This window comes from Paracidovorax cattleyae, assembly GCF_900104515.1.
In the GTDB taxonomy this organism is placed as follows: domain Bacteria; phylum Pseudomonadota; class Gammaproteobacteria; order Burkholderiales; family Burkholderiaceae_C; genus Paracidovorax; species Paracidovorax cattleyae.
In genome coordinates this window covers 1-112,706 of sequence record NZ_FNJL01000015.1, presented here as the reverse complement: position 1 = coordinate 112,706, position 112,706 = coordinate 1, and the positions used below count along the sequence as shown (strand labels likewise).

The following is a 112,706-nucleotide window of genomic DNA, read 5'->3' as shown; positions in this document are numbered from 1 at the left end:
AGACCCCATGAAGCGTCTCATCCACTACGCCCTGCACCAGCCCCTGTTCATCGTCCTGGGCGTGCTGCTGTTCGCGCTCGCGGGCGTGATCGCCTTCAAGAACCTGTCCGTGGAAGCCTTCCCGGACGTCACCGACACCCAGGTCACCGTGATCGCGCTCTTCCCCGGCCGCGCGCCGGAAGAAGTGGAAAAGCAGGTCACGCTGCCCATCGAGACGGCGCTGGCCGGCCTGCCCAACTCCATCCGCGTGTTCTCGCACACGCAGTTCGGGCTCTCGTTCACCGTGGTCACGTACGACGACGCGGCCAACGTGAATATCGTGCGCCAGCAGGTGGCGGAGCGGCTTTCGACCGTCGATCTGCCTCAGGGCGTGCAGGCCGAGATCGCGCCCAACGCCACGCCGGTGGGCGAAATCATGCGCTACCGCCTCAAGGGCGACGGCCTCACCACCACCGAGATCCGCACCCTCGAGGACTGGACCGTGGAGCGCGCCCTTCGGCAGGTGCCCGGCGTGGCCGACGTCGTGGCCATGGGCGGCGCCATCAAGCAATACGAAGTGCAGCCCGACATGGACAAGCTGCGCGCGTACAAGGTGAGCTTCCAGAACCTGCTGGACGTGCTGGGCCGCGGCAACGCCAATGCCGGCGGCAGCTACGTGGCCCAGGGTGCACAGCAGTACACCATCCGCGGCCTGGGGCTGCTGCGTTCGGCCGAGGACATCGGCCGCATCGTCGTGGCCTCGCGGGGCGGCACGCCCGTGCTGATCCGCGATATCGCCCAGGTGCGCATCGGCGCCGTGCCCCAGCTGGGCGTGGTGGGCCAGGACCTGGACGACGACATCGTCACCGGCATCGTGGTCATGCGCAAAGGCGAGAACCCGAGCGTGGTGCTCAAGGGCGTGAAGGACAAGATCGCCCAGCTGAACGAGCGCGGCCTGCCGCCGGGCGTGCAGATCGTGCCCTTCTACGACCGCACCTGGCTGATGGACAAGACCCTCACCACCGTCTTCCACAACCTGGTGGAAGGCGCGCTGCTGGTGTCGCTGGTGCTCTACATCTTCCTGTCGAACCTGCGCGCCAGCCTGGCCGTGGTGGTCATCATCCCGCTCGCCCTGCTCTCCACCTTCATGGGCCTGAAGATCATGGGCGTGCCGGCCAACCTGCTGAGCCTGGGCGCGATGGACTTCGGCATCATCGTGGATGGTGCGGTGATCGTGATCGAGAACATCATGCACCGCCTGGCCGAGCGCGGAGAGGACATGGACGACCGCGACCGGCGCGACACCATCATCGAGGCCGCCGGCGAAGTGGGCCGGCCGACCCTGTTCTCGATGCTCATCATCATCGCGGCGCACATCCCCATCTTCGCACTGCAGCGCCACGAAGGCCGCATCTTCCAGCCCATGGCGCTGTCGGTCACCACCGCCCTCATCGGCTCGCTGATCTTCTCGCTCACGCTGGTGCCGCTGCTGGCCTACTGGCTGCTGCGCCGCAAGCTGCCGCACGGCGACAACCGCGTGGTCACGCGCGCCAAGAGCCTGTATGCGCCGGTGCTGGACTGGGCGCTGGAGCGCCGCCGCACCGTCGTCGTCATCGCGCTGGCCGTGTTCGGCGTAGCCATGGTGGCCGCCTCGCGCCTGGGCTCGGAATTCCTGCCCGAGCTCGACGAAGGCACCACCTGGGTGAACTTCAGCCTCTCGCCCAACGTCTCGACCGCAGAGGCCTCGCGCATCCTGCGCATGGCACGCAAGGCCCTGCTGTCGGTGCCCGAGGTGCGCACCACCGTCTCCAAGGCCGGCCAGCCCGAGGACGGCACCGATCCCAAGACCATCTCCATGGCCGAGATCTTTGTCGACCTGAAGCCCGAGGACCAGTGGCGCGCCGGCATGACGCGCGCGAAGATCACCGAGGAAATGGGCCGCGCGCTTTCCGCCATCCCCGGCATCGACCCGGCGTTCTCCCAGCCCATCCGCGACAACGTGCTCGAATCGATCTCGCAGATCAAGGGCCAGATCGTCATCAAGCTGGCCGGCGACGACCTGGCCGAGATGAAGCGCATCACGGAGGAAATCGCCCGCGAGGTCAAGCAGGTACAGGGCGTGGCCCGTGCCGAGATCGACCGCGAGGGCCAGGTGCCGCAGTTGCTGATCGACATCGACCGCGACCGCGCCGCGCGCTACGGCCTGAACGTGAGCGACATCCAGGACGTGATCGAGGCCGCCCTGGCCGGCAAGGCCGCCACCAACCTGTGGGAAGGCGAGCGCAAGTTCGCCGTGGCCGTGCGCCTGCCGTCGGACGAGCGCACCATCGCCAACCTGCCGCGCACGCCCATCGCCACGCCGGACGGCGGCTACGTGCAGCTGGGCGACGTCGCGAAGATCCGCGAAAGCTCGGGCGCCATGAACATCGCCCGCGAGGCCGGCCGCCGCACCACGGCCATCGGCATCTTCATCGCAGGGCGCGACATGGGCTCCGTCGTGGCCGACATGAAGTCCCGCGTCGAGAAGAACGTGAAGATCCCCGAAAACTACCAGGTGAACTGGTCGGGCGAATTCGAGAACCAGGAACGCGCCATGAAGCGCCTCTCGGTGGTCGTGCCCATCTCGCTGCTGCTGATCTTCGTGCTGCTGTTCGACGCCTTCAAGTCCGTCAAGATGGCATCGCTCATCCTGCTGAACGTGCCCCTGGCGCTCATCGGCGGCTTCGTGGCGCTCTGGGGCTTCGGCATCGCGCTGTCGGTGTCGGCCGCCATCGGCTTCATCGCGCTCTCGGGCCAGGCCGTGCTCAATGGCGTGGTGATGCTGTCGGTGTTCCAGCAACTGCAGGCCGGCGGCATGGGCGTGGTGGAGGCCGTGCGCCAGGGCTCCATGCAGCGCCTGCGCACCGTGCTGATGACCGCCATGCTCGCCATGCTGGGCCTGCTGCCCATGGCCCTCTCGCACGAGATCGGCTCGGAAACGCAGCGCCCCCTGGCCATCGTGGTGATCGGCGGACTGGTGACGGCCACGATGCTCACGCTGGTGGTGCTGCCGGCGCTGTATGTGGCGTGGTTCGGACCGAAGAAGGGGCAGGAAGAGCCCGACGTGCCCGCATAAGACCAGTCACTGGCATGGAAGGCCTGTCGCGCGGATGTGGCGTCCGCGAGGCAGGCCTTTTTTCTTGCCGGTGAACATGGCTCCTCACTGCTTATGCGATGCATGAATGAAAGTTACGTGATTTCAAGGTGCGTTCACGTTACCGTCGCCCTTTCTTGGATGCCCCTGTTCATGTGAACCAGAGGTTCACAGCATGGCATTGGGAGATGCCTGCAATCTCTATGAATCGGAGGGCTCGAAAATGGTGACATTTTCACAACTATGGAAAAATCATCCGAATGTTAGGAGGGATGACCCCTTGCTTGACAAAACGGTTTACGAAAATCAATGTGCTATTAATATGTCGGCAGCGCTCATAAGGGCTGGTGTGGACATGAGGACCTATCGTGGTACTTGGTCTTGGCAAAAAGACCATCCCAAATATGCCATCAGAGCGGAAGAGCTTGCCAATTGGCTTGCAGGTGGGGCGTCTCGCCTGCCATCGAAGCTGACGAAATACAGTGGCGAAGAGGCCTCAAATGCCTTTGAAAAAATTGATCATAGAAAAGGAATCATCTTTTTTAAAGACTATTACGGTCCAGGAATGACGGGTGATCATATCGATTTATACAATGGAAGCAGAATGACAGAAGTTTCTTCCTGGCTCCGTATTCATGCAAGAATATCCTGGAGTGGCGTCTGGAGCAACTTTAGGGAAGCGAAATCGATCTGGTTCTGGGAGCTGCCATGAAACGATTTTTATATTCATTATTTGGTGCAATTTTCGGAAGTCTGCTATCTTATTTTTTGGCAGACATATTTACCCGTTGGTATGGTCCGCGTTATATAAAATCCGATTCCGACATTAATGATATATACATTATTTGCCTAGCATTCATGGCACTCTGCTTCATTATCGGTGCAATAGTTGGTTTTCGTCGGGGAAGCAAATGATCCTGACCACACTCTCAATCACCGTCGTCGTAGGAAATTTTCAAAAGCTTCTTATTACTCTCGCACTCCTGCTTTCCCTTAACGCAATTGCAGCCTCGTCAGGCCTTCGAGATGGCGAGAGCGCTTTGCGCGAAGCATGCAGCGCCTACTCCCAAGCGGAGATGCATGATTGCCTGTCAAAAAAGGCATCGGACAGCAATGATGATTTACGACAGTCAAGAAACAATGCAATCATCGCCCTTTCCAAATGGGATGAAGATAGCAAATACACCAGCCGAGCCAAGTCCGAATTGGCTGCGTCCGACAGTGAGTTCGATAAATACCGCGATGCGCACTGCAAATTTCAGGCATCACTGAGCGGAGGAGGCGCCGGTAATTCTCACGAAATCCTGCGTCTGGCATGCATTGCAGAACTCAACACCGTCCGGGCGCGCCAACTGCGCGATGCCATAGCGGATCTTCCTCTGAAGTAATTAATTCGCGATTACATGCCGGCTCAAAATCAGTCCAGCTGGCTTGGCGTTGCCATGAGAAACGTTCTCCATCTCTTTTTAGGATCAGCCTGCGGCATGGTTTCGGCTGTACTGCTTTTCGCAGCTTACGGATTGCTGTTCGCTTCACCGCATGGGCTCGGCGAGGGGCAAGCGGGCTTTTTGACACGAATCCTTTTCCTCGGCGTGGTGCCGACCGGCATCGTGCTGGGGGCTGCTGCAGGGGTCCGATGGGCAAACTCCCGCGGTCGTCCCACGAAACAATGACCCCCGATGCGCCTATCCCCGCAGTCATGGCAATTTCCGTGGCCCTTGGCGCAGTACTGGGATACCGCCGGGGACGCGAAAAGACCGCACCATCCTGCGGCTGAGGCGGGGAACGGGCCTAACCCCCCGCCTCCCTTCCATCAAGCCGACAGCAACGCCGTCCGGCCACCGGCCGGCAGCACCGCCGCATCGCCATAGGCGCCGGAACCGGGTGCGGCCGTGGCACGGTGCGCCACCGCGGCATCGTCCAGGTGGAACTGCTGCACCACCTGCGACAAGCGCGCCGCCTGCTCGCGCAGCGATTCCGCGGCCGCGGCGGACTGCTCCACCAGCGCGGCATTCTGCTGGGTCATGCGGTCGATCTCGCCCACGGAGCCATTGACCTGCCCGATGCCGGAAGACTGCTCGGCGGCGGCGGAGTTGATCTCGCCGATGATGTCCGAGACACGCTGCACGCTCTCCACGATCTCCTTCATGGCGGAGCCCGCATCCTCCACGTGGCGCACGCCGCCGTCCACGGCCGCCACGCTGGAGCCGATGAGGCCCTTGATCTCGCTCGCGGCCTGGGCGCTGCGCTGCGCGAGGCTGCGCACCTCTCCGGCCACCACGGCGAAGCCGCGGCCCTGCTCGCCGGCCCGGGCGGCCTCCACGGCCGCATTCAGCGCCAGGATGTTGGTCTGGAACGCGATGGAGTCGATGAGCCCGATGATGTCGCCGATCTTGCGGCTGGAGGCCGAGATCTCGTGCATGCTGGCCACGGCCTGCTGCACCACGGCGCCGCCCCGCGTGGCGATGCCCGATGCGGAGGCGACGAGCTGGTTGGCCACCTGCGAGGAGGAGGCCGTCTGCTGCACCGTGGACGTGAGCTGCGACAGCGAGGCCACCGCCTCCTGCGCGTTGCTGGCGGTCTGCTCCGTGCGCGAGGACAGGTCCTGGTTGCCCGAGGCGATCTCCTGGCTGGCCGTGGCGATGCTGCCGCTCGCATCGCGCACCTGCGACACCAGCGCGCCCAGCCCCTGCTGCATGCCCTGCAGCGAACGCTGCAGGTCGGCCACCTCGTCGCGGCCCTCCACATGCATGCGCTGCGACAGGTCGCCGCCGGCGATGGCCTGGGCCATGCGGCGCGCCTCCACCAGCGGGCGGCAGATGGAATTCATGTTCAGCAGCGTGAGCGGCACCACCACCGCCACGGTGATCACCACCGCCAGGGCAAACAGCCACTTGGTCTGCTCGGACACGGACTGCTGGCGCGCGGTCACCTCCGCCACTTCATTGCGCAGTTCGCTGTCCAGTTGGGAAAGCAGCTTGTCGGCCTCGGCGAATTCCGCCACGGCCTTGGTGCTCATGCGATTGGCGATGGTGGCGCTGTCATAGCCGCCGGCCTCAAGCTGGCGCGCGACGCTCGCGAACTGCGTGCGGTAGGCATCGAGCCGCTTCACGATGTCGGTGGCCAGCTCGTTGTCCTTGTCCTGCCCGCCGTCCTGGAAGCGCGCGGCGGCCTTCTTGGCACGGTCCAGGCTTTCCAGCCAGGCCGCATGCGACTTCTGCACACCCTCGGGCTTCTCGTACTGGATGATCATGTCCTTCTCGTGCTGGCGGATGTTGCCCATCTCGCCGCGCAGCTCGGCCATGGCGCTCACCTCCGAGAAGGAATGGCCGATGAACTCCTCGCTCATCGCGTGGATGCGGAACATGCCCAGCATGCCCGCACCGCCGAGCAGTCCCAGCAGACACAGTACGACGCCGATGGCCCCGAGCATGCGGACACGGATCGTGAACCCGCGCATGAGCGAATCGAATTTCATGATTGCCTTCCTCTAATCTCCCCAGCGCGTCGATGCGAGCCGGCTATGAATGAAACAAAACGTAGCTGAACCTCCTCCAAGCGTAACCGAAGCGATTGCTTTTCTAAAGGCGCCAGCGCTTCAACAGCAAGGCATTTGCCAGCACGCTCACCGAACTGAGAGCCATGGCCGCCCCGGCCACCACCGGGCTGAGGTAGCCCAGCGCGGCCAGCGGAATGCCCGCAGCGTTGTATGCGAACGCCCAGAACAGGTTCTGCCGGATCTTGACCACCGTGCGCCGGGATATGTCGATGGCAGCCGCCACCAGGGCCGGATCGCCACGCATGAGCGTGATGCCGGCCGCATGCATGGCCACGTCGGTGCCGTTGCCCATCGCGATGCCCACGTCGGCCGCTGCCAGCGCGGGCGCGTCGTTCACGCCATCGCCCACCATGGCCACGATGTTCCGGCCCGGCTCGCCAGGTGCCTGCGCACTGCCGCGTTGGAGTTGCGCCACGCGCTCGGCCTTGCCGCCCGGCAGCACTTCCGCCATCACTTCGCCCGCCTCGGGCCGCAGGCCCAGCCGCCGCGCCATCGCCTCGGCGGCTCCGCGGTTATCGCCCGACAGCATGGCCACCCGCAGCCCCCGCGCCCGCAGGGACTCGATCGCCGCGGCCGCGCCGGGCTTGGGCTCGTCACCGAAAGCCAGCACGGCGCGCACGGCATGGCCGCCGTCCGGCAGTTGTTCGGCCAGTGCAGACACCGTGGCACCCGCTTCCTGCAGCGCCCGCGCCCGCTCGTCCAGCGGTTGCGGCACCGCGGCGCCCAGTGCGGCCATCCAGCGCAGGCTGCCCATGCGCCAGAGCGTGCCCCCGGTCCGGCCCTCCACTCCCTGGCCCGGTACCGCGCCTGCGGCTTCCGCGGCCTCGGGCAGCGCCAGGCCCCGCTCGCGCGCGGCCTGCAGCGTGGCATGCGCCAGCGGATGCCCGCTGCCCGCCTGCAGCGCGGCAGCGGCCGCCAGCAGCCTCCGCGCGTCCTCCCCGGGCGCCACCTCGAACGCCTGCAGGCGGGGGCGGCCCAGCGTCAGCGTGCCCGTCTTGTCGAATGCGACGGTGTCCACGCCATGCGCCGCCTCGAGCGCCTCCGCATCCTTGATGAGGATGCCGTGCCGCGCGGCTGCGCCCGTGCCCGCCATGATCGCTGCCGGCGTGGCCAGGCCCAGCGCGCAGGGACACGCGATCACCAGCACTGCCACAGCATGGATGAGCGCCGCCTCCAGATCCGCGCCCGAGGCGAGCCATCCCAGCAGCGTGCACAGCGCCAGCGCCAGCACCACCGGCACGAACACGGCCGAGACCCGGTCCACCAGCCGCTGGATCGGCGCCTTGGCCGCCTGCGCATCCTCCACCAGGCGGATGATGCGCGCCAGCACCGTCTCAGCGCCCACGGCCGCCACCCGCATCACCACGCGGCCATCGCCGTTCACCGATCCGCCCGTCACCGCATCGCCCGGCCCGCGCGCCACCGGCAGCGGCTCGCCGGTCAGCATGGACTCGTCCACCTGCGTGTGCCCTTCGAGCACCGTGCCATCCACCGGCACGCGTTCGCCGGGGCGCACGGCGATGCGGTCCCCCGCCATCACCTCGGCCACGGGCAGGTCCACCTCGCCATCCGGGCCGATCCAGTGGGCGGCGTCCGGCCGGAGCGCATGCAGCGCGCGGATTGCCGCCGTGGTCTGCCGCTTGGCACGCGCCTCCAGCCACTTGCCCAGCAGCACCAGGGTGATGACCACGGCCGACGCCTCGAAATACAGGTGCGGCGCATGCCCCGCCCCGTGCCCGGACGCGAGCCAGAGCCACAGCGACAGGCCGTAGGCCGCGCTGGTGCCGATGGCCACCAGCAGGTCCATGTTGCCGGCGCGCGCGCGCAGCGCATGCCAGCCCGCGCGGTAGAAGCGTGCACCCAGCACGAACTGCACGGGCGTGGCCAGCAGCCACTGCAGCCAGGCCGGCGGCATCCAGTCCTGCCCCGCCAGGCCGCCGAGCATGGGCAATACCAGCGGCAACGACAGCGCGGTACCGGCGGCCACAGGCCCGAAGCCGGCCCAGGGCGAGGCCGCATCCGGCGGCTCCGGCGCATCCGCCGCGCGCGGCTCGTAGCCCGCATGGCGGACGGCACGGCGCAGCAGCCCGTCCATGGAAGCCGGCGCCCCGTCCGGCGCGACGGCATAGACCACATGCGCGCGCTCGGTGGCCAGGTTGACCTCGGCGCTGCGCACGCCCGGCACCTTGCGCAACGCGCGCTCCACACGGCCCGAGCAGCTCGCGCAGGTCATGCCGCCAATGCCCAGGTCCACGGACCGCTCCGCCAGGGCAGCCGCAGGGGCGGAAGAAGAATCAGGGGAAGCATCCATGCCGGCACCTTAACCCCTGACATCATGGCAAGGTCAAGGCCGGACCCGCATGCGGCCGGTGCTTGACTCTGCCACCATGTCAGGCTTCAAGATCCCGCCACACGTGCATTCATTCCACCGTTTTTGAAAAGGAGCCCACCATGCAACACAGCTTCCAGGTCCAGGGCATGACCTGCGGCCACTGCGAACGCGCCGTCGTCCACGCCGTGCGCAGCGTCGATACCGACGCCACCGTGCAGGTGGACCTGCCCACCGGCCGCGTACTGGTGGACAGCGACAGCCCCCGCGAGGCGCTGGCCGCCGCCATCACCGAAGAAGGCTACACCGTCGCCGCATGAGCGCGGCCCCCGGGCAATGCCGCGCCGGGCCCGCGGGCCCGCCATCCGGCGCGGTACAGGCTCCTCCTGCCACGGCGGCCGATGGTCCCGTGCCCATCGGCACGGCCGCTGCACGGGCGGGCGTCTCGCAGCGCATGGTCCGCCACTACGAGGCCCTCGGCCTGCTGCGGAACGTGGCGCGCACGGACAGCGGCTACCGCCAGTACACCGAGGCGGATGTCCACACCCTGCGTTTCATCCGCCGTGCGCGCGACCTGGGCTTCTCCATGGAGGAGATCGCCACCCTGCTCGGCCTCTGGCAGGACCAGCACCGCGCCAGCCGCGAGGTCAAGCGCATCGCCCAGTCCCACATCGACGACCTGGGCCGCCGCATCGCCGCCATGCAGGCGATGCAGCGCTCGCTGCAGCAACTGGTGGGCTGCTGCCAGGGGGATGGGCGGCCGGATTGCCCGATCCTGGATGACCTGGCTGGGGCTGCAGAGCGCTGAAACCGGCAAATTCAGCGGCTGACGCCGTATGTCGGTACGTACTCGTTCCATGTGGAGCATGCCACTGGAATCTCTAAACTCCACGGCATCACACCTGCCGTCGCCATGCCCACTTCTCTTGCCCAGCTCCAACAGTGGTTGCTCGAACCTGAAGGCCAACATCTCGAGTTCAAGGAAGCCAAGCAGCGCTACGACTTCGAAAAGCTTCTCAAGTACTGCGTGGCCCTGGCCAACGAAGGCGGCGGCACCATGGTGCTGGGCGTGACGGACAAGCGGCCTCGGCGCATAGTGGGCACGCAGTCTTTTGAAGACCCGGGCCGTACTGAGGCTGGTCTGCACCAGCGTCTGGGGCACCGCATTCCGGTGGAAGAGTTGCGCCTGCCAGAGGGGCGCGTGCTGTTGGTGCATGTGCCACCGCGTCTGCCTGGCACGGCCTGGAATGTGGATGGCAGTTACCTCAAGCGCGCGGGCGATGACTTGGTTCCACTGGCTGATCACGAGCTGAGAGTCATGTTTGCTGAAGGCGGACCCGACTTTTCAGCCCAGCCGTGCCAGGGCGCCACGCTGGCAGACCTGAACCCGGGATCCATAGCCCTCTTTCGTGAACGTTGGGCAAAGAAAAGTGGCGACCTGCGCAAGCACGACCTGAACGACCAACAGACCTTGCGCGATGCCGAACTACTGGTGGAGGGCGATCAGGTGAGCTATGCGGCGCTCATCCTGTTCGGTACGCGCGCAGGCCTCACGCGATGGTTGGCCCAGGCTGAGCTGGTGTTCGAATACCGCTCCTCTGAAGCGGCTGGACCTGCCGCCGACCGGGAGGAGTACCGCGCAGGTTTTTTCTCCTGGCAAGACGCACTGTGGAAAAAGATCAACCTGCGCAACGACCGGCAAAGCTACCAGGACGATTTCTTCCGCATGGATCTGCCCACCTTCGACGAAGTGCCAGTCCGCGAGGCCTTGCTGAACGCCGTGGCCCACCGAGACTATCGGCTGGGTGGCTCCATCTTCGTGCGCCAGTTCGCCAAGCGGCTGGAGGTGGTGAGTCCCGGTGGCTTGCCAGCGGGCATCACGCCCGAGAACATCATCGACCAGCAAAATCCGCGCAATCGCCGTCTGGCCGAGGCGCTTGCGCGCTGCGGGTTGATCGAACGCTCTGGCCAGGGCCTCAACCTGATGATGGAGAGCGCTGTGCGCCAAGGCAAGCCGCTGCCCAGTTTCGCGGGCACTGCTGCGCACGAGGTGCGGCTGACGCTGGAAGGCGGCGTGCGCAACCCGGCGTTCGTGCGGTTCATGGAGCGGCTGGGAGAGGAAAGATTGCGTAGCTTCTCAACGCTGGACTATCTGGCATTGGAGCGCCTTGAGCAGGATCGCGCTCTGACGCCCGAGTTGCAGGAACGCCTGCCCACCCTGGCAGAGGTGGGTGCGGTCGAGGTGATGGGACGGGGAAAGACCGCCAGATACATGCTGGCAGCTGCCTTGTATGCGACGTTGGGCAGCAAAGGCACCTATACCCGCAGACGGGGGTTGGACCGTGGAACCAACAAGGCTCTATTGCTGCAGCACCTCAAAGACCAAGGTGAGGCAGGCGCGCCGCTGAGCGAATTCCGCCAAGTGCTGCCATCGCTCACCATGAAAGCCGTGCAAAAGCTGCTGGATGAGCTCCGCAATGATGGTTCGATCGGCGTCGTCGGCCAAAGACGCTGGGCCCGTTGGTATCTGGCGGATGCAGCGGTGTTTAAACCAGGGTTTAACCCAAAGAGGTAAAGCATTGCTTTACTTCTAAAAATGGCATTTCAAATCAACAACTTATAAAACCCTCTGGGTCAATGAACACTGAGCGGCTTGGGTTCTGCCGGTGGAATCGATCTTCCCGCTCTTATTTCCTGAAGGACTTGCAGCCATGACCTCCCGCGACATCCTCATCGCCTCCATCGCCCGCACCCCCATCGGCACCTTCGGCGGCGCGCTCAAGGACATCCCCAACACCCAGCTGGCCACCACGGCCGTGCGCGCGGCCATCGAGCGCAGCGGCATCGCGGCCGATGCAGTCGGCCACGTGGTGATGGGCAACGTGATCCCCACCGACACGAAGGATGCCTACCTCGCGCGCGTGGCCGCCATCGACGCGGGCTGTCCGGTGGAAACCCCTGCCTTCAACGTCAACCGCCTCTGCGGCTCGGGCCTGCAGGCCATCGTGTCTGCGGCGCAGGCCATCGCCCTGGGCGACTGCGACGTGGCGATCGGGGGCGGCAGCGAATCGATGAGCCGGGGCCCCTACTTCGACACCGCGTCGCGCTGGGGCGCGCGCATGGGTGACGCGAAGAGCACCGACTACATGCTGGGCATCCTGCACGACCCGTGGCAGAAGATGCACATGGGCATCACTGCCGAGAACGTGGCCGAGCGCTACCGCATCGGCCGCGAGGCGCAGGACCGGCTGGCGGCAGAAAGCCAGCGCCGCGCGGCGGCGGCCATCGAGGCAGGCTACTTCAATGAACAGATCGTTCCGGTGGAAATCCCCGGCCGCAAGGGCACGACCACGCTGTTCGACACCGACGAGCACGTGCGCGGCGGCACCACGGTCGAGGTGCTGGCCGGCATGAAGCCCGCGTTCAAGAAGGACGGCGGCACGGTGACGGCGGGCAATGCCTCGGGCATCAACGACGGTGCCGGCGCCGTGGTGCTGGTCGCTGGCGACCGCGCAGCCGCGCTGGGCGCTAGGCCGCTGGCGCGCCTGGTCGGCTACGCGCATGCCGGCGTGGACCCGGCCTACATGGGCATCGGCCCGGTGCCCGCCACGCGCGCAGTGCTGCAGCGCACGGGCCTGTCGGTGCAGGACATCGACGTGATCGAGGCCAACGAAGCCTTCGCCGCCCAGGCCTGCGCCGTGATCCAGGAACTGGGACTGGACCCGGCGAAGGTGAACCCGAACGGCTCGGGCATCTCGCTGGGGCACCCGGTGGGCGCCACGGGAGCGATCATCACCACCAAGGCCATCGCGGAGCTGCACCGCACCCAGGGGCGCTACGCGCTGGTGACGATGTGCATCGGCGGTGGACAGGGCATCGCCGCCATCTTCGAACGGGTTTGAAACGATTGGAAACAGCGCCGGCAAACCGCGCAAGGCCGACTAGGATCGCCTCCTTTGCGCGACCATCACACAACCGATGCCATACATCTACCAGAATGCCGCAGCGCTCGAGGGAACCGACAAGGTCGGCAGCAAGCACTGCGTTGCGCTCCTGCAGCACTACGCCCAATTGCCGCACACCAGCAACTGGAAGCAGGGCGAGACCGTGTTCGGCAATGCCGCCATCAAGAAGGGCACGGCCATCGCCACGTTCAACAGCGCCGGCAAATACGGCAGCCTGCCCACCGGCAACCATGCGGCCTTCTTCATCTCGCAGGATGCCGGCGGCATCTGGATCATGGACCAGTGGCTGAGCGATACGCAAAAGCCCAAGGTGTCGATGCGCTACGTGCGTCCCAAGCCCCAGCGCAAGAACGGCGACTACACCGATCCCAGCAACAACGCCGCGGCGTATTCCGTCATAGAGTGAAGAGAACGAACCAGGCCTTTCCATGACTCCTTCTCCCGCACCCCGTTCCCAGGCCGGCCGCCCCTCCCTGCTGGCCATCCTCCTCCTGGCAGCCGCCGGCCTGCCCGGTGCGGCCATGGCCGCACCCACCACGCTGGAATGCCCGGCCACGGTCCAGCTCGACGCCCCCCGGGCCACTGCGTCCGGCCTGCCCGCCGGCACCGACATCGTGCTGGACACACGGCCGCTGCGCCTGACGGGATACAACCTGTTCGACGGCCCGCCCGCGCAGGGGGCCGCCCTGGTCCCGCAGTCGGACAAGCCCGGCAAGGGCGGCTCCACCGCCATGTGGTCTTTCGAGGGCGACTACCCTCAGGGCAAATTCCTGTCGTGCGACTACGCCGGTGGCACGGTGCGCCTGGTCCAGCGCACGGACGATGCCGTGAAGCGCTGCACGGCCGTGTCACGCACGTCCGGCAAGCCGTCCGTGCTGCAGGTACGGTTCCAGTGCGAGTGACTTTGCCGCCGCGCTGGCGGACCGCCAGTACATGAAATCCGCCATCACGGCGGATTTTTCATTTGTAGAACGCTTCCACCGTTCCCTTGAGCATGAGCAGCAGCGGCCGGCCCTTGCGGTCCACCGTCTTGCCGGCCGGCACCTTGATCCAGCCCTCGCTCACGCAGTATTCCTCCACGTCGAAGCGCTCCTTGCCGTTGAAGCGGATGCCGATGTCGTGCTCGAACGCGGCGGGCACGTGGAATTGGCTGCGCGGATCGATGGAAAGATGGTCGGGAAGTTCGGGGCATTGCGCGGCGTCGGTCACGGGAAGCGTCCTGGAATCGTTCGGAAAAGAGAAAAGGAAAAGCCGGATTGTCCGGCAAATACCGTAACCGCAGCGCGTCCGCTAGTTTCATATGGTTGCAATCCCGCGCGTCCAACCCAACAGCAAGGAAGAGGGATTTCATGCAACGCATGGTTTTGGGGGCCGCGGCGGCCCTGGCACTGACGGGCTGCGCTTCGGTGATGAACGACACCACGCAACCGATGAAGATCGAGACCAGGAACGACAAGGGCGATCTCGTTTCCGGCGCCGAATGCAATGTCACCAACGACTACGGCACTACGGCGGTGAAGTCCGGCGTCACGTCGCAGGTGCGCCGTTCCGGCAAGGACCTGGACATCGTCTGCAAGGATCCCCAGCATCCCGACGCCCTCGGCCGCGGCATCTCGCGCGCCAACGCCGGCCTGGCAGGCAACATCATCTTCGGCGGCGGCATCGGCGCCATCATCGACCACAACAAGGGCACCGCCTATACCTACCCCACCTGGGTGCAGTTGGTGTTCGGCAAGACGCTGGTGTTCGACCGTTCCGCCGAGAATGAGGGTGCTCCCGTCATTGGCACCGCTCTGGCGGCAGTGGCCAAGGCCCCCTGACGGTTCCCGGACCTTCCGATCCGTCGCAGGCCGCGTCTTCCCGCCAGGGAGGCGCGGCTTTTTCTTCGGCTGCCGTGCGGCAGCCTTCCCCGTTCAGCGCAGCATCGCATACCCCACCGCGATCGCGGCGGCCAGCCCCACGGCATCGGCGAAGAGCGCGCAGGCCAGGGCATGGCGCGTGTGCTTCACGCCCACGCTGCCGAAGTACACCGCCAGCACGTAGAAGGTGGTCTCGGCAGAGCCCTGCATGACCGCGGCGAGGCGCCCGGCGAACGAGTCCACGCCGTGCGCCTGCATCACGTCGATCATCAGCCCGCGCGCGCCCGCGCCGGACAGCACCCGCATCAGCCCCACCGGCAGGGCCGGCAGGAAATCCGTGTTCCAGCCCAGCGCCGCCACGCACGCTCCCACCGCCGCGAGCAGCGCGTCCATGCAACCGGCCGCGCGGAAGACGCCGATGGCCACCAGGATCGCCACCAGGTAGGGAACGATCTGCACGGCCACGCCGAAGCCTTCCTTGGCGCCGTCGATGAAGGCGTCGTACACGTTGATGCGGCGCACCGCCCCGGCCAGGATGAAGAGCATCACGATGCCGAGGATCACCGCCGCGCCGATGGTGCCCGCGATGCGGGACGCCTGTTCGGCGGGCAGCCGGCCCAGCGCCCACACGGCCGCGCCCAGCAGCCCGGACACGGCCGCCAGGGGCAGCAGCAGCCGGGGACGCCACAGCGGCAGCCGCTGGCACAGGCCCACGGCCAGCACACCCGCGATCAGCGCGATGAAGGTGACCAGCAGCGTGGGCAGGAAGATGTCCGCCGCGTTGAAGCCGGTGCCCAGCCCCTGCTGCACGGCGACGCTCTGGCGGATCGCGATCACCGACGTGGGGATCAGCGTGAGCCCGGCCGTGTTCATGACCACGAACATGATCTGCGCATCGCTGGCCGTGTCGCGCGGGCCCGTGTGCAGCGACTGCAACTCGCGCATGGCGGTGAGCCCCAGCGGCGTGGCCGCGTTGTCCAGGCCCAGCAGGTTGGCCGAGAAATTCATGGTCATCGCGCCCTGCGCCGGATGACCCTGCGGCACCCCGGGAAAGAGGCGCCGCAGCAGCGGGCCGGCCGCGCGCGCGAGCAGTTCCACCATGCCGGCACGCTCGCCCACGCGCATCAGGCCCAGCCAGAGCGCCATCACGCCGGCCAGGCCCAGGGAGATCTCGAAACCCGAGCGCGCGGCCGCGAACATCGCGGCCAGCAGCGCCTGGAAGACATCCGCGTCGCCCAGGGCCCAGCGCGCGGCGGCGGTCACGAACGCGATGGTGAAAAAGCCGATCCAGACCCAGTTGAGCGCCATGGGGGGCGATGGTAGCCGCACCGGTCCAAATCAGCGCCGGAGGCTGGAGCAGCCCCGGCGGTGTCGCGGCGCGCAGGCCCCCGGACCGTGCTGCCCGGTCAGAACGGTGCGTCGTCGTCCGCGCCCGCCGTGGCAGCGGCCGGTGCGGCAGCGGCGTCATCCGCCCCGGCCTTGCGCTCGCCCGGTGCCGTTGCCGGGCCGTCCAGGCCCGTGCGGCCCTCGCCGCCCAGTGCCTCGATCAGGTCGGGGATCAGCTTGGAGAGCTCGCCCGTGGCGATCGCCACGTCGGTGTCGAAGCCTGAATCGTCCTGCCCGCGGCCCTCGAACACCGTGTCGAGGAACGACACCTTCCTGATCTGCAGGCCTTCGGTCAGCACGAAGGCGACACGGTCGTCCCAGCTCATCGCGAGCTTGGTGGGCAGCTTGCCGCCGGCGATGTGCTCGCGGATCTCGTCGATGTCGAGCGGGTGGCGCGCATAGCGGACCACGGCCTTGGATTCGTCCGCGCTCTTGAGTTCGCACTCACGGTCCACGCTGAAGCCCACCGGCGGCTCCTGCTCCTTCAGCCAGTGGGCCATGGCGGCCTGCGGCGAGGTCTGCGTGTCGAGCAGGGAAACGGACAGGCCCGGCAGCGCTTCCACCAGCAGCGAAACGACCTCGTCCGCACGGCCCTGGCTGCCCGTGTCGAGCACCAGCAGCCGCGCCTCGGTGTCGATCCAGATCCACATCGACCCCTGCTTGGTGAACGCCATCGGCAGCAGGTCCAGCTTGGCCTCGTCCTTGAGCTCGCGGGTTTCCTTCTTGCCCGGCTTGCGGCCGGTTTCCTTCTCGATGCGCGCGGCCTTGTCCTTGACCTTGCGCGCCAGGACCGATCCCGGGAGCATCTTGGTTTCGGTCATGAAACGCAGGATCCAGTGGCCTGCCACGGATTCGACCAGGGCGCCGTGGGCCTCGCCCCGGGGCGGCACCCAGCCTACGGATTTCTCCTGGGTGGCGCCGCACTCCACGAACGGGGTGCGGGCCAGGGCTTCCTCGAGCTGGGGCAGTTCCGCATGCCACTCGGCGATGCGGTAGATGATCATGTTCTTGAACACGGAATTCCTTGTGTGCGATATCGCCCTGCGGCGGGCGCGCCGGCCGCAGGGCCGGCGAAAGGGCGCCATTGTCGTTGCTGTGCGCCCCGGCGGGGCAACAGAACCTTGGCACAACTTTACACAGGCACACGCCCCCCTCATGGCGGAGATACACGGCCTGCCGACACTGGCTTTCAACCGCCGCACCGCACCGGTCGCAGCGGCAACGCCCCCGATGGGGATATGAAAGGATTTCGCCATGACCGCACTTTTCCTGCAACGACGCTTCGCCACCGCAGCCTCGGCCGTCGCACTGACGGCCCTGCTGGCAGTGCCCTCCTTCGCACAGACGGCCCCCGCAGCCCCGCCCGCCACGGCCGGTGCCGAACGCCCGCACCGCATGCCCAGCCCCGAGGAACGCGAAGCCCGCATGGCCCGGCGTGCCGAAGCCCTCCGGCAAAAGCTGCAGCTCACGCCGGCCCAGCAACCGGCGTGGGACGCCTTCACCGCGGCCATGCGCCCGCAGGGCCCGCGCCCGGACATGGCCGGGATGGCACAGCTCAGCACCCCGGAACGCATCGACCGCATGCGGGCGTTGCGCGCACAGCACAACGCCGAAGCGGACCGCCGGGACGAGACCACGAAAACCTTCTATGCCGCGCTGACCCCTGCGCAGCAGAAGGTGTTCGACGCCGAGCACTTCGGCATGCACGGTCCCCGCCACAAGGGCATGCCCGGCGGCCACGGCCCCGCCGGCCGGCACGGCGGCGCAGCGCCGGCCCCGGCTGCCCCGGCACCGCAGTGATGCAGGTCCGCCGCGCATGCGGCGGCCACCTACAGCGGACTTCCCGGCCCCTGTCCTACAGTGGTTTACGTCGATTGTGTAACCTTACGGTCGCGACATAACCGGGAATTCGCAAAATGCATCATTCATTCATGAAGCGCCTCGTGGCCCCTCTGGCGGTCCGGGGCGCTTTTTTCATTCTGGCGGCCGCTGCGGCCACCGGTGTCCAGGCACAGGCGGCAGGCGCCGAAAGCCCTTCGGTGTACGTCCAGGGGGGCTGGGCGGAACACCAGACCGACTCCGCCACGATCGGCATCACCCTGCCATGGACGTCCTGGCGCAGCGAGCTCTGGGGCAGCGAAGTGCGCGGCTACTGGGACATCTATGCGAGCCGGTGGTCCTACGACAGCGTGGACGGCGGCTCCGGCCACACCACCCTGGCCGGCATCACGCCCACCTTCCGGCTGCGGCCCGGCAACGGCCGCTCGCCGTGGTTCCTGGAAGGCGGGGTCGGCATCACCTACATGGACAAGCGCTATCACACGCCCCACAAGGAATTCAGCACCCGGTACAACTTCGCGACCCACCTGGGCCTGGGCTACAGCCTGGGAGCGCAGCACCAGCACGAGGTCGCCATCCGCGTGCAGCATCTCTCCAATGCAGGCATCAAGAGCCCCAACCCCGGAGAGAACTTTGTCCAGCTGCGCTACGCGTACCACTTCTAAACCAAAGGCCTGTCCGCTCCCTTCCGAAGCCCCGCCTCGCGGGGCTTTTTCTTTGGTGCAGCCGCTGGCGGCGGGCATCCTTGGAAGGGTTGTGCATAACGCTGGGGGTATTTTCAGGCACATCTCCGAGTTATCCACCGCTGCGGGCCTGCGGCCGGAGTTGTTGTCCGGCTACGCCAGCATTCACCCCTCTTCAGGCCACAGGCTTGTGACGAACCCAAGTGCTTGCCAGCATTGGGGAAACATGGCTTGTCCACACCGGGGGCCCACCCTTACTACTATTCCTATGGTTTTATAAAAGCTTTCAAGGAATAACAAGAAACATCCTCCGGGGCCATGACAAGGGCCCAGGGTCGCGCCGCCTGGGCCTGGCTCTGCCCGCACGCTGGCATGCCACAGGCAATGGCGTGCTGGACGCCACTGGGCAGTTGCGAACCGGCGGCCCCTTTGGACCATCAGGCCTGTCCTGCCTCCCGGCAAAAAACGGCACGGCCCCCCTGGCCCTCGCATCACCTCAGAGGACCGATCCATGCCTGCGTGGGGTGACCCTTTCCCGTGTCGTCCCGGCAATACGCAGGAAGGAGCCCCGGCATGGACTCCTGCAGGTGCCCGAAGGATCTTCGGCAGGGCCTCCCGCACGCGGGTTCCGGGACAAACCTGGGGACATCTTTCGCACAAATGCCGGCTTGCCCACAGCGGCGGCCGCCCCGCCCTATTTGTCCCCGGAGGGACGACAGCGGCAGCCCCGTTCCACCCACATGGTTGTGGGCAGCGCAAGTGCCTTGTCGCGCAACGGAAAATTCCGGTTGTCCACAGCTGGGGCCCGGCCTTACTACTACGACTATGGTTTTGTAAAGACATACAAGGAAGAACAAGGAACAACCGGGACCGGTCACGTGCCGGTCTGCGCATGAACCACGTCGGGCGGTTCGAGGGCATGTCCATGCCCATGCGGATCCCAGGGGTCCGGCCTTGCGTGCACCCCGCCCATGGATGGGCCTGGAAAGGCCGCAGGCGCGTCAACGAGGGGAATAGTAGGGGGGGGCTGCTGCGCCGGCGGTTACCGGGCTTCTGCGGGCTCTGGCGGGTTCACCGGGCAGCCTGCGCATGGGCGGCTCGGCACCACTCGCCTGCGTGGGGCGGGCATGCCGCCCCACGGGTATGCTCTTCAGTGCGAGGGAAGCCTATGGATCAGGAAGTCTTCCAGCGCGGTCTCGGGCAGCGGCCGGCTGAAGAAATAGCCCTGGTAGGCGCGGCAGCCCGCCTGTTCCAGGCGGCTGCGCTGTTCCGCGGTTTCCACACCTTCGGCGATGACGTCCAGGCCCAGGCTGCGCGAGAGCGCGATGATCGTGTCCACGATGGCCGCGTCGTTCGGGTCGGCGAGCAGGTCGCGCACGAAGCTCTGGTCGATCTTCAACTGGTCCAGCGGCATGCGCTTGAGGTAGCTCAGCGAGGAATACCCCGTTCCGAAGTCGTCCAGCGAAAACCCCACCCCATGGGATCGCAGCGAGGCCATGGTGGCGATGGTGGTCTCCATGTCCTCGACGAATAGGCTTTCGGTCAGCTCCAGCTTCAGGCGCGATGCCGGTGCACCCGTCGCGGTGATGGCACGCACCACGTCTTCCACGAAGGCCTCGTGGTGGAACTGGCGAGAACTCACGTTCACCGCCATGCTGAGGTGCCTGCGCCCGGGCGCGTGCTGCCAGCGTGCCAGCTGCGCGCACGCGGTGTGCAGCACCCAGCGGCCCAGGGGCAGCACCAGGCCGGTTTCCTCGGCCAGCGGAATGAATTCGCCGGGGGACACCATGCCGCGCTGCGGATGCGGCCAGCGCACGAGCGCTTCCACCCCGGTCACGCCGCCCTGGTGGTCGATCTGGGGCTGGTAGTGCAGCATGAACTGCTCCCGCGCCAGGGCCGTGCGCAGGTCGTTCTCCAGTTCCGCGCGGGCCGTGACCACCGCCTGCATCCCAGGGTCGAAGAACCGCAGCGTATTGCGCCCCGCGGTCTTGGCCTGGTACATGGCGAGGTCGGCCTGCTTGAGCAACTCGCCCACGGTGGACGTGCGGCCATCGCCGAAAGGCGCCACGCCGATGCTGGGCGTGCTGCGGTAGTGGTAGCCCTGCAGTACGTAGGGCGTGGCCAGGACGGCCAGGATCTTCTCTCCCACGGTGCGGGCGCTCATCGCCAGCTCATCGGGGTGGGCGCTGAGGCCCTCGATCATCACCACGAACTCGTCGCCGCCCAGCCGGGCCACGGTGTCCACAGAACGCACGCAGGTGTTCAGCCGGGCGGCCACCTGCTGCAGGAGCACGTCGCCCTGGTCGTGGCCCAGGGTGTCGTTGAGGGTCTTGAAATTGTCCAGGTCGATGAAGAGCAGCGCCCCGCCCTGCCGGCGCCGGTGCGCCGTGGCCAGCGCATGGCGCATGCGGTCCATCAGCAGCATGCGGTTGGGCAGGCCGGTCAGCGAATCGTAGAACGCCAGCCGCTGGATCTCCCGCTCCGTGGCCTTGCGCTGGCCGATGTCGGTATTGATGGCCAGGATGGAGTCCGGCTGCCCCTGTTCGCCCTGCACCAGCGTCCACCGGCCCTCCACGTCCAGGCGCCTCCCATCGCGGTGGAACTGGACGATTTCCCCCGCCCATTCCCCCTGCTCCTGCGTGGCCTGGGTCGCGCGGAGGAATTCCTGCGTGTCCTGGTAGAGCAGCATGGCGATGGACTGGCCGACCGCCTCCTCGCGCGTCCAGCCATAGAGGCGCTCGGCGCCTTCGTTCCAGAACGTGATGCGGTGGTCCAGGTCGCGCACGATGATGGCGTCGCGCGCCTTGTCCAGCAGCGATGCCTGCCGGCGGATGTGCGCGTCCGATGCCTGGCGCGCCATCTCCGCTGCCGCCCGCGCAGCGAAGATGCGCAGCGTGGAGATCACCATGCCCGGCTGCTGCAGCGGCTCGCGGAAGGCGACGAAGACGAAGCCGATGGGCTGCCCTTCCGCGCTGCGCAACTGCAGGCCGACGTAGGCCTGGGCTCCGAGCCGTGCCACCGGCGAGTCCGGATAGAGTTCCGAGATGCCCTCGGGGATCACGCATTCGGTCTCGTTCACCAGCCGCAGGCTGGGCGTGCCTTCCAGGGTGTATTCGGCATTCGGCTGGACCACCCCTTCTTCCACCCGCGACAGCGTCACTGCGCGCGGCAACCGTCCCCCGGGCTGCGGCAGCAGCCGGGTGACGCAGCCGCCCTGGGCGCCCAGGGCGTCGCACATGTGGCTGGCCAGCTGCCTGAAGAACTGCGTCCCGGTGCTTGCCGACACGGCGGCCGCGGCCTTGAGCACCACCGCCTGCAGGCGCTGCTGGTCCTGGCGCGTGCGCAGGCTGCCCAGGCCGAAGGCGATGTCGTTGGCGAGTTGCTGGAGCAGCTCGGTTTCCTCCGCGCCGGTTTCCAGCACCTCTTCCGGATAAAGCGTGAGCAGGCCGAAGACCTGCTCGGCATCGCGCAGCGGCAGGCTGATGACCGCGGGCAGTCCGAGCTGCCGCAGCGGCTGGGCCCACAGGTCGGCGTCCGGTGCGTGCCGCAGGTCGCGGACGATGACCGGCCGCCCGCTGCGCAGCGCCTCGCCCGACGGCCCGGGGCTGTGGGGGGGCCAGGGCGCATCGGGCGTGCCGGTCGGGCGCAGGGTTTCCACGCCCACCGTCGTCAGTCCGGACCAGGCCACGGGCTCGATGCTCTGGCGTTCGGTGCCGTTCCAGTGGCGCACCATGCCCACCCAGGCGCTGCGGTAGCCGCCCACTTCCCGGGCGATGCGGCACACCTCGGACAGCAGGGCCGTCTCTCCCGTGGCACGCACCAGGGCTTCGTTGCACGCGCTCAGCAGCCGCTGAACGGTGCCTACGCGCGCCAGCTCGCGCTCCACGCGCATGCGCTGCGTCACGTCCGTGGCGAGCACCTGGCGCGCGGCCCGTCCGTTGAAGGTGATGTCGCCCGCGTACACCTCCATGTCGATGTGCGCGCCATCCTTCTTGCGGTGGCGGCGGTGCACTGCATCGCGCCGCACGCCGGGCAGCAGGGCGCGGGCCTCGATCTCCCGCTGCGAGCGTTCTTCCTCGAGCCAGAGCTGGGCGGTCGTCATGCGTAGCAGTTCGGTTTCCGTGTATCCGTAATGGCGCACCATCGCGCGGTTCACCGCGAGAATGCGCAGGCTGCCGCGTTCATAGACCCACATCGGCTGCGGATGCGCGTCGAAGAGCAATCGGTACTGCAGTTCGGAGGCGCTCAACTGCGCGGCGTAGCTGCGCAGCTGCAGCACGGCGCCCAGCGATTCGGCGAGGATCTGCACATAGGCCACCTGGCGCTGGGAGAAGGTGAACACCGGATCGGCGTTCACCTTGAGCATGCCGAGCACCGTGTCCCCGGCGCGCAGCGGCGCGGCGATGAACGACAGCAGGCCGTGCTGGCCCTCGTCGGTGGCGAACAGTGCATGCTGCTGCGAACCGTCGCTGTGCAGCACCGTCTGCTCTGCCTCCAGGTGCTGCCAGAGCATGTACCCGAGCATCGGCCGGGATTCGTCCAGCGGTGCTGCACGCGGACCGGTGCTGGCGCGTACGCGCAGCCGGTCGCCCTCGCGCAGCACGACCATGGCGCCCTGCCCGTCCGCCAGGTCCATCGCGGTGCGGGCCGCCAGCAGCAGGACTTCTTCCATGGGCAGGTCGAGCGCGCTCATGCGCTGCTGCACGCGCACCAGTTCCGCATGCGCGCCGGCATCGCGCTGGGCCTGCAGGGCGCTCTGCTTCTGGGCGCTGATGTCGGTCATTCCGCCGACCATGCGCAGACCCTGCCCCTGGGCGTCGCGGATCACGAAGCCTCGGTCCCGGATCCATGCATAGGTGCCGTCCTGGCGCCGGAAGCGGTACTCGTCCATCCAGTGCAGGGCATCGCCTTCGATGGCGGCATGGATGCTCTCGAGCACGCGGTCGCTGTCTTCCGGATGCAGCCGCTGCGTCCAGGACGTGCTGTCGTGCGGCAACGTGTGCAGCGGGACGCCGAAGAGGACTTCCATCCCTTCGTTCCACCACATCGAATCATCGGTGAGGTTCCAGTCCCAGATCGCGTCGGCGGTGGCCCGTGCCACGAGGTGGAAACGCTCTTCGGACAAAGCCCGTTCCTGTGCGCGCTGCGCCATGCCGCGGCGCTGGCGGCGCAACTCCAGCAGTGCCATCGCCTGGCTCGCAATCGCGACCAGTGCGTCCCGATGGCACTCTTCCAGGGTCCGCCGCGCCGCGTCCAGGAGCACGACCGCGCCCAGCGTCAGCCCGTCGGTGGTCTTGATCGGCATGCACGCGGCCATGCGCATGCGCGAAGGCCCCCGCACCAGCGGATGGCTGCGCAGTACCGGATCGTCCGATGCATCCTCCACCTGCACGAACCGGCCTCCGAGCGCGAGCCTGCACAGGACATGGGCGCCCGCCAGATTCTGCAGTGTGCCGAGTTCCATGCCCGCGCTGGACTTGAACCATTCGCGGTCCATTCCCACGAAGCCGATGGCGGCGATGGACGCGCCGCACAGATGGGCGGCCAGGCGCGCGAGCTGATCGAAGGTGTCTTCGGCCGGCGTCTCGAGAATGGCGCACGCGTGCAATGCGTCCAGGCGCCGGCGGTCCGGGTCCGTGCGCGCAACCATGGTCAGCGTTCCTGGAAACGAGGGGGAGCCCGGCGCTCTGGAATGTGCGGCATCGGAAGCGGGAGCGGCTGCACCTGCATGGCGTGGGCTTGGTGGGGTTGGATGGAGTGGCATCACCGGGTCCGCCCGCCGGAGCGGCAGACGCCCCAGCCTGCATGTTTCCGAATGCTACACCCTGGCACCTGTCCGGATGCCGGCCGGGCGTGGCCGATCCGTGCAGAAAACAACAGCCGCGCCCTGGGGCGGCGCACGCCGGCAGCGGATCAGCGGTGACTGCGGCGCGACCGCACGGCGGCCGCGAGGCCTTCGATCACCGGCACCGTCTGGTCGAAGCCGATGCAGGCATCCGTCACCGACACGCCGGCCTCCAGGGGCTGCCCTGGCACGATGTCCTGGCGGCCTTCCCGCAGGTGGCTTTCGATCATTACGCCGGTGATGCGGCCATCGCCGGCCGCGACCTGCGCCGCCACGTCGGCCGCGACCTCGATCTGGCGGCGGTGCTGCTTGCTGCTGTTGGCGTGCGAGACATCGATCATCACCTGCTCGCGCAGTCCCGCGCCGCGCAGCAGGGCGCAGGCTGCGTCCACGTCGGCCGCCCCGTAGTTCGGCTGGCGGCCGCCGCGCAGGATCACATGGCAGTCCCGGTTGCCGCGCGTCTCGAAAATGGCGGCCTGCCCCATCTTGGTCATGCCCATGAAGGCATGCGGCGCCTGCGCGGCGAGGATGGCGTCGGAGGCCACCTTCACCCCGCCGTCGGTGCCGTTCTTGAACCCCACGGGGCAGGACAGGCCGCTGGCCAGCTGGCGGTGGCTCTGGCTTTCCGTAGTGCGCGCGCCGATCGCGCCCCAGCTCACCAGGTCGCTGATGAACTGCGGCGAGAGCAGGTCGAGGAATTCCGTCCCCACGGGCAGGCCGAGCGCCAGCACGTCCAGCAGCAGCTTGCGCGCCATTTCCAGGCCTTCGTTGATCGCGAAGCTGCCATCCAGGTGCGGATCATTGATGTAGCCCTTCCAGCCCACCGTGGTGCGGGGCTTCTCGAAATACACCCGCATCACCACCACCAGTTCCGCGGACAGCCGGTCGGCCTGTGCCTTGAGCGCCTTCGCGTATTCCATGGCCTGGCCATGGTCGTGGATGGAGCACGGCCCCACCACGACGACGAGCCGGTCGTCCTCGCCGTGCAGCACCCGCGAAAGCGCGGCGCGGCTGGATTCCACCAGGGCCTGGGCATCGTCCGAAGCGGGCAGCCACTCCTGCAGCAGCGCGGGCGTGATCAGCGGCCGCACCGCCTTGATGCGCGTGTCGTCGATGCGGGTGGTGTCGTGCGTGCCGGGCTGCGGCGTTGCGTGGGGGACGTGCGAAGCGATGCCGGCGCCGCCGGCTTCCGGGGAAAAGGTACGGTTCATGGGCCGCGATTGTCGCGCGCCCGGCCGGATGCACCTTGTTCCAGATCGTGCCTCATGGCCTGCGGAACGCGATGGCCTGCCGCGACCAGTAGCCCGAGCTGAAGCGGTCCAGCCGCACCGTGCCGCCCGTGGAAGGCGCATGCACGAAGCGCCCGCCCTCCACCACGATGCCCGCATGCGTGGGGCGTCCGGAGCCGAAGATGACCAGGTCGCCGGTGCGTTCGTCACCGGCCGGCACGGACGCGCCGAAATCGCTGAGCTGCGCCACGGTGCGCGGCGGCGCGACCCCGGCGAGGCTGCGGTACACATAGCCGATGAGGCCGCTGCAGTCGAAGCCGCCTTCCGGGGTATTGCCGCCGTAGCGGTACGGCGTGCCAACGAGTCCCATCGCATGGATCGCGATATCGTTCGACTGTTCCGGTGTCAGGCGGGAATACGCCGGGGCCGTTGCGCGCCCGCCGCGGTGCGGCGATGTGCCGCACGCGGACAGCAGCAGCGCGGCGGCGATCAGCACGGTCCTGCGGGCAGGACCCGATGCGGACATCCCGATGGCATGGCTGGGCTCATTCTGCATGGCGCCGCAGATTAACCCAAGCGTGGCCCGGCCACCGTTTCGGAAGGTTTTTCTCCTGGAAACGGTGGCGCGGGCCGGAGCGTCAGACTTCGGTGCCGGCGGGCTCGCGCGCCGCGGGCGCCTGGGCCGCGCTATTGCGCCGCGCGACCAGCCGGTTGGCCACCGCCACCACGGCCTGCACCGATGCACTGACGATGCTGTGGTCCAGCCCGACGCCGAAGGTGGCGCCCGGCACGCCTTCGAGCGCGGCCTCGACGATGGCCAGGGCCTGCGCGCCCGCGCCGGCGCCCGTGGCGCGTTCCTCGTAATGGTCCACGCGCAACGGCAGGCCGAGCGCATCCACCGTCGCATCGATCGGCCCATTGCCGCGCCCCTGCAGCGTCTGGCGCACGCCGTTGATGGTCACGTCGAGCGCTATGCCCTGGCCGTCTTCCTCGAGGCGCTGTCCGTGCAGCGTGATCGTACCGGGCGTGCCCTGCGTCGGCGCCGCGATGTAGGTCTGCGAGAACAGGCTCCACAGCGCATCTCCGTCCATCTCACCCTCGCTCGTGTCCGTGGCGCGCTGCACCACGGCACTGAACTCCACCTGCAGGCGGCGCGGCATCACCACGCCGCGCTCGCGCTCCAGCAGGAAAGCGATGCCACCCTTGCCCGACTGGCTGTTCACGCGGATCACGCTGTCGTAGGTGCGGCCCAGGTCCGCCGGATCGATCGGGAGGTAGGGCACTTCCCAGAGACCCGCCGGGTCCTGGGCCGCGAAGCCCTTCCTGATCGCATCCTGGTGCGAGCCCGAGAACGCGGTGAAGACGAGGTCGCCCGCATAGGGATGGCGCGGATGCACCGGCAGCGACGTGCATTCCTCGGCCACGCGCGCCACGTGCGTGATGTCGGAGAAGTCGAGGTTCGGATGCACGCCCTGCGTGTACATGTTGAGCGCCAGCGTCACGATGTCCACATTGCCGCAGCGCTCGCCGTTGCCGAAGAGGCAGCCTTCCACGCGGTCGGCGCCGGCCATCATCGCCAGCTCGGCGGCGGCCACGCCCGTGCCGCGGTCATTGTGCGGATGCACGGAAAGCACGATGTGCTCGCGTGGCGCGAGGTGGCGGTGCATCCATTCGATCTGGTCCGCGAACACGTTGGGCGTAGCGTTCTCCACCGTGGTCGGCAGGTTGATGATGATGGGCCGGCCCGGGCCGGCGCCCCAGGCCGCAATTGCCGTCTGGCAGGCGCGCAGCGACACCTCGGGTTCCGTGGCGCTGAAGGTCTCGGGGGAGTACTGCAGCGTCCAGGCGGTGGCGGGCTGCGCGTCGGTCAGGCGGCGCAGGTACGACACGTGGTGGTCGATGAAAGCCATCACCTGCGAGACGTTCATGCCGAAGACGATGCGCCGCCATGCGGGGGCCGTGGCGTTGTAGAGGTGCACGATGGCGCGCGGCGCGCCCTGCACGGCCTGCACCGTGCGTTCGATGAGATCCTCGCGCGACTGGGTCATGACCATCAGGGTCACGTCCTCGGGGATGCGGTTTTCCTCGATGAGGCGGCGCACGAAATCGAAATCCGTCTGCGACGCGGCCGGAAAGCCCACTTCGATTTCCTTGAAGCCGATGCGCACGAGCTCCTCGAAAAGGCGCATCTTGCGCTCGCCGTTCATCGGCTCGAAGAGCGCCTGGTTGCCGTCGCGCAGGTCGGTGGAGAGCCAGATCGGCGCCCGCGTGATGGAGCGGGACGGCCAGGTGCGGTCCGGCAGGGATGCAATGGCGGTGGGTTGGTACTTGGTGGCGGGCTTGGCGATCATCATGACGGGCTCCACGAAACGGTATCGCGCCGGGGCGGCGCGATCAAATCAACGAAAGGAAAAGACGGTGCGACATTCCCTGCAGCCCTCCACGCGGGTGGAGGCTGGTTCGTGGGCCGGGGTCAGGGGAAGGTCGGTGTTGCGCGGACTGGCGGCACGGGGGCCGGATCAGCGGGCAACGGGGATGGCAAACGCAGGCAGACCCCGGCCAGGCACTAGGCCTAGAGCTAGGGTGGATAGGATGCGGCTGCGTTGCATGGTGTGCGGGACTGAGCGTTCATGCTAGCACAGGCGGTGTGCGACGGTAAAGCCCTGGCTGAAAACACCGCATCTGCGGCCGCCGCCCGGCTGCCGTGTGCTCCAGTGCGTCAGCCGGCGCTCCCTTCGGGACGGCCCTGCCCCATGGTCCCAGGGAGTCCTGCGGCGCAGCGCCCAGAGCCAGCAACTGCCGCACCAGGCCGGGCGCCAGCTTCGATGGCCGGCGTGCCGGCTCGAACAGCCACATGTCATACAGCGGCAGGGATTCCTGCAGCAGGAGCGGCACCAGCGCGCGGGTTTCCGCTCCGAGCAGCGCGGGATGCGGCACCACCGCGAGCAGATCGGTCTGCGCCACCAGCCGCAGCATGCTCGCGAAATCCGGGCAGTGCACGGCCACGCGCGGCGGCGGCATGCGGCGCACGCGGTGGGCTTCCGCCAGTACGTCCACGGGCCCGTTCACGCTGGGCTCCACGCGCGCCCAGGCCGCGCCCCGCAGTGCCTTCAGCGACCGTGCGCCAGCCAGCGGATGGCCGCGCCGCGCATAGGCCTGCGGGCGCGGCGCAATGACCCAATCGACCGTGCCTTCCAGGAGGCTCGCCAGCAGGCGGCCCTCGTCGACGCAGGCCAGTTCGAGCGAGCGCCGCGGCCGGCCTTCGCACCAGCCCGCATACAGCAGCGGGCTGCACACCAGAGCGGCCGAGGGGGGTCACGCCGGCGCGCAGCACCCGGGGGCTGCCGGGTGCCGGCCCTGCCCGCCGGGAACCAGGGCTTCGATGCCCTCGGCCAGCGGGCGCGATTCCGCGGCCACCCGCAGCGCCAGCTCCGTGGGCACGCGGCGGCGGCCTTCCCGCACCAGCAGCGGTGCGTCGAACCGGGCCTGCAGCATGCGCATGCCGTGGCTGACGGCCGGCTGGGAAACGCCGCACACGCGGGCCGCGGCAGCAAACGAACCGTGTTCGATGACCGCGCGGAGGTAGGCGAGATGGGGTAGATACATCGATGCCATTTATGTATCCACTGCGCCAATGCTTGCCTGCGCGGCGGCGGGCGCAGATGCTGCGGGGGCATTTCCCCCTTCCCCTTCCCTTCGTTCATTGCTTCCCTGCCCGGAAAGGCTCTTCGATGACCCAGCTCCAGCTCGCCACCGTGAAAACCTACCTCTCCCGCCTGCATGCGGGTGACACCGAAGGCCTGATCGCCTGCTTCGAAAGCGAAGGCCTCGTGCACTCGCCGTTCCTGGGGACCATGCGGGCCCGCGAATTCTTCATGAAGCTCGCAGCATCCTCGGCCGCCAGCGTGATCACTCCGATCGACCTGCTGGTCTCTGCCGAGCCCGAGGCGGGCCTGGTGCGCGTGGCCGCCTACTTCCGGTACGACTGGACGCTGAACGACGGGCGGATCGTCCATTTCACCTGCGTGGACGTCTTTCGCTTTGCCGAAGGCAGCGCCGAAATCCAGGACATGCACATCGTCTACGACACGCACCCCCTGCGTGAACAGGTGGGAGACAAATACGCCCCCGATCCCGCGTGAGCATCTGCCGCCTCTTGCGCGCCGCCCTCCCTCCCCCCATGCCACGGCCCCGGTTTTCCGGGGCCTTTTTTCTTGCCCTTCACCATCTCGCGCAGCGTGTTCGGGAAATTTCCCTTGAGCCATGCGAGAAGCAAATCCCGCCCTGGGGCCGTGTGAAACCAATGTATCCATACAAATTGGATTTGTACTAATACATTAAAATGAATGTATGAAGACAATGAATTTCGGTGGCTCGTCGGCAGCGGAAATTGCGGACAGCATCGAATCCCATCTGCGCTCCGGAGCGCTTTCGTGCGGGGATGCGCTGCCGGCGGTGCGTCTGCTGGCCCGGCAGCTGGACGTCAATCCGAACACCGTGGCCGCCGCCTATGCGCGCCTGCGCGATGCCGGCCGGCTGGTGACCGATGGCCGCCGCGGCACGCGGGTGGCCTCGGCCCGGCCCCCGGTGGCCGAGGCGATGGCGCTGCCCACCGGCCTGCGTGATCTCGCCGGTGGCCATGGGGATCTCGCCCTTCTTCCGCGGCTCCCCTCCGACGGCTGGCAGGGTGTGCAGCGGGATGCAGGCCCCGTCTACGACGGGTCCGCCGAGGTTCCCCTCTGGCGCGAAGTGGCGCTGGAGTGGCTGGACAGCCAGGGGTTGCCCCACGAGGCCACGGGCGTGTTTTCGGGCACGCTGGATGCCGTGGAAGCCGCATTGCGCCACCATGCGCGCCCTGGCGATCGCGTCGCGGTCGAAGATCCCTGCTGGCCCCCGATGGCCGCGCTGCTGCATGCGCTGCGGCTGAAGGCTGTACCCCTGCCGGTGGACGCGCAGGGCGTCCAGGTGCCGTCTTCCGAATGCCTGGACGGCTGCGCCGCGCTGGTGCTCACGCCCCGCGCCCACAATCCCACGGGCTGTGCGATCTCCGAGCCGCGGTGGAAGGCCCTGCGCCGCCTCCTGCATGGTCGCCCCCACCTGCTGTGCATCCTGGACGACCACTGGGGGCCGCTCAGCCAGGAGCCGCTGGCCCCGGCGGCCGCACTGCCCCCGCTCTGGCTCTACGTCCTCTCCGTGGGCAAGATCCTCGGTCCGGACGTGCGCGTGGCGCTCGCGGCCGGCACACCGGGGCTCATCGATGCCATGCGTGCCCAGCAGGGCGCAGGTGCGCGATGGGTCAGCCGGCTGCTCCAGGCACTGGCTGCCCGGCTCTGGCGGGATGCCCGGCACTCAGGCCAGCTCGCCCGGGCAGCCCAGGCCTATGGGCGGCGGCGGCAGGCAATGGAGTTCGCCCTCCGATCGCAGCCGGCAGATCCGGTGGCCACCGGGGCCATGGCCGGCGAGGGACTGCATCTGTGGATTCCGGTACGTGACGAAGGCGCCGTGCTGTCCTCGCTGGCAGCCCGGGGCTGGGCAGCGCAGGCGGGGGCGCCTTTCCGCATCGCCAGCGGCCCGGCGGTGCGCATCAGCCTGGGTGATCTCGCGGGTCCGGAAGTCGGGCCCCTGGCGCGTGACTTGGCCAACGCCCTGGCGCCCGTTGCGGCCAGGCCGGTGTTCTGACTGGTCGGTGCCGTGCGCGAACCGGCATAGATTTTCATGGAAGCGGGGTCACCGGCTCGCTGCGGGAGGCGTTCTGCCACAGGTCCCCGCCCGAGGCATGCCGTGCCAGCAGTTGGTCCATCCCCTTGCGTGCGCAACGCTGCAGCAACGCGAGCAGCGCATGGCCGGGATCGGCGATGCCATAGCGGGTGCGGAGGTCGTGCTGCATGCGCCCCAGCAGTGCCGCAGCCATTTCCGCATCGGCCAGCGCACGGTGGGCGCGCGCCGCGGAAGGCAGGCCGAGGTGCGCCACGATGCGCCCGAGCTGGTGGCTCGTCGCCTCGGGATACAGGCGCCGGGACAGCAACACCGTGCAGGCGAAGGCGTGGGGCGAGGGCAGATCCGCACGGGCGAGCTCCGCCGCCCAGAAGCGGCTGTCGAACGAAGCGTTGTGCGCCACCATGGGCGCATCGCCCACGAAGCGCGCGGCCTCGCGCATCACGGACTCGGCCGGCGGCGCGGTTTCCAGCATGGCGGGCGTGATGCCGGTGAGCTGGATGATGAAGGGGGGCAGCCATGCCCCGGTCTTCATGAGGCTCTGGAACCGGTCCACGGACCGACCCTCTTCCATGAGCACGATGGCTACTTCTGTGGCCCGCGCGCCCTGCGAGGGCGTCATGCCGGTGGTTTCGAAATCGATGACGGCGATGCGGGAAGAAGGCATGGGGCGATTGTCGCCCCTTGCTTCAAAGCGCGTTCGGCGCCACTCAGCCCGCCCCGCGGCCACCGCCGCCGGTGGACGGACCGCCGCCGCCCTGGCGCGACTGCACCTGGTTGCTGCTGCCCACGTGCGCATCGCGGTCGTGGCGGCTTTGCGGCGTGCGCTGACCTTCGTTGCGCTGCGTGGGTTCCTGGTGACCTTGCTGGTTGTGGCCGTTCTCGACCTTGCCCTTGCCGGGCTGCTGCTTGTCGGACATGGCGTATCTCCTTCCAGTGTGTTCAGGGAACGGAAAAACGGCGGCGCGAGAGGCACCGCCGTGTGCGACGGCCGGGCAGGTCAGGACAGCGACAGTTCCCTGTGCTCGCCCATGTTCGGCGGATTGCCGGTGACGGCCGCCTTGGCCATCTTGAAGAGCTGGGTCATCTTGCTTTCCTTCACGTCCCAGTACTCGGCGTGCTGGATGCGGATCACCAGCAGCGCTAGGTTGGGGTCGTCGATGCCCTGGGGGAACCAGGCCTTGGCCGCGGGCGACCACAGCGCCTCCTTGCGGGCCTTGTCCTCGATGAAGCCGGCCGTGCCGGACAGGGACACGTAGCTGTCCTTCTCGGGATTGGCATAGGTGACATTCGTCTGGGCATCGGCTTTCAGGCGCTGGGCGAGCTCGCCGTCGTGCGGAATGAAGAAGTACAGCTCCGAGTGCTCGTCGATGTCCTTGTTCTGCGTGGTCAGCGGGTGCGCATGCAACTGTCCCGTGGCGGAACGGTGCGTGAGCATGCCGAAGCGGATGTCCTTGATCAGCTTCCAGAGCGTGGTCTGGGGGGAATCCTGGGTCATGGGAGAGCCTCCGGTAGGGTGCGTTGCCGGGCGCGGGGCGGCCCGGTGTGGAAACCCACTGTAGGCCGCATGCAGTCCTGCCGGGGTCGGCCCTGCCGCCGCATGGCTGTCGGGTGCGTCCGACACCGCGGCGCCGGTAGTCAGCGCCCTGACGCCGCGCCAGTGACCGCTACGACGCCGCGCGGCGCTGCAGCGTGAAGGGCGGCAGGCCCTTGAGCAGCCGCTGGCCGTAGGCCGTGCGCACCAGGCGCTTGTCGTAGCAATAGACGTGGGCGCGGTCTTCCTCGGTACGGATGGCGCGCCCCACCCACTGTGCGAGCCGGATGGCCGTGGCGGGCACGACGAGTTCGCTGAACGGGTCGCGTCCCGCGCCGCGCAGCCACTCGGCGCGCGCCTCGCCCACCGGGTCGTCCGGCGGCGCGAAGGGCAGCTTGGTGATGAAGAGCGATTCGCAGAGCGCCCCGGGCAGGTCCAGCCCCTCGCCGAAGGACTGCATGCCGAAGATGATCGACGGCTCGCCCGCCGCCACGCGCTCGCGGTGCCGGGTCAGCAGCTGGGAACGCGGCATCTGGGTCTGTACCAGCACCGTGCTGCGCATGGCGGTGGGCAGCGCATCCACGGCCTGCCTCATCTGGTCGCGCGAGGTGAACAGCACCAGGGCACCGGCCTCGACCATGGCCAGGTCGCTCAGCAGCGCATCCACCATTTCAGCGGTGTAGTCGGCCGCCTGCCGTGGGTCGGCCTGGGTCTCGGTGGCGACGAGCGTGCCCTGCAGCGCATAGTCGAAGGGGCTGGGCACCTCCAGGGTGGTCACCGCGTCGTCGCCGTGCAGGCCGGCCTCGCGCAGGAAGAAATCGAACTGGCCGCAGCTCGTGAGCGTGGCCGATGTGAGCACCGCTCCGCGCACGGCCGACCACAGGTGGTTGCGCAGCGTATTGCCTGGCAGCACCGGGCTGGCATGTGCCTTCACGACGATGAAGTCGCCATCCACCGCCAGCGTGAACCACTTGGCTGCCGGCACGGCGCCTTCGGGTGCGTCCTGCAGCAGCAGTTGGGCGGTATCGTGCACGCCCTCCAGGCGCGGCGCGAGCGCGCCGATCTGCGCATAGAGCGTGGACAGGCGCCGCGCCTCGTCGGGTTTGTCGCGCATTTCCGAACGCAGCGCCTTGGCGATGGCGCGCAGCGCGTCCAGAAAGCCCGCTGCATGGTGCGCCACCTGGCTGAAAGGCTCCACCAGCGCCTTGGGCAGCGCGCCGCCCGATACACGCGCGCGCGTGGGCGCTGCGGCCGCAGGAATGCGGGAGGACTGCGCGGATGCGGTGCGCCCTCCGCCCCAGGCGGGCCGCGGAGCGCGCAGCTCGTCGCCGTACACGTCCATGACCATGCGCGCCGCATCCTGCAGCGCGGTGCGCAGCCGGGCGGAATGGTTGGGGATGTCCGCCACTTCCTCGACTTCCATCAGCATGCCGATGCGTAGCGCGCGGCTCGCGAGCTTGTCGATCCAGGTCAGCCGGCTCAGGTCCGCCTCGCAGGCGAACTGGTCGAGTGCCGTGGAGGGCAGGTGGTGGGCTTCGTCCACCACGAGCAGGCAGTTGTCCAGCTCGGGCAGCAGCCTCGCCCCGATCGAGGACAGCAGCAGGTCGTGGTTGGCCACGATCACCTGAGCGGCCACCAGGGCCTTGCGCCGGTCGTAGTAGGTGCACTGGCTGAAGGCCGGGCAGTGCTTGCCGGTACAGGAACTGGCCTCGGCCGCCACCGGGCCCCAGACCTCGGGCTCGGGCGGGGACTCGAGCGTGTCGCGGTCGCCGTCCCACGCGCCGCGCACGAGCACGTCGGCCATGGTGGCGTAGAACTTCATGCGCGCCTCGGTTTCATGGCGCGGGCGGGCGGCGCGGGCTGCAGCCTCTTCCTCGGCGAACAGGTCGTCCTCGTGCCCCTCGTCGCCCGATTCGCCCGTACCGGCCAGGCGCTCCAGCTTGAGCTTGCACACATACCGGCCGCGCCCCTTGGCGAGCGCGAACTGGAAGGGCTGGGACATGCGGGCGGCGAGTGCTGGCAGGTCCTTCTGCACGAGCTGCTCCTGCAGCGCCACGGTGGCCGTGGAAATCAGCACGCGCGTTCCGCGCGCCAGCGCCATGGCGATCGCCGGCACGCTGTAGGCCAGCGATTTGCCCACGCCCGTTCCGGCCTGCACCACGGCAATGGAACGCGCAGGCGGCGGTGGCGCGCTGTCGCCGTCGTCGGCCTCCACCTTGCCGAGCTGCGCCCGGGCGAACGTATGCGCCACCTGCTCGGCCATGCGCCGCTGCCCGCCGCGGCTGCGGAACCCCTCGGTGGCCTGCACCACCGCATCGAAAGACTGCAAGGCCTGTGTGGCCCACTCCTGTTGAGACATACAGTGGTAGTGTACCGGCCAGGCCAGGGCGCGGTGGACTACAGACGGGGCGCGGCACGCTTTCTAGCATCAGGAGAATGCACCCGACCTGCCTGCAAGCTGCCACTACCGGCGGCGCCCACAAGGAGATTCTCATGTCCCAAGCCCCCCGTTCCTCCGACCAGCAAGGGGCCGATCCCACGGCCTCCGCGCGCGTGCCCCAGCGGGTCGAGCGCCGCATTGACACCACGCAGAAGCATCCTGCCCCGGATGCCGAGCAGCAGAACCTGAACAGCCCCGAAGCGCGCCTGCCCCACGAACGCGACCAGGCCGTGAACATGACGGACGGCAAACCGGATCCGGAAATGAAGCAGGCCCATGACGACCTGGAGCGGGGCCTCAAGGACACCGACCGTGGCGCCCCGGCCCACGAGGCCTACCAGAAGCAAAAGCGCTGAGCCTGCCTGTGCCCTGGTACGGCCTGCCGGTCGTCATTCCAGGCTTTCGACCCGCAGGTGCGCCGGCGTTCCCTCGCACCAGTCCGCCTGCGCGGCGTGTTGCAGGACGTCGCGAACGGTGCCGTCCCGCGCTGGCCCCGTGAGCGCCAGCAACTGCGCATGGAAGTTGCCTTGGCCTTGGGGGCGCCAGGCATCGAGCCGTTCCACGGCGACACCGGCCTGCTCCAGCCATTGCGCCAGGGCGGCGGGTGCGGTCCCCTCGGCACCCTCGCGCAAGGGAACGCGCAGGTAGTGCCGGGTCACCACGTCGTCCATGCGCAGCACGGGGCGATCCAGCAGTGCCGCGCCCGGCACGCCCAGCGGAGGCACCGTGCAGCGGATGGGGCCGCCGGCCTGCGCCACGGTCTGGCGCGCCAGGTCCACCAGATCGGCGACCACGGCGGAGGCGGTCGGCTCCGCTCCCGCCCCGGCACCGTAGTGCAACGCGATGCCCTGCGCGTCCCCGCACACCAGTACGGCGTTCATCGCCCCTTCCACCTGCGCGAGCAGGTGCGTGGCGGGCACCAGCGCAGGATGCACCCGCAGCTCCACCGATTCCTTCTGTCGCCGCGCGATGCCCAGCAGCTTCACGGCATGGCCCCACTCCCGCGCCGCAGACACGTCCAGTGCGTCCACGCCGCGGATACCCTCCACATGGGCGCGGTCGAAACAAACCGGGGTGCTGAAGGCGTTGGCTGCCAGCAAGGCGGTCTTGTGCGCGGCATCGATGCCGTCCACGTCGAAGGTGGGATCGGCCTCCGCATAGCCCAGGGCCTGGGCTTCCGCCAGCGCATCGCCGAATGCCAGGCCGGCCTGGCGCATGCGGCTCAGGATGTAGTTGCTGGTGCCGTTCACGATGCCGGCCAGCCATTCCACGCGGTTCGCCGCGGCACCTTCGCGCAGCGCCTTCACGATGGGGATGCCACCGGCCACGGCCGCTTCATACGCGAGCGGCACGCCACGCGATTCGGCCTGGGCGAACAGCGCATTGCCGTGCACCGCCAGCAGCGCCTTGTTGGCCGTGACCACGGGTTTGCCGAGGCCGATGGCCGCCGACACCCATTCGCGCGGAGCATCCGTGCCCCCGGCCACCTCGAGCAGCACGTCGATGCCGGGGTGCGTGGCCAGCGACAGCGGATCGCCGGTGAGCTCCACGCCAGCGGCCGCTTCGCCGAGCACGCGCCTGGCGCGTGCCAGGTCGCGGGCCGCCACCGCCACGATCTCGATGCCCCGGCCCGCGCGCGCAGCGATCTGCGCCTGGTTGCGGGCCAGCACCTGCCAGGTGCCCAGGCCTACCGTGCCGATGCCGATCATGCCCACGCGCAGGGGGCGCAGGCCCGCTCCGCTAGCGGGGGCGGCGTCAGGAAGGGGACGCCATTGGGGGTCGTTGAACATCGGGTCACTCTCTTTCTCTCGAACAAAGGGCGCTATGGCCCGGAAATGAAAAACCCGGCGGTCGGGCCGGGTTCGTTCGAGGAGGGAATGACACCAGGCGACCGTCGGAACGGCCACCCAGCGCGCAGGCTAGGCAGCCGCGGTGGTAATGGTGATCATCGTCATTCGCACGCAGCAGACCGCTGCCGCAGCCACGGGGGCGCGGAACAGGGGGCTGGGGGTGCGTGCGAACGACATGGCGATGCAGTGTACAGGATTGCCGGGCATTCACCGCGGCCCGGTGCGCTCCATCCGGATGGCATCGAAGGGGCAATGAACGGCGCACAGGGCGCAGCCCGTGCAACCCGCCGGGTCGTGCAGTATCGACCGCTTGGGGCCCCAGAGCGGCGAAGGTGCACCTTCCCGGCCAGGGCTGCCCTCCGTACCCAGCGACAGCACATGCGGTGCGCACACCGCCACGCACCGGCCGCAGCCCGTGCAGCGGTCGGGATCGATGGCGGGCAGGGCTTTCGGTGCGGGAGGGGACATGGGCGGCTGGCAAGGCGATGGCACGCCACGGGCGCGGCGTGTTCCCGCAGATGATGCCAGCCCGGCCTGTCAGCCCACGAGCTGTGCGTCCAGCGTGATTTCCGGTACCCCGGCGAGCGCCTTCGAGAGCGGGCAGTTGGCCTTGGCGCCGGCCGCGATCTCCTGGAACTTCGCATTGTCGATGCCCGGCACCCTGGCCTTGAGCGTGAGTGCGATGCGGTCGATCTTGAAGCCTTCGCCTTCCTTGGCGAGGCGCACCTTGGCGGCGGTGTCGAGCGTCTCCGTGGCGATGCCGGCTTTCTCGCAGGCGAATGCGAACGCCATGGTGAAGCAGGCGGCATGCGCCGCGCCGACGATCTCTTCCGGATTCGTGCCCGTGCGGTCGTCGCCGAAGCGGCTGCCGAAGCCGTAGGGGTAGCTTTTCAGAGCGCCGGTCTCGGTGCTGATCTGGCCCTGGCCGGTCTTGCCGGCGCCTTGCCAATGGACGGAAGCGGTTTTCTCGGACATGCGGACTCCTTTGCAGTGGGTGGGACAAACCCTCATCACAGCATGGCTCAGGGCGCGTGCGCGTGGGCGCAGGGAGCGCCCTCGGCCCCGTCCGCGTCCTACAGTTCAGTTCGACTCTTCCATGGAGCGCGCGGGCCGCGCTCAGCGCTGCCGTCCGCCGCCCTGCCCCTGCGCGGCCGAGCCATAGGCACACCAGCCGGGGCGCGGGCTCTTCTTCTGCGGGTGCAGCCGGCAAGTCTCCGGCCGCACGTCGTATACCGTGCAGCGCCGCGTGGCCGCATCCAGGAAGTGGCAGTCGCCGCTGGCGCGCCGGGCCATGGTGAACACCACGTTCTTGTGGTTGAAGTGGTCGATGAGCCGCGCCTTCTGCAGCCGTTTCGCGATGTGCCGCGGCTCCTCGTGCTCGGCCTCGAACGCATCCACCAGCCCCAGCCGCACGAGGTCGGACAGCTGCACCTCCAGCGGCATGGTGCAGCAGTTGGCCGCGCAGGTCGCACACAGGCCCGCGCGATAGCGGGTCCAGGTGGCGGGGTTGTCGACGTTGACGATGGAAATCGGGGAGCGCATGGCGGGGCGGGATCGGCAGGCAGGCGATTGTCGTTCACCCTGGGGAACCTCTGCACGCATCGCCGCGCCGTGTGCATCTGCGGATCGGACGGTCCCGTTCCACAGCGCACACTTTCCGCTCGATGCGTGCAGAGGTTCCCTAGCGCGGCTGTGCGCGAACCGTCCAGTGGCTGCCCGTCCCTTCCACCGCAAACCGTACCGGCAGGATGCGTTCGATCACGTCGAAGTGCGTAGTCGCGTGGGTGGTCAGTTCCGTGCAGGTGTAGGCCGCCCCGCGCTGGCGCTGCCATACCGCCAGGGCCAGCGGCAGCGCCCACTGGTCCGCCAGGAGAGGGCCCAGTGCCGCATCGCTCGCCAGGTAGGCCTGTACGTCGTGGGCCAGTTCCCGTGCCACCTCTTCCGCGCTGGTGCCCTTCACGCCGAACTGCGTGAAAACCTCCGTGACTTGCCCGTACGCCAGCGTGGCCATCAGCGCATTGCCCGGTCCCTCATGCGGGCGGCAAGGAGCCAGGCGCAATTGCTCCCGGCCCCAGCCCAGCTCCGCGCCCAGGTGCTCCAGTTCGCGCCGGCCATGCCCTGGTGCCAGAGCTATGGCAGCGATCGAGGGGCGGCTGGTATCCCACCGACTTGGTCAACCCGCCACTTCAAAACGACTCGCCTTGGCGTCAAACGGTATGGCAAGGCGCGCAGGGTTGGCTGGCGAAACCAGTGCCTACGTACATGGCAGCGGTTGCCAATGCAGGATCGGCCACCGAAGAGGCTCAGGCAGGCCAGTAAAGCTTGCGCAGAGGTACCAGTCGTTGGGTCTGGCTGTCGGCCTGCTCGTAGTGTTCCAGCAGGGTTTTGACCAGATCGTCCAGGTCCATCAGGGTGACGGGAATGCGGCCTCGCTCGGCTTCATAGCGGGCGTCCTTCGTGAAGCCTCCGGTGCTCACATACAGGCCCTTGTCGCGTTCATGGGGTCCGCCCAGGAAGCTGCGAATCTCTTGCGATCCCATGGCGGTTGCGCGGTGCTTGACCTCGACCACGATGCGCGGGTCTTCGAACCCCAGCCCGTCGCGCGAGGCCACGATGTCTTTGCCCCGGTCGGAGCCGCTGGGCGAGATGCGGGTTTTGTAGCCCATGGCGCGCAGCAGGCCTGCGACGAGCTCCTGCATGTCGGACCAGTCCAGCGCGTTGACGCGGTCCTTGATGAACTCCAGCGCCTGGTTCTGTATGTCCTTGTATTGCTCGCTCACCTGAACGGCGGTGACTTCAGGCGGCGGCGCGACGGCGCTGGCAGGCTGGGCCGCCTGTCGGGCCAGCTCCTGGCCCACTTCAAGAGGCAGCTGGAACAGCGTGGAAATGGAGCCCAGGCTGTTTCGCGCGCCAACGGTGAGGCTGTCACGGTCAATCGAGCCGCGCCATTGCACGCGCCTGCGGTTGGGGTAGCCATTCGTGCCTGCAGGTACGTACTCGTAGTCCCCTGCCACCGTTCCGAGCAGATAGCTGCGTGTGCTGGGGTTGTAGGTGACGACGGGGTCGCCGACCTTCATTTCGCGCACGAACCGATATGTCTGGCCGGCGTAGCTGCTCAAGGTGCCTGCCGAGACATGGGGATGGGCCTCTGCCGCGGCTTTCTGGAAGTCGGCACGGCTGAGCATCCCGCTCATGTCACCCATTTCTTCCCAGCCGATCGCCACGATGCCTTGGCTTTTGAAGTCGTCGAAGAGGAATCCTCCCTCGCCGGCTCTCACCATCCAGTAGATCGCTGTCTCTCCGTTCATTGCGCACTCCCTCCCTGAAGTCGGCCACATGGTTATGTAAGGGATGGCCTCACCTGGGGACCTTACGCTCAAGCTGGAAAGCCCCGTTTGCTAACAACGACCTCAAACGTCAATATTCCCCGCCCTCAACGCATTCGTCTCAATGAAGTCTCGCCGCGGCTCGACCTCATCCCCCATCAGCATCGTGAACACCCGGTCCGCCTCGATCGCGTCCTCGATCTGCACGCGCAGCAGGCGGCGCACTTCGGGGTCCATAGTGGTTTCCCACAGCTGTTCGGGGTTCATCTCGCCCAGGCCCTTGTAGCGCTGGCGGCTGGTGGTGCGTTCGGCTTCCTTGATGAGCCAGGACATGGCCTGGCGGAAGTCGCCCACTTTCTCTTCGCGCTGGCGCTCGCCTTCGCCGCGCAGCACCTTGGCGCCTTCGCCGAGCAGGCCGCGGAAGGTGTGGGCGGCTTCGGCCAGGGCGGCGTAATCGGCGCCGTGCACGAAATCCTGCGTGATGACGCTGCTCTTGATGTTGCCGTGGTGGCGGCGGCTGATGCGCAGCACGGGCTTGTCGGTGCGGGCGTCGAATTCACCGGCCACTTCGGCGGGCACGCCGGTGGTGGTCAGCTCGCGCAGCTTGGCCTGCAGGGCGACGGCGCTGGCCTCGGCGTCTTCCACGGTGTCGAGATTCAGCGAGACGCCGTCGGCGATGGCGCGCAGGGCCTCGCGGTCCATGAAGGCGGAGAGGCGTTCGATGACGGCCTCGGCCACCTGGTGCTTCTGCGCCAGGGTGCTCAGGGTTTCACCATCGAGCGTGCGGGCCTGCTCGCCGCCGGTGGTCACGCTGGCGTCGCGCAGGGCCACGCGCAGCAGGAAGGTGTCGAGCGCGGGGCCGTCCTTCAGGTAGAGCTCTTCCTTGCCGTTCTTCACCTTGTAGAGCGGCGGCTGGGCGATGTAGATGTGGCCGCGCTCGACCAGTTCGGGCATCTGGCGGTAGAAGAAGGTGAGCAGCAGGGTGCGGATGTGCGCACCGTCCACGTCGGCATCGGTCATGATGATGATGCGGTGGTAGCGCAGCTTGTCCACGTTGAAATCGTCCGCGCCGCTCCTGCCGGTGCCGTCGGCGCTGGCCTTGCCGATGCCGGTTCCCAGGGCGGTGATGAGCGTGAGGATTTCGTTGGAGGTGAGCAGCTTCTCGTAGCGCGCCTTCTCCACGTTCAGGATCTTGCCGCGCAGCGGCAGGATGGCCTGGAACTTCCGGTCGCGGCCCTGCTTGGCGGAGCCGCCGGCGGAGTCACCCTCGACGATGTAGATCTCGCTCATCGCCGGGTCTTTCTCCTGGCAGTCGGCGAGCTTGCCGGGCAGGCCCATGCCGTCGAGCACGCCCTTGCGGCGCGTCATTTCGCGGGCCTTGCGCGCGGCCTCGCGGGCGCGGGCGGCTTCCACGATCTTGCCGCAGAGGATCTTGGCGTCGTTGGGGCGCTCTTCCAGGTAGTCGGTGAGGGCTTTGGCGACGATGTCTTCCACGGGCGCGCGCACCTCGCTGGAGACGAGCTTGTCCTTGGTCTGGCTGCTGAACTTGGGCTCGGGCACCTTCACGGACAGCACGCAGCACAGGCCTTCGCGCATGTCGTCGCCGCTCACCTCGACCTTGGCCTTCTTGGCCATCTCGTTCTGCTCGATGTACTTGCCGATGACGCGCGTCATGGCGGCGCGCAGGCCGGTCAGGTGGGTGCCGCCGTCGCGCTGCGGGATGTTGTTGGTGAAGCAGAGCACGGATTCGTTGAAGCCGTCGTTCCACTGCATGGCCACTTCCACGCCGATCTCGGTGCCGGGGATGCCGCCGTAGGTCTCGGCGGGGCGGCTGCCCGTGGCGTGGAAGGCGTTGGGGTGCAGCACCTTCTTGCTGGCGTTGATGAACTGCACGAAGCCCATCACGCCGCCGCTGCCTGCGAAGTCGTCTTCCTTGCCGGTGCGCTCGTCCTTCAGGCGGATGCGCACGCCGTTGTTCAGGAACGAGAGCTCGCGCAGGCGCTTGGCGAGAATCTCGTAGTGGAAGTCGTAGTTCTCCTTGAAGATCTCGGTGTCGGGCAGGAAGTGCACTTCCGTGCCGCGCTTGTCGGTCTCGCCCGTCACGCGCATGGGCGAGACCTCGACGCCGTTCACCGTCTCCAGGATGCGGTTCTGCACGAAGCCCTGGCTGAATTCGAGCAGGTGCACCTTGCCGTCGCGGCGCACGGTGAGGCGCAGCATCTTGCTGAGCGCGTTCACGCACGAGACGCCCACGCCGTGCAGGCCACCCGAGACCTTGTAGCTGTTCTGGTTGAACTTGCCGCCCGCGTGCAGTTCGGTGAGGGCGATCTCGGCGGCCGAGCGCCTGGGCTCGTGCTTGTCGTCCATCTTCACGCCGGTGGGAATGCCGCGGCCGTTGTCCACCACGCTGATGGAGTTGTCGGAGTGGATGGTGACGACGATGTCGTCGCAGTGGCCGGCCAGCGCCTCGTCGATGGAGTTGTCCACCACTTCGAACACGAGGTGGTGCAGGCCCGTGCCGTCCGACGTGTCGCCGATGTACATGCCGGGGCGCTTGCGCACGGCCTCCAGGCCTTCCAGGATCTGGATCGCGCCTTCGCCGTAGCCGTCGCTGGGCGCGGCGGCCTGGGCGGGCACGGAAGCGGGGGCTGCGACGGACTGCGCTTGGCTGTCGCCCGTGGGAAGGGTGGGCTCGGGCAGGGTGTTCTCAGCGGTCATGGAAGGCCTTGGGGTCCGGGGAAGCCGCGTGCGGCTTCCGGTGGGGTCGAAAGAAAGTCAGGGGACCGGTGCGTCAGATGCGCATGGGCATCACGACGTACTTGAAGTTGTCGTTGTCGGGGATGGTCATCAGCGCGGAGCTGTTGCCGTCGGAGAGGTCCACCTTCACCATGTCCTGGCCCATGTTTGCGAGCGCGTCGATGAGGTAGGTGACGTTGAAGCCGATCTCGATGGTGTCGCCGCCGTAGTCGATGTCGAGCTCGTCCACGGCCTCTTCCTGCTCGGCGTTGTTGGACGCCACGCGCAGGGTGCCGGGTTCGATGTTCAGGCGCACGCCCTTGAACTTGTCGCTGGTCATGATGGCCGTGCGCTGCAGGCTGGCCAGCAGCGGCGCGCGGCCCAGGGTGACGCTGTTCTTGTGGCCCTTGGGGATCACGCGGTTGTAGTCGGGGAACTTGCCCTCGACCAGTTTCGTGACGAACTCCATGCCGCCGAAGGTGAACTTCGCCTGGTTGTTGGCGAACTGCATCTCGATGTGGGGCTGGTTCTCGCCGCCGGCGTCCGACAGCAGGCGCTGCAGCTCCAGCACGGTCTTGCGCGGCAGGATGACTTCCTGCTTGGGCACTTCCACGTCCAGCGTGGCGCTCGCGAAGGCCAGGCGGTGGCCGTCGGTGGCGACCAGGCTCAGCGTGTTGCCCTCGGCCACGAACAGGATGCCGTTCAGGTAGTACCGGATGTCCTGCACCGCCATGGCGAACGACACCTGGCCGAGCAGGTCCTTCAGCACCTTCTGCGGCACGCTGAAGACGGGGCCGAAGGCGGCGGATTCCTGCACCAGGGGGAAGTCCTCCGCCGGCAGCGACTGCAGGGTGAAGCGGCTCTTGCCGCCCTTGAGCACCAGCTTGGACTGCTGCGACTCCAGGCTCACCGTCTGGTCGGCGGGCATGGTCTTCAGGATGTCGATCAGCTTGCGCGCGCCCACGGTGGTGGTGAAGTCGCCCGTGTCGCCGCCGAGTTCGGCGGTGGTGCGGATCTGGATTTCCAGGTCGCTGGTGGTGAGCTGCAGGGCATTGCCGGTCTTGCGGATCAGCACGTTGGCCAGGATGGGCAGCGTGTGCCGGCGCTCGACGATGCCCGCGACCGATTGCAGTACCGCGAGAACCTTGTCTTGTGTTGCCTTCAGGACGATCATGTCTTCAACCCCTAGTGATTTGTGCGACGGTGCCGGGCCGCCCGGCGGCTGCGTGAGCGGTGTCTTTGCCGGCACCCCTCGGCCAACCTGGCATTTTGCCCGGGAACCGGGGCATTTCCTGGGCGCGGGCGGGCTTCACCGTGGTCTTGTGGTGGCGGGCCGTCTTGGAGCGGCTGACAAAACCCAGCGAAGCGGTTCTGGCTAGGCGCTGCATCGCAGGCAGTACGGGCAGTACGACAAGATGGAGCAACGACGCCAGAAGGGTTTTGTCAGCCGCTCTAGCCCTTGAGCGTCTGCTCCAGCACGTGCAACTGCTGGTTCAGCTCGGTCAACTGCTGCCGTTCGCCCGCGATCTTGCGCACCGCGTGCAGCACCGTCGTGTGGTCGCGCCCCCCGAAAAGCTCGCCGATCTCGGGCAGGCTCTTCTGCGTGAGCTCCTTGGCGAGGTACATGGCGATCTGGCGCGGCCGGGCGATGGAGGCGGGGCGCTTCTTGCTGTACATGTCCGCCACCTTGATCTTGTAGTAGTCGGCGACGGTCTTCTGGATGTTCTCCACGCTGATCTGCCGGTTCTGGATGGACAGCAGGTCGCGCAGCGCCTCGCGGGCGAGCTGGATGGAGACTTCCTTCTGGTTGAAGCGCGAATAGGCCAGGATCTTGCGCAGCGCGCCTTCGAGCTCGCGCACGTTGGAGCGCACGTTCTTGGCGACGAAGAAGGCGACCTCCTCGGGCATCTCGGCGCTCTCGGCCCGGGCCTTGTTGATCAGGATGGCCACGCGCATCTCGAGCTCGGGCGGCTCGATGGTGACGGTGAGTCCGGAGTCGAATCGCGAGACGAGCCGCTCGTGGATGTTCGCCAGGCCCTTCGGATAGGTGTCCGAGGTCATCACGATGTGGCTCTTCTTGGCCAGCAGCGCCTCGAAGGCGTTGAAGAACTCCTCCTGTGTGCGGTCCTTGTTGGCGAAGAACTGCACGTCATCGATCAGCAGCAGGTCGAGCGAGTGGTAGTGCGCCTTGAATTCGTCGAAGGTGCGGCGCTGGTAGGCCTTAACCACATCCGAGACGAACTGCTCGGCATGGATGTAGAGAACTTTGGCGTCGGGCTTGTCCTGCAGCAGGCGGTTGCCCACGGCATGCACCAGGTGGGTCTTGCCCAGGCCCACGCCGCCGTAGATGAAGAGGGGGTTGTACAGGTGCCCGGGCGAGCCCGCGACGTGCATGGCGGCGGACCGCGCCATGCGGTTGGCCGTGCCCTCCACCAGGGTCTCGAAGGTGAGTGCCGGGTTGAGGCGCGAGCGGAACGGCGCGGCCGTGGGTTCGTCCGCCGGAGAGGCGCCGATGGGCGTCTCGGCAGGGGCCATGGGTTGCTGCGCCACGGGGCGGACCACCGTGCGGGTAACGCTTTCCCGCTGAGCGAGCGCTAACTCCAGCGTGACCGGCTGGCCGTACAGGCCCTCGAGCAGCGCAGTGATGCGGCCCGCGTACTGGGCGCGGATCCAGTCGAGCTTGAAGCGGTTGGCCACCAGCAGGGTGACCTTGGAGAAGTCGGGGGCGACCTGGGCGACGAGCGGCTTGATCCAGGTGTTGAACTGCTGTTCGGGCAGGTCCTGCGCGAGCTGCTCGACACAGGCTTGCCACAGCCCCTGGCCGGGATCGGCGTCGGTGTCGAAGTCGGGGCTGCGGGAGGGTTCCTCGGTCATGAAGGCGGGATCTTTTTGTGGATAGGAGGAACGGATCAGGGCCTGGGATTGTAGCTTTTCAAGGGGTTATCCACAAGCTGGGCGGGGTGGCCGCGGGCCTGCTATAACCGTGCACCCGCCGGGCATCTGCAGCCCGAGCATTGCCACTTGCCGCCAAGCCTGTGATAATCGCCGGTTTCCCTGAATGCGTTCAGGGCGATGAAGCCCGGGCGGCTTCCTGCCTTGCTGCTTTGCTTTGCGATGCAGCGGTTTCGAGGCAGGCGGCGCGTGCGGCTCGCGCGGCACTTTCTGAGTGGTCCGCGCAACGGGTCCGGCCGATCGAAGCCGGGCCTGCAAACCCAAGAACCTTCGAGGAATCGATCATGAAACGTACCTACCAGCCTTCCAAGACGCGCCGCGCGCGCACCCACGGTTTCCTCGTGCGCATGAAGACGCGCGGCGGCCGTACCGTCATCAACGCACGCCGCGCCAAGGGCCGCAAGCGCCTGGCCGTCTGATACGGCTTCGCGCTCAGGGAGGCCGCCGCGTTGCTCCGCCTGGCCGTGCTGCCGCACCGCTCGCCGCCGCGCGCTCCATTCGCCTCCCTGATTGCCGATCCGTATGAGGCCGCCACGGCGTCCCGCCCGTGACGCGGGCGAGGATGGTTCCATGCACCGGCTCAAGACCCGTCCGCAGTTCCAGGCCGCCATGGCCGGGGGAACCATTTCCCGGACGGCGCATTTCGCCCTGCACCGCCTGCGTTTCGATGCAGGCTCTGCCACCCTTTCCGACTCCCATCCAGGGCCCGGAGCCCTGCCGCAACGGCAGGCTTCGCAGGCCCTGTTTGCCGTGGACGATGCCGCGGGCCCGTGGCTGGGCGCGATGGTGCCCAAGCGCTGGGCGCGGCGCGCGGTGACGCGCAACACCATCAAGCGGCAGATCTACGCCGTGGCGCCGGACTTCGCGCCGCAGCTGGGCCATGCCGCGCACGTGGTGCGCCTGCGCACCGGGTTCGACCGCAAGCAGTTTCCGAGCGCGACCTCCGACGCGCTGCGGCGCGCCGTGCGCGAGGAGCTGCTGCAGCTCTTCGGGCAGGCCGTCCGCCCGCAGCGCGGCGGCAAGCCCGCTCCGTCGGCACGGCCTCCGGCATCGGCGGCCGTGCCGGCTCCCGCGCCCCTGCCGGAGGCTGCTCGGCCATGATGCGCTCGCTGCTCATGGCGCTGGTGCGCGGCTACCGTTTCTTCCTGAGCCCGTGGCTCGGTTCGGCGTGCCGGTTCGAGCCCACCTGCTCCGCCTATGCGCTGCAGGCGCTGGAGCGGCACGGCGCCGGCGCAGGCTCCTACCTCACCCTGCGGCGCCTCGCGCGCTGCCATCCGTGGTGCGATGGCGGCCATGACCCGGTGCCTGCCGAAGCGCCGCGCGCGACGCGCCTGCTTTCCCGGCTGGCCGAGCGGCCGGCAACGGCCGCCACGGCCGCGACCCCCACCCCTTCCTCTCCAAAGAAGTCTTCATGAACGACATTCGCCGTACCATCCTGTGGGTGATATTTGGCTTTTCCATGGTTCTGCTGTGGGACAAGTGGCAAGTACACAACGGCCACAAGGCCACGTTCTTCCCGGAGCCCGTGCCGGCCCAGGTGGCGTCCGCGCCGGCCGGCGGTGGCGCCAGCGCCCCGGGCAGCGTGCCGACGCCCAGCGCCGCGCCCGCGGCGGGTGCGCAGCAGGTGCCGGGTGGCACGGCGGCGGCCCCTGCCGCGCCGCGCGAGCGCGTCACCCTCACCACGGACGTGCTGCGCCTGACCTTCGACAGCGAAGGCGGCACCCTCACGCACGGCGAACTGCTGGGCTATCCCGACATGGCGGACAAGTCCCGCCCGTTCACGCTGCTGGACGACAGTGCCCAGCGCGTCTATGTGGCGCAGACCGGCCTGATCGGTGGGGCCGGCTATCCCACGCACAAGACGCCCATGTCGGTGGTGCCGGGCAACCGCACCCTGCAGGACGGGCAGAACGACATCAGCATCCGCTTCGAGTCGCCGGACCTGGGCGGCGTGAAGCTGGTCAAGACCTGGACGCTCAAGCGCGGCGCATATGACATCGCCGTGAAGCACGAGGTGGTGAACACGGGCACGGCGCCGGTGTCGCCGCAGCTGTACATGCAGCTGGTGCGCGACGGCAACAAGCCGCCGGGAGAGTCGTCGTTCTACTCCACCTTCACCGGCCCGGCCGTCTATACCGAGGCCAAGAAGTACCACAAGGTCGAGTTCAAGGACATCGAGAGCGGCAAGGCCGAGATCGACAAGTCGTCCACCAACGGCTATGTGGCCATGGTGCAGCACTATTTCGCCACGGCCTGGCTGCTGGCCGACGGCATCCAGCGCGACCTGTTCGTGCGCAAGGTGGATACCAACCTCTATTCGGTGGGCATGATCACCTCGGTGGGCGAGATCGCCCCGGGCCAGTCGAAGACGCTGGACGCGCGCCTGTTCGCCGGCCCGCAGATCGAGACGATGCTGGAGAAGCTGTCGCCCGGCCTGGAGCTGGTGAAGGATTACGGCTGGCTCACGATCCTGGCCAAGCCGCTCTACTGGCTGCTGGAACAGCTGCACAAGATCCTGAACAACTGGGGCTGGTCCATCGTGGGCCTGGTGCTGCTGCTCAAGATCGCCTTCTACTGGCTCAACGCCAAGGCGTATGCCTCCATGGCCAAGATGAAGGCCATCAACCCCAAGATCATGGAGATGCGCGAGCGCCTGAAGGACAAGCCGCAGCAGATGCAGCAGGAGATGATGCGCATCTACCGCGAGGAGAAGGTCAACCCGATGGGCGGCTGCTTCCCCATCGTGATCCAGATCCCGGTGTTCATCGCGCTGTACTGGGTGCTGCTGTCGAGCGTGGAAATGCGCAACGCGCCCTGGATCGGCTGGATCCGCGACCTGTCCTCGCCCGACCCGTACTTCATCCTGCCCCTGCTGATGACGGCCAGCTCGCTGCTGCAGACCGCGCTCAACCCCGCGCCGCCGGATCCGATGCAGGCCAAGATGATGTGGTTCATGCCGCTGATCTTCAGCGTGATGTTCTTCTTCTTCCCGGCCGGCCTGGTGATGTACTGGCTGACGAACAACATCCTGTCGATCGCCCAGCAGTGGATCATCAACAAGCGCATGGGCGTGCCGCCGCAGTTCAACCTGCCGAAGTTCCGCTGACGTGAACTGATCCGCTTCGCTGCGTGACCCGGACGCCGTTTTTCGGCGCGCCATCCGGGCAATCCCCAACGGCCACCTGCGTGTGGCCGTTGTCTTTTGGGTACGAGGATTGCTAGGCTAGTGGTCTTTCCATCGACCCCCTTTGACTGGAGGCTTGCAGATGAAGCAGCGTTTGAATTCATCCCTCGGAACGATCGCCCTCGCCGTGCTCCTCGGCACCGGTGCCGCCCATGCGGCCACCCTGCGCTGGGCCGGCGCGAACGACATCCTGACCGTGGACCCGCACGCGCAGAACCACCAGACCACGCATGCCTTCCTGCAGCAGGTGTACGAGAGCCTCGTGCGCTATGACAAGACCTACCAGATCGAGCCCGCGCTGGCCACGAAATGGACGCAGGTCTCGCCCACGCAGGTGCGCTTCGAACTGCGCAAGGGGGTCAAGTTCCACGACGGCGCCCCGTTCACGGCAGACGACGTGGTGTTCTCGCTCACGCGGGCGATGACGCCGCCGTCCAACATGCAGTCGTCGGTGCAGAGCGTGAAGGAAGTGAAGAAGGTGGATGACTTCACCGTGGACCTGATCCTCAAGGGGCCCAGCCCGGTGCTGCTGCGCGAGCTGACCGAGGCTCGGATCATGAACAAGGCCTGGGCCGAGAAGAACAATTCGGTGAAGGCACAGGACTACGCGGGCAAGGAAGAGAACTACGCCTCGCGCAACGCCAACGGCACCGGTCCCTTCATCCTGGTGGGCTGGCAGCCCGACGTGAAGGTCACGATGAAGAAGAACCCGGCCTGGTGGGACAAGCCGACGGGCAACATCGACGAGGTGGTGTTCACGCCGATCAAGTCGGCCGCCACGCGCTCGGCCGCGCTCATCTCCGGCCAGGTGGACTTCGTGCCCGATCCGCCGCCGCAGGATCTGGCGCGCATGAAGGCCAGCCCCGACATCAAGCTGATCGAGGGCGCCGAGAACCGCACCATCTACCTGGGCCTGGACCAGTTCCGCGACGAGCTGCCCGGCGCCGGCACGCCGGGCAAGAACCCGCTCAAGGACAAGCGCGTGCGCCAGGCGCTCTACCAGGCCATCGATTCCGCGACCATCCACAGCCGCACCATGCGCAACCTCTCGGTGCCCACCGGCACGATGGTGGCGCCGATGGTGCATGGCTGGAGCAAGACCCTGGAAGAGCGCGCCTCCAAGTACGACGTCGAGGCCGCGAAGAAGCTGCTTGCCGACGCGGGCTACCCCAACGGCTTCGCGATCAAGCTGGATTGCCCGAACGACCGCTACGTGAACGACGAGGCGATCTGCCAGGCCGTGACGGCGATGTGGACGCGCATCGGCGTGAAGACCACGCTGCAGACGGCGCCGATGTCGCAGTTCGTCACCCGCGTGATGAACAACGACGTGAACGCCTACCTGTTCGGCTGGGGCGTGGCCACGTTCGATGCGCTCTATTCGCTGGATTCGCTGATGTCCACGAAGGACGGCAAGACAGCGGCGGGCGTGTACAACGGCGGCCGGTTCAGCGATGCCAAGCTCGACGGCATGATCGGCCAGATCAAGGTGGAGATGGATCAGGCCAGGCGTGATGCGCTGATCGCCGATGCCCTGAAGCTGGTCAAGGACGAGTACTACTACCTGCCGCTGCACCACCAGATCCGCCCCTGGGCGATGCGCAAGGGCATGGACACGCCGCACCGTGCGGACGACCGCCCGATGCCCAACTGGACGACCCTCAAGTAAGCCGGGCCGGCGGACCGCGGGGAGGGCGCCCCGCGGCCCGTGCTGCACCGGGGGCGGGCTTATCATGCGCGCCTTCCCCCTCATCCCATGCCGCCGCCCGCGGCCGTTCCGCCCATGCTGCCGCGCCACACCGATCCCATCGCCGCCATCGCCACCGCACCGGGGCGGGGCGCGGTGGGCATCGTGCGCGTGTCGGGCCGCGGTGTCGGCCCGGTGGTGGAGGCGCTGTGCGGGCGTACGCTACGGCCGCGCGAGGCCACCTATCTGCCGTTCCGCGACGCTGCGGGCCAGTCCATCGACCAGGGGCTGGCGCTCTACTTTCCTGCGCCGCACAGCTACACCGGCGAGGATGTGCTGGAGCTGCAGGCCCATGGCGGCCCCGTGGTGCTGCAGCTGCTGCTGGCCCGCTGCCTGCAGGCTGCCGGCGAGCTCGACCGTGCCACGGGCAGGCCCCGCCTGCCCGGCCTGCGGCTGGCGCGGCCCGGCGAGTTCACCGAGCGCGCCTTCCTGAACGACAAGATCGACCTGGCGCAGGCCGAGGCGATCGCCGACCTGATCGACGCCAGCACCGAGGCCGCCGCGCGCAGCGCCAGCCGCTCGCTGGCGGGCGCGTTCTCGGAAGAGATCCACCGGCTGCGCGACGCGCTGGTGCACCTGCGCATGCTGGTGGAAGCCACGCTCGACTTTCCCGAGGAGGAGATCGACTTCCTGCGCAAGGCGGATGCCCACGGCCAGCTGGCGGCGCTGCAGCGCACGCTGGCGGAGGTGATGGGCCGCACGCGGCAGGGCGCGCTGCTGCGCGAGGGCATCAAGGTGGTGATCGCGGGCCAGCCCAACGCGGGCAAGAGCTCGCTGCTGAATGCCCTGGCCGGTGCGGAGCTGGCCATCGTGACGCCGATCGCCGGCACCACGCGCGACAAGGTGCAGCAGACCATCCAGATCGAGGGCGTGCCGCTGCACGTGATCGACACGGCGGGCCTGCGCGAGAGCGACGACGAGGTGGAGCGGATCGGCATCGAGCGCGCCTGGCAGGAAATCGCGGCGGCCGACGCGGTGCTGTTCCTGCATGACCTCACGCGCGCGGGCCAGCCGGATTACGAAGCGGCGGATGCGGAGATCGCTGCCCGCCTCGCCGGCATGGCGCCGGCGCAGGTGCCCGTGGTCGATGTGTGGAACAAGAGCGATCGCGCAGAAGGCCCCGCAGGGACCGCGGCAGGTGGCGCACCCGTGGCGGGCGTCCCCGGCCGTGCGGCCACCGTGCGCCTGTCCGCGCGCACGGGCGAGGGCCTGGACGGGCTGCGGCGTGTGCTGCTGGACATCGCCGGCTGGCAGTCTGCCCCGGAGGGTATCTACACCGCCCGCGCCCGCCACCTGGAAGCGCTGCAGGCGGTGGATGCGCACCTGATGGAGGCGGCAGCGCAACTGGCGTCCGACGGCCCCGCGCTCGACCTGCTGGCGGAGGAACTGCGGCTGGCGCAGCAGGCGCTCAATGCCATCACCGGGGAGTTCACGTCCGACGACCTGCTGGGGGTGATCTTCTCGAGCTTCTGCATCGGAAAGTAGCGCGCGCGGCAGCCGGTTTCCGTGGTGTGGATCGCGTGTGTAAAAAGACGTAATCCTGCCTTGTGTGCCGAGGCCCGGGGGGATACCGTCCCGCCACCATGAATGCCGTGCTGTCCTCCACCCCTCCCGCTTCCTCGACCGTGCTCCAGGCCGATCTCGGCGGCCTCGTGCAGGCCGTTTCCCAGTCCACGGCGGAGGATGGGCTGCACAACCCGTTCACGCCGGAACAGTGGGACCTGCTGGCCGGCTACCTGCTGCCCATGCAGGTGGAGGCGGGCCACACGCTCTTCACCCAGGGGGTGCAGGACCGGACGCTGTATTTCATCGAGAGCGGCAACTGCAGCGTGCACTACGAGGACGAGAAGGGGCGCCTGCGCCTGGCCATCGTGGGTGCCGGGTCCGTGGTGGGCGAGGGGGCCTTCTTCTCGCACCGGCCCCGCAGCGCCACGGTGCAGGCGGGTTCGCCGAGCAGGCTGTGGACGCTCACGGCACTGCGGTTTTCCGAGCTGTCCAACCGGCAGCCGGCCGTGGCCCTGGCGCTCGCGATGGCGGCGGGCTCGGTGCTGTCCCGGCGCCTGGGCAACCGGCGCCGCCGTGTTGCGGCAACCTGACATCCGTTCGCCGGGACGATGACCGTGCCGCCAGGTTCCCTCACGGGAGTCTGGCGGGCCGCGGAGCCGCAGCTACACTGGCTGCCATCTGCCGCATCCTCGCTAGAAGGCCCTCCGCATGTCCCTGTTCAGCTGGTTTTCCCGCAAAAAGCCCTCTTCCCGGCCACGCCCTGCGGTGGAGCCGGCCGGGCTGCTGAACGCGGATGCCACGGTCCCGCTCATGCCGGGGCGCAACGGGCGGCCGGCCGTGCCGCCGGCACCAGCCGACCACGCCGCCAACCGCAAGAACGAGCGCATGGAGCGGCGCGAGCTGCTCTATACGGTGGTGCGCGATGCCATGGTGCGCGCCAGCGTGCTGTCGGCGGGCTACAAGTTCAAGGTGCTGTCGCTCGACCAGCGGGGCCGGCAGTTCCTGGTGATGATCGACCTGGGACGCGAATACGGCGGAGAGACCGCGCGCCTGAGCGAGATCGAGGCCCTGATCGCGCAGACCGCGAAGTCGCGTTTCGACATCCTCGTCACGGCTGTCTATTGGCGCATCAACGACCACGTGGCGGTGGGGGTGCCGGGGCAGGGCGCGCCGCATCCCTCCCTTGCGCCGGCGCATGCAGGCTCCGCCCCGGGGCACGCGCATCCGAAGCAGGGCCCGGCCCCGGCGCCCCTGCTGCCGCCCCGCACCGTGCCCACCCCGGTCCACGCTCCCGTGCCAAAGCCTGGGGCCGCCGAACCGGTGTCGCTGCTGGCTCCGCGCGAGATACCTCCTTCGCTGGCACCGTCCGTGCCGGTGGAGGGCGCCCGGCCGGGTGCAGTGCCCGGCAAGGGCTACGAACCGATCGATGCGGACGAAGTCGCGGCCTTCCGGCGTGCGCTGGGCAGCGCCGCGGCCACGGGCCGTGCGCAGCCTGCGGCGGCCAGCGTGCCGGGCACCACGGTGCGGTCCGGGCCGCTGCTGCCGCCCGCGCCTTCGGCACCGGGCTTCGAGGACACCGAGATGCCTGGCCATGACCGGGCGGCTCCGGACCTGAGCAACACCCAGTACGGCGAGTTGCGCTGAAGAGCGCGGCTGCCGGGGAGCGGGCCTGCGCCGCCGCCCGTCAATAGACGTCGCGCCGGTAGCGGCCGGCGTCGATGAGCGCGTCCATGCCTTCGGCGCCCAGCGCTTCGGAGAGCACATGGTCCACGCCGGAGCCCATGCCTTCGGCGCTGCCGCACACGAACACCACGGCCCCATCGTCCAGCCACCGGCGCAGTTCCGGCATGGCCGCCCGCAGGGCATCCTGCACATAGCGGTGCGGGGCATCGGCGTCGCGGGAAAACACCCGGTCCAGGCGCGGCAGGCAGCCCCGGTCCTGCCAGAGCGCGATTTCCTCGGCGCACAGGGTGTCGGTCGCGCGCTGCCGCTCGCCGAAGAGCAGCCAGTTGCGCTGCTGCCCGTCGCGCACGCGGGCGCGCAGCAGTGACCGCAGGCCCGCCAGCCCGGAGCCGTTGCCGATGAAGAGGCAGGGGCGTCCTTCGGTGCCTTCGAGGCCGAAGCACGGGTTGTCGGCGAAGCGCAGCGCCTGGATGCTGCCCAGCGGCGCATGTGCGGTCAGCCAGCCGGACGCGATGCCCAGGCCCTGCGCATGCCGCTCCTGGCGCACCAGCAGCTGCAGCGCGCCGTCTTCGGGCAGGGACGCGATGGAATAGGTGCGGGGCGCCAGGGGAACCAGCGCATCCGCGCAGGCCTGCGGATGGAGGCGTTCCGGTAGCGGCAGGGCGGGGAGGACGCTGCGCGCCAGCATGTCGGCCAGCGGCCCGGGCGCGCCACCGGCCTGCACCGGGGCCTGGCCGTCGAGGTCTGCCTCGTGCAGCCAGCGCTCGACCGCATCCGCGGGCTGGCGAGGCAGCAGGTCCACGAGCGCCCCGGCCGGCCAGTGGAGCGGGGTGCCGGCCAACGCGGGCTTCAGCATGATCTCCACCAGAGGGTTGCCCAGGCTGCCAGGATTGAGCGTTTCACGGCTTTCGAGCCGCCAGGCCTCCAGGTCCGCCGGGAGCGGCGGGGCCTGCAGGGCGGGGGCGTCGGCGGTCCAGGTCTGCGCGCCGTCCAGTGCCGTGAGCGCTTCGCGCCAGCGGGCCAGGGCGCCGGCGTCGCCGCCGTCCACCTCGATCAGCGGGAACAGGGGCTGCGCGCCCCAGCGGCGCAGCTCCCCGTCCAGGGCATGGCCGAATCCGCAGAAGTGCGCGTAGTGCCGGTCGCCGAGCGCCAGCAGCGCATAGCGCACGGATGCGAGCGGATGGGCGCCCTGCGATGGTCCACGCTGCAGGAGGCGCATGAAGCGCCGCGCCGTGTCCGGCGGCTCGCCTTCGCCGAAACTGCTGGCCACGACCAGGATGCGCGCATGGCCCGCGAGGTCTTCCGGTGCGAGATGCTGCAGCGCGCGGACCTGGGAGGGCAGTCCGGACTGGTGCAGGGCCGCTGCCGTCTGCTGGGCGATGCGCTCGGCCGTTCCCGACTGGCTGGCGTAGGCCACCAGGACGGTGTCCGCCGCGTTCGAGGAGCCGCTGGCGGTGAGGGGCCCGGCGGGCACCGCCACGGCCTGCCGGGCGGCCTCGGCCTCCCTGCGCTGGCGGCGCCGGCCGAGGTAGAGCATCCAGCCCGTCACGGCGAAAAGCGGCAGGGCCAGGGCCGCAGCGGTGACCGCGATGCGGCCGGGCAGGCCGAAGTACGTGCCCATGTGCAGCGGGTAGAAGGTGGAGAGCGCGCGCACCGCGGCACTGCGCTGGCCGTAGCGGTCGTCCGTGGCGACCGCGCCGGTCGCCGTGTCGATCACCATGCGGTGGCGGGCACGGTCGTGCGGCGCGTTCCGGTCCAGCCAGAGGATCTGCAGGGGCTGGTCCGCACGCTGGGGCATCCGCAACACGACCGTCTGCCAGTCCGGCGCCCGCTGCGCGAACGCACGCCAGGCAGGGGCGAGATCCATGGGGCGGGCCGGGTCTGCCGATGCCTTGGTGGCGCGCGATGAGGCGGCCATGGCCTGGCGGGGCGCGCGCGCCTGTCCGGCCCAGGCGTCCACGGTATCGCGGACGGTGTCGAAGGCCCAGTACAGCCCGGTGGCGGTGAGCCCCACATAGACGGCCAGAACCCAGGTACCGGCCACCGCGTGCAGGCTCCAGAGGAAGGGGCGGCCCTTGCGGTGCGTGTCGAGCGCGAACCAGGTGCGCCAGCGCAGCGGGTGGCGGGGCCAGCGCAGGTACAGCCCGGACAGCGACAGGCCCAGCAGGCACAGTGCCAGCACGCCGGAGGCCACGCGGCCCGGCTCGCGCGGCAGCAACAGCCAGCGGTGCAGGGCTTCCACCCATTCGAAGAAGTCGTCCCCGCGCAGTGCGGGCTGCGCGGCGCCGGTGTAGGGATGCAGGTATTGCGTATCGCCGCGGTGCTCGCCGGGCAGGGCGGCGAAGCCGACCCGTGCAGCCACGCCCGGAGTGGATTGCACGGTAAGCACATTCACGCGGCGCCCGGCTGCGCCGTCGCGGGACAGGGCTTCCAGCAACTGGGGCGGCGCCAGCGCCGGGCCGGCCTGGGGCGCGACATGGCGCACGCCCGGGTTGAACAGGTCGAGGATTTCCTCGCGGAAGGCCAGCAGTGCGCCCGACAGGCCAATCACCACGAGCAGGGTGCCGGCCGTGATGCCGACGAACCAGTGCAGCTGGACGATGGCGGCCCGCAGCCCGGGCCATGCGAATGTCCTGCGCCGACGGTCCGGCGCGGCCGGGGTGGAGGGAGGCATGCGGACGGGCGCTGCATGCGGGTGCGCGGGATCGAGGGCCATGGGGTGGAGGGCGGAAAGCACGGCCGGCCCGGCGGAGAGCACCGCCTGGCTGCTGCCATGAGAATGATTGTCATTCTATCGCCAGGGCATGCAGGGCCCTCCCGGGCCGCCCCGGCGCCAGCCGCTTCAGTGCCCTGCGAAGTCCACCAGGGTGTAGAGCGGCAGCCCGGATTCGCGCAGACGCGAGGAGCCGCCCAGCTCGGGCAGATCGACGATGGCGGCGCCTTCGGTCACCGTGGCGCCCAGCCGCTCCAGCAGCCTGCGCCCGGCCATCATGGTGCCGCCCGTGGCGATGAGGTCGTCGATCAGCAGCACCCGGTCGCCGGGTTTCACCGCGTCGGCATGCAGCTCGACCGTGGCGCTGCCGTATTCCAGCTCGTAGGTTTCCTCGACCGTGGTGAACGGCAGCTTGCCCTTTTTGCGGATGGGCACGAAGCCGACATTCAATTCGTAGGCCACGACGGCGCCGAGGATGAAGCCGCGCGCATCCAGGCCCGCGACCACGTCGGGACGCAGGGCCCGGTCCATGTAGCGGTGCACGAAGGCATCGATGAGCACGCGGAACACTTTCGGGTCCTGCAGCAGCGGGGTGATGTCGCGGAACTGCACGCCCGCCGCGGGCCAGTCGGGCACGGTGCGGATGTACTGGCGGAGGTACTCGTTGACGCTGAGGTCTTGCATGGCGGGGTGGAAAAAGGGACGGACCGCGGTGCGCGCGGCAGGAAAAGGGCGGCAGTTTAGAGCCTGCCGCTGCGCCGGGCGTTCCCTGCCGTGCCGGCGCAGGTGGCCGTCAGCCGCGCAGCAGCGCGTCTTCCGCCAGCGCCAGGGCCGTGGGGTGACCGGAGATCACCAGCGTATCGCCCTCGGAGAGCACGCTGTCGTCGGTGGGGGTGGAGCTGCGCCCGTCCTTGTGGCGCAGGTTGACCGCCCGCACGCCCATGGCGTGCAGCGGCAGCTCCGACAGCGGCCGTCCCACGGTGCCGGCGCCGGGCGGCAGGGTGACCGTGGCAAGGCGCTCCTGGTCGCGCTCCGAAACCGTGTCGTCGTCGGCGCCGTGGAAGTAGCCTCGCAGCAGGTTGTAGCGGGCTTCGCGCTGGTCCTGCACCAGCCGCAGCACCCGCCGCATGGGCACGCCCACCAGGGCCAGAGCATGGCCCGCGAGCATGAGCGAGCCTTCGATGGCCTCGGGCACGACCTCGGTGGCGCCGGCCGCCTGCAGCTTGTCGAGGTGCAGGTCGTCCTGCGTGCGGACCACCACGGGCACCTGGGGTGCGTGCGAGCGGGTGTTGGCCAGCACCTTGAGGGTGGCGGGAATGTCGAGGTAGGTCACCGCCACGGCGCTGGCCCGCACCAGACCGGCGGCCATCAGCGCCTGCAGCCGCGTGGCGTCGCCATACACCACGGAGTCGCCGGCGGCGGCGGCCTGCCGGACGCGGTCGGGGTCAAGGTCCAGCGCCATGTAGGGGATGTGCTCGCGCTCCAGCATGCGGGCCAGGTTCTGGCCGCAGCGGCCGTAGCCGCAGATGAGCACGTGGCCGCTGGTGTTGATCGCCTTGCGCGCGATGGAGGTCATCTGCAGCGACTGCTGCAGCCAGTCGCTGGCGACCAGCTTCATCACGATCGGGTTGCTGTACTGGATCAGGAAAGGCGTGGCCAGCATGGACAGCACCATCGCGGCCAGCACCGGGTTCATGAGCGCCGGCTCGACCAGGCCGTGCTCCTGCGTGAGGGACAGCAGCACGAATCCGAACTCGCCGGCCTGCGCGAGGTAGAGGCCGGTGCGCAGCGACACGCCGGTGGTCGCGCCCATGCCGCGCGCCAGCAGCAGGATGACGCCGGCCTTGAGCAGCAGCGGCACGGTCAGCAGCACGAAGACCAGCGCCCAGCGCTCCAGCAGGATGTGCCAGTCGAGCATCATGCCCACGGTGATGAAGAAGAGCCCGAGGAGCACATCGTGGAAGGGGCGGATGTCCGTGCCCACCTGGTGCCGGTATTCCGTCTCGGATACCAGCACGCCCGCGATGAAGGCGCCCAGCGCCAGGGAAAGCCCGGCCGCTTCGGTCAGCCAGGCGAGGCCCAGCGTGACGAGCAGCAGGTTCAGCATGAACAGCTCGTCGCTCTTGCGCCGCGCCACCAGGGTGAGCCACCAGCGCATCACGCGCTGTCCGCCCACGAGCAGGACGCCCACCAGCACGGTGGCCTTCAGCAGGGCGAGACCGAGCGCCACCAGCAGCCGCTCGGGGGAGGAGCCCAGCGCCGGGATGAGCACCAGCAGGGGCACCACCGCCAGATCCTGGAACAGCAGCACGCCCAGCACGCGGCGGCCATGCTCGCTCTCCAGTTCGGCGCGCTCGCTCATCAGCTTGACCACGATAGCCGTGCTGCTCATGACCAGGGTGCCGCCGAGCGCCAGCGCGGTCTGCCAGCCCATGCGCCACAGCCCGCCCACGAAGTGCGACAGCAGCAGCATGCCCACCATGCCGGCGGTGAGGGTGATCGCCACCTGCAGCAGTCCCAGCCCGAACACGAACTGCCGCATGGCGCGGAGCTTGGACAGGCTGAACTCCAGGCCGATGGAGAACATGAGGAACACCACCCCGAATTCCCCCAGGTGGCGCACCCCCTCGGAATTCTGGGTGAGCGCGAACGCATGGGGGCCGATCAGGATGCCGGCGGCCAGGTAGCCGAGCATCGGCGGCAGCTTGAGGCTGCGGCAGGCGACCACGCCCAGCACGGCGGCCAGCAGGTACAGCAGCGTCAGGGCAAGGGAAGACATGCCCGATGCTAGCCGAGCCCGTGCGGCTTTTCGTGTGTTTTCCTGCAGGCTGCTCCTGCGCCACCGTGATGCGTGCCACGTGGGGCTTTCGGTCCAGCGGGCTCACGGGCTCGGGGCCGCCGCATAGAATCCGCGGATGCTCTCCGCCCCCCCCGCGCAGGGGCCGGCCCTGCCGCCCGCGCCTTTCTCCGCCGAACGGGCCGTGCGCCTGGCCCGCGAAACCTTCGATACCGAGGCCGCCGCCCTCTCGGCGCTCGCCGCCCGCGTGGGCGATGCCTTTGCCGACGTGGTGCGCCGCGTGCTGGCCACTTCCGGTCGCGTGGTGGTCATGGGCATGGGCAAGAGCGGCCACGTGGGTCGCAAGATCGCGGCGACGCTGGCATCCACCGGCACGCCGGCCTTCTTCGTGCATCCGGCAGAGGCCAGCCATGGCGACCTCGGCATGGTGACGCCCGGCGACCTGGTGCTGGCCATCTCCAACAGCGGCGAAAGCGGCGAGCTGACCGTGCTGCTGCCGGTACTCCGGCGCCTGGGCGTGCCGTTGGTGGCGATGACGGGCGGACTGGAGTCCACCCTGGCCCGCCATGCCGACCTGGTACTCGATTGCGGCGTGGAGCGCGAAGCCTGTCCGCTCAACCTGGCTCCCACGACCAGCACCACGGCCCAGCTGGCCATGGGCGACGCCCTGGCGGTGGCGCTGCTGGACGCCCGGGGCTTCCGCTCCGAGGATTTCGCGCGCTCCCATCCTGGCGGCGCGCTGGGCCGCAAGCTGCTCACGCACGTGAGCGACGTCATGCGCTCGGGCACCGACGTGCCGCGCGTGCTGCCGGAGGCCTCGTTCAGCGAACTGATGCGCGAGATGAGCGCCAAGCGGCTCGGCGCGTCGGCCATCACGGATGCACAGGGCCGCATCCTGGGCATGTTCACCGATGGCGACCTGCGCCGCCGCATCGAGGCGGGCGCGGACCTGCGCAGCGTCACGGCCGGCGAGGTAATGCATGCCGGGCCGCGCACCATCGCCCCCGACGCGCTCGCGGCGGATGCGGCCGAGATGATGGAGCGCCATGCCATCACCAGCGTGCTCGTCGCCTCGGACGGCGGCGTGCTGGCGGGCGTGGTCCATATCGGCGACCTCATGCGGGCGAAGGTCATCTGATGGACGGCCGGATCGCTTCCACGGCCCCGGTGGGCGGCCCCGTGCCGGACACGGCCGCGCTGCCGGCCCTGCGGCCCGTGCTGCAGTTCGACCCTGCGCTGCTGCTGCGCGCGCAGGATGTGCGCGTCGCCTTCTTCGACGTCGATGGCGTGCTCACCGACGGCGGGCTCTACATCTCCGAAGCGGGCGAGACCCTCAAGCGCTTCCACACCCTGGACGGGCACGGCCTCAAGCTGCTCCAGAAGGCCGGCATCGTGCCGGCCGTGGTGACGGGACGGGATTCGCCCGCGCTGCGCCTGCGGCTGCAGGCGCTGGGCGTGGTGCATGCCCGCTTCGGCACCGAGGACAAGCGCCCTGCCGCCGAGGCCATCCTGGCGGAACTGGGGCTGGGCTGGCACCAGGCCGCGGCGATCGGCGACGACTGGCCCGACCTGCCCGTGATGCGGCGCTGTGCGCTGGCCTGCGCGCCGTTCCACGCTCACGCAGAAGCGCGTGCGGTGGCACACCATGTCACGGCAGCCCCCGGCGGCGGCGGCGCTGCGCGCGAGTTCTGCGACCTGCTGCTGGTGGCCAGCGGCCGCTATGCGGCCCTGCTGGAGGCGCACGCCGCATGATGGGCCGCCTGCGCCAGGCATGGGACCGCATATCCCTCTACCTGCCCGTAGTGCTCATGGGTTTGATGGCCCTGGGTACCTGGTGGCTGGTGCGCAATGCCCCCAAGCCGGTGCGCCCCACGCAGGCTGTGGCGCCCACGCACGAGCCCGACTACTTCATGCGAGACTTCTCGGTCAAGAACTTCGATGCGAACGGCCGGCTGCAGAGCGAGATCCGCGGCGACGTTGCGCGGCACTATCCGGACACCGACACGCTGGAAATCGACAATGCCCACATGCGCTCCGTGGCACTGGACGGCCGCGTGACCGTGGCCACGGCGAAGCGGGCGCTCACCAACGCCGACGCGTCCGAAGTGCAGCTCTTCGGCAATGCCGTCGTCACGCGCGAACCGCTCACCCGGCCGGGCCGCGAGCCCCTGCCGCGGCTGCAGTTCCGCGGGGAGTTCCTGCATGCCTGGCTCAACAGCGAGCGCGTCCGCTCGAACCAGCCGGTGACGCTGGTCCGTGGTTCGGACCAGTTCACCGCGGACAACATGGATTACGACAACCTGGACCAGATCATGCAGCTGCGCGGCCGGGTGCGCGGGACGCTTATCCCCCCGCCGGCACGCTGAGATCGCGGCCAGCTTTCCATCCCCAGAGGCCTCCATGCACCCTCGTCCCCTGGCCTTCATCACCGGCGCCTCCAGCGGTATCGGACAGGCTCTGGCGCTGCGCTACCGGCAGGCCGGGTTCCGCCTGGCGCTGGTCGCCCGGCGCACCGCGGAGATCCAGGCCTGGGCGGCTGCCAGCGGGCTCGGGCCGGACGATTTCCGCGTTTATGGCGCCGACGTGGCGCAGGCCGACAGCATCATCGCGGCCGGCAGGGCCTGCATCGCGGAGCTGGGCCTGCCCGACGTGGTGATCGCGAATGCCGGGATCAGCGTGGGCATGGACACTGCGCAGCGCGAGGATCTCGACGTCATGGCGCAGACCTTCGCGACCAACAACCTCGGCATGGCAGCCACCTTCCATCCGTTCGTGTCCGGCATGGCGGAGCGCGGCAGCGGCACGTTGGTGGGCATCGGCAGTGTGGCGGGCATCCGCGGGCTGCCCGGGCACGGCGCCTATTGCTCGAGCAAGGCCGCGGTGATCAGCTACTGCGAGAGCCTGCGGGGCGAGTTGCGGGCCAGCGGCGTGCGGGTGGTCACCCTGTGCCCCGGGTACATCGACACGCCGCTCACCCGCCAGAACCGTTATGCCATGCCGTTCCTCATGCAGCCCGGGGACTTTGCGGACAAGGCGTATGCGGCCGTCGCGGCGGGCGCGCGCTACCGTGTGATCCCCTGGCAGATGGGCGTGGTGGCCAAGCTGTTGCGCCTGCTGCCCGACAGCTTGTTCGACCGGCTGCTGGCCGGACGGCCGCGCAAGCACCGGCGCGGCGGGGCCGGACCGGCCTCGTGATCGCCTGACGGCACCCCCGGAAGGCCTTGCCGCATGGCGGTGCGCACGCGCAGGGCTTCCGGAAAAAAGAAAAGGCCCCTGGAAGGGGCCTTGTAAACCTTGGAGTGGTTGGCTGGCACGGACACCCGCGAAGGGGTGTGCCGGCACGGGGCTCAATAGCCGCCGTTGTTGCCGCCGCCGTAGCCGCCGCGGCCACCACCTCCGCCGCCACCGCCATTGCGTGCACCGGAGCCATACGGGCTGCGGAAGCCGCCATCGCCGCGGCCGCCGTAGCCGCCGCCGCTGTCGCCGCCACGGCCACCGCCGTACCCGCCGCCACCTTCACCACGGCCACCACCACCATAGCCACCGCCACCACCGCTGCGGCCACCGCCGTACCCGCCGCCACCACCGCCGCCGCCGAAGCCGCCACCGCTACGGGGCGGGCGGGGCTCCATGGGGCGCGCTTCGTTCACCACGATGCTGCGGCCGCCCAGGGCCTGGCCGTTCATGCCACTGATGGCAGCCTGCGCTTCGGCGTCGCTGCCCATCTCGACAAAGCCGAAGCCTTTGGAGCGGCCGGTGTCGCGTTCCATCATGACCTTGGCGCTGGTCACGGCGCCGAACTGGCCGAACGCCTGCTCGAGATCGTTGTCGCGCACGGAGTACGGCAGGTTGCTGACGTACAGTTTGTTGCCCATCACGGGACTCCTCAAAAACACATATAAAAAGCGATGGAGTCCCGAAAACGCAGCCGGTCGGTCACTAAGAGCCCCTATGCGCGAAACTGACGGATCCCCGCAATGCAACGCGAAAAAAGCATTTTTCGCCGAAGCATTATGGGCCATAAAGCCCCGAAAAGATCAAGCCCTACCACACTCTTCCTGCACCTGCGCATCCATAAAAAAAGGGCCCCGGAGAGGCCCTTTTTTGTATCCGTTTGCAACCCGAGGGTTGTGGGTGGATCAGTAGCCGCGGCCACCGCCGTAGCCACCGCCATTGCCGCCACCGTAGCCGCCGCCACCGCTGCGGCCACCGCCGAAGCCGCCGCCATTGCCGCCACCGAAGCCACCGCTGCGGGGGGGACGGGGTTCCATCGGACGGGCTTCGTTGACCACGAGATCGCGGCCGCCGAAGTTCTGGCCGTGCGCGCCTTCGATGGCGGCCTGGGCCTCGGCATCGCTGCCCATCTCGACGAAGCCGAAGCCCTTGGAACGACCGGTGTCGCGTTCCATCATGACCTTGGCGCTGTTGACGGTGCCGTACTGGCTGAACGTCTGTTGCAGATCGTCGTCGCGGAAGGAATAGGGCAGGTTGCCCACGTAGAGTTTGTTGCCCATGAAGGACTCCTTAAAGAAACATGAAAACGCGATGGAGCCCGACGCAACCAGCAAACCTGTGACGAATTTCAGAGACGCGAAACCGACCAATCACCGCAATTTGCTTCCTGCAAGCAGAAAGACCGAACCATTATCAACCAATTGTTCTGATCCGGCACGCGGAAATTAGCGCGCTTGCAACGTTCGTGATGGGTATTTACCCGAACTTTGCGCCCATTGATGGGCTGCGTACCTTCCGGAGCGGCCGCCCTGGCTGCACTACAATCGCCGCAGTCTCTGGGGAGTAGCCCGCCCGGCGCCATGCGCGCACGGGGGCATGCGTCAACAAACTTGGGCCCTCGCGGCCCATGGCGCAGGCGGTTCAGCCGGACTGGGCGAGACCATTGACTGTGCACCGATCCCAAAGGCCGGAGTCGGGGCGCAGTCAATGCTGTCCACGTATCCGGCCGGATAACCCCACCCCATGGAAGCCTTCCTCGTATCCACGTCCATCGTCGCGCTCGCGGAGATGGGCGACAAGACCCAGCTCCTCTCCCTCGTCCTGGCGGCCCGCTTCCGCAAGCCCTGGCCCATCGTGCTCGGCATCCTGGTGGCCACCACCGCCAACCACGCGCTTGCCGGCGCCGTGGGCGCCTGGGTGACCACCGTCATCGGTCCTCAGGTGCTGCGCTGGATCCTCGGCCTGTCGTTCATCGCCATGGCGGTGTGGATGCTCATCCCCGACAAGCTGGACGACGACGAGACGGGGAAAACGCCGCGCTTCGGCGTGTTCGGCACCACGCTGGTGGCCTTCTTTCTCGCCGAGATGGGCGACAAGACGCAGGTCGCCACCGTCATGCTGGCCGCCCAGTACAGCGCCTATTTCTGGGTGGTGGCGGGCACGACGCTGGGCATGATGCTCGCCAACGCGCCGGTGGTCTGGCTGGGCGAGCGCATCACGCGGCGCGTGCCGATCCGCGCGGTGCACGTGGTGTCGGCCATCATTTTCGTGGTGCTGGGGCTCGTCGCGCTGCTCGCACCGGTCCCCGGTCCTTTGGCATAATTGCCCCACACGCGCCGATTTGCCACCGCTTGCGGGCGCTTTATAAATCCAGCTAAAGACCCGACCGTTGGTGCAGTGCGACGACCCGGCCTCGTTTTTAGCGATGCCGGGTTTTTTCATCCATGTCGTTCATCGCCACACCGCAATCCATGCATTTCGCGGACCCGCTGCCCCTGCAGGGCGGCGCATCGATCCGCGACTACACGCTGGCCTACGAAACCTACGGCACCCTGAACGCCGACCGCTCCAACGCGGTGCTGGTGTGCCATGCCCTGAATGCCTCGCACCACGTGGCGGGTGTGTACGAGGGGCAGCCCCGCAGCGAGGGGTGGTGGGACAACATGATCGGGCCGGGCAAGCCGGTGGACACGGACCGCTTCTTCGTGATCGGCATCAACAACCTAGGTTCGTGCTTCGGATCCACCGGGCCCATGCACCCGCATCCCGACACCGGCGAGGTGTACGGGGCCGACTTTCCCGTCGTGACGGTGGAGGACTGGGTGCACGCCCAGGCGCGGCTGCTGGACCGGCTGGGCGTGCAGCAGCTCGCCGCCGTGCTGGGCGGCAGCCTGGGCGGCATGCAGGCGCTGTCGTGGACGCTGCAGTACCCCGAGCGCATGCGCCATGCCGTCGTGGTGGCGAGCGCGCCCAACCTCACCGCGGAGAACATCGCGTTCAACGAGGTGGCGCGCCGCGCGATCGTCACCGACCCGGACTTCCACGGCGGCCATTTCTACCGCCATGGCACCATCCCGAAGCGGGGGCTGCGCATCGCGCGGATGATCGGCCACATCACGTACCTGTCGGACGACGTGATGAACGAGAAGTTCGGGCGGCAGCTGCGAGAAGGACTGGCGCCCAGATACAGCACGCAGGACATCGAGTTCCAGATCGAGAGCTACCTGCGCTACCAGGGCGACAAGTTCAGCGACTACTTCGACGCCAACACCTACCTGCTCATCACGCGGGCGCTGGATTATTTCGACCCGGCGCTCGCCTTCGGCGGCAACCTCACGCGAGCGCTCGCGCGCGCCCGGGCAAGGTTCCTGCTGGTGAGCTTCACCACCGACTGGCGCTTCTCGCCCGCGCGCAGCCGGGAAATCGTCAAGGCCCTGCTGGAAAACCGGCGCGACGTGAGCTACGCCGAGATCGACGCGCCCCACGGCCACGATGCGTTCCTGCTCGACGACGCGCGCTACATGGGCTTGATGCGTTCCTATTTCGACGGCATTGCCAGGGAGACCGCCGCATGAGCGAACCATCCACCATGCACGCGATCGCGCGCCTCGTGCCCCATGGCGCACGCGTGCTCGACCTGGGCTGCGGCGACGGAGCGCTGCTCGACATGCTGCAGCGCGAGCGCGGCTGCACTGGCTACGGCGTCGAGATCGACGACGCGAACGTTCTGGCCTGCGTGCGCCGCGGGGTGAACGTGGTGCAGCTCAACCTGGACGAGGGACTCGCGATGTTCGGCGACAACTCGTTCGATGTGGTCCTGCAGATCGACACGCTGCAGCACCTGCGCAATGCGGAGGTGATGCTGCGCGAGACGGCGCGGGTGGGAAGGGCGGGCATCGTCGCGTTCCCGAATTTCGCGCACTGGCCCAACCGGCTGTCGGTGCTGCGCGGGCGCATGCCCGTCACGCGCCGCCTGCCCTACCAGTGGTACGACACGCCGAACATCCGCGTCGGCACGTTCAAGGATTTCGAGGTGCTTGCGCACAAGAACCGGCTGCGCGTCCTCGATGCGTTCGGCCTGCAGAAGGGGCGGGAGGTGCGCCTGCTGCCCAACGCCATGGCCGGCACGGCCGTGTTCCATTTCGAACACGATTGAGGCGCTGCAGCGCTCTGCACGACCGTTCTTTTTCCGTTCCACGCCATGTCCGAGTCCCTGCTGCACCTGCCGACCATGCTGGTGATGACCGTCGTGGGATCGCTGGTGATGGCGGCCGGGCTGCTGCTGGTGGGCGCCCGCCGCCGACGGGAGGGCCTCGGCCTGTGGGCGGCCGCGCTGCTGATGCAGTCGCTTGCGTATGTGCTGCTCGCGCTGCGCGGCCGGATTCCCGACGTGCTGTCGATCGTGGTGGCCAACGGGCTGCTCGCCGGGGTGTTCGCGAGCCTGCTGGCGGCGGTGTACCAGTTCCTGCGGCGGCCGGTGCCGTGGCTGCACACCGTGCCGCCGGTCCTCCTGACGGTTGCCCTGTTCGTGGTGTTCCTGGGGGACTACACGGCCCGGCTGGTACTGGCGGGCATCATTTACCCGGCCCAGCTGGGACTGGTGCTGTGGACGCTCGGCCGGCACCCTTCGGAAGGCTACGGTGCGCGCATGGTGGCCGCGGGCATCTGGATGCAGGCCGCCGTGCTGGTGGTGCGGGCGCTGGCAGCGATCATGGGGCACATGCCGACTTCCGGCCTGCTGGAGGCGAATTTCTGGCAGCACGCGACCTTCCTCGCCACCTTCATCACGGTCCAGGCGTCGTCCTTCGGTTTCATTTTCATGGCCAGGGACCGCGCCGACGCCGTCAACGAGCGCATGGCCGCACGGGATCCGCTGACGGACGTGCCCAACCGCCGGGCGACCATCGCGTCGCTGGACCGCGGCGTGGCGCAGGCCGTGCGGGGAGGCGAGCCGCTGTCGGTAATGATGCTGGACATCGATCACTTCAAGCGCATCAACGACGGCCTGGGCCACTTGGTGGGCGACCAGGTGCTGTGCGGCGTCGTGGATGTGCTGGGCGAGCGGCTGCGATCGCAGGACCTCATCGGCCGCTATGGCGGCGAGGAGTTCCTGGTGCTGCTGCCGCGGACTGCGCTGGCCGGTGCCCGGGTGCTGGCGGACGAACTGCGGGCCGCGGTGGAGCAGGCGCACTTCGAATTCGTCGGCCGCACGGTGCCCGTCACCCTCAGCATCGGCGTGGCCGGTGGAGTGCTCCGGCCCGGCGACCGCTGGGACGGGCTGGTCGCGGCCGCGGACGAGGCCATGTACCGCGCCAAGCGTGCGGGCCGCAACCAGGTGGCCACGGCGGAGGTGCCCCGGCCTGCTGCGGAAGGGCCGGGCGCGAGCCCCCGTTCCGGATGATGGTGGGCGGGACGTCCGCCCCGGGCGCCCGTGCTGCCCGCCGCTTCAGGCATCTCCCAGCCGCGTCGTCGCCCGCGGTGCCTGCAAGGCCCACTCGGCATCGCTGTCGTCCTTGAGCGCCACGCCCGTGACACCCAGCCGCCGGGCCTGGCGCATCAGCCAGGCCAGCTTGAAGGCGGCCGCGGCGTAGCTCAGGCCCTCGGCCCGCACGTTGGAGATGCAGTTGCGCTCCGCGTCGCTGCGCCCTCTCCGGGGTGCGTGCGTGAGGTAGATGCCCAGGCTGTCGGGCGAGCTCAGGCCCGGCCGCTCGCCGATCAGCATGGCACTCAGGCTGGCTCCCAGCAGTTCGCCCACCTCGTCGGCCACCGCCACGCGGGCCTGTCGCAGCACCACGACCGGCGCCATGGTGGCATCCGGCGGCAGCAACGGTGCCAGCGCCTGCAGGAGCGGCACCGCATGGCGCTGCACGGCGAGCGACGAAAGGCCGTCGCCGACCACCACGCACAGCGTGGGCTTCAGTGCTCCGGCCTGCGCGGCATGCGCCTGCAGCGCCATGGCGTCTTCCGGGTGCAGCTGGCGGCCCAGGTCGGGGCGGCGCAGGTAGGTGGCGCGGTCCTCGGCACGGCTGCGGGCCTGCAGCACTTCGTGGCCGGCGTCGCGCAACGCGGCGGCCAGGGACTCGGCGTCCAGCGGCGCATGGATGGCATCGCGGGCCATGGCGTGCGCCCAGCCGAAGCGCAGGGCCTCGTCGGTGGGGATCGCCACGCCGGCGCGGCCCAGGGCAATGCGTGCGGGCGTGGCCTGGCGCCAGCTGTGCCAGGGCATGGCGGTGACGGAGGGCGGCGTTCCGGTGGCCGCCGGCATGGGCGCTGGCGCTGCGCCGGCAGTCCGGTCGTCGCGGGAGGAGGCCTCCATGTCGATCCGTCGGGGCGGGGCGGTCGGCATGTTCAGTGGACCTGTGTGCCCAGCACGTGTGCCAGCGCCAGTGGAGCGGCCCCGTCGCGCAGACGGCCCCGGGCCGTGGTCAGGCCCTGGCGCTGCAGCCATCCCTCGAATTCGGGTGCGCGCTGCAGGCCGAGCGTGTCGCGCAGGAAGAGCGCGTCGTGGAACGAGGTGCTCTGGTAGTTGAGCATGATGTCGTCCGCCCCCGGCACGCCGATGAGGAAGTTGAGCCCGGCGGTAGCCAGCAGCACCAGCAGCGTGTCCATGTCGTCCTGGTCGGCCTCGGCATGGTTGGTGTAGCAGATGTCGCAGCCCATGGGCAGGCCCATCAGCTTGCCGCAGAAGTGGTCCTCCAGGCCGGCGCGGATGATCTGCTTGCCGTCGTAGAGGTATTCGGGGCCGATGAAGCCCACCACCGTGTTCACCAGCAGCGGACGGTAGCGGCGCGCCAGCGCGTAGGCGCGCACCTCGCAGGTCTGCTGGTCCACGCCATGGTGGCCGCCGGCCGAGAGGGCGCTGCCCTGGCCGGTCTCGAAATACATGACGTTGTCGCCCACGGTGCCGCGCCGCAATTGCAGGGCGGCGTCGTAGGCCTCGTCGAGCACGGCGATGCTCACGCCGAAGCCGCTGTTGGTCTTCTCGGTGCCACCGATGGACTGGAACACCAGGTCCACCGGTACGCCCGCATTCATGAGCTGCAGCGTGTTGGTGACGTGGGTCAGCACGCAGGCCTGGGTGGGGATCTCCAGGCCCTGGATCAGCGTGTCGAACATGCGGCACAGGCCCTCCAGCGTGGCCATGCTGTCGGACACCGGGTTGATGCCGATCACCGCATCGCCTGCCCCCATCATGAGGCCGTCCAGCACCGAGGCGGCCACGCCGCGCAGGTCGTCGGTGGGGTGGTTGGGCTGCAGCCGAACGCCGAGGCGGCCGGCCAGGCCCAGCGTGTTGCGGAAACGCGTGACCACGCGGCACTTGCGCGCCACCGCGATCAGGTCCTGGTTGCGCATGATCTTGCTCACGGCCGACACCATCTCGGGCGTGAGCCCGGGCGCCAGAGCCGCCAGCACCTCGGGCGTGGCCTCGTCGCCCAGCAGCCAGTTGCGCCAGTCGCCCACCGTCATGTGGCGGATGGGGGCGAAGGCGGCGGCATCGTGGCCGTCGATGACCAGGCGGGTGATGGCGTCTTCCTCGTAGGGCACCAATGCCTCGTTCAGGAAGGTGGCGAGCGGCAGCTCGGCCAGCACGTGGCGCGCCGCCATGCGCTGCTGCGCGGTGGCCGCGCCCACGCCGGCCAGGTAGTCGCCCGAGCGCGCCGGGCTGGCGTGGGCCATCACCTGGCGCAGGTCGTCGAAGGCATGGCCCTGGCCGCCCAGGGTGGCGTGGTAGCGCATGGCGGAGTCCCTTATTTACCGGAGGATGCATCCAGCAGCGCGTCGGGCGCGGCCTGCGCGCGGCGGCTGGCAGTGCCAGCGTAATACAACCACGACAGCGCCATCAGCGCGAGAAACACCCCTGCCAGCACGGTGTTGAACCACACCATGGCGATCAGGCACACCACGCCCAGGGCCAGCGCCAGCACGGGGAAGAAGGGGTAGAGCGGCGCGCGGTAGGGGCGGTGCATGCCGGGCTCGGTGCGGCGCAGGCGCAGCAGCGCGGCCATGGAGACGATGTACATCACGATGGCGCCGAAGACCGCCATGGTCACGATGTTCGCGGTGAGCGTCTGGCCACCGAACTGGATCCACTCGTCGCTGAAGATCGCGGCCACGCCCACGGCACCGCCGGCCAGCAGCGCGCGGTGCGGTGTCTTGAAGCGGGGGCTGAGTTCGGCAAAGGCGCGGGGCAGGTAGCCCGCGCGGGCCAGCGCATAGATCTGGCGCGAGTAGCCCATGATGATGCCGTGGAAAGAGGCCACCAGCCCGAAGAGGCCGATCCACACCATCATGTGCAGCCAGCCGCTGTGGGCGCCCAGCAGGGCCTTCATGGCCTGGGGCAGCGGGTCGTTGATGTTGGAAAGCGTGCGCCAGTCGGTCACGCCGCCGGCCATGACCATCACGCCGAAGGCCAGCGCCACCAGCGTCAGGATGCCGGCGATGTAGGCGCGTGGAATGGTGCGCTGCGGGTCGCGCGCTTCCTCGGCGGCCATGGCCGCGCCTTCGATCGCCAGGAAGAACCAGATCGCGAACGGGATGGATGCGAAGATGCCCGCCACGGTGGCGCTGCTGAAGGTGTCGCTGCCGGCCCAGCCCAGGTGGGCGAACCGGGCCCACGACCAGCCGGGGCTGACCACGCCCATGAACACCAGCAGCTCGAAGATGGCCAGCAGCGTGACGATCAGCTCGAAGGTGGCCGCGATGCCCACGCCCACCCAGTTCAGGCCGATGAACACCGCATAGGCGCCCAGCGCGATGGTCTTGGCATTGATGGCCGGGAACTGCACGTTCAGGTAGGCGCCGATGGCCAGCGCGATGGCCGGCGGCGCGAAGACGAACTCCACCAGCGTGGCGTATCCCGCCACGAAGCCGCCCGCCGGACCGAATGCGCGCCGCGCATAGGCGAAGGGGCCGCCCGCGTGCGGGATGGCGGTGGTGAGTTCGGTGAAGCTGAAGATGAAGCTGGTGTACATGGCGGCCACGAGCACGGTGGCGACCAGGAAGCCCAGCGTGCCGGCGGTGGCCCAGCCGTAGCTCCAGCCGAAGTATTCGCCGGAGATCACCAGTCCGACGGCGATGCCCCAGAGCTGGAAGGTGCCCAGCACCTTCTTCAGGTGCGGTGCGTGGGCCGGATCGGAAGGAGTGGAGGCGGAGGTGTGCATGGAGTGCCTTGCTGCGTTCGGAAAGCCGGTGGACGACGTGCCGCCATTGCACCCATTCCGGGCCGCCGGCGTCTATCCGGATTCGGAAAAACCGGGCCGTGCCGGATTTTTTTTCCGGCCCGGGATAGCGGTGTCGGGGTTTTCTCGCGGGGTCTGGCGCTTTTCTTGCATCACATTCCCTACTCCACCGCCCGAACGCTCCACGACATGGCTGCCGCGCTTCCTTCCCGCACTGCCCTGGTGCCTTCCGCGGGGGCAGGCGCACTGCGCTGGCGGGTCCGCGCCAGCGAGGACGTGGACGAGCATGCCGACCAGCTCTCGGACTGGTCGCAGCAGTACGACCAGCTGCGTGGCGGCCGGTTCGCCGGCCGGGTGCGCGAGCTGTGGATGCGCGGCCCGCGCCTGCAGGTCTTCCACGAGTACACCTCCCTGCCCACCAGCCAGCAGTGCGCGCCCTGGCGGGGCTCGGTGTGGTTCGGGGTGCCCGACGCCCGCTGCGCACGGCCCCTGCATTTCTGCGGAGGCGAGCGGCGCACCGATGCACAGCGCTTCGTTCTGCGCGCCCGGGCCAGCGACGGCTTCACGCTGCGCACCCCGGAGGATTTCGGGATCTACGGCGTGGTCATGGACCAGGAATGGCTGCGCGCCGAGGCCGATGCCATGGGCCTGCGCGGCGCGTCCCTCCTGCTGTCCGGCCCGGCGCATGCCGTGCCCGTGAATGCTGCGGCGCATGCCGCGCTGTGCGCCACCTTCGAATCGCTGCTGCGCATCGCCGAGGCGGCCCCGCAGCCGGCGGACACCGCCCGGCACCAGGCGCTGGCGCGGCGCCTGCTGCGCCAGTTGTGCAGCGATCCTGCCGCAGAGACACCCGTCGCGGCACCTTCGCAAGGCGCTGCCCAGCGCCGTTTCGCGCTGGTGATGGCGGCGCGTGCGTGGGCCGGCCAGCCGTGCTGCGGCGACGCCCGGGACGTGGACGCCCTGTGCCGGCACCTGCACGTGACCCGGCGCACGCTGCAGAACCACTTCCACGCCGTGCTGGGACAGTCGCCTGCCGAGTTCCTGAAGGCGGTGCGCCTGAACGCCTGCCGCCGCACTCTGCGCTCGGCCGCGCCGGGCGAGACGGTGCAGGAACTCGCCGAGCGCTGGGGGTTCTTCCACATGGGCCATTTCTCCCAGGACTACAAGACCCTCTTCGGGGAGGCACCTTCGCAGACCCTGCGCCGGCGCTCCCTGCAGGCCCTGTAGCACAATCATCGGCTCGTCGCGGCACGTTCCGCGCAGCAGGAGAGCCCCATGAACGCCCGTGTACCCGCCACCGCCTTCCAGCCCGACCAGGCCCTGTCCCAGCTCAGCCAGCGCTGGGACGGCGACATCCTGCGCCAGTTGACCGAATACATCGCCATTCCCGCCAAATCGCCCGGCTTCGCGCCCGACTGGGAGCAGCAGGGCCTGCTCGACCGCGTGCTGCGCAATGCCGCGGAGTGGGTGGAAGCCCAGAAGGTCCCCGGCCTGCGCCTGGATATCCTGCGCATGCCCGGCCGCACGCCGGTGCTGTTCTTCGAGGTGGAGGCCACGCGCCCAGCCTCGCAGCAGACAGTGCTGATGTATGGCCACCTCGACAAGCAGCCCGAGTTCGACGGCTGGCGCAAGGACCTGGGCCCGTGGTCCCCGAAATACGAGGAGGGAAAGCTCTACGGCCGCGGCGGGGCGGACGACGGCTACGCCGTCTATGCCAGCATCGCCGCCGTGCAGGAGATCCAGCGCCAGGGCGTGCCGCATCCGCGCATCGTGGGGCTGATCGAAACCTGCGAGGAGAGCGGTTCGCGCGACCTGCTGCCCTACATCGACCTGCTGCGCCCGCGCCTGGGCGACGTGGCCCTCGTGATCTGCCTGGACTCCGGCGCGGGCAACTACGACCAGCTCTGGCTTACCACCAGCCTGCGCGGCATGGTGAGCGGCACGCTCAAGGTGCAGATCCTGACCGAGGGCGTGCACTCGGGCGATGCCTCGGGCCTGGTGCCTTCGTCGTTCCGCATCATGCGGCAGGTGCTCGACCGGCTGGAGGACAGCGCCACCGGCCGGCTGCTGCCTGCCAGCTTCCATTGCGAGGTGCCGCCCGACCGCCTGGCGCAGGCGCGCGCCACGGCGGCGATCCTCGGTGACGAGGTCACGAAGCGTTTCCCCTGGGCCCACTACGACTGCGGCGGCTCCACCGCTTTCGCGCTGCCGACCACCACCGATCCGGTGCAGGCGCTCATCAACCGCACCTGGACGCCGACGCTCAGCGTCACCGGCGCGGAAGGGCTGCCTGCGCTGCAGGATGCAGGCAACGTACTGCGCCCCTATACCGCCTTCAAGCTCAGCCTGCGCCTGCCGCCCGTGGTGGATGCCGCCGAAAGCGTGCAGAAGCTCAAGGCGCTGCTGGAGGACAACGCGCCTTACCAGGCCCGCGTGACCTTCGAGCCGGGCAGCGCCGCCAGCGGCTGGAACGCGCCGGCCATCACGCCGTGGTTCGAGAACGCCCTCAACGCCGCGAGCCAGGCGCACTTCGGCGCGCCCTGCGGCTACATCGGCCAGGGCGGGACGATCCCGCTCATGAACATGCTCAGCCAGGGCTTCCCCACGGCGCAGATGATGGTCTGCGGGGTGCTCGGCCCCAAGAGCAATGCGCACGGCCCGAACGAGTTCCTGCACGTTCCCTACGCGAAGAAGCTCACGGCCGCCGTGGCGCAGGTGGTGGTCAGCCTGCCGGAGCCTGGGGCGGAGGGTTGAGCGTTACAGCTGGCGCTGCCGTTGCCGCAGTACCAGCCACGCGAGCCCTGCGCCGGTGAGCCCGATGGGCAGCAGGGAGCCGTAGTTCAGCAGCGTCCAGCCCTGGGTGGTGACCAGGGCCCCCGATGCAAAGGACGTCAGCGCCATGGTAGCGAAGACGCCGAAATTGATTGCGGCCTGGGCCCGGTCCTTCTCCTCGGGCCGGTAGGCGCGCATCGCCAGCGCGGTGCTGCCCGTGAAGAGGAAGTTCCAGCCGACGCCCAGCAGGAAGAGGGCGGCCACGAAATGCGCCAGCTCCACGCCGGAGAGCGCGATCGCCACGCAGGCGGCATTGAGCGCCACGCCGGCCGCCATGACGCGCAGCACGCCGAAGCGCCGGATCAGGTGGCCCGTGAAAAAGCCCGGGGCGAACATGCCGATCACATGCCATTCGAGCACGAAGGCCGCGTCACCAAAGGCATGCCCGCACACCTGCATGGCCAGCGGCGTGGCTGCCATCAGCAGGTTCATCACCCCGTAGCCCAGCGCCGCTCCCAGCATCGCGACCGCGAACACCGGATCGCGCAGCAACTGCGCCACCGAGCGGCCCGTGGCAGCGGCCGCGGCCGATGCCGGTGGAACGGCCGGAAAGCGGATGCCCGCCATGCAGGCCATGGACACCAGGGCGACCGCGAACAGCGCCAGGTAGGCCCCGGTGAACGGAACGGAGACCAGGTCGCGCGTGTGGTTGGCCAGGTTGGGGCCGGCCACCGCGCCCAGCAGGCCGCCGGCCATCACCAGCGACATGGCCGTGTCCCGCTGTGGTGCGGGCGCGATCTCGGCCGCGGCGAAGCGGTAGAGCTGGCCGTTGGCGCTGTAGTACCCCGCCATGACCGTGGCCGCGCACAGCAGCCAGAATGCGTGCATCCACACCGCCAGCGCGCACAGCAGTGCCGATGCCGCCGCCACGGCCAGCCCGATCTGGAAGGATGCCTGCCGTCCCCAGCGCCGCTGGGCGCGGGCCACGGGTCCGGTGGACAGCGCGCCGCCCACCACGTAGCCCATCACCGGAAGGGTGGCCATCCACCCTCGGGGCGCGAGTTGCAGGCCTACCAGTCCGTTGATGGCGATGAAGACGATGTTGTTGGTGAGGAACAGCCCCTGGCAGAGGGCGAGCAGGCCCAGCGGGCGGCGGTGGGAGGAGGTCATGGCCGAATCCTGCACGCTTCCATGGTGTCAGGGTCAAGCGTTTCCTCGACGGCCCGGTTGCGGCCACCCTGCTTGGCTGCGTAGAGCGCCCGGTCGGCGCGCTCCAGTGTTTCCTCGATGGGGTGCCGGGGGCGGTGCAGCGCGAATCCGATGGACACGGTGATGCGCAGATAGACGGCGTTGTCGGCGCGGTCCGCCAGCACCGCGAGTGCCGCCACCGCCTCCCGCACCCGCTCCAGCAGCGCACGGGCGGCATCGGGCGGCGTGTTGCACAGCATGAGCACGAATTCCTCGCCGCCCCACCGGGAAATCACGTCTCCGTCGCGCACGCAGCGCCGGACCGACTGGGCGAATGCCTGCAGCACGCGGTCGCCCGCGGCGTGGCCGTGCGTGTCGTTGACCGCCTTGAAATGGTCCACGTCCAGCAGCGCGATCACGAGCGGAAAGCCCGACCGGGCCACGCGCCGCTGTTCCAGCCGCATCAGCTCCAGCATGTGGCGGCGGTTGAGCAGTCCGGTGAGTTCGTCGTGCGTGGCCAGTTCCCGGATGTGCTCCAGTGCGCGCCCCAGGTCATGCTTCTGGCGGCGCAGTTCTTCGCGCGTGGCCTGCAGGCGCGTGGTGAGGAAGGTGCTGCCCAGCAGCACCACGGCCGTCATGATGCCGTAGGCCACCGACAGGCCGGAAGAGTGGCTCGGCTCGTCGCGCAGTTCCATCGACACTGTGGCCAGGCAGAACGCGGCCATGGCGTAGAGCATCACGCCGAACATCTGGCGCGTGGACAGCCCGAACATGCCGAACATCAGGATCACGGCCAGGATCGGCAGGGCGATGCCGCGGGCCTGGCCGCCGATGGCATAGGCCGCGGCGTTGCAGGCGATGGCATAGACGATCTGCGGCAGTGTCAGGGAGGGGTCCGACCAGCGCTGCGAGATGCCGCTGCGGATCAGGGCGTACACCACCAGCAGGCCGCCGGCCGACAGGGCCGTCCAGATCCGGACCGGCCCCGGCTGCGCCAGTCCAGCGCCCACCGCGATGTGCATCGCCGTGATGCAGCAGGCCATCAGCAGCGCTGCCAGCCCGGCCATGGAAAGCCGGATGCGTTGGCGGGGCTCGGTGGTGAGCAGGGCGTCCAGCAGGCGCGAGCCCAGTGAGGAGCCGCCGGGGTGCGGGGGCCTGGCTGGCACCTGGGACAGGGGCGGCTCTGACACCGGGGTTCTCCTTGAGGGCGTGGACGACGCCGCCAAAGGTTTTTACCCCAGCCACCCCTGTGGGGACAACGCCTGGACTGCCGGTCGAGGGGAAACCCTAGAGTGGGGCGCGGCAGCCGTTTTTCACAGCCAGGCCTCCTGTTCGGCCTTGCGGCCCAACTGCTCCAGCATGTCGCGCAGCCCGGCCACTGGCGCGGGCAGATCATTCCGCGTGGCCAGTCGGGCCAGCAAGGCGCGGTCGAAATCGTTCAGCGGCAGGGTGGGGCCGTTCTGCCACAGCTCAGGCTCCATCCGGTACGGTGACCATTCCAGCCCGCGCGCTGCCCACACGGCTCCTGCGGTCAGCGCGATATCGAGGCCGGCGGGGTCCGGATCGCAACTGATGAGCGCGGGCGCGGGTGCCCGGTCCAGCAGCCAGCCCAGTGCGCCGAGCCAGTCATCCGGGGGCCTGCCCGGAAGCCAGACCACGCAGGTTCCAGGGTCCGCCTGGATCACCTGCCGCTCGAAACTCGTGCGGTTTTCGATAAGCCAGTAACGCGAAGGAGCGCCCGCAATGTGCGTGTCCCCGGCCAATGTGCTCATCGGGAGGCCGCAAAAGCCCGCGGCGCCGACATCCATGCGCCCCTTCTCGGTTACCAATGCGAGGCTGCCGCCTAGCCAGAGAATGAATGCGAGTTTTTCGATGCCGAAGGCTTCGAGCGCGAAATGCGCTTCCAGCCATTTCCATTCGGACGGGGTGATGTCTTTGGTGCCCTGCCGTGCGTGCAGGGCGAAGTCCCGGCGTTTGCCGAAGCGCTGCTCGGCATGCCATGCCGCAAGCGCATGCAGCAGTTCGGCACGGCCTCTTAGCAGATCGGCGCTTTTCGTAGAGCCCAGGCAGCTGTCGATAGCCGGCTGAAGCCATAGATGGTCGTCCGCCAGGGCTGCCAGTTGCTGCCGGGTGTCGTCCCGCAGTGCCCGGCGCTCGTCCGATGTCCGGATGCCGCGGCTGGCCTGGAGCGCCGGAAGGTCGCGCCACTCCATCCGCTCGATCTGCCACGTGCCCCGCACGAGGCGCTCGCGGGCCACGACGGCGCCGGCTTCCACAAGGCACTCCAGCAGCGCCTCCGTGGAATCCAGCAGATCCTGCCCTGCCTCCTCGAGCAGTGTCTGCCAGCGCCGTCCTGCGGCATGGGAGACGAGCCAGCGCCCCAGCAGTGTTTCCTGGCGGGATGCCAGCGGAGGGAGCGCGGAGAACGGGGCGTCGCTCTCCCGTGTGCGGTTGCGGCCCCTGACGGTAGTGATGATGGCCATTCGCAACTCCGGCACGATGATCTTCCGCCGCCTATCCCGCCATCGGCTCCAGCTGCGGCACGCCGCGCCGCTTGGCCACGGCGATGGGCGGAGCCCAGCGCGAGCCCTGGGGCTTCTTGCTGGTCACGAGCGTGATCTCGGCCGGCTCGAACACTTCCAGGTTGTGGGTGATGGGGGTGGTCAGCACGTATTGCGCCTGGGTGGAGCGCAGGAAGTGACCCACCAGCTGGATGTTGCGCACGTCCAGATGGGCAAAGGGCTCGTCGATGAAGACGAAGCCGCCCGAGCCGCTTTCCTCGTCCTTGAGCAAGCCCACGAGCAGGATCAGCGACTTGATGACCTGCTGGCCGCCCGACGCCTCCCCGTCGTTCATGCCGATGCTGCCCTTGCCGTCGAACGCGAAATGCACCTTGAGCCCGGCCTGCGCGAGCACGGTATCGTCGTTCTCCAGCAGGGGCAGGTCGGCCGCCACCTCCACGCCTGCCAGGGCGCCGAGTTCCTGGATGTTCTTGCGGTAGCGTCGCACGGTGCTGCGCAGCACCTCGATATAGCTTTCGCGCGCGTTCATCACGGCCGTGCCGGCCTGGGCGTTCTTGACCTGGTGGTCCGACAGGCTTGAGGCCTGCTCGCGCACGGTGGCCTCCATGCGGCGGAAGCGCTCCTCCACGGTGGCGTCCTGTTCCCAGGTGCCCTGTTCCAGCTCCTGCTCGACGGCGGAAAGGCGCAGCTTCGCCTGGGTGTCGTTCACGTATTCGTCCACCAGAGCGCCCAGGACCTCGGCGGCCGTCCAGCGGGCAGGGAACTGGCGGCGCTGCTTCTGGCTGCGCGCCGCCGCATCCACATGGCCGCGGCGGCGCGCGGTCCATTCCTGCGCGGCGCGGTCGGTGTCGCCGCGCGAGCGCCGCAGCTGCTGCTCCAGCCGCTGGTGCTCGTCCGTGAAGGCCCGGTGGCGGTCGTGCGCGCGCGTGGCCTCGGCGTCCAGGCGCTGCCATCGCTGGGCCGCGGCGATGCGTGCCTGCCTGGCCGCCGGCAGTTCCTCGCGCGCCTGGGCGAACTCCTCGCTGCGGCGCGCCAGCTCTTCCGCGGCGCTGTGGCCTTCGAGCGCGCGGCGGGTATCGGTGACCTGGCGCTTCAATGCCATGAGCCGGTCGAGCACGGGCGCGAGCTGGCCGTCGATCTGTGCGAGGTCGCGCTCGGCGGCGGCGCGGCGCGCCTGCACGGCGGCAGCGCCGAACTGGTGGTCGCGCGGCTCCACCCACATGGATCGCGCACCGCGTCCGTCGTGCATGTAGGCCTGGGGGGTGATCCAGGTGCCGCCCAGGCGCTTGCCTTCACGCGGGTCGGCCACGCAGCGCAGTTGCTGCAACTGCTGCACCAGCCAGCGCGGCACGGGCGCGTTGAAGCGCACGTGCGCGAGCAGGGTGCCGGGCTCGCCGCGCAGCGGCTTCTCGCCGGGGCCGACCAGGTAATGGCGGTAGCGTTCGCGCTCGCCGATGTCGTAGGCCTCGGCGAGGTCGCTTTCCTTGTCGAGCAGCACCACCCAGCGGTGGCCGCGCAGCACGCCTTCGATCGCGGCGCGCCAGGCCTCGTCCGCCACCTCGATCACCTCGGCCACGAATTGGTGGCCGATCCCCTGGGCCGTGAGGCGCCTGCGGAACTGCTGCACTTCGGGTGGCAGGGGCGGCAGGGCCTGGCCTTCGAGCGCCTTGAGGGCGTCCTGCGCGATCCGGCGGCGCTGCTGCAGCGCGGAGCGCTCGTCCTGCGCGGCGGATTCCTGCTCCTGCAGCTGGCGCAGGTGGGCCTGCAGCTCGTCGGCGTTGCTGCCCTTGTCCACGAGCGCGAGCAGCTCGGCCTCGCGCTTGGCCAGTTGCTCGAGCGGGGCTTCGTGGCGCGTGGCGCCGTCCAGGGCCGAGCGCGCTTCATCGCGCTCGGCCCGCAGGCGCTCGGCATCGGCCTGGGAGCGGGTGCTTTCGTCCAGCAGCGTGAGCAGTCGCTTGTTCTGTGCGGCCTGCTCGGCCAGCGCGGCCCGGTGCTGTGTCTTCTGGCGGCGCAGTTCACGCGCCTGCTTCACCAGGCCTTCACGCTCGCCGTGCCAGCTGAGCACCGGCAGGACCTCGGTGCCCAGGCGCTCGCGCTCGGCCAGCTTGAGCTGCCAGGCCTTGTAGCTGGCGACGCGGTTCTGCAATTCGGACAGCTGCGTGCGGCTGTGGTCGAGCTCACGCTCGGCCTGCACCATCTCGCGCGAGAGCTGCTGCTGGTGCTCGCGCGCCTGGTCGTAGGCATCCAGCACCTGCTGGTCGCCGAACACGTCGAACACCAGCCGCAGCAGCTCGCGCGGGCTGAATTCGCACAGCCGGTCGGTCTGGCCCTGCTCGAGCGACAGCACGCGGGCGATCGCCGGGGACAGGCCGGCCGCGCCGAGCACGCGGCCCCAGGCTTCCACGCCCATGAAGCCGAGATCCTTCTCGGGCGCATCGCGCAGCTGCTCGATGGACACGTCGCCGTCGAGCAGGCAGTAGCGCCGCTGCCAGTCGCCGCCGTTCTTGTCGATGCGGCAGGCGAGCGTGACCTGGTCGGCATACAGCAGCCGGCGTGCGAAGGGCCGGCTGGAGGTCTGGCGTCCCTGCGGGCGGTTGTCCACCACTGCTCGCAGCCAGGCCGTTTGCGCGCCCGCGTGGCGTGCGTAGGTGCGGTAGTCGCGGGGGGCCGAGCAGCGCAGGCCCAGCAGTGTGCGCATGGCGTCCAGCAGCGTGGTCTTGCCCGAACCGTTGGGGCCGGCGATGGTGATGATGGAGGCGTCCAGCGGCAGTGCGACGCGCTGGCAGTAGTCCCAGTGGACGAGTTCGAGGGTTTGCAGGTGGAACATGGGCGGGTGGAGAGGCCCGTTCAGGCCGTGAGGGTCTCGGACCCGGAAGATGGGGCTGCTGCTGCGTCGGCAGCAGCGTCCGGCGCCGCCGGTGCCGCGGCGCGCTCGCCAGCGAGCACGTCGGCCAGGGCGCCGTCGAGGATGCGCGGCGCGAGCACGTCGTAGTCGAGCAGCACGTCCAGCAGCGGGCCTTCGCCGATCTCGTCCTGGCGCCGCGTGATGAAGCCGTGGCGCTCCAGCAGCTTGAGGTTGGCGTCCAGGCGCAGCTTCTTGCCGAGCTGGTTGCCATAGTCCTCCAGCAGCGTCTTGTACGACAGCACCGGGCTCACGAGACGCGCGGAGGGCAGGGGCTTGGCCCCGGGGAAGAAGTCGTTCTGGCCGTCGCCTTCGGCTTCGGTGCGGCTGGTCTGGCGCTCGCGCTTCGGCAGCACGATGAGTGCCCAGAGCACCACCAGCAGGGCCTGCGCGTCGCGCGGCAGGTCCAGGTTGTTGTTGGCGTTGAGCGCGCCTTCGCCCAGCACCGCGTTCTGCGCGGGCTGCAGCAGGGCGAGGCTGACGTGGTCGGCATAGATGCTGTCCACGAAGCGCAGGCCGGACTGCGCCAGGCGCTGCTCGATCTGGGCGAAGAGTTCGGCATCGACCAGCGCGCGCTTGACCCGCGGGTGGCTGCGCGGCAGCCAGCGGCGCGTGAGGAGTTCTGCGATCAGCAGGGCGGCGTCGTCCATGGGCAGCGGTCCATCCGAAAAAAGGCAGTCAGGAAAAGCGAACGAAAAACGGGGCAGGCAGCGGGCCGCGGCTTCAGCCGGCGGTGTCCGGCGGAGAGTCCGCGGGCACCAGCCGGCCCCGGCTCACCAGTTCCACCTGCGGGTGGTCCAGCGCCTGGATGGCGGCTTCCCACTCCACGCGCCAGGGCTGGCGCGCGAGCGCGCCGGTGGCGCCGGGCAGCACGCCGGCCTGGGGGTCGCCCAGCAGCGGCAGCAGCTGGGCCTTGTAGGCCACCTGGGCATAGCGGGCGGAATGAGGCTCCGCGCCGAGCAGCGCGGCGGCCACGTCGCGCGGGGCGCGGGGCTCCTCTCCGGGCGGCGCTTCGAGCATCCAGGCCGCCAGCAGGTCGGACAGATCGCCCAGTTCGCGCGGCAGGGCCACGGCGGCCAGCGTTCCGGCGGGCGCTTCCTGGGCGCCGGGCAGGTCTTCCGCAGGCCCCTGGGTGGGGCGGTCGCGCTCGAACTCGGCCTCGGTCACGTCCAGCAGTTCGTGTGGGGCCAGGGCGCACAGGCCGACCGGCACGGCCAGCGCGGTGTCGAGCAGCGCGGCGGGCTGGCGCAGCGTCTGCAGCCAGCGTTTCACGTCGGTGCTGGTGATGCCGGTGGTGCCGAGCGTCACGCGCTGGCGGTCCACCTGCTGCAGTGCGCGGTTGAACTGGCTGGCCATCGCCAGCAGGCGCGATTGCGCCTGGCCCAGCGCACGGGCCGCGCGTTCCATGGCGATGTGCCCGTGGGCATGGCCGATGATGGCCGTGATGGCGTCGGACGCCCGGTCGATCAGCACGGCCGCGCGGTCGTAGCGCTGGCGCGCCGCGCGCAGCCGGAACTCCGAACCGCTCGCGATCGCGTCGGCGAACTCGCCGTGCAGCCGGGTGAGCTGCGCCTGCAGCATCTGCAGCTGCCCGGCGTCGAGTGCCCCGAGCTGGTTCGCGCCCACCACCTGCCCGAGCAGCGCGGCCAGTTCGCCGCCTTCTGCGTCCTGCCCGGCCGTGTCGCCGCTGGCCAGCGGCGCCAGCAGGCCGGCCACGCGCTGCGCGAGGGGCGGTAGCGCATAGGCGCGCAGGCTGTCGTCCCAGGCCAGCAGGCCCACGTCGCGGAAGCGCTTGAGCACGGTGTCCAGCGCCTCGGGGCGCAGCGCGTGAAAGAGTTCATCGATGCGCTCGCGGGGCAGCTGCGACTCGCCCTGGCGGGCGAGCTGCAGGAACGCCCACAGGCGCAACTGCACCAGCGCGGCGGGGCCGTGGAACAGCCCGCTCAGCGCCTGCGACAGCTCCTGCTCGCGCGCGATGTGCCAGAGCAGGGGATCGTCCGTGGCGGCGTCCGAGTCGCGGAAGAAGTCGAACAGGGCGCCCGCCGACTCTTCCGGCCCGCCGGACAAGAGGACATCGGCATCCACCAAATCCGCCCAGGGGGTCTCGGTTCCTGAGATCGGGGCGGTGGGTTCCATGCGCGCCGCCGTCATGCGCACGCCAGCAGCGAAAGCGCCGCCACCGAAGCCGTCTCGGCGCGCAGCACGCGGGGGCCGAGGCTGGCGGGCAGGAAACCGCGCTCCAGGGCAAGGTCTTCCTCGTGCGGCGTGAGGCCGCCTTCCGGACCGTGCAGCACCTGCACGCAGGCAGCGCCCGCCGCGGCTTCGTGCAGCGGGCGGCAGCCCTCGCGCAGCGACAGCACCAGCCGCGCTGCATCGGGCAAGGGAGGCTGCCGCAGCCAGTCCGCCAGCGGCACGGGGGCTTCCACGAGCGGCACGCGATTGCGTCCGCACTGTTCGCACGCCGCCGCGGCGATCGCCTGCCAGTGCGCCTGCCGCTTGAGCGCCCGCTCTCCGGAGAGTTTGAGCACGCTGCGGGCCGCCGCCACGGGCTGGATGCGCGCCACGCCCAGTTCGGTGGCCTTCTCCACGAGCCAGTCCATGCGCTCGTTGGCCGGCATGCCCACGACGAGATGGACGCTGCGGCCGGCCTCGCGCTCCACCGGGGCGTGCGCGCCCACCATGACTTCGACATCGGAGCGGCCCATGCGCGCCACCGTGGCCGCGTACTCCCCGCCGCGTCCGTCGAACAGCCTGATCGCGTCGCCGGGCTGCAGGCGCAGGACCTGCACGTGGCGCGCGGCAGCAGGCGGGAGGGCCAGCGAGGCTCCGCAGGACAGCGGCTCGGGGCAATGGAAGCGGGGAATGTTCACGCTGGCGTCGTCGGTGGTTGCTGGTGATGGAGTGGGGAATGCGGCGGGGCGGCCATCCCTTCAGACCCGGCCGAAGGCGTAACCGGCCACGGCCTCGGTGCCCTCGATGGCGTCCACGAGCCGCAGCAGCGGCACGAGTTCGCGGTAGCGGCCGGCCGTGGAGCGGATGTAGCCGATGAAGCGGGGCGTGTCGGCCAGGTAACGGGGCTTGCCGTCGCGCAGCGTGAGCCGCGCGAAGATGCCGGCCACCTTCAGGTGGCGCTGCAGCCCCATCCATTCGACCGCGCGGTAGAACTCGCCGAAGTCGTTGCCCCAGCCGGAAGCGCTGCCGCTGCCGAGAATGCCCGCACGCCGGGCCTTCTCCCAGTAACGTACGGTAATGTCGATGACGAAATCCTCGTCCCAGCTGATGAAGGCATCGCGCAGCAGGCTGGCGATGTCGTAGGTGGCGGGGCCCCACACGGCGTCCTGGAAATCGAGCACGCCCAGGGGCGCGCCGGCCTCGGCCGGCACCATCAGGTTGCGCATCATGAAGTCGCGGTGCACATAGACCGAAGGCGCGGCGAGGTTGGCCGCGACGATGGCGTCGAACGCGCGTGCCAGGGTCGCCTGCTGCCCGTCGTCCAGCGACACGCCCCGGTGGCGCACCAGGTACCAGTCGGGAAACAGGGCCAGTTCGCGCCGCAGCAGCGCGGCGTCATAGGGCGGCAGCATGTCCGGCTTCGAGGCCTGCTGCCATTGCAGCAGCACGTCGGTGGCCTGCAGGTACCAGGCGTGGGCGTCGGCCGGGCGCGCGGCGTCGAGGCGCTCGATCACCGTTTCGCGACCCAGGTCGGACAGCAGCATGAAGCCATGGGCTTCGTCCCAGGCGAGGATCCGCGGTACGTTCAGGCCCGCTTCGGCCATCAGCCGCTCCACGTGCGCGAAGGGGCGGCAGTCCTCCTTGTCGGGCGGGGCGTCCATGACGATGCGGCTCGCGCCGTCCATGCCATCGATGCGCAGGTAGCGGCGGAAGCTCGCATCGGCGGAGGCGGGGCGCAGGCTGGACGGCACCAGGCCGTGCGCAACTGCCAGCGGAGCCAGCCATGCGTCGAAGGCGGCGCGGCGGGAGGGATCGGGCCACGCGACGGCGTGGGCTCCGGCATCGGCAGCCGGGGGAAGGGGACGGGGGTGGCTCATGGATAATCCGATTTTACAAACCCGGCCTCTCCCGTCCGGGTGGCCTGCGGTGCCCGCTCCGAGCGGGCGCGCCGCCGACCGGTTGAATCCATGGACCTTTCTTCCTTGCCCGATCCTTTCCGACCGACGCATTCCCGCCTGTCCGCCCGCCGCCGGGGCCGTGCCGAACCCCCGAGGTTCGAGCAGCGGGCGCTGGCCCGCCTGGCCGCCTGGATGGTGTGCGGCCTGCCGCTGGCGGCGCTCGCGCAGACCGAATCCGGCCCCACGGCCGAGTCCACACCCGCCCTGCGGTCCAGCCCGCTGCTGCAGGAGAGGATTCCCGAGGACGTGCGGCCGAAGCTGCCGATCTTCGTGCGGGGCGACCACGTCTCCGGCCAGCCCGACATCAACGCGACCGTCGAGGGCAACGCCGAGCTGCGGCGCGGCGACACCATCATCCACGCCGACCGGCTCGACTACGCGGTGCCCGACGACCTCGCCAAGGCGCGCGGCAACGTGCGCATCAACCGCGCCGGCAACGTGTACGAGGGCTCGGTGCTCGAGCTGCAGGTGGACGCGTTCTCGGGGTTCTTCGACGACGCCAGCTACCGCTTCCTCGCGAACGGCGCCTATGGCGACGCGCGCCGCGTGGACTTCATCGACCGCGACCGCGCGGTGGTCCACGAAGCCACCTACACCACCTGCCAGAAGGACGACGAGTCCACCTGGAAGCCGGCCTGGATCGTGCGGGCCCGCAGCATCAAGATCGACAACGCCGAACAGGTGGGCACGGCCGAAGGGGGCGTGCTGGAGTTCCAGGGCGTGCCCGTCCTGCCGGTGCCCGGCAGCTTCACGTTCCCGCTGTCGGACAAGCGCAAGACCGGCCTGCTGCCGCCCACCGTGGGCATCGACAGCGTGAGCGGTGTCGTGTATTCGCAGCCCTACTACTGGAACATCGCGCCCAACCGGGATGCCACCATCACGCCCACGGTCATGTCCAAGCGTGGCGTCAGCACCAGCGGCGAATTCCGCTACCTGGAACCGACCTACAACGGCGAGATACGGGGCGACTACATGCCCTCTGACCGGCTGCGCAACCGCGACCGCTGGGCGCTGGGCCTGAAGCACCGCGGCACCTTCGACACCGGCATCGGCGGCATCGGCCTGAACGTGGATGCGACGCGCGTGAGCGACGACAACTACTGGCGCGACTTCAGCACCCGGACCAACGGCGGCATCAGCCAGCTCACGCAGCGTCTGCTGCCGGCGGATGCGTCCCTGTCCTGGGGCGGCTATGACATGTCGCTGAGCCTGCGCACCCTCAAGTGGCAGGTACTGCAGGACGTGAACGCGCCCATCGTGCCGCCCTACGACCGCATGCCCCAGATCCATTGGGGCTACACGCCGTCGTCGCTGCCCGGCGGCTTCGACGCCAGCGTCGAGGCCGACTACACCGACTTCCGCGCGGACCGTGCGCTCACCGGCCAGCCCAATGCCCGCCGCAGCTATACCATGGCGCAGTTCAGCCGGCCGTTCCTGGCGCCGGGCGGGTTCGTCACGCCGCGCGTGCAGTTCCACGCCACGCAGTACGACTTCGACAGTGCCCTCACGGCGACCGGGCGGCGCACGGCATCGCGCGCTCTGCCCACCTTCAGCCTGGACAGCGGCCTCGTGTTCGAGCGCGACGCGCGCTACTTCGGCCGCAACTTCGTGCAGACCCTGGAGCCGCGGGCCTTCTACACCTACACGCCGTACCGCGACCAGAGCATGATCCCGGTGTACGACACGGCGGCGAACGACTTCAACTTCGCGACCATCTACACCGAGAACGGCTACAGCGGCAACGACCGCATCGCCGACAACAACCTGCTCACGCTGGGCGTCACCACCCGCCTGCTGGACCCCGACGACGGCGGCGAGGCGGCCCGCTTCGGCATCGCCCAGCGCCTGCGCTTCAGCGACCAGAACGTGGTCATGCCGGGCGAGGCGCCCGTGAGCGAGCGGCTGTCGGACGTGCTGTTGGGTGCCGGCATCAACTGGACGCGCCAGTGGGGCTTCGACTCCACCGTGCAGTACAACCCCAAGACCGGCCGCTCCATCCGGTCCACCGTCGGCGCGCGCTACAACCCCAGCGACTACCGCGTCATCAACGCGGCCTACCGCTTCCAGCGGGGCACCAGCGAGCAGATCGACGTGGGCTGGCAGTGGCCCATCAACGACCTCTGGGGCGACAAGGGACAGAACCTCGGCCCGGGCCGCGGGCAGGGCGGGGGGCGCTGGTATTCCGTCGGCCGCCTGAACTACAGCCTGCAGGACCGCAAGCTCGTGGACACGGTGATCGGCTTCGAATACGACAGCTGCTGCTGGATCGGGCGCGTGGTGCTCGAGCGCCTGCAGAGCAGCGTGACTACGGCCACCACCCGGCTGCTCTTCCAGATCGAGTTCGTGGGCTTCTCCCGGCTCTCGCTGGGATCCGATCCGATCCAGACGCTCAAGCAGAACATCCCGCGCTACCAGTACCTGCGCGAGCCGGTGCCCGCGCCGAGCCGTTTCACGAACTACGACTGACGGCCACCGTCCAAGACCCATCGCCCCGATCCGCATCCGACGCTTTTCCATGAACCACCGAGCATTCATCCTGGGCCTCGCGGGCTTCGCCTCCGCCATCGTTTCCGTCGCGCCCGCGGGGGCGCAGGGACTGCGCGTGCCCGGCGGCACGGGGCTGTCGGCACCGGCGGCCTCGCCATCGCTGCGCGCCGCCCCCCAGATCACGCTGCCGGACCCCGGCCCCTCCGCGCGTGGCGCCGAAGCGGCCCGGCAGGCCGACTACATCGTCGCCGTCGTGAACACCGAACCGATCACCAACAACGAGGTGCAGGCCCGCCTGGCGCGCGTGGAGCACCAGCTGGCCGCCCAGGGCGGAGAGCGGCCGCCGCGGCAGGTGATCGCCCGCGAAGTGCTCGAGCGCCTGATCAACGAGAAGATCCAGGTGCAGATGGCCGCCGAGGGCGGCATCAAGGTGGACGACTACGCCGTCTCCCAGGCCGAGCAGTCCGTGGCCCGCCAGAACAGCGTGAGCATCTCCGAAATGCACCGCCGCCTCGCGGCCGACGGCATCAGCCCGGAGCGCTTCCGCAGCGAGTTGCGCAACCAGCTGCTGATCCAGCGGCTGCGCGAGCGCGATGTCGAATCGCGCGTGCGCGTGAGCGACCTCGACGTGGACCAGTACATGCGCGACCAGCAGCAGTCCGCGATGTCCGATCCGTCCAAGATCGAACTGAACCTCGCACACATCCTCGTCTCCGTGCCCGAGAACGCCACCCCGGACGTGGTGGAGCAGCGCCGCCAGCGCGCGCAGCAGGCCGCCGACCGCGTGCGGGCCGGCGAGGACTTCGCCAAGGTGGCGCGTGAACTCTCCGACGCCCCCGAGGCCTCCCTCGGCGGCGAACTGGGCCTGCGCCCGGCCGACCGCTACCCGGACCTCTTCCTGCGGACCGTCCAGCAGGTGCCCGTCGGCGGCATCGCCGGTCCGGTGCGCTCGCCCGCCGGTTTCCACGTGCTGCGGGTGGTCGAACGCTCGCGCGCGGGCATTCCCTCCACGGCCCTGCAGACCCATGTCCGCCACATCCTGCTGCGCACCGGACCGCAGCTGACCGAGGCCGCGGCCGCGGAGCGGCTGGCCGAGTACCGCCGCCGCATCCTGTCGGGCCAGGCCGATTTCGCCACGCTCGCGCGCGAGCACTCCCAGGACGGCAGCGCCAAGCAGGGCGGCGACCTCGGCTGGGCCGGCCCCGGCCGCTACGTGCCGGAGTTCGAGGAGGCGGTGGAAGGGCTCAAGCCGGACGAGATCAGCCAGCCCGTCGTGTCGCGCTTCGGCGTGCACTTGATCCAGCTGCTGGAGCGGCGCGAGGCCAAGCTCACCCAGCGCGAGCAGCGCGACGTGGTGCGCGATGCCGTGCGCGAGAAGAAACTCGAGGAAGCCTTCACCAACTGGGCCCAGGAAGCCCGTGCCCGCGCCTACGTGGAATACCGCGACGCGCCGCAATGAAGCACATCCCGCGTAAGCGCTTCGGCCAGCACTTCCTGGCCGACCATGCCATCATCGACGCCATCGTCCGCGCCATCGCGCCGGCGCCCGGCCAGCCGATGGTGGAGATCGGCCCGGGCCTCGCCGCGCTCACGCAGCCGCTGGTCGAGCGGCTCGGCCGCCTGACGGTGGTGGAGCTGGACCGGGACCTTGCGCAGCGCCTGCGCGGCCATGGCCAGCTCGACGTGATCGAGTCCGACGTGCTCAAGGTGGATTTTTCCGCCGTGGCCACGCACCTGGGCACGCCCCGCATCCGGATCGTGGGCAACCTGCCCTACAACATCTCCACCCCCATCCTCTTCCACCTGCTAGAGCACGTGGGCGTCGTCGAAGACCAGCACTTCATGCTGCAGAAGGAGGTCATCGACCGCATGGTGGCGCAACCGTCCACCAGCGACTATGGCCGCCTTTCGGTGATGCTGCAATGGCGCTACGCCATGGAAGACGTGCTCTTCGTGCCGCCGGAGAGCTTCGACCCGCCCCCGCGCGTGGACAGCGCCGTCGTGCGCATGGTGCCCCATGCTACCCCCGCGCCGGTCGTGCCCCAGTTGCTCGAGGAACTCGTGCAGGTGGCCTTCAGCCAGCGCCGCAAGCTGCTGCGCCACACCCTCGGCCGCTGGCTCGAAGCCCGCCAGTTCACCGGCACCTTCGACACCCAGCGCCGCGCCGAGGAAGTCCCCGTGGCCGACTACGTGGCCCTGGCGCAGGCCTGCGCTTGAAGTCCTGTTCTAGTTACCCCGCCGCAAGGTGTTGTCACTGCGCTTGGAAACCGGCGCGGCCCAGGCCAGAGACACCGCGCAAGGGCCGCCCCGCCGCGCTGGTGTCGTCCCCCTTCCCGTAGCGCGAAGCGCGTAGAGAGAAGGGGGAAGGTGCGTTAGCGCCTCAGGGGGTAGAGCCGAATGTCAGGCAGCAGCGAGCCAGTACCCCGCATTGAACGGGCTGCTCATGCGCAGCGCGAGCGGGGAAACGTCCACGAGCTTGTCGGTGGGCATTTTCTCGGCGCCTGGGGCGAGAGCGATCTGGATGGGCTCCGCGGCGGCCTCTTTAGCCTCGTTCGCCCGTTCTGCTTGGCTGGTGGATGCAGAACGGGCTACAGAAAAGAATAGAAGCATCGGAAGGCTATCTTGCGGTCGCCCCAATAGTCCGCCGCTTCACGGAAGATGTCCAGGAGCTGCTCGCGCGCTTCCTTGTCGAACTTCACGGTCGTGGGTATCTGCTCCAGCACCACGATGAAGCCGGGCTGCGGGCCCGATTTATGCAAGGGGTCGGTCATGCAGTCGTACAGCGCATCGAAGTTCTTGCCGAAATGCGCGGGGAACATGAACTGGCTGGCGATGAGTTCCAGGACGTCCTGCTTGGTCTGCGCGTGCGCGAGGTTCGCATAGAGGAAGTGCTGGCCCAGCGCCTGGGCGGAGGCCTGCAGATCCTGCACGCGGAAGGCCCGGATCGACTGCACGATGTTCGGGCGCACGCCGCGCAGTGGGTTTTCCTGGTCGTTACGAAGTGGCATTTCCATCTCCGCTGCTCTTTCTTTATGTAGTCACCAATGAGGAATATCGCCGGAAACCGCCCGGATGGCACGGTTTCTCGGGAAAAGAGTCGGCAGGCCTGCGATCGTTCAGTGCATCGGCTCCTGCCCGCTGGGCTCGGAGGCCAAGTCATTCCACGATCTTCCGAAAGCTCGCGTAGTGGTCGCTGGTGTAATAGCAGGCGTCCGGCGTGCGCGGAGTGCCGCCGCATACGATCCGCCGTGCACCACGGTTGCTCGCTCCCGGCGTCCTGACGGTGTATTCCCGGTAGTAGCCCCGCTTGTGCGGGGGCAACAGGCGTTCCCGGTTGCCAAAGACGCTGCCGTCCTTGTCGTGGGGGAAGGGGCCGCCTTCGCGGATGAGACTGAAGGTGGCGCGTCCTTGCGGGGGAAGTTCGGCCAATGCGATGGTGTCGGTTCCGCCCGGGGACGGAGCATTCCGGGCTTCCCCCGTGAGAGGGGCCAGAACGAACGCGGCACCCAGAGCGTATGCAATACCTGCCGTGTACGCCCGGATGGCGATGGCCTTCAGCATCAACTACACCTTTCAGAAACTGCGGGTTTACCCGAAATTTCGAGCCAGTAGTGTGACGTAAAGACCCCCAAAAAGCAAGCGCCTGCCCAAAAAATGGGCAGGCGCCGGAGGGGGACATGGCGCTTTTAAGTTAGCGCTCGCTATGGCCGGGCGGTTCAGCGTGCGGCATTGGCGTCGGCCACCGTCAGGGCTGTCATATTGACGATACGGCGCACGGTCGCGCTGGCCGTGAGGACATGCACCGGCTCGGCCGCGCCGAGCAGCACCGGGCCGATGGCGATGCCGCCGCCGGCCGCCGTCTTGAGCAGGTTGTAGGAAATGTTGGCGGCGTCGATGTTGGGCAGGACCAGCAGGTTGGCGCTGCCGGCCAGCGTGCTGTGCGGCATCACCTGGGTGCGCAGGGCGGCGTCCAGTGCCACGTCGCCGTGCATCTCGCCGTCCACTTCCAGCCAGGGAGCCTGCACGCGCAGCAGATCCAGCGTCTGGCGCATCTTCACCGCGCTGGGCTGGCTGCTGGAGCCGAAGTTGGAGTGCGACAGCAGCGCGGCCTTGGGCTTGATGCCGAAACGCATCATTTCCTCGGCCGCCATCACGGTGATCTCGGCGAGCTGTTCGGCCGTGGGGTCGTAGTTGACATGCGTGTCCACCAGGAAGACCTGGCGGTCGGGCAGCAGCAGGCCGTTCATGCAGGCGTAGGTGTTCACGCCGGCGCGCTTGCCGATCACCTGGTCGATGTAGTTCAGGTGGTGTGCGGTATGGCCCCAGGTGCCGCAGATCATGCCGTCCACCTCGCCCTTGTGCAGCAGCATGGAGGCGATCAGCGCCAGGCGGCGGCGCATCTCGATCTTGGCGATGGGCACGGTGATGCCCTTGCGCTCCGTCATGCGGTGGTAGGTCTGCCAGAAGTCGCGGTAGCGGTGGTCGTTCTCGACGTTCACCACGTCGTAGTCCACGCCTTCCCTCAGGCGCAGGCCGAACTTCTCGACGCGCTGGGCGATGATGGCCGGGCGGCCGATCAGGGTGGGGCGGGCGATCTTCTCGTCCACCACGATCTGCGCCGCGCGCAGCACGCGCTCTTCCTCGCCCTCGGCATAGGCCACGCGCTTCTTGGCGGCCATCTTCGCGGCATTGACGATCGGCTTCATCATCGTGCCGGAGGCATAGACGAAAGTCTGCAGGTGGTCGCGGTAGGCGTCCATGTCGGCGATGGGCTGCTGGGCCACGCCGCTGTCCGCCGCGGCCTGGGCGACGGCCGGCGCGATCTTGATCATCAGGCGCGGGTCGAACGGCTTGGGGATCAGGTATTCGGGGCCGAAGGCCAGGGGCTCGCCCACGTACGCTGCCGCCACCACCTCGCTCTGCTCGGCCTGGGCCAGCTCGGCGATGGCGTGCACCGCGGCGATCTCCATCTCCAGCGTGATCGTGGTCGCGCCGCAGTCGAGCGCGCCGCGGAAGATGTACGGGAAGCACAGGACGTTGTTGACCTGGTTCGGGTAGTCCGTGCGGCCCGTGGCCATGACCACGTCGCCGCGCACCGCATGGGCGTCCTCGGGCGTGATTTCCGGATTGGGGTTGGCCAGCGCGAAGATGACCGGGCGCGCGGCCATCCTGGCCACCATCGCGGGCTTGAGCACGCCGCCGGCCGACAGGCCCAGGAACACGTCCGCGCCTTCGATGACTTCGGCCAGGGTGCGGGCGTCGGTCTTCTGGGCGAACTGGATCTTGTCCTCGTCCATCAGCTCGGTGCGGCCTTCATGGACCACGCCGGCCAGGTCGGTGACGAACACGTTCTCGCGCTTGAGGCCCACCTTCAGCAGCAGGTTCAGGCAGGCGAGCGCCGCGGCGCCCGCGCCCGAGGTGACCAGGCGCACTTCGCCGATGTCCTTGCCCACCACCTTCAGGGCGTTGAGCATGGCCGCGGCCACCGTGATGGCGGTGCCGTGCTGGTCGTCGTGGAAGACGGGGATGTTCAGGCGCTTGCGCAGCTCGCGCTCCACGTAGAAGCAGTCGGGGGCCTTGATGTCCTCGAGGTTGATGGCGCCGAAGGTGGGCTCCAGCGCGGCGATGACCTCGACGAGCTTTGCCGGGTCCTTCTCGTTGATCTCGATGTCGAACACATCGACGCCGGCGAACTTCTTGAAGAGGACGCCCTTGCCCTCCATGACAGGCTTGGAGGCCAGCGCGCCGATGTCGCCCAGGCCGAGGACGGCCGTGCCGTTGGAGATCACGCCCACCAGGTTGCCGCGCGCGGTGTAGCGGAAGGCGGCGGCGGGGTCCTTGACGATCTCTTCGCAGGGTGCGGCCACGCCTGGCGAGTAGGCCAGCGCCAGGTCGTGCTGGTTGACCATCTGCTTGGTGGCGGCGATGGCGATCTTTCCCGGCTTCGGAAACTCGTGGTATTCGAGGGCCGCTTGGCGCAGCAGGGCGCGTTTGTCAGGCGTGGCGTTGACCGGGGGGGTATCGGACATCAAGGGGTCTCCAGCTCTGTGAAGGGCTGCCGGACCTCGCCAGGGAGCGGGTGCTCCATGACGGGCCGGCGTTTTAGGGTGTGAGATTGTAGTCAGCCTGCCGTAGAAACCCTGGTAAGGAATTCTGCTTAACCAGGGTGAAGCACCCATGACCTGGCAACGCAGCGCCGGACCGACGGGTATGGGTGGGACGCAACGGTTCTGCCGCGCCACCCGACCTTTTTTTGTGCCGTCCCTGTTATTTTTGAATCAAGTGTTTTCCAACTGACGGGTTTTGCAGCGATTTGCCGCAATCCGCAGCGAAACTTCGCGCCTGCAGCCAAATGCGCTCCGGAGGCTCAGGCCTCTGCAAGCGCCCGAAACATTCCTTTTTTGATGCTCCCATGAACGCAGTTCTTTCATGGTCCGGCTGGCTGGTGGCCGCTGCGCTGTCCACTGCGGTCCAGGCCGGGACCAAGGTGCCTCCGGCCATCGACCCCGCCCACTGCCAGCCGCCTGGCACCGACCTGGCGCTCCCTGCAGCGTGGGCGCCCTACCGCGACGCGACGCGCGTGTGTGCCCTCGCCGAACGCCCGGCGGGCAAGGCACCGGCCCGGGCGCCTGCCAAGGTCCGCCTGGTGGCGGTGTTCACCGACGCCTACTACCGCAATCTGCCGGCCGATGCCCCATGGGAGCGCTTTCCCCTGCCGCTGCTGGTGGACGAGGCGGGCCGTTGCCTGGCCCGGTTGCCACACCTCTTTCCCGTGGACCCGCCCGAAGACCTCGAGATGCGCCCGGGCCGCTGGCGCGACGGCATTCCCCAGGAAATCCAGCTGCAGGTGCGCTCGCCTGCGCAGGGCGGCGACTACCGCTTGCCCACCCTGCGGTGGGACGGCGAAGCCCGCTTCTACCGTGCCTCCCCCGCGAAGAAGCCATTCGGTCTGGTACGTGATCCAGCAGTACCTGCCTGACCAGCCGTGGATGAACGCCAACGCGCTCATGGACCACGTGCAGGGCCAGCGCCACTGGCGCTCCGTTCCTGCGTCGCAGGTGGGCGAGCTGGCGCGCGGCGGTGCACTCATCGTCGGCGGCAAGAAGGAATCGGGACATGGACACGTCATCGTGGTCTATCCCGGACCCGACAAGGCGGCTGGCGGGTATTCGTACACCCGGGGCGGCAAGACGGAAACATTGCGGACCCGCGGCAGCTATCCTCCGGCCATGTCCACGTCCCTCGGTGGCTGGCCCGGTGCCCGCGGCAAGGGCGACAAGACCATATGGGACCCCTGGGCCAGCGATGCCAAGTTCGCGCAGGTGACTTTCTGGCAGCTCGTGCAGTAGCCTGCGGGCCCTGCTGCAGGTCCCCTGCGGACCAGGGGAAGGCCTGCCTGCGCCGCTGTCGCGTTCTCAGGCCGGATCGAGCGGAAACACCGGCCGCCGCACGTTCCTGAACGGGAAGAGTGCGTAGTTGGAACTCGTCACCCCCGTGGGGCTGTCGCACTCGACCAGCGCGTGCGAGAGCGGCACGAACACCGGGCGGCAATACATGCGCGACTTGAGCAGCACGAAGCGGTGGGCGGACGGGTCCACGCCCACGCAGGAGAAGACACCCAGGTCCCACGGTTCGTGCGTGCGCTCGGTCAACACGATGCACGCCCTGCCCGTGTCGAACAGCACGGTGCGTCCCATGGCGCAGCGCTGGCCGGTGTAGATGGGGCCGGTGACGGTGTATTCGCCGTCGCTGATGGCCGCCACCGTGCCCTCGACGACTACCGGCTCCTTGGCGACAGCGAGCTGGGTGAGCGGTACCTTGTTGCCCAGGCGGACGGCAATGCGCGCGCCCACGCCGGCCGCGGCCAGTTCGGCCACCGCTTCGGGGTCGCACAAAGGGCCCACGGCGATGTCTTCCAGTCCCTCGGCCAATGCGGCCTGCAGCACGTCCATGGAGTCGCAGGTGCCGCCGGACATGCAGTTGTCGCTGTGGTCCAGCAGCAGCACGGGGCGGTCCGCGCCCTCGGCCAGGGCCCGGGCGCGCCGCAGCGAGGCGTCCAGCGGCTCGCTGTCGTAGATGAATTCCGCGCGCTCCTCCCAGATCGTGGCGGCGATCCGGTCCGCGGCGGCCTGGGCCGGCGCGGGATCATCGGCATCGGCGGTGACGACCACGCTCATGCAGGGCGCTTCGATGTCGGCGAGCGAGAAGCCCGCGAACACCGTGGCGGCGGGGATGCCTTCGGCCTCGGCTGCGCGCGCTGCGTCCACCGCGCGCAGCATCGCGCCCTGCAGCGTGGTGCTGCGCAGCGTGTGGCCCATCATGGGCAATGGATGCCAGCGCACGGTGTAGCGTGCCCGGCCCTGGAGCATGGCCAGCAGCAGCCGGCCCGCATGCTCGCCGGTCTCGTACATGTCCACGTGCGGATAGGTCTTGAAGCCCACCATCACGTCGGCGTGGGCGACCATCTTGGGCGTGATGTTGCCGTGCAGGTCCAGCGCGACGGCCACCGGCACGCCGGGGGCGGCCGCGCGCACGCGCTCCAGCAGGTCGCCTTCGCCGTCGGGGCTGTTCTCGGCCACCATGGCGCCGTGCAGGTCCAGCAGGATGGCGTCGCATCCGGGCGCGGCCTCCACGATGCGGCGGGTGAGCTCATCGTAGGCGGCGGCATGCACCGGGCCGCTGGGGTTGGCCATGGCAGAGACGGGCGTCACCATCTCGGCATTCAGGCTCCGGGCCAGGTCGATGAAGGCCGCCATGGCGGTGCGCATGCCCAGGTTGTCCTGCAGCGCCTGCTGCCCGTAGCTCGGGGAGAAGGCCTCCAGCGGAGTGGGCACCGGGGAGAAGGTGTTGGTCTCGTGGTTGAGCCGCGCGATCAGGAACTTCATCGTCATGCCGCCACCCCCGCGCTGCGCAGCATGGCGTGCAGCAGTACGTTGCAGCCGGCTTCCAGGTGCTCGGGCTCGGCGTCCTCGATCTCGTTGTGGCTGATGCCGTCCGCGCACGGCACGAAGACCATGGCGGTGGGCGCAAGGCGCGCCAGGTAGACGGCGTCGTGCCCGGCGCCGCTCACCACGTCCATGGCGCTGTAGCCCAGCGCGGCCGCGTCTGCGCGCACGCCTTCGACCAGCTCCGGGGTGAAGGGCTGCGGCGGGAAGTACACCACCTGCTCCACCGCCATCGGCGTGCGGCGTGTGGCCTCGATGCGTTCGCAGGCCGCGCGCAGGGCGGCATCCATCTGCAGCAGCACCGCGTCGTCGGCGGCGCGCAGGTCCACCGTCATGCGCACGCTGCCGGGGATCACGTTGCGCGAACTGGGGAACACCTCCAGCACGCCCACCGTGCCGCGGGCGTGCGGCGCGTGCGCCAGTGCGATGCGGTTCACCGCTTCCACCAGGCTGCTCGCCGCCAGCAGCGCGTCGCGGCGCAGGTCCATGGGCGTGGGGCCCGCGTGGGCTTCCATGCCCTGCACGGTTACGTCGTACCAGCGCTGCCCGAGGGCGCCCTGCACCACGCCGATCACGCAGCCGTTGGCCTCCAGCACCGGCCCCTGCTCGATGTGCGCCTCGAAATACGCCCCCACCGCGGGCGTGGGGGTGGCCTCACCGGCATAGCCGATGGCGGCGAGCGCTTCGGCCACGCGGGTGCCCTGGCCATCGCGCTGGGCCAGCGCATGCTCCAGCGTGAAGGCGCCGGCGAACACGCCCGAGCCCATCATCACGGGCACGAAGCGCGAGCCTTCCTCGTTGGTCCACACTGCCACTTCGATCGGCGCTTCGGTCTCGATGCCCGCGTCGTTCAGGCTGCGCACCACCTCCAGGCCGGCCAGCACGCCGTAGTTGCCGTCGAACTTGCCACCGGTGGGCTGGGTGTCGATGTGGCTGCCGGTCATCACGGGCGGCAGGGCGTCGTTGCGACCGGCGCGGCGCGCGAAGATGTTGCCGATGGCGTCGATGCGCACGCTGCAGCCTGCCTCGCGCGCCCAGCGCACAAACAGATCGCGGCCCTCGCCGTCCAGCGCGGTGAGCGCCAGCCGGCACACGCCGCCCTTCGGCGTGGCGCCGATGCGCGCCAGGTCCATCAGCGATTGCCACAGCCGCGCGCCGTTCACGCGGGCCTGCAGCGCGGGGGGAGATGTCTTCATGTCCACGGTCGGTGATCCTGAATGGGGTTCGGGGGTTATGCGAGGCCGACGCCCAGGTAGCGGTCTTTCGTCGCCTCGTCGGCCAGGAAGGCGTCGTTGCGGGCCTCGTGCACGACGGCGCCCTGTTCGATGATGTAGTGGCGGTCGGCCAGCTGGGTGCAGACTTCGAGGTTCTGCTCCACGAGCAGGATGGCCACGCCCGCGGCCTTGATCGCCTGCAGCTGGGACACGATCTCCTCGACGATCACGGGCGCGAGGCCCTCCACGGGCTCGTCCAGCATGAGCAGGCGCGGCGCGTTCATCAGCGCGCGGCCGATGGCCAACATCTGCTGCTCGCCGCCCGAGAGCTGCCCGCCCCCGTTGGTGCGGCGCTCCTTCAGGCGCGGGAAGATGCGGTAGATGTCGGCCAGTTGCCAGGGCGACTGCCTGCGCTGGCCGAGCAGCAGGTTCTCTTCCACCGTGAGCAGCCGGAAGATGCCGCGGTGCTCGGGCACCAGGCAGATGCCGCGCTGCGCGATGCGGTGCGGGGGCAGGCCCTGCACCTCCCCACCCTGGAAGCGCACGCGCCCCTGGCTGGGTGTCACCACGCCGCAGATGCTTTTGAGCGTGGTGGTCTTGCCGGCGCCGTTGCGCCCGAGCAGCGTGACCAGCTCGCCGTCGTCCACATGCAGGTCGATACCCTGCAGCACGTGGCTCTTGCCGTAGTGGGCGTGCAGCCCCTCGATCTGCAGGATGCTCGTCATGCCTTGCCTCCGGTGATCATGTTGCCCAGGTAGGCGCTGCGCACGCGTTCGTCGCTGCGGATCGCGTGCGGATGGCCCTCGGCCAGCACGCGGCCCTGCTGCATGACGGTGACGGTGTCGGAGATGTCCATCACGATGTTCATGTTGTGCTCGATGAGCACGACCGTGTGCTCGTCCTTCAGGCCCTGGATCAGCCGCTTCATATCGTCCAGGTCGTCGATGCCCATGCCCGAGGTGGGCTCGTCCAGGAAGATGGCCTTCGGGCCCGCGGCCAGCGCCATGCCCACTTCCAGCCGGCGCTGCTGGCCGTGCGAGAGGTTGCCCACGGGCGTGTCGGCATGCCGCTCCAGGCCCAGCCGCGCCAGCACGCGGGCCACCACGTCGGCGCGGGATCGGGGGCCGACGGGCGCGCTCCAGCAGTTGAGGGCCTGCGCGGGCGACGTGCCCTGCGCAGCGAGCCGCAGGTTCTCGCGCACCGGCAGCGTGAGGAACAGGCTCGTCACCTGGAACGAGCGGGCCATGCCGCGCTGCACGCGGCGGTGGTCGGGCTCGCGCGTCACGTCGTGGCCGTCGAACACGATGCGTCCGCCGCTCACCGCCTTGGTGCCGGTGAGCATGTGGAACAGCGTGGTCTTGCCCGCGCCGTTGGGGCCGATCACCGAATGCACGGTGTTCGCGCGCACTTTCAGGTCGACGCCCGAGAGTGCGGCGAACTTGTCGTAGCGTTTCTCGACGCCGATGGCTTCCAGCAGGATGGGGGCCGTGCTCATGCTTTGTCTCTCGTGCCGGCAGGGGTGGCGTCCCCGGGGTGCTTCGCGCCGCGCAGGCGGTCCCAGGCCGATTCAAACAGGCCCCAGAGGCCGCGTTGCATCCCTAAGCTGATCACCATCAGCACCACGCCCAGCAGCAGCAGCCAGCGCGGCCACAGGGTGGAAAGCCAGTCGCCCACGATCAGGTAGAAGGCCGAGCCGAGCAGCGAGGCCAGCAGGTTGCCGGTGCCGCCGATCACGGTCATCACGAGGATCATCTCGCTCGTGTGGTATTCGGCATTCGCCAGCGGGGCGATGCCGGTCATCATGGCGTGCAGCGCGCCGGCCAGGCCCGTGACGGCGCCCGAGATCACGAACGCCTGCAGCTTCAGCAGCTTCAGGTCGTAGCCGATGGCGCCCGCGCGCTCCTCGTTGTCGCGAACGGCCAGCAGGGTGCGGCCGAACACCGAGGCCGACACCTTCTGCAGCAGCCAGAAAGCCACCAGGAACACCACGGCGACGAAGCCGTAGTACTGCCAGGGCGAGGTGAGTGGCCACAGCGTGAACTTGCCCACGGCGAGGGACGGGCGCGGAATGTCCATCAGGCCGTTGTCGCCTCCCGTGAGGCCGGGCATCGAGTAGGCGAGAAAGTAGAACATCTGCGCGAAGGCGAGCGTCAGCATCACGAAGTAGGTGCCGCGCTGCCGGATGGCGACCCAGCCCACCAGCGCGGCGCCCACCGCGCCCGCCACCACGGCGAGCGCCAGGGCCAGCGGCATGGGCAGGGGCCAGCGCGTGAGCGTGAGGGCAATGGTGTAGCTGCCCAGGCCGAAGAAGATGCCCTGCCCGAACGACAGCAGCCCCGTGTGCCCCAGCAGCAGATTGCAGCCCATGGCGGCGAGGCCGTAGATCAGCACCTCGCTGGCGAGGGAGCCGGACTGCATGGCGAGCGGCATCGCCAGCACGAAGGCCAGCGCCAGCAGCAGGTGGGAATGTTTGCGCAAGATCGTCATGGCGGTGTTCATCCTTTGCGGCCCAGCAGGCCATGCGGGCGCAGCAGCAGCACGGCGGCCATGGCGACGTAGATCATCAGGCGCGCGCCCTCGGGCCAGATGGTGCTCATCACGCTCTGCACGATGCCGATCAGCAGGCCGCCCACCAGCGCGCCGCCAAAGCTGCCCATGCCGCCCACCACCACGACCACGAAGGCCACGCCCAGCGCCTCGATGCCCATGAAGGGCTCGGCGCCGCGGATGGGCGCCGCCAGCACGCCCGCGATGGCGGCGGTGGCCGCTCCCAGCGCGAACACCAGGCTGAAGATGCGGAACACGTTGATGCCCAGCAGCGACACCATCTCGGTCGATTCGCTGCCCGCGCGCACCGCGCTGCCCAGGCGCGTGCCTTCGAGCACCCACCACAGGCCCACGGCCAGCACGGCAGTGAAGCCGATCACGAAGAGCCGGTACTTGGGATAGACGAAGCTGCCCCACATGACCACGCCCTGCAGCAGGTCGGGCACGGCCACGCTGTCGCCCAGCGGTCCCCACTGCAGAATCACCAGTTCCTGCACGGCGAGGGCCAGGCCCACGGTGACGAGGATGTGGAACTCGTGCGGCTTGGCGTACACGTGGCGCAGCACGAGCTTTTCGGTGAGCCAGCCCAGGGCGCCCACCACCACCGGCACCACCGCCAGCGCGAGCCAGAAACTCAGGCCCCAGCGCGTCATCTGGTAGCACAAATACGCGCCCAGCAGGTAGAACGCGCCGTGCGCGAAGTTCACGAAGCGCAGCAGGCCGAACACGATGGACAGGCCGACCGCCAGCAGGAAATACAGCATGCCGATGCCGATCCCGTTGATGACCTGTAGCAGGTAGATGCTCATGGAGTGGGGGCAGGACGCAGGATGAAAAAGCCCCGGCACGGTGGTGCGGGGCGGGAGGGGGCTCGAGGCGAGCCGACGTCAGCCGAGCTTGCAGCCGGTCTGGTCCAGCGGCAGGAACGACTTGCCGGAGCTCACCACGTCCACGTAGTCGTCCTTGTTGGCCATCTTCGCCTTGGGTTTGCCCTTGAGCAGGTAGTAGTTCTTGAGCACCTGGTGGTCGCCGCGACGGATTTCTTCCTCGCCCGTGAGGCCCGCGTACTTCATCCCCTCCATCGCCGCGACCACGGCCTTCGGGTCCACCGTGCCGGCCTTGATGATCCCGTCGATCAGCAGCTTGGTGCAGATGTACGAGCCTGCCAGGCTGTAGTTGGGATTGGACTTGAACTTGTCCTGGCTGCGCTTGACCAGGTCCAGGTTCAGCGGGGCGTTCACGGTGTGCCAGTACTGCGCGCCGAAATAGATGCCGTCGCACAGGTCCGCTCCCAGCGATTCGAACTGCTCCAGCCCCGAAGCCCAGGCGATCAGGATGGTCATGTTCTTGTGCATGCCGAAGCTCACGGCCTGGCGCAGCGCGTCCGACGACTGCGAGCCGAAGTTCAGCAGCAGCAGCACGTCGGGCCTGGCGGCCATCGCGTTGGTGAGATAGCCGCTGAATTCCTTCTCGGTGAGCGAGTGGTAGCTGTTGCCCACGTGTTCCAGGCCCTTTTCCTTGAAGACGTTCCTGGCGGCCGAGAGCAAACCGTCGCCGAACACGTACTGCGGCGTGATGGTGTACCAGCGCTTGGCCTTCGGCAGCGCCTCGGCCAGCGGGCGCACGGTCTGCTCGATGGCGCCGAAGGTGGGAACCGACCAGCGGAACGTGGCGCTGTTGCAGTCCTTGCCGGTGATCTCGTCGGCACCGGCGGTGGTGATGAAGATGCCGCCGGCCTTCTCGGCCTCCTTGCCCATGGCCAGCGATTCGGACGACAGGATGCCGCCCGCGAAGAAGCGAGCGCCCTGCTGCTGGGATGCCTCCTGCACCTTGCGCACTGCGGTGGCGGGCTTGCCTTCGGTGTCGAGCACGGTGTAGGCCAGGGGGCGGCCCAAAGCCTTTCCGTACTGCTCGATGGCCAGCTTCATGCCCAGGTCGGCGAACTTGCCGTTCGCGGCGAAGGCTCCCGACATGGGCACGGGGCAACCGAACTGGATCGCGCCCGCGGACTGTGCCCATGCGCTGCGTGCGAGGCCGAGCGATGCGGGCAGCGCTCCCAGCGCGAAGAGTTGCAAGAGGTGACGACGTTGCATGGGGGTAAGCTCCTGTGGGGATGGATCCGGCCGCCTGCGGGCCGGGGCAAGGCTTTTTTGCAAAGCACGCGGCGTGCCACGTGTCTTTCCTATTTATAGTGATAAATAGAACAAATACCGTGCACGTAAACCCTGCCCGCCCCACCGCTGCACGTCCGTGGTGCATACACTGCACCACAGAGCCGACGGCCCGGTGCCGTTGCACCAGGCCGCGCTCCACCCGTCTTCAATCCGCAACGCACCATGGCCACGAAACCGCCCGCCGGCAAGCCGATCAAGCCCCTCAAGCGCTCAGACCTCGTCGCACAGGAGATCAAGCGGCTCATCACCGAGAAGAACCTGAGCCCCGGCGACCGCCTGCCGCGCGAGAGCGAGCTGCAGGCGCAGTTCGAGGTGAGCAAGGGCACCATCCGCGAGGCGCTCAAGTCGCTGGAGGTGCAGGGCCTGGTGACCATCTCCACCGGCCCGTCGGGCGGGGGCACCATCGCCGAGGTGTCGCTGGACCGCACGCTGCAGTTCCTGCAGAACTACCTGTTCTTCCAGGACGTCACCATCGACAACATCTACGCCGTGCGCCAGTTCCTGGAGCCCGAACTGGCCGCCGGTGCCGTGCCGCACCTGACGGAGGCCGACTTCGAGGCGCTGGAGCACAGCATCGCCTGCTGCGATCCCCATTCGAGCAGCGAAGACCTGATCTCCCAGCGCCGAGAGGACGTGAACTTCCACGACATCCTGGCCGCGGCGAACCCGAACCCTTTCCTGCGCTTCACCTGCGAGCTGATCAACGAGATGCTGCGCCAGCTCATCGTGTACGGCAACCGGACCCCGAAGTCGGAGCACCGCCGCTTCGGCGAGACCAATGCGCGATTCCACCGCGAGATCGTGCAGGCGGCACGGGCGCGCGATGCCGCCCTGGTGCGCGAATTGATGGCGCGGCACATGCTCGACGCCGCCAGCAGCGTCCAGCGCATGAAGGGCCGCATCCAGGGCCGCCTGATCCTGGACGCCGAGACGCTGCGCGGCCCCCGGTCGGTCCACCTGCGCAAGAAGGAATAGCCCCCTCAGGCGGGCACCGGCCTCCCGCCGGCCGTGCCGTGCACGGCCACGCGGTTGCGACCCTGCACCTTGGCGGCATACAGCGCTTCGTCCGCGCAGGCCGTGAGCGCATGGGGCGCGTGCGCGTGCTGCGGGAAGGCCGAGACACCACACGACAGGGTGGTGGACAGTGCCTCGGGGCCGTGGGTGTCGTTGACGCGCTTGAAGTGGTCGATGTCGATCATCAGCAGCGACGGCGGCAGGCCCTGTGCGCCGCACTGCGCGATCCGGGGCGAGGAACAATAGCGCGTAGAAGAAGGTGCGGTTGCGGTGGTCCATCCGCACCAGCCAGTGGATGGTGCGTGCGGACGAGGGCGCTGGCGGGTTCGGAAAAGAAGGCATCGGAGGCGGGACGAAGTCCCGGCAGGCCCGCAGTGGAGGACGCGTTTAAGGATGGCTCGACAGTGGATCCTTCCGTTATCGGCAGTTTTCCGGAAAGCTGCAGTGTTGTCTTCCTGCCGCCTTCCCGGGCTTTCCGGGCGGGTCGGTGGCCGCATTGCCCCGCAATGGAGTGACAATCCGCCTGCCACGGCATCCCGTGGCGCCGGCTGCTCCGGGAGGGAGTGCCTGGCGCCGGTGTGCCGTGCCCCTTTCCCATCCAGCCATGAAAACAGGTGAAACGATGCGTTCCATGCGTTCCTACAGTGCCCTCTTGAGCCTTCTCTGCTGCGCCGCCGTGCTCGGCGGATGCGCCGCCGGTGCGTCCGGCCAGGCGCCCGGCACCCCCGCCGAGGCCCCGCCGCCGGCTGCTGCCCCCGCACCCGAGCCGGCTCCCGCTCCGGCCCCCGCGCCCGCCCCGGTGCGCATTCCCGATGACGGCACGGTCGCGGAGTTCTCCGGCCTGGAGACCGAACTGCCTGCCGATACCGCGGGGCTGCTCGATGCCCTGACCGCAGACAAGGCCGCCGCTGGCCAGCGCTGGGAGATCAAGGGCTACGCCGACCGGAAGGTCACCAAGAACGCGCGCCAGATCGCCCTGGCCCGCGCGCTGGCCGTGCGCAAGGAACTGGTGGCGCGCGGCGTGCCGGCGCAGAACCTGCGCGTGATGTTCAGCACCGACCAGGCCCGCAATGCGGTGACGGTGCTCCCGCGCTGATCCGCATCCCGGTGCGTGGCGCCCGTGGCTGCCTCGGGCGCCACGGGCCGCCGTGCTTTCAGCGGCTGCTCGGGAAGCTGAACACCGCGCCTTCGCGCACGCCGGCCGAGGGCCAGCGCTGGGTGATGGTCTTGCGCTTGGTGTAGAAGCGCACGGCATCCGGGCCGTAGGCGTGCAGGTCGCCGAACAGGCTGCGCTTCCAGCCTCCGAACGAGTGGTAGGCCACCGGCACGGGCAGGGGCACGTTCACGCCCACCATGCCCACCTGAATGTGGTCCGTGAAGTAGCGGGCCGCCTCGCCGTCGCGCGTGAAGATGCAGGTGCCGTTGCCGTACTCGTGGTCGTCGATGAGCTGCATCGCTTCCTGCAGGTTCTTCACGCGCACCACGCCGAGCACGGGGCCGAAGATCTCTTCCTGGTAGATCTTCATGCCGGGCTTCACATGGTCGAACAGGCAGGCGCCCAGGAAGTAGCCTTCCTCATGGCCTGCCACCTTCACCGTGCGGCCATCCACCACCAGCATCGCGCCTTCGGCGACGCCGCTGTCCACGTAGGCCTTCACCTTCTCGAAGTGCTGCTTCGTCACCAGCGGGCCCATGTCGTTGCCGTTGTCGGTGCCGGGGCCGACCTTCATCTTCGCGATCTCGGCCTTCAGGCCGGCGATCACGGCATCGGCCGTCTCGTCGCCCACGGCCATCACCAGCGGGATGGCCATGCAGCGCTCGCCGCAGCTGCCATAGGCGGCGCCCATCAGCGCGCTCACGGCGTTGCCGATGTCGGCGTCGGGCATCAGCACCGCGTGGTTCTTCGCGCCGCCCAGGGCCTGCACGCGCTTGCCATGTTTGCAGCCTTCCGCGTAGATGTATTCGGCGATCGGCGTGGAGCCGACGAAGCTCACGGCCTTCACGCGCGGATCGCGCAGCAGCGTGTCCACCGCCGTCTTGTCGCCGTTCACCACGTTCAGCACGCCGGGCGGCAGGCCTGCTTCCAGCGCCAGCTGGGCGATGACCAGTGCGCTGCTGGGATCGCGCTCGGAGGGCTTGAGCACGAAGGTGTTGCCGCAGGCCACGGCCATGGGCCACATCCACAGCGGCACCATGGCCGGAAAGTTGAAGGGCGTGATGCCGGCGGTGACGCCCAGCGCCTGGAATTCGGACCACGAATCGATGTTCGGGCCCACGTTGCGGCTGTGCTCGCCCTTGAGCAGTTCGGGCGCATAGCTCGCGTATTCCACGTTCTCGATGCCGCGCTGCAGCTCGCCATGCGCGTCGCCGAGCACCTTGCCGTGTTCGGCGGTGATGAGGGCGGCGATTTTGTCGGCGTTCTCCTCGAGCAGCTCCTTGAGCCTGGCCATCACGCGCGCGCGCTTGAGCGGCGGCGTATTGCGCCAGGCGGGGAAGGCCTTCTCGGCCGAGGCGATGGCCGCCTCGACGGTGGCCTGGTCGGCCAGCGCCACGCTGGTGGTGGACTGGCCGGTGGCGGGGTCGAACACCGGCTGGGTGCGGGCGGTGTCGGCGACGATCTGGCCGTCGATCAGGTGGCCGACGGTGGAGGTCACGGATTTGTCGTGTTGCATGGCGTTCTTGTCGATGGAAAAAGCGGGGGTCAGGCCATGGCGGCCTGGGGTACCAGATGGGGGATCACATGGCCCAGTGCGCGCTCCACGTACTCCTGCTTTTCGCCCACGGGGGCGAAGTAGTGCAGCACCTCGCGTGCGGCGTCCAGCCCCTTCAGGCGGCACAGCAGCCAGGCGACCAGGTACTGCGAGGCGAGGCAGCCGCCCGCCGTGGCGACATTGCCGCGCGCCACGAACGGCTGCTGCACCACCTGCACGCCCGAGGCTTCCACCCAGGGCCGGCTGGTGAGGTCGGTGCAGGCCGGAACGCCGCCGAGCAGCCCCAGGCGGCTCAGCAGGAAAGTGCCCGAGCACTGCGCGGCCAGCAACTGGCGGGCAGGATCCAGCACGCGCAGCTGCTCCATGATGGCCGGGTCGGCGGCGACATCGCGCGTCTTCATGCCGCTGCCCACCAGCACCGCGTCGGCCCCTGCCAGCGCGTCCAGGCCTTCGTGCGCATCGATCGTCAGCCCGTTCATGGACGTGACCCGCTGCGCGGGACTGGCGATGCGCACCTGCCAATCCGTGTCGCCCTGCAGTGCGATGCGGTTGAGCATGCCGAACGCGACCAGTGAATCCAGGTCGTTGAAGGCATCGAAGGTCAGGATGGCGATGTGCATGGGCGTCAGGCCACCTCGTCCAGGGCGTCGCCCAGGGCGCTGACCAGGCGGTCGATTTCCGCCTCGGTGCTGATGAAGGGCGGGGCGAGCTGGATGGTGTCGCCGCCGTAGCGCACGTAGAAGCCCTTGTCCCAGCACTTCATGGCGATCTCGTAGGGGCGCTTCGCGGGCTCCCCCGGCAGGGCCGCGATGGTGATGCCCGCGGCCAGGCCGTAGTTGCGGATGTCGGCCACGTGCTTCGTGCCCTTGAGGCCGTGCACCGCGTTCTCGAAGAACGGCGCCAGCGCGCGCGCGCGGCCGGGCATGTCTTCCTTCTGCAGGATGTCGAGCACCGCGTTGCCCGCAGCGCACGCCACGGGGTGGGCGGAGTAGGTGTAGCCGTGCGGGAACTCGAGCATGTACTCGGGGCCGCCCTGCGCGATGAAGGTGTCGTAGATATCCTTGGTGGCCATCACGCCGCCGAGCGGCTGCGCGCCGTTCGTCACCTGCTTGGCGAAGTTCAGGATGTCCGGCGTCACGCCGAAGGCCTCGGCGCCCGTCCAGGCACCGCAGCGGCCGAAGCCCGTGATGACCTCGTCGAAGATCAGCAGGATGTTGTTCTGCGTGCAGATCTCGCGGATGCGCTCCAGGTAGCCCTTCGGCGGGATGACCACGCCGGCCGAGCCCGAGAACGGCTCCACGATCACCGCGGCGATGTTGGAGGCGTCGTGCAGGGCGATCACGTCCAGCAGCCTGTCGGCCAGCGCGCGGCCGCCGTCCTCGGCCATGCCGCGCTGGAAGGTGCCTGCGGGCGGCTGCGTGTGCGGAATGTGGTCCGCCTCCACGCCCTGGCCGAAGGTCTTGCGGTTGCCCACGATGCCGCCCACCGAGATGCCGCCGAAGTTCACGCCGTGGTAGCCCTTCTCGCGGCCGATCAGGCGCGTCTTGCTCGCCTGGCCCTTGGTGCGCCAGTAGGCGCGCGCCATCTTCAGGGACGTGTCGGCGGATTCGGAACCCGAGCCGGTGAAGAACACGTAGTCGAGCCCCTCGGGCGTCAGCTCCTTGAGCTTGTTCGCCAGCGCGAACGAGGCGGGATGGCCGAACTGGAACGCCGGCGAATAGTCCAGCGTGGCGGCGGCGCGGCCGATCGCCTCGGCGATCTCCTTGCGGCCATGGCCCAGGCCGGAGCACCACAGGCCCGAGAGCCCGTCGAAGATCTTGCGGCCTTCGGCATCGGTGTAGTAGGCGCCCTGGGCACCCACGATCATGCGCGGGCGGGCCTTGAAGTTGCGGTTGCCCGTGAAGGGCATCCAGTGCGCTTCGAGCCAGGCGGCGTCCATGCGGGGGGCGGCGGCATCCGCGCCGGGCGCGGGTTCGATGACGGAAAAGCCCATGGTCGGTCCTTTGGAAACGGGTGGCGGAAGAAACACGCAGGCAGGCCACGGCGGCAGCGTTCTCGTAGCCTGCGGCGCCTGCATTCGTGTATCGATTCTTCCGGGGATGGATAATTTCTTGAATGAGCAAATATCCATGTTCACTTGCCATTTCATGCAAGCTTCCACGCCAGCCATGACGACCCCTGCTTCACCCCCCGCACCCGCCTCGCCCTCCCCGCTGCCGGGCCCCGTGCCCGCCACCCGCGAGCGCGCCGTGCTGGGCCAGCTCAGCGACATGGACCTGCGCCTGCTGCAGGTGTTCAAGAGCGTGGCGGAATGCGGCGGTATGGCAGCGGCCGAGCTGGAGCTCAACATCGGCACCAGCACTGTGAGCCGCCACATGAAGGACCTGGAAACGCGCCTGGGCCTCACGCTCTGCCGCCGCGGCCGGGCGGGCTTCGCGCTCACACCCGAGGGCCAGCGCGTGTATGAGGAAACACTGCGCCTGCTGGCCTCGGTGCGCAGCTTCCGCGACGGCATCGACGACATCCACGCGCGCATGGGTGGCCAGCTGGCCGTGGCGGTGTTCGACAAGACCGCCAGCAACCCGGCGGCGCGCATCGCCGAGGCCATCGCGGCCTTCGGCCGGCAGGCGCCCGAAGTGGAACTGCAGCTGCACGTGGGCCCGATCAACGCCATCGAGCGCGGCGTGATCGACGGCAGCTACCAGGTCGGCATCATCCCCGCGCACCGCAGCTCGCAGAGCCTGGTCTACACGGACCTGTTCGGCGAGACCATGCTGCTCTACTGCGGCGCGGGCCACCCGCTCTTCGGTGCCGACCACACCGGCCTGGACTGGGATGCCGTGCGGGACCATCCCTTCGCCGGCCTGGGCTACCACTCGCCCAACATGGAACTGAGCCACCGCGCCCGCTTCGCACGCGCGGCCACGGGCTTCGACCAGGAATCGATCGCCACGCTCATCCTGTCGGGGCGGTACCTGGGCTTCTTGCCCGACCACTACGCGCAGGATTTCGAGCGGCGAGGGCGCATGCAGGCGGTGCGACCGGAGTTGCTGCGGTACGAGTGCCGGTTCGTGGGGCTGGTGCGCAGGTCGCCTGCGCCGTCGAGGGCGGCACAGGCGTTTGCGGAGTGCCTGGTGCGGGCGCATGGGTAAGGTACGGGCGCGGCAGGGGTTGAGCCCCTGACCATGTGCCATCGGCGACCAAGGCTTTCGCAGCACCGGTTATCAGCTCGACAGTTGCACCTCGTAACCATACGGTAGAGACAGCGTATGGCGCTGGAGATGTTTGCCGCCAGAATCCGGCCCGGAAGAAAAATAGAGAGGGAAGGGGCCGCATGAACGACATCGTCCGTGTCGATACGGAGCGCCTGCGTGCGCGTTTGGAAGAGAAGCTGCCGCCGAAGGTCCGGCGATTTCGGCTGGATGACATTCCAGGGGTGATGCGCTCGCGCTTGGGGTGGCCGGTGGCGGCGGCGTTGATGGAGCGGTGGTTCAGGGGAGTAGGGTTTGAGATCACGCTTCCGATAAAGCGCAGTCTGCCGCCAAACCGTCTAGGCCAGCTGCCTGACTGGCAACTCGACGAAGACACGGTCCATATGGAATGGGCATTGGGCTTTGCCCGGGTGCGGGCTGCTATGGCGAGCTTGCAGGCACAATGGAACAGCCCTGCCGGAATAGCGCAGCTCAAGAGACGTATCGAAGAACAAATGGGCAGCCTTGCTTCACAGAGCTGGCGTTTCGGCAATTTGAATCAACCCGCCAAAGTCTTGGATAGCACTTGTCAAGTGAATTTCCTGGAGGTGGGCCGATTCGGTGACCCGATGGACGACTTCTATGGCGCCATGGGCGAGTCAACGCTCAAGATCGCGGTGTCGGGCTTGGTGACGTCCAAGGAACCCAGCAAGATGGCCATCGCAGTCGACGAGTTGGCTTTCTACTTGAAGGACTCCTATGATTTCAACGACGATTCCTTCATATCGCAGCCTCTGGGCTTCTGGAGTCATCAGGGCGTAGCCCGCAGCCCTCGGTCAACTTTGGATGTCCCCCTCACTGAGCAGTGGACCTATACCGACTCCTCCGAGGCAGATCGTCAGAGCTATCTGGTGCAGAACAGACATTTCAGACAATGGCGTTCTCTTTATGGCCGGGGCGGAGATTTCGTGATCGTCTCCGACGTGCATCGTGTGCGCCTTCCTTTCTCGATCAAGCTGGAGTGGTGATGAAGCTGTCCGATCTCAAGAACGTGCCATGCATCGTCTGGTGTCTGGTGATGAATGCCTGTTTGGTGCTGGGCTGGTATGCGTCCACACCGACGCTCTTCAATAGTTACAATAGCCCCCACTACGTGTACCGACTGGAAATCTACGATGCCTCTTTGTGGCAGCGCATCGTGCATTACAGCCAAAGGGCCCCGTCCATCGTTCGTCTGCACCGGGTTGACCCCAAAGAACTTCTGGGAGAAAGCAAAGTGGTTGATCTTTGGGCCGGCAGTGAAATCAGTTGGCATCTAGATCCGCCGGTGCAATTCAACAAGGTTTATGTGGGAAGGGACGTCATATTCGAAAACATCCCGTCAGAGTGCCCAATAGCAGGTCAGGTACCGGGTTGTCCCAACACGAGGCCGTGACCATCGTCCGATGGCATCACATTACGTAAAGTGGTGATGAAGCTTTCGCACCTCAAGAACGTGCCTTGTATTGCCTAGTGCCTGGGCCTGAATGCGCTGCTTGGCAGGATGGGCTCTGGCGACGCCCACCGGCGTCGATGCCGAGAACAGCCCGCACCGGGTATACCGCTTGGAATTCCACAAGGCGTCGTTCCTGCAGCGTGTCACCCATCCGCGCTTCAAGATGCCGTATGTAGTGCAGCTCTATCGCATCGAGCCCAAGACCTTGCTGGGCCGAAGTGAAGTGGTCGATCTTTGGATGAACGGCGATATCGAATGGCAACTCGATGCACCCATACAGGCCAACAAGGTCTATGTGGGCAGGGATGTCGTCTTCAAAAACATCCCATCGGAATGTACGGAAGGGGCACCGATACCGGGCTGCCCCAACACCAGGCCCTGAAGGGCGCCCCCGGTATGTGCCACGTGCGCCTTCCGCTTGGCGACAGCTAAGAGGCTCACGGCTTTCCTGAGCCTCGTATGCGGCAGCGAATGCGCCTTTAACCGCGCAGCTCGCCCGGCTCCTTTTTCTGAGCTGCCTATGCGGCAGTGAACAGAAAGAGCCGCGTGGTGCGCGCCAACCAGAGATTTCTGAGCTGCCTGTGCGGCAGTGAACAGAGCTGTTGCCGCTGGGGGCCTACTGACCATTTTCTGAGCTGCCTATGCGGCAGTGAACGCAGCGTGTTAGCGCCGAAGTAAAACTGACCCACTGCGCCGAAGTAAAAGTGACCCACCTGGGACACGATGGCGGCCTTTTGAAGGCTGCTGATGTTGACTCAGGAGCAGGCAGTGGAGATACGAGTGATGGCCCGCAGGGGCGAGAGTGTCAGAGCGATCGCGAAGCAGTTGGACTGCTCGCGCAACACCGTGCGCAGGTACCTGCGCGATCAAGATGCGCAGCGCTACTGCCCGCGCGAGCCGAGGGCCTGCAAGCTCGACGCCTACCAGTCCTATCTGCGCGAACGCGTCGCGCAGGCCCATCCGCGCTGGATCCCGGCTACCGTGCTGCTGCGCGAGATCCAGGCACGAGGGT

General features: G+C 68.5%; 99 protein-coding genes, 1 pseudogene and 1 riboswitch (1 of these 101 running past the window's edge). Of the genes and pseudogenes, 46 read left to right on the top strand and 54 right to left on the bottom strand.

The genetic code is table 11. From position 1 onward, the window contains the following. The 4 genes from BLR05_RS14075 to BLR05_RS14060 all read left to right on the top strand — a co-directional run. Positions 1-11: the end of an efflux RND transporter periplasmic adaptor subunit gene (locus BLR05_RS14075; RefSeq protein WP_092835220.1), read on the top strand. It extends 1,201 nt beyond the left edge of the window; the window shows 11 of its 1,212 coding nt (coding positions 1,202-1,212); its start codon lies off the left edge, out of view; its stop codon occupies positions 9-11. Beyond that, entirely contained in the window at positions 8-3,094 is a 3,087-nt protein-coding gene (locus BLR05_RS14070) for an efflux RND transporter permease subunit (RefSeq protein ID WP_092835218.1), read from the top strand. The genes BLR05_RS14075 and BLR05_RS14070 overlap by 4 nt, the downstream gene beginning before the upstream one ends. A 193-nt stretch (positions 3,095-3,287) precedes the next feature. After that, positions 3,288-3,824 carry a type VI secretion system amidase effector protein Tae4 gene (locus tag BLR05_RS14065; protein WP_225979041.1) on the top strand — a complete coding sequence of 179 codons (537 nt, stop codon included), beginning with the start codon at positions 3,288-3,290 and terminating at the stop codon, positions 3,822-3,824. A gap of 199 nt (positions 3,825-4,023) precedes the next feature. Continuing rightward, on the top strand, positions 4,024-4,500 hold the full coding sequence (locus BLR05_RS14060; RefSeq protein ID WP_092835214.1) for a lysozyme inhibitor LprI family protein: 477 nt from the start codon (positions 4,024-4,026) through the stop codon (positions 4,498-4,500). A gap of 425 nt (positions 4,501-4,925) precedes the next feature. Here BLR05_RS14060 and BLR05_RS14055 read toward each other — a convergent pair whose 3' ends face one another. Together BLR05_RS14055 and BLR05_RS14050 are read right to left on the bottom strand one after the other, a co-directional pair. After that, complete coding sequence (locus tag BLR05_RS14055; RefSeq protein ID WP_092835212.1) at positions 4,926-6,590, bottom strand: methyl-accepting chemotaxis protein; 1,665 nt, start codon at positions 6,588-6,590, stop codon at positions 4,926-4,928. A 103-nt stretch (positions 6,591-6,693) separates the two neighbouring features. After that, the gene (locus tag BLR05_RS14050) at positions 6,694-8,982 is read right to left on the bottom strand and encodes a heavy metal translocating P-type ATPase (protein ID WP_092835210.1); all 2,289 of its coding nucleotides are present in this window, start codon (positions 8,980-8,982) and stop codon (positions 6,694-6,696) included. Between the two features lie 140 nt (positions 8,983-9,122). Between BLR05_RS14050 and BLR05_RS14045 the strand changes: the two genes are divergently transcribed. The 6 genes from BLR05_RS14045 to BLR05_RS14020 all read left to right on the top strand — a co-directional run bounded on the left by BLR05_RS14045 (position 9,123) and on the right by BLR05_RS14020 (position 13,867). After that, positions 9,123-9,320, top strand: a complete 198-nt coding sequence (locus BLR05_RS14045; protein ID WP_092835208.1) for a heavy-metal-associated domain-containing protein — start codon at positions 9,123-9,125, stop codon at positions 9,318-9,320. After that, entirely contained in the window at positions 9,317-9,808 is a 492-nt protein-coding gene (gene cueR / locus BLR05_RS14040; protein ID WP_225979038.1) for a Cu(I)-responsive transcriptional regulator, read from the top strand. Before BLR05_RS14045 ends, cueR begins: the two co-directional genes overlap by 4 nt. Before the next feature lie 105 nt (positions 9,809-9,913). Next, positions 9,914-11,575 carry an RNA/DNA-binding domain-containing protein gene (locus BLR05_RS14035; protein WP_092835204.1) on the top strand — a complete coding sequence of 554 codons (1,662 nt, stop codon included), beginning with the start codon at positions 9,914-9,916 and terminating at the stop codon, positions 11,573-11,575. Positions 11,576-11,711: 136 nt separating this feature from the next. Next, a complete protein-coding gene (locus BLR05_RS14030; protein ID WP_092835202.1) occupies positions 11,712-12,902 on the top strand; it encodes an acetyl-CoA C-acyltransferase family protein in 1,191 nt (396 codons plus the stop codon). Positions 12,903-12,978: 76 nt separating this feature from the next. Then, positions 12,979-13,371 carry a BPSL0067 family protein gene (locus BLR05_RS14025; protein WP_026432761.1) on the top strand — a complete coding sequence of 131 codons (393 nt, stop codon included), beginning with the start codon at positions 12,979-12,981 and terminating at the stop codon, positions 13,369-13,371. Positions 13,372-13,393: 22 nt separating this feature from the next. After that, positions 13,394-13,867 carry an STY0301 family protein gene (locus BLR05_RS14020; protein ID WP_092835200.1) on the top strand — a complete coding sequence of 158 codons (474 nt, stop codon included), beginning with the start codon at positions 13,394-13,396 and terminating at the stop codon, positions 13,865-13,867. A 58-nt stretch (positions 13,868-13,925) separates the two neighbouring features. Here BLR05_RS14020 and BLR05_RS14015 read toward each other — a convergent pair whose 3' ends face one another. Next, positions 13,926-14,174, bottom strand: coding sequence for a DUF3297 family protein (locus tag BLR05_RS14015; protein ID WP_092835198.1), 249 nt, complete (start codon positions 14,172-14,174; stop codon positions 13,926-13,928). Between the two features lie 140 nt (positions 14,175-14,314). Here BLR05_RS14015 and BLR05_RS14010 point away from each other — a divergent pair, with 140 nt between their 5' ends. Then, positions 14,315-14,785 carry a hypothetical protein gene (locus BLR05_RS14010; RefSeq protein ID WP_092835196.1) on the top strand — a complete coding sequence of 157 codons (471 nt, stop codon included), beginning with the start codon at positions 14,315-14,317 and terminating at the stop codon, positions 14,783-14,785. 93 nt (positions 14,786-14,878) lie between these two features. On the opposite strand, the gene BLR05_RS14005 is transcribed toward BLR05_RS14010, so the two are convergent. Both BLR05_RS14005 and BLR05_RS14000 read right to left on the bottom strand, forming a co-directional pair. Next, positions 14,879-16,132: a nucleoside recognition domain-containing protein gene (locus BLR05_RS14005; RefSeq protein WP_092835194.1), complete on the bottom strand. Its 1,254-nt coding sequence runs from the start codon at positions 16,130-16,132 to the stop codon at positions 14,879-14,881. A 98-nt stretch (positions 16,133-16,230) separates the two neighbouring features. Next, complete coding sequence (locus BLR05_RS14000; protein WP_092835192.1) at positions 16,231-17,226, bottom strand: recombination-associated protein RdgC; 996 nt, start codon at positions 17,224-17,226, stop codon at positions 16,231-16,233. 238 nt (positions 17,227-17,464) lie between these two features. Between BLR05_RS14000 and BLR05_RS13995 the strand changes: the two genes are divergently transcribed. Together BLR05_RS13995 and BLR05_RS13990 are read left to right on the top strand one after the other, a co-directional pair. Continuing rightward, a complete protein-coding gene (locus tag BLR05_RS13995) occupies positions 17,465-18,010 on the top strand; it encodes a Spy/CpxP family protein refolding chaperone (protein ID WP_092835190.1) in 546 nt (181 codons plus the stop codon). A gap of 116 nt (positions 18,011-18,126) precedes the next feature. After that, entirely contained in the window at positions 18,127-18,714 is a 588-nt protein-coding gene (locus tag BLR05_RS13990; protein WP_092835188.1) for an acyloxyacyl hydrolase, read from the top strand. Between the two features lie 1,168 nt (positions 18,715-19,882). Here the strand turns inward: BLR05_RS13990 and BLR05_RS13985 are convergent. From BLR05_RS13985 to BLR05_RS27630, 6 genes are all read right to left on the bottom strand, one after another. Further along, positions 19,883-24,382 (bottom strand): EAL domain-containing protein, encoded by a 4,500-nt coding sequence (locus BLR05_RS13985; RefSeq protein ID WP_092835186.1) that lies wholly within the window; start codon positions 24,380-24,382, stop codon positions 19,883-19,885. Between the two features lie 263 nt (positions 24,383-24,645). Beyond that, positions 24,646-25,788, bottom strand: a complete 1,143-nt coding sequence (locus tag BLR05_RS13980; RefSeq protein ID WP_092835184.1) for a 3-deoxy-7-phosphoheptulonate synthase — start codon at positions 25,786-25,788, stop codon at positions 24,646-24,648. A 52-nt stretch (positions 25,789-25,840) separates the two neighbouring features. Then, positions 25,841-26,332, bottom strand: a complete 492-nt coding sequence (locus BLR05_RS13975; RefSeq protein ID WP_092835276.1) for a C40 family peptidase — start codon at positions 26,330-26,332, stop codon at positions 25,841-25,843. A gap of 112 nt (positions 26,333-26,444) precedes the next feature. Further along, positions 26,445-28,157 (bottom strand): 2-isopropylmalate synthase, encoded by a 1,713-nt coding sequence (gene leuA, locus BLR05_RS13970; RefSeq protein WP_092835274.1) that lies wholly within the window; start codon positions 28,155-28,157, stop codon positions 26,445-26,447. 277 nt (positions 28,158-28,434) lie between these two features. Continuing rightward, entirely contained in the window at positions 28,435-29,103 is a 669-nt protein-coding gene (locus BLR05_RS27635; RefSeq protein WP_353615676.1) for a LysR substrate-binding domain-containing protein, read from the bottom strand. A gap of 18 nt (positions 29,104-29,121) precedes the next feature. Then, on the bottom strand, positions 29,122-29,412 hold the full coding sequence (locus BLR05_RS27630) for a LysR family transcriptional regulator (RefSeq protein ID WP_353615675.1): 291 nt from the start codon (positions 29,410-29,412) through the stop codon (positions 29,122-29,124). A 125-nt stretch (positions 29,413-29,537) separates the two neighbouring features. Between BLR05_RS27630 and BLR05_RS13960 the strand changes: the two genes are divergently transcribed. Continuing rightward, positions 29,538-29,948 (top strand): nuclear transport factor 2 family protein, encoded by a 411-nt coding sequence (locus BLR05_RS13960; RefSeq protein WP_092835182.1) that lies wholly within the window; start codon positions 29,538-29,540, stop codon positions 29,946-29,948. Between the two features lie 208 nt (positions 29,949-30,156). Then, positions 30,157-31,485: an aminotransferase class I/II-fold pyridoxal phosphate-dependent enzyme gene (locus BLR05_RS13955; RefSeq protein ID WP_092835180.1), complete on the top strand. Its 1,329-nt coding sequence runs from the start codon at positions 30,157-30,159 to the stop codon at positions 31,483-31,485. Positions 31,486-31,519: 34 nt separating this feature from the next. On the opposite strand, the gene BLR05_RS13950 is transcribed toward BLR05_RS13955, so the two are convergent. The 4 genes from BLR05_RS13950 to dinG form a co-directional block, all read right to left on the bottom strand. Next, complete coding sequence (locus tag BLR05_RS13950; protein ID WP_092835178.1) at positions 31,520-32,188, bottom strand: 3'-5' exonuclease; 669 nt, start codon at positions 32,186-32,188, stop codon at positions 31,520-31,522. Between the two features lie 43 nt (positions 32,189-32,231). Next, positions 32,232-32,441, bottom strand: a complete 210-nt coding sequence (locus tag BLR05_RS13945) for a hypothetical protein (protein ID WP_092835176.1) — start codon at positions 32,439-32,441, stop codon at positions 32,232-32,234. An 80-nt stretch (positions 32,442-32,521) separates the two neighbouring features. After that, positions 32,522-33,019: a pyridoxamine 5'-phosphate oxidase family protein gene (locus tag BLR05_RS13940; protein ID WP_053843668.1), complete on the bottom strand. Its 498-nt coding sequence runs from the start codon at positions 33,017-33,019 to the stop codon at positions 32,522-32,524. A gap of 169 nt (positions 33,020-33,188) precedes the next feature. Beyond that, entirely contained in the window at positions 33,189-35,414 is a 2,226-nt protein-coding gene (gene dinG / locus BLR05_RS13935) for an ATP-dependent DNA helicase DinG (RefSeq protein WP_092835174.1), read from the bottom strand. 134 nt (positions 35,415-35,548) lie between these two features. On the opposite strand from dinG, the gene BLR05_RS13930 reads away from it, so the two are divergent. Next, positions 35,549-35,851, top strand: a complete 303-nt coding sequence (locus BLR05_RS13930) for a hypothetical protein (RefSeq protein WP_092835272.1) — start codon at positions 35,549-35,551, stop codon at positions 35,849-35,851. A gap of 33 nt (positions 35,852-35,884) precedes the next feature. On the opposite strand, the gene BLR05_RS13925 is transcribed toward BLR05_RS13930, so the two are convergent. The 9 genes from BLR05_RS13925 to dnaA form a co-directional block, all read right to left on the bottom strand. Continuing rightward, complete coding sequence (locus BLR05_RS13925) at positions 35,885-37,285, bottom strand: homoserine dehydrogenase (protein WP_092835172.1); 1,401 nt, start codon at positions 37,283-37,285, stop codon at positions 35,885-35,887. A gap of 267 nt (positions 37,286-37,552) precedes the next feature. Further along, positions 37,553-37,813 (bottom strand): ATP-binding protein, encoded by a 261-nt coding sequence (locus tag BLR05_RS13920; protein ID WP_092835170.1) that lies wholly within the window; start codon positions 37,811-37,813, stop codon positions 37,553-37,555. Positions 37,814-37,882: 69 nt separating this feature from the next. Then, positions 37,883-38,320, bottom strand: coding sequence for an OsmC family protein (locus BLR05_RS13915; protein ID WP_092835168.1), 438 nt, complete (start codon positions 38,318-38,320; stop codon positions 37,883-37,885). A 141-nt stretch (positions 38,321-38,461) separates the two neighbouring features. Further along, on the bottom strand, positions 38,462-38,887 hold the full coding sequence (locus BLR05_RS13910; protein WP_092835166.1) for a YkgJ family cysteine cluster protein: 426 nt from the start codon (positions 38,885-38,887) through the stop codon (positions 38,462-38,464). 139 nt (positions 38,888-39,026) lie between these two features. Further along, complete coding sequence (locus tag BLR05_RS13905; RefSeq protein ID WP_353615674.1) at positions 39,027-39,404, bottom strand: RNA 3'-terminal phosphate cyclase; 378 nt, start codon at positions 39,402-39,404, stop codon at positions 39,027-39,029. 244 nt (positions 39,405-39,648) lie between these two features. Further along, positions 39,649-40,653 carry a restriction endonuclease gene (locus BLR05_RS13900; RefSeq protein ID WP_092835164.1) on the bottom strand — a complete coding sequence of 335 codons (1,005 nt, stop codon included), beginning with the start codon at positions 40,651-40,653 and terminating at the stop codon, positions 39,649-39,651. Between the two features lie 102 nt (positions 40,654-40,755). Further along, complete coding sequence (gyrB, locus tag BLR05_RS13895; protein WP_092835162.1) at positions 40,756-43,389, bottom strand: DNA topoisomerase (ATP-hydrolyzing) subunit B; 2,634 nt, start codon at positions 43,387-43,389, stop codon at positions 40,756-40,758. Positions 43,390-43,462: 73 nt separating this feature from the next. Further along, entirely contained in the window at positions 43,463-44,581 is a 1,119-nt protein-coding gene (gene dnaN / locus BLR05_RS13890) for a DNA polymerase III subunit beta (protein ID WP_092835160.1), read from the bottom strand. 278 nt (positions 44,582-44,859) lie between these two features. Beyond that, entirely contained in the window at positions 44,860-46,281 is a 1,422-nt protein-coding gene (gene dnaA / locus BLR05_RS13885) for a chromosomal replication initiator protein DnaA (protein ID WP_092835158.1), read from the bottom strand. 362 nt (positions 46,282-46,643) lie between these two features. Between dnaA and rpmH the strand changes: the two genes are divergently transcribed. The 8 genes from rpmH to BLR05_RS13845 all read left to right on the top strand — a co-directional run bounded on the left by rpmH (position 46,644) and on the right by BLR05_RS13845 (position 54,440). Continuing rightward, positions 46,644-46,778, top strand: a complete 135-nt coding sequence (rpmH, locus tag BLR05_RS13880) for a 50S ribosomal protein L34 (RefSeq protein WP_092835156.1) — start codon at positions 46,644-46,646, stop codon at positions 46,776-46,778. Between the two features lie 151 nt (positions 46,779-46,929). Continuing rightward, positions 46,930-47,460 carry a ribonuclease P protein component gene (locus BLR05_RS13875; protein WP_092835154.1) on the top strand — a complete coding sequence of 177 codons (531 nt, stop codon included), beginning with the start codon at positions 46,930-46,932 and terminating at the stop codon, positions 47,458-47,460. Further along, entirely contained in the window at positions 47,457-47,774 is a 318-nt protein-coding gene (gene yidD, locus BLR05_RS13870; RefSeq protein WP_092835152.1) for a membrane protein insertion efficiency factor YidD, read from the top strand. Before BLR05_RS13875 ends, yidD begins: the two co-directional genes overlap by 4 nt. Next, positions 47,771-49,465: a membrane protein insertase YidC gene (yidC, locus tag BLR05_RS13865; protein WP_092835150.1), complete on the top strand. Its 1,695-nt coding sequence runs from the start codon at positions 47,771-47,773 to the stop codon at positions 49,463-49,465. Before yidD ends, yidC begins: the two co-directional genes overlap by 4 nt. A 160-nt stretch (positions 49,466-49,625) precedes the next feature. Further along, positions 49,626-51,212, top strand: coding sequence for an ABC transporter substrate-binding protein (locus tag BLR05_RS13860; RefSeq protein ID WP_092835148.1), 1,587 nt, complete (start codon positions 49,626-49,628; stop codon positions 51,210-51,212). A 114-nt stretch (positions 51,213-51,326) separates the two neighbouring features. Beyond that, positions 51,327-52,775 (top strand): tRNA uridine-5-carboxymethylaminomethyl(34) synthesis GTPase MnmE, encoded by a 1,449-nt coding sequence (mnmE, locus tag BLR05_RS13855; protein WP_092835270.1) that lies wholly within the window; start codon positions 51,327-51,329, stop codon positions 52,773-52,775. A 98-nt stretch (positions 52,776-52,873) separates the two neighbouring features. Beyond that, positions 52,874-53,386, top strand: a complete 513-nt coding sequence (locus BLR05_RS13850) for a Crp/Fnr family transcriptional regulator (RefSeq protein WP_092835145.1) — start codon at positions 52,874-52,876, stop codon at positions 53,384-53,386. Positions 53,387-53,504: 118 nt separating this feature from the next. Continuing rightward, positions 53,505-54,440, top strand: coding sequence for a hypothetical protein (locus BLR05_RS13845; protein WP_092835143.1), 936 nt, complete (start codon positions 53,505-53,507; stop codon positions 54,438-54,440). A 40-nt stretch (positions 54,441-54,480) separates the two neighbouring features. Here BLR05_RS13845 and BLR05_RS13840 read toward each other — a convergent pair whose 3' ends face one another. The 3 genes from BLR05_RS13840 to BLR05_RS13830 all read right to left on the bottom strand — a co-directional run bounded on the left by BLR05_RS13840 (position 54,481) and on the right by BLR05_RS13830 (position 59,971). Next, positions 54,481-57,195, bottom strand: coding sequence for a PepSY domain-containing protein (locus BLR05_RS13840; protein WP_225979035.1), 2,715 nt, complete (start codon positions 57,193-57,195; stop codon positions 54,481-54,483). Between the two features lie 126 nt (positions 57,196-57,321). Then, entirely contained in the window at positions 57,322-57,876 is a 555-nt protein-coding gene (locus BLR05_RS13835; RefSeq protein WP_011797784.1) for an adenine phosphoribosyltransferase, read from the bottom strand. A 109-nt stretch (positions 57,877-57,985) separates the two neighbouring features. Beyond that, positions 57,986-59,971 carry a monovalent cation:proton antiporter family protein gene (locus tag BLR05_RS13830; protein ID WP_092835141.1) on the bottom strand — a complete coding sequence of 662 codons (1,986 nt, stop codon included), beginning with the start codon at positions 59,969-59,971 and terminating at the stop codon, positions 57,986-57,988. A 136-nt stretch (positions 59,972-60,107) separates the two neighbouring features. Between BLR05_RS13830 and BLR05_RS13825 the strand changes: the two genes are divergently transcribed. From BLR05_RS13825 to BLR05_RS13810, 4 genes are read left to right on the top strand one after another with little or no spacing between them, the layout of a single operon-like run. After that, the gene (locus BLR05_RS13825) at positions 60,108-61,127 is read left to right on the top strand and encodes a KpsF/GutQ family sugar-phosphate isomerase (RefSeq protein ID WP_092835139.1); all 1,020 of its coding nucleotides are present in this window, start codon (positions 60,108-60,110) and stop codon (positions 61,125-61,127) included. Next, a complete protein-coding gene (locus BLR05_RS13820; RefSeq protein WP_092835137.1) occupies positions 61,127-61,741 on the top strand; it encodes a KdsC family phosphatase in 615 nt (204 codons plus the stop codon). The genes BLR05_RS13825 and BLR05_RS13820 overlap by 1 nt, the downstream gene beginning before the upstream one ends. Next, on the top strand, positions 61,738-62,355 hold the full coding sequence (lptC, locus tag BLR05_RS13815; RefSeq protein ID WP_092835135.1) for an LPS export ABC transporter periplasmic protein LptC: 618 nt from the start codon (positions 61,738-61,740) through the stop codon (positions 62,353-62,355). The genes BLR05_RS13820 and lptC overlap by 4 nt, the downstream gene beginning before the upstream one ends. A gap of 34 nt (positions 62,356-62,389) precedes the next feature. Beyond that, entirely contained in the window at positions 62,390-63,184 is a 795-nt protein-coding gene (locus BLR05_RS13810; RefSeq protein ID WP_092835134.1) for an SDR family oxidoreductase, read from the top strand. Between the two features lie 152 nt (positions 63,185-63,336). On the opposite strand, the gene rbp (BLR05_RS13805) is transcribed toward BLR05_RS13810, so the two are convergent. Further along, positions 63,337-63,864 (bottom strand): RNA-binding regulator, encoded by a 528-nt coding sequence (gene rbp / locus BLR05_RS13805; RefSeq protein WP_092835132.1) that lies wholly within the window; start codon positions 63,862-63,864, stop codon positions 63,337-63,339. A gap of 264 nt (positions 63,865-64,128) precedes the next feature. Beyond that, positions 64,129-64,503: an RNA-binding regulator gene (rbp, locus tag BLR05_RS13800; protein WP_092835130.1), complete on the bottom strand. Its 375-nt coding sequence runs from the start codon at positions 64,501-64,503 to the stop codon at positions 64,129-64,131. 257 nt (positions 64,504-64,760) lie between these two features. Further along, positions 64,761-64,960, top strand: a riboswitch (yybP-ykoY riboswitch). Between the two features lie 6 nt (positions 64,961-64,966). Between rbp (BLR05_RS13800) and BLR05_RS13795 the strand changes: the two genes are divergently transcribed. The 4 genes from BLR05_RS13795 (at position 64,967) to BLR05_RS13780 (ending at position 68,624) form a co-directional block, all read left to right on the top strand. Then, positions 64,967-65,545, top strand: a complete 579-nt coding sequence (locus BLR05_RS13795) for a TMEM165/GDT1 family protein (protein WP_092835128.1) — start codon at positions 64,967-64,969, stop codon at positions 65,543-65,545. Between the two features lie 122 nt (positions 65,546-65,667). Next, a complete protein-coding gene (metX, locus tag BLR05_RS13790) occupies positions 65,668-66,798 on the top strand; it encodes a homoserine O-succinyltransferase MetX (RefSeq protein WP_092835126.1) in 1,131 nt (376 codons plus the stop codon). Then, positions 66,795-67,379, top strand: a complete 585-nt coding sequence (gene metW / locus BLR05_RS13785) for a methionine biosynthesis protein MetW (protein ID WP_092835124.1) — start codon at positions 66,795-66,797, stop codon at positions 67,377-67,379. The genes metX and metW overlap by 4 nt, the downstream gene beginning before the upstream one ends. Before the next feature lie 45 nt (positions 67,380-67,424). Beyond that, the gene (locus BLR05_RS13780; protein ID WP_092835122.1) at positions 67,425-68,624 is read left to right on the top strand and encodes a GGDEF domain-containing protein; all 1,200 of its coding nucleotides are present in this window, start codon (positions 67,425-67,427) and stop codon (positions 68,622-68,624) included. Positions 68,625-68,669: 45 nt separating this feature from the next. Here the strand turns inward: BLR05_RS13780 and eutC are convergent, their stop codons facing one another. Genes eutC through eat form a run of 3 tightly spaced genes read right to left on the bottom strand, consistent with a single transcriptional unit; the run spans position 68,670 to position 72,384 of the window. Then, the gene (gene eutC, locus BLR05_RS13775) at positions 68,670-69,539 is read right to left on the bottom strand and encodes an ethanolamine ammonia-lyase subunit EutC (protein ID WP_092835120.1); all 870 of its coding nucleotides are present in this window, start codon (positions 69,537-69,539) and stop codon (positions 68,670-68,672) included. A gap of 32 nt (positions 69,540-69,571) precedes the next feature. Next, on the bottom strand, positions 69,572-70,960 hold the full coding sequence (locus BLR05_RS13770) for an ethanolamine ammonia-lyase subunit EutB (RefSeq protein ID WP_092835118.1): 1,389 nt from the start codon (positions 70,958-70,960) through the stop codon (positions 69,572-69,574). A gap of 11 nt (positions 70,961-70,971) precedes the next feature. Continuing rightward, positions 70,972-72,384 (bottom strand): ethanolamine permease, encoded by a 1,413-nt coding sequence (gene eat / locus BLR05_RS13765; protein WP_092835116.1) that lies wholly within the window; start codon positions 72,382-72,384, stop codon positions 70,972-70,974. A 207-nt stretch (positions 72,385-72,591) separates the two neighbouring features. Here eat and BLR05_RS13760 point away from each other — a divergent pair, with 207 nt between their 5' ends. Further along, complete coding sequence (locus BLR05_RS13760; RefSeq protein ID WP_092835114.1) at positions 72,592-73,629, top strand: helix-turn-helix domain-containing protein; 1,038 nt, start codon at positions 72,592-72,594, stop codon at positions 73,627-73,629. Positions 73,630-73,677: 48 nt separating this feature from the next. Continuing rightward, positions 73,678-75,156: a M20 family metallopeptidase gene (locus BLR05_RS13755; RefSeq protein WP_092835112.1), complete on the top strand. Its 1,479-nt coding sequence runs from the start codon at positions 73,678-73,680 to the stop codon at positions 75,154-75,156. A 3-nt stretch (positions 75,157-75,159) separates the two neighbouring features. Here the strand turns inward: BLR05_RS13755 and BLR05_RS13750 are convergent, their stop codons facing one another. The 8 genes from BLR05_RS13750 to BLR05_RS13715 form a co-directional block, all read right to left on the bottom strand. Continuing rightward, positions 75,160-76,344, bottom strand: coding sequence for an MFS transporter (locus BLR05_RS13750; protein ID WP_092835110.1), 1,185 nt, complete (start codon positions 76,342-76,344; stop codon positions 75,160-75,162). Next, positions 76,341-77,552: a GGDEF domain-containing protein gene (locus BLR05_RS13745; protein WP_092835108.1), complete on the bottom strand. Its 1,212-nt coding sequence runs from the start codon at positions 77,550-77,552 to the stop codon at positions 76,341-76,343. The genes BLR05_RS13750 and BLR05_RS13745 overlap by 4 nt, the downstream gene beginning before the upstream one ends. Positions 77,553-77,675: 123 nt before the next feature. Beyond that, a complete protein-coding gene (locus BLR05_RS13740; RefSeq protein WP_225979034.1) occupies positions 77,676-78,638 on the bottom strand; it encodes a toprim domain-containing protein in 963 nt (320 codons plus the stop codon). Between the two features lie 238 nt (positions 78,639-78,876). Next, positions 78,877-81,711, bottom strand: a complete 2,835-nt coding sequence (locus BLR05_RS13735) for an ATP-binding protein (RefSeq protein WP_092835104.1) — start codon at positions 81,709-81,711, stop codon at positions 78,877-78,879. Positions 81,712-81,731: 20 nt separating this feature from the next. Next, a complete protein-coding gene (locus tag BLR05_RS13730; protein WP_092835102.1) occupies positions 81,732-82,436 on the bottom strand; it encodes a hypothetical protein in 705 nt (234 codons plus the stop codon). A gap of 73 nt (positions 82,437-82,509) precedes the next feature. Beyond that, positions 82,510-83,937 (bottom strand): hypothetical protein, encoded by a 1,428-nt coding sequence (locus tag BLR05_RS13725; RefSeq protein ID WP_092835100.1) that lies wholly within the window; start codon positions 83,935-83,937, stop codon positions 82,510-82,512. Continuing rightward, entirely contained in the window at positions 83,934-84,650 is a 717-nt protein-coding gene (locus BLR05_RS13720) for a 16S rRNA (uracil(1498)-N(3))-methyltransferase (protein ID WP_092835266.1), read from the bottom strand. The genes BLR05_RS13725 and BLR05_RS13720 overlap by 4 nt, the downstream gene beginning before the upstream one ends. Before the next feature lie 66 nt (positions 84,651-84,716). Further along, positions 84,717-85,835 (bottom strand): aminoglycoside phosphotransferase family protein, encoded by a 1,119-nt coding sequence (locus BLR05_RS13715; protein WP_092835098.1) that lies wholly within the window; start codon positions 85,833-85,835, stop codon positions 84,717-84,719. Between the two features lie 90 nt (positions 85,836-85,925). Between BLR05_RS13715 and BLR05_RS13710 the strand changes: the two genes are divergently transcribed. Genes BLR05_RS13710 through rsmA form a run of 3 tightly spaced genes read left to right on the top strand, consistent with a single transcriptional unit; the run spans position 85,926 to position 90,620 of the window. Beyond that, positions 85,926-88,382, top strand: a complete 2,457-nt coding sequence (locus BLR05_RS13710; protein ID WP_092835096.1) for an LPS-assembly protein LptD — start codon at positions 85,926-85,928, stop codon at positions 88,380-88,382. Between the two features lie 49 nt (positions 88,383-88,431). After that, positions 88,432-89,862 carry a peptidylprolyl isomerase gene (locus BLR05_RS13705; protein ID WP_092835094.1) on the top strand — a complete coding sequence of 477 codons (1,431 nt, stop codon included), beginning with the start codon at positions 88,432-88,434 and terminating at the stop codon, positions 89,860-89,862. Next, positions 89,859-90,620 carry a 16S rRNA (adenine(1518)-N(6)/adenine(1519)-N(6))-dimethyltransferase RsmA gene (rsmA, locus tag BLR05_RS13700; protein ID WP_092835092.1) on the top strand — a complete coding sequence of 254 codons (762 nt, stop codon included), beginning with the start codon at positions 89,859-89,861 and terminating at the stop codon, positions 90,618-90,620. The genes BLR05_RS13705 and rsmA overlap by 4 nt, the downstream gene beginning before the upstream one ends. 371 nt (positions 90,621-90,991) lie before the next feature. On the opposite strand, the gene BLR05_RS13695 is transcribed toward rsmA, so the two are convergent. The 3 genes from BLR05_RS13695 to BLR05_RS13685 form a co-directional block, all read right to left on the bottom strand. After that, positions 90,992-91,417 (bottom strand): barstar family protein, encoded by a 426-nt coding sequence (locus tag BLR05_RS13695; RefSeq protein WP_092835090.1) that lies wholly within the window; start codon positions 91,415-91,417, stop codon positions 90,992-90,994. 142 nt (positions 91,418-91,559) lie between these two features. Next, positions 91,560-91,964 carry a guanyl-specific ribonuclease gene (locus tag BLR05_RS13690; RefSeq protein WP_092835088.1) on the bottom strand — a complete coding sequence of 135 codons (405 nt, stop codon included), beginning with the start codon at positions 91,962-91,964 and terminating at the stop codon, positions 91,560-91,562. A 155-nt stretch (positions 91,965-92,119) separates the two neighbouring features. Next, entirely contained in the window at positions 92,120-94,432 is a 2,313-nt protein-coding gene (locus BLR05_RS13685; protein ID WP_092835086.1) for an NADP-dependent malic enzyme, read from the bottom strand. A gap of 383 nt (positions 94,433-94,815) precedes the next feature. Between BLR05_RS13685 and BLR05_RS13680 the strand changes: the two genes are divergently transcribed. Then, positions 94,816-95,382, top strand: a complete 567-nt coding sequence (locus BLR05_RS13680) for a hypothetical protein (RefSeq protein WP_092835084.1) — start codon at positions 94,816-94,818, stop codon at positions 95,380-95,382. Between the two features lie 10 nt (positions 95,383-95,392). After that, positions 95,393-95,752, top strand: a complete 360-nt coding sequence (locus BLR05_RS13675) for a hypothetical protein (RefSeq protein ID WP_225979033.1) — start codon at positions 95,393-95,395, stop codon at positions 95,750-95,752. Between the two features lie 66 nt (positions 95,753-95,818). Here BLR05_RS13675 and BLR05_RS13670 read toward each other — a convergent pair whose 3' ends face one another. From BLR05_RS13670 to BLR05_RS13640, 7 genes are all read right to left on the bottom strand, one after another. Further along, on the bottom strand, positions 95,819-97,288 hold the full coding sequence (locus tag BLR05_RS13670) for a M81 family metallopeptidase (RefSeq protein ID WP_092835082.1): 1,470 nt from the start codon (positions 97,286-97,288) through the stop codon (positions 95,819-95,821). A gap of 2 nt (positions 97,289-97,290) precedes the next feature. Then, positions 97,291-98,544 (bottom strand): Zn-dependent hydrolase, encoded by a 1,254-nt coding sequence (locus BLR05_RS13665; RefSeq protein WP_092835080.1) that lies wholly within the window; start codon positions 98,542-98,544, stop codon positions 97,291-97,293. 35 nt (positions 98,545-98,579) lie between these two features. Further along, positions 98,580-99,287 (bottom strand): ABC transporter ATP-binding protein, encoded by a 708-nt coding sequence (locus tag BLR05_RS13660; RefSeq protein WP_092835078.1) that lies wholly within the window; start codon positions 99,285-99,287, stop codon positions 98,580-98,582. Next, entirely contained in the window at positions 99,284-100,057 is a 774-nt protein-coding gene (locus BLR05_RS13655) for an ABC transporter ATP-binding protein (RefSeq protein WP_092835076.1), read from the bottom strand. The genes BLR05_RS13660 and BLR05_RS13655 overlap by 4 nt, the downstream gene beginning before the upstream one ends. Continuing rightward, on the bottom strand, positions 100,054-101,049 hold the full coding sequence (locus tag BLR05_RS13650) for a branched-chain amino acid ABC transporter permease (RefSeq protein ID WP_092835264.1): 996 nt from the start codon (positions 101,047-101,049) through the stop codon (positions 100,054-100,056). The genes BLR05_RS13655 and BLR05_RS13650 overlap by 4 nt, the downstream gene beginning before the upstream one ends. An 8-nt stretch (positions 101,050-101,057) precedes the next feature. Beyond that, positions 101,058-101,918, bottom strand: coding sequence for a branched-chain amino acid ABC transporter permease (locus BLR05_RS13645; RefSeq protein ID WP_092835074.1), 861 nt, complete (start codon positions 101,916-101,918; stop codon positions 101,058-101,060). A 78-nt stretch (positions 101,919-101,996) separates the two neighbouring features. Further along, on the bottom strand, positions 101,997-103,202 hold the full coding sequence (locus BLR05_RS13640) for an ABC transporter substrate-binding protein (RefSeq protein ID WP_092835072.1): 1,206 nt from the start codon (positions 103,200-103,202) through the stop codon (positions 101,997-101,999). Between the two features lie 243 nt (positions 103,203-103,445). Between BLR05_RS13640 and BLR05_RS13635 the strand changes: the two genes are divergently transcribed. Continuing rightward, a complete protein-coding gene (locus BLR05_RS13635) occupies positions 103,446-104,258 on the top strand; it encodes a FadR/GntR family transcriptional regulator (protein ID WP_092835070.1) in 813 nt (270 codons plus the stop codon). 5 nt (positions 104,259-104,263) lie between these two features. On the opposite strand, the gene BLR05_RS13630 is transcribed toward BLR05_RS13635, so the two are convergent. Then, positions 104,264-104,482, bottom strand: a complete 219-nt coding sequence (locus BLR05_RS13630; protein WP_225979032.1) for a GGDEF domain-containing protein — start codon at positions 104,480-104,482, stop codon at positions 104,264-104,266. A gap of 446 nt (positions 104,483-104,928) precedes the next feature. Between BLR05_RS13630 and BLR05_RS26775 the strand changes: the two genes are divergently transcribed. After that, positions 104,929-105,393, top strand: coding sequence for an OmpA family protein (locus tag BLR05_RS26775; RefSeq protein WP_225980236.1), 465 nt, complete (start codon positions 104,929-104,931; stop codon positions 105,391-105,393). A 58-nt stretch (positions 105,394-105,451) separates the two neighbouring features. Here the strand turns inward: BLR05_RS26775 and BLR05_RS13620 are convergent, their stop codons facing one another. From BLR05_RS13620 to aptA, 3 genes are read right to left on the bottom strand one after another with little or no spacing between them, the layout of a single operon-like run. Next, complete coding sequence (locus BLR05_RS13620; RefSeq protein WP_092835066.1) at positions 105,452-106,969, bottom strand: CoA-acylating methylmalonate-semialdehyde dehydrogenase; 1,518 nt, start codon at positions 106,967-106,969, stop codon at positions 105,452-105,454. A gap of 29 nt (positions 106,970-106,998) precedes the next feature. Continuing rightward, positions 106,999-107,628, bottom strand: a complete 630-nt coding sequence (locus BLR05_RS13615; RefSeq protein WP_092835064.1) for a DJ-1/PfpI family protein — start codon at positions 107,626-107,628, stop codon at positions 106,999-107,001. Between the two features lie 5 nt (positions 107,629-107,633). Further along, positions 107,634-109,001 carry an omega-aminotransferase AptA gene (gene aptA, locus BLR05_RS13610; RefSeq protein WP_092835062.1) on the bottom strand — a complete coding sequence of 456 codons (1,368 nt, stop codon included), beginning with the start codon at positions 108,999-109,001 and terminating at the stop codon, positions 107,634-107,636. Positions 109,002-109,278: 277 nt separating this feature from the next. On the opposite strand from aptA, the gene BLR05_RS13605 reads away from it, so the two are divergent. From BLR05_RS13605 to BLR05_RS13585, 5 genes and pseudogenes are all read left to right on the top strand, one after another. After that, a complete protein-coding gene (locus BLR05_RS13605; RefSeq protein ID WP_092835262.1) occupies positions 109,279-110,160 on the top strand; it encodes a LysR family transcriptional regulator in 882 nt (293 codons plus the stop codon). Between the two features lie 182 nt (positions 110,161-110,342). Beyond that, positions 110,343-111,227, top strand: coding sequence for a DUF6402 family protein (locus BLR05_RS13600; RefSeq protein ID WP_092835060.1), 885 nt, complete (start codon positions 110,343-110,345; stop codon positions 111,225-111,227). Continuing rightward, complete coding sequence (locus BLR05_RS13595; RefSeq protein WP_092835058.1) at positions 111,227-111,634, top strand: hypothetical protein; 408 nt, start codon at positions 111,227-111,229, stop codon at positions 111,632-111,634. The genes BLR05_RS13600 and BLR05_RS13595 overlap by 1 nt, the downstream gene beginning before the upstream one ends. A gap of 81 nt (positions 111,635-111,715) precedes the next feature. Beyond that, positions 111,716-112,076 (top strand): annotated as a pseudogene (locus BLR05_RS13590) (hypothetical protein). Between the two features lie 365 nt (positions 112,077-112,441). Next, positions 112,442-112,706 (top strand): helix-turn-helix domain-containing protein (locus BLR05_RS13585; protein WP_143015915.1); only part of this gene is annotated, 265 nt, incomplete at its 3' end.

What these genes read in the sequence shown, in the direction of transcription:
- BLR05_RS14070 (WP_092835218.1), top strand. Translation starts at nt 8, where the DNA reads ATGAAGCGTCTCATCCACTACGCCCTGCACCAGCCCCTGTTCATCGTC.
- BLR05_RS14065 (WP_225979041.1), top strand. Translation starts at nt 3,288, where the DNA reads ATGGCATTGGGAGATGCCTGCAATCTCTATGAATCGGAGGGCTCGAAA.
- BLR05_RS14060 (WP_092835214.1), top strand. Translation starts at nt 4,024, where the DNA reads ATGATCCTGACCACACTCTCAATCACCGTCGTCGTAGGAAATTTTCAA.
- BLR05_RS14055 (WP_092835212.1), bottom strand. Translation starts at nt 6,590, where the DNA reads ATGAAATTCGATTCGCTCATGCGCGGGTTCACGATCCGTGTCCGCATG.
- BLR05_RS14050 (WP_092835210.1), bottom strand. Translation starts at nt 8,982, where the DNA reads ATGGATGCTTCCCCTGATTCTTCTTCCGCCCCTGCGGCTGCCCTGGCG.
- BLR05_RS14045 (WP_092835208.1), top strand. Translation starts at nt 9,123, where the DNA reads ATGCAACACAGCTTCCAGGTCCAGGGCATGACCTGCGGCCACTGCGAA.
- cueR (WP_225979038.1), top strand. Translation starts at nt 9,317, where the DNA reads ATGAGCGCGGCCCCCGGGCAATGCCGCGCCGGGCCCGCGGGCCCGCCA.
- BLR05_RS14035 (WP_092835204.1), top strand. Translation starts at nt 9,914, where the DNA reads ATGCCCACTTCTCTTGCCCAGCTCCAACAGTGGTTGCTCGAACCTGAA.
- BLR05_RS14030 (WP_092835202.1), top strand. Translation starts at nt 11,712, where the DNA reads ATGACCTCCCGCGACATCCTCATCGCCTCCATCGCCCGCACCCCCATC.
- BLR05_RS14025 (WP_026432761.1), top strand. Translation starts at nt 12,979, where the DNA reads ATGCCATACATCTACCAGAATGCCGCAGCGCTCGAGGGAACCGACAAG.
- BLR05_RS14020 (WP_092835200.1), top strand. Translation starts at nt 13,394, where the DNA reads ATGACTCCTTCTCCCGCACCCCGTTCCCAGGCCGGCCGCCCCTCCCTG.
- BLR05_RS14010 (WP_092835196.1), top strand. Translation starts at nt 14,315, where the DNA reads ATGCAACGCATGGTTTTGGGGGCCGCGGCGGCCCTGGCACTGACGGGC.
- BLR05_RS14005 (WP_092835194.1), bottom strand. Translation starts at nt 16,132, where the DNA reads ATGGCGCTCAACTGGGTCTGGATCGGCTTTTTCACCATCGCGTTCGTG.
- BLR05_RS13995 (WP_092835190.1), top strand. Translation starts at nt 17,465, where the DNA reads ATGACCGCACTTTTCCTGCAACGACGCTTCGCCACCGCAGCCTCGGCC.
- BLR05_RS13990 (WP_092835188.1), top strand. Translation starts at nt 18,127, where the DNA reads ATGCATCATTCATTCATGAAGCGCCTCGTGGCCCCTCTGGCGGTCCGG.
- BLR05_RS13985 (WP_092835186.1), bottom strand. Translation starts at nt 24,382, where the DNA reads ATGGTTGCGCGCACGGACCCGGACCGCCGGCGCCTGGACGCATTGCAC.
- BLR05_RS13980 (WP_092835184.1), bottom strand. Translation starts at nt 25,788, where the DNA reads ATGAACCGTACCTTTTCCCCGGAAGCCGGCGGCGCCGGCATCGCTTCG.
- BLR05_RS13975 (WP_092835276.1), bottom strand. Translation starts at nt 26,332, where the DNA reads ATGTCCGCATCGGGTCCTGCCCGCAGGACCGTGCTGATCGCCGCCGCG.
- leuA (WP_092835274.1), bottom strand. Translation starts at nt 28,157, where the DNA reads ATGATCGCCAAGCCCGCCACCAAGTACCAACCCACCGCCATTGCATCC.
- BLR05_RS27630 (WP_353615675.1), bottom strand. Translation starts at nt 29,412, where the DNA reads ATGTATCTACCCCATCTCGCCTACCTCCGCGCGGTCATCGAACACGGT.
- BLR05_RS13960 (WP_092835182.1), top strand. Translation starts at nt 29,538, where the DNA reads ATGACCCAGCTCCAGCTCGCCACCGTGAAAACCTACCTCTCCCGCCTG.
- BLR05_RS13955 (WP_092835180.1), top strand. Translation starts at nt 30,157, where the DNA reads ATGAAGACAATGAATTTCGGTGGCTCGTCGGCAGCGGAAATTGCGGAC.
- BLR05_RS13950 (WP_092835178.1), bottom strand. Translation starts at nt 32,188, where the DNA reads ATGCCTTCTTCCCGCATCGCCGTCATCGATTTCGAAACCACCGGCATG.
- BLR05_RS13945 (WP_092835176.1), bottom strand. Translation starts at nt 32,441, where the DNA reads ATGTCCGACAAGCAGCAGCCCGGCAAGGGCAAGGTCGAGAACGGCCAC.
- BLR05_RS13940 (WP_053843668.1), bottom strand. Translation starts at nt 33,019, where the DNA reads ATGACCCAGGATTCCCCCCAGACCACGCTCTGGAAGCTGATCAAGGAC.
- dinG (WP_092835174.1), bottom strand. Translation starts at nt 35,414, where the DNA reads ATGTCTCAACAGGAGTGGGCCACACAGGCCTTGCAGTCTTTCGATGCG.
- BLR05_RS13930 (WP_092835272.1), top strand. Translation starts at nt 35,549, where the DNA reads ATGTCCCAAGCCCCCCGTTCCTCCGACCAGCAAGGGGCCGATCCCACG.
- BLR05_RS13925 (WP_092835172.1), bottom strand. Translation starts at nt 37,285, where the DNA reads ATGTTCAACGACCCCCAATGGCGTCCCCTTCCTGACGCCGCCCCCGCT.
- BLR05_RS13920 (WP_092835170.1), bottom strand. Translation starts at nt 37,813, where the DNA reads ATGTCCCCTCCCGCACCGAAAGCCCTGCCCGCCATCGATCCCGACCGC.
- BLR05_RS13915 (WP_092835168.1), bottom strand. Translation starts at nt 38,320, where the DNA reads ATGTCCGAGAAAACCGCTTCCGTCCATTGGCAAGGCGCCGGCAAGACC.
- BLR05_RS13910 (WP_092835166.1), bottom strand. Translation starts at nt 38,887, where the DNA reads ATGCGCTCCCCGATTTCCATCGTCAACGTCGACAACCCCGCCACCTGG.
- BLR05_RS13900 (WP_092835164.1), bottom strand. Translation starts at nt 40,653, where the DNA reads ATGAACGGAGAGACAGCGATCTACTGGATGGTGAGAGCCGGCGAGGGA.
- gyrB (WP_092835162.1), bottom strand. Translation starts at nt 43,389, where the DNA reads ATGACCGCTGAGAACACCCTGCCCGAGCCCACCCTTCCCACGGGCGAC.
- dnaN (WP_092835160.1), bottom strand. Translation starts at nt 44,581, where the DNA reads ATGATCGTCCTGAAGGCAACACAAGACAAGGTTCTCGCGGTACTGCAA.
- dnaA (WP_092835158.1), bottom strand. Translation starts at nt 46,281, where the DNA reads ATGACCGAGGAACCCTCCCGCAGCCCCGACTTCGACACCGACGCCGAT.
- rpmH (WP_092835156.1), top strand. Translation starts at nt 46,644, where the DNA reads ATGAAACGTACCTACCAGCCTTCCAAGACGCGCCGCGCGCGCACCCAC.
- BLR05_RS13875 (WP_092835154.1), top strand. Translation starts at nt 46,930, where the DNA reads ATGCACCGGCTCAAGACCCGTCCGCAGTTCCAGGCCGCCATGGCCGGG.
- yidD (WP_092835152.1), top strand. Translation starts at nt 47,457, where the DNA reads ATGATGCGCTCGCTGCTCATGGCGCTGGTGCGCGGCTACCGTTTCTTC.
- yidC (WP_092835150.1), top strand. Translation starts at nt 47,771, where the DNA reads ATGAACGACATTCGCCGTACCATCCTGTGGGTGATATTTGGCTTTTCC.
- BLR05_RS13860 (WP_092835148.1), top strand. Translation starts at nt 49,626, where the DNA reads ATGAAGCAGCGTTTGAATTCATCCCTCGGAACGATCGCCCTCGCCGTG.
- mnmE (WP_092835270.1), top strand. Translation starts at nt 51,327, where the DNA reads ATGCTGCCGCGCCACACCGATCCCATCGCCGCCATCGCCACCGCACCG.
- BLR05_RS13850 (WP_092835145.1), top strand. Translation starts at nt 52,874, where the DNA reads ATGAATGCCGTGCTGTCCTCCACCCCTCCCGCTTCCTCGACCGTGCTC.
- BLR05_RS13845 (WP_092835143.1), top strand. Translation starts at nt 53,505, where the DNA reads ATGTCCCTGTTCAGCTGGTTTTCCCGCAAAAAGCCCTCTTCCCGGCCA.
- BLR05_RS13840 (WP_225979035.1), bottom strand. Translation starts at nt 57,195, where the DNA reads ATGGCCCTCGATCCCGCGCACCCGCATGCAGCGCCCGTCCGCATGCCT.
- BLR05_RS13835 (WP_011797784.1), bottom strand. Translation starts at nt 57,876, where the DNA reads ATGCAAGACCTCAGCGTCAACGAGTACCTCCGCCAGTACATCCGCACC.
- BLR05_RS13830 (WP_092835141.1), bottom strand. Translation starts at nt 59,971, where the DNA reads ATGTCTTCCCTTGCCCTGACGCTGCTGTACCTGCTGGCCGCCGTGCTG.
- BLR05_RS13825 (WP_092835139.1), top strand. Translation starts at nt 60,108, where the DNA reads ATGCTCTCCGCCCCCCCCGCGCAGGGGCCGGCCCTGCCGCCCGCGCCT.
- BLR05_RS13820 (WP_092835137.1), top strand. Translation starts at nt 61,127, where the DNA reads ATGGACGGCCGGATCGCTTCCACGGCCCCGGTGGGCGGCCCCGTGCCG.
- lptC (WP_092835135.1), top strand. Translation starts at nt 61,738, where the DNA reads ATGATGGGCCGCCTGCGCCAGGCATGGGACCGCATATCCCTCTACCTG.
- BLR05_RS13810 (WP_092835134.1), top strand. Translation starts at nt 62,390, where the DNA reads ATGCACCCTCGTCCCCTGGCCTTCATCACCGGCGCCTCCAGCGGTATC.
- rbp (WP_092835132.1), bottom strand. Translation starts at nt 63,864, where the DNA reads ATGGGCAACAAACTGTACGTCAGCAACCTGCCGTACTCCGTGCGCGAC.
- rbp (WP_092835130.1), bottom strand. Translation starts at nt 64,503, where the DNA reads ATGGGCAACAAACTCTACGTGGGCAACCTGCCCTATTCCTTCCGCGAC.
- BLR05_RS13795 (WP_092835128.1), top strand. Translation starts at nt 64,967, where the DNA reads ATGGAAGCCTTCCTCGTATCCACGTCCATCGTCGCGCTCGCGGAGATG.
- metX (WP_092835126.1), top strand. Translation starts at nt 65,668, where the DNA reads ATGTCGTTCATCGCCACACCGCAATCCATGCATTTCGCGGACCCGCTG.
- metW (WP_092835124.1), top strand. Translation starts at nt 66,795, where the DNA reads ATGAGCGAACCATCCACCATGCACGCGATCGCGCGCCTCGTGCCCCAT.
- BLR05_RS13780 (WP_092835122.1), top strand. Translation starts at nt 67,425, where the DNA reads ATGTCCGAGTCCCTGCTGCACCTGCCGACCATGCTGGTGATGACCGTC.
- eutC (WP_092835120.1), bottom strand. Translation starts at nt 69,539, where the DNA reads ATGGAGGCCTCCTCCCGCGACGACCGGACTGCCGGCGCAGCGCCAGCG.
- BLR05_RS13770 (WP_092835118.1), bottom strand. Translation starts at nt 70,960, where the DNA reads ATGCGCTACCACGCCACCCTGGGCGGCCAGGGCCATGCCTTCGACGAC.
- eat (WP_092835116.1), bottom strand. Translation starts at nt 72,384, where the DNA reads ATGCACACCTCCGCCTCCACTCCTTCCGATCCGGCCCACGCACCGCAC.
- BLR05_RS13760 (WP_092835114.1), top strand. Translation starts at nt 72,592, where the DNA reads ATGGCTGCCGCGCTTCCTTCCCGCACTGCCCTGGTGCCTTCCGCGGGG.
- BLR05_RS13755 (WP_092835112.1), top strand. Translation starts at nt 73,678, where the DNA reads ATGAACGCCCGTGTACCCGCCACCGCCTTCCAGCCCGACCAGGCCCTG.
- BLR05_RS13750 (WP_092835110.1), bottom strand. Translation starts at nt 76,344, where the DNA reads ATGACCTCCTCCCACCGCCGCCCGCTGGGCCTGCTCGCCCTCTGCCAG.
- BLR05_RS13735 (WP_092835104.1), bottom strand. Translation starts at nt 81,711, where the DNA reads ATGTTCCACCTGCAAACCCTCGAACTCGTCCACTGGGACTACTGCCAG.
- BLR05_RS13730 (WP_092835102.1), bottom strand. Translation starts at nt 82,436, where the DNA reads ATGGACGACGCCGCCCTGCTGATCGCAGAACTCCTCACGCGCCGCTGG.
- BLR05_RS13725 (WP_092835100.1), bottom strand. Translation starts at nt 83,937, where the DNA reads ATGACGGCGGCGCGCATGGAACCCACCGCCCCGATCTCAGGAACCGAG.
- BLR05_RS13715 (WP_092835098.1), bottom strand. Translation starts at nt 85,835, where the DNA reads ATGAGCCACCCCCGTCCCCTTCCCCCGGCTGCCGATGCCGGAGCCCAC.
- BLR05_RS13710 (WP_092835096.1), top strand. Translation starts at nt 85,926, where the DNA reads ATGGACCTTTCTTCCTTGCCCGATCCTTTCCGACCGACGCATTCCCGC.
- BLR05_RS13705 (WP_092835094.1), top strand. Translation starts at nt 88,432, where the DNA reads ATGAACCACCGAGCATTCATCCTGGGCCTCGCGGGCTTCGCCTCCGCC.
- rsmA (WP_092835092.1), top strand. Translation starts at nt 89,859, where the DNA reads ATGAAGCACATCCCGCGTAAGCGCTTCGGCCAGCACTTCCTGGCCGAC.
- BLR05_RS13695 (WP_092835090.1), bottom strand. Translation starts at nt 91,417, where the DNA reads ATGGAAATGCCACTTCGTAACGACCAGGAAAACCCACTGCGCGGCGTG.
- BLR05_RS13690 (WP_092835088.1), bottom strand. Translation starts at nt 91,964, where the DNA reads ATGCTGAAGGCCATCGCCATCCGGGCGTACACGGCAGGTATTGCATAC.
- BLR05_RS13685 (WP_092835086.1), bottom strand. Translation starts at nt 94,432, where the DNA reads ATGTCCGATACCCCCCCGGTCAACGCCACGCCTGACAAACGCGCCCTG.
- BLR05_RS13680 (WP_092835084.1), top strand. Translation starts at nt 94,816, where the DNA reads ATGAACGCAGTTCTTTCATGGTCCGGCTGGCTGGTGGCCGCTGCGCTG.
- BLR05_RS13675 (WP_225979033.1), top strand. Translation starts at nt 95,393, where the DNA reads ATGAACGCCAACGCGCTCATGGACCACGTGCAGGGCCAGCGCCACTGG.
- BLR05_RS13670 (WP_092835082.1), bottom strand. Translation starts at nt 97,288, where the DNA reads ATGAAGTTCCTGATCGCGCGGCTCAACCACGAGACCAACACCTTCTCC.
- BLR05_RS13665 (WP_092835080.1), bottom strand. Translation starts at nt 98,544, where the DNA reads ATGAAGACATCTCCCCCCGCGCTGCAGGCCCGCGTGAACGGCGCGCGG.
- BLR05_RS13660 (WP_092835078.1), bottom strand. Translation starts at nt 99,287, where the DNA reads ATGACGAGCATCCTGCAGATCGAGGGGCTGCACGCCCACTACGGCAAG.
- BLR05_RS13655 (WP_092835076.1), bottom strand. Translation starts at nt 100,057, where the DNA reads ATGAGCACGGCCCCCATCCTGCTGGAAGCCATCGGCGTCGAGAAACGC.
- BLR05_RS13650 (WP_092835264.1), bottom strand. Translation starts at nt 101,049, where the DNA reads ATGACGATCTTGCGCAAACATTCCCACCTGCTGCTGGCGCTGGCCTTC.
- BLR05_RS13645 (WP_092835074.1), bottom strand. Translation starts at nt 101,918, where the DNA reads ATGAGCATCTACCTGCTACAGGTCATCAACGGGATCGGCATCGGCATG.
- BLR05_RS13640 (WP_092835072.1), bottom strand. Translation starts at nt 103,202, where the DNA reads ATGCAACGTCGTCACCTCTTGCAACTCTTCGCGCTGGGAGCGCTGCCC.
- BLR05_RS13635 (WP_092835070.1), top strand. Translation starts at nt 103,446, where the DNA reads ATGGCCACGAAACCGCCCGCCGGCAAGCCGATCAAGCCCCTCAAGCGC.
- BLR05_RS13630 (WP_225979032.1), bottom strand. Translation starts at nt 104,482, where the DNA reads ATGATCGACATCGACCACTTCAAGCGCGTCAACGACACCCACGGCCCC.
- BLR05_RS26775 (WP_225980236.1), top strand. Translation starts at nt 104,929, where the DNA reads ATGCGTTCCTACAGTGCCCTCTTGAGCCTTCTCTGCTGCGCCGCCGTG.
- BLR05_RS13620 (WP_092835066.1), bottom strand. Translation starts at nt 106,969, where the DNA reads ATGCAACACGACAAATCCGTGACCTCCACCGTCGGCCACCTGATCGAC.
- BLR05_RS13615 (WP_092835064.1), bottom strand. Translation starts at nt 107,628, where the DNA reads ATGCACATCGCCATCCTGACCTTCGATGCCTTCAACGACCTGGATTCA.
- aptA (WP_092835062.1), bottom strand. Translation starts at nt 109,001, where the DNA reads ATGGGCTTTTCCGTCATCGAACCCGCGCCCGGCGCGGATGCCGCCGCC.
- BLR05_RS13605 (WP_092835262.1), top strand. Translation starts at nt 109,279, where the DNA reads ATGGACCTGCGCCTGCTGCAGGTGTTCAAGAGCGTGGCGGAATGCGGC.
- BLR05_RS13600 (WP_092835060.1), top strand. Translation starts at nt 110,343, where the DNA reads ATGAACGACATCGTCCGTGTCGATACGGAGCGCCTGCGTGCGCGTTTG.
- BLR05_RS13595 (WP_092835058.1), top strand. Translation starts at nt 111,227, where the DNA reads ATGAAGCTGTCCGATCTCAAGAACGTGCCATGCATCGTCTGGTGTCTG.